Consider the following 114325-nt stretch of genomic DNA (forward strand, 5'->3'; position numbering starts at 1 on the left):
CGTCTTTGATGAAACTATTTTTGTTTCATCGATGACATTGTACCAGCAAGCAGTGTCTTCGTATATACAAAGACCATTTTGCGTTGCAAAATGCTTGTTGGGGACACCCAAACCCTTTCAGATCTGCATTGTACCGATGCAGGCTACGCGTTTTTGCAAAACGCTTTTTGGATGCGCCATAGGAGTGCGCAGCCATCACGGAAGCACGATGATTACAGGGTTTGAGGTTCTCCCAGCGCAAGTAGCCCTAGTCGCGGTATCGATATGTACCAAGCCAAAGCGGACCCAGTACCCACAACCAAGGCAATGAAAGCACTCTCGTCACTTTTAATACCGTAAGCACCAGCATTAAAGCAAACAAGAGGGTCATTGTAATTATTTCGGAACGGTCAGGTTTCTTCTCCATACGCAGATCACCTCGAAAATCCGGTCACATCTGAGAAATAGTATAAAAGTCAGTATGCTTCATCCGGTTCGGCAGGTGCTGCGGTAATATCGCGGTAGAAAGCGGCCCATGCAGCTTCCTCATAGGGGCGTACAAAAAAGAAGCCAATGCTCAATGGAATTGTCAGCAGAAGAACCATAGAAATCGCCATAGCTTCTGAACCGGAGAAATATCTGAGAATCAGAAAATACCCGATATACAGTGGCAGCGCACAGAGCAGTTCCCAGCCAATGAAGCTGAAATCCAGACAGAATAGACGCCATTTATTGCCGTCCATGATTCGTCGGGATTCTGTGATCGCTTCATTTGCGGTCAGCGAAGGATGCTCGGACATGATGTAAGGTGTCATCGCATAGCTATATGTTTTCACGATTCCCGGAATCACCAACAGCAGCGACCAGAGAGCGATGTACAGACCCTGCAGGAATTTCATACAGAAGCCATCCCACAGACGGTCTTTCTGAGAGAACAAGTCCGAGATGGCAGCATCATTTCCATCTACAAGGTTCAGATTAAAACGAGCATATCCCAGTCGAACTGCACCGCCCACGATCAGTTGGAGGATTGCCCACAGACCAATGCCGACAAGCAGAACAGCAAGCAGCCGACCGCCGTTTGGCTGGGCGAACAGTTCAAAATGAATGTCCTTTGCCTGATTGGAATTGGAAACGACACTGTTGGAACTGCTCACAATGGTAGCACCGAGCGCACTGGCGGCAATCCCTGTCAGAACAGCAGTTTTCCATTTTCCGCGCAGAGCATCGAGAGCGAGCATACGATAGTCGGCAGATACTTTCATAAAAGCAACCTCCTGTTTGAAAACGGCAAGGATGTGTGAAAAGGAATATGATATGCCACTTTAATTTAGATACGTTTGAAACGCTGAAAAAATTGCAACATGAATGAAAAAGAGGCTGTTGCGCCTGCCGCTTTTACGGCCTGCTCATTGACCTGATTGTAGTTCTTACGCAATCGCAAAGCAGTGCACCCAAGGCGACCAACTGCTTAAAACGGCAGTTTCCTGCGCACACGCTTCTCTGGAATTGCCCAGCACACAAATGTGCACCATGGCAGGCGTGGAAAAAAGATTCCCGCTTACACCTGTTAAGCAGTTCTGTACGTTTTAGTATGGGACAGATTTAATAACGCGGAAAATTGTCAAAGCCCACAGGCCGGAATTTCATCCACCCTGTGGGCTTTGTTGTACCCGTTAATTGATATAAGTTGATACCAATTAGTATCAGGTGTTTTTCTGAGTTTCGTCCATGATTTTTTTGGCTCGTCCGCGCGTGGTGTCCTCAAAGGTCTCATCTTCGCTGAATCGCAGCCAATAGGGGTCTTCCATCAGGCAGGCGTTGGTGCGCTTGACGATTTCCCAAGCGTTGTAGTCGGGCAGCCCCATCAATTTTAAAATCTCTTTGCAGTCCATCCGATTTTTCGGGAAGATACGCTTCTTTGCCCAAACCACAACATCGACCAATGGGACTTTGCGTTTGTCACCGATGAAAAGGTTCAGGGGCAGATTATACTGCGGCACATCCTCATTTGCGCAAAGAGACTGCCCATCTTCGCTTAGGTGGGCAATTTCTTTTTCATCCATCATCAATTTCAGATAGGTCATTTTATCACCCCATAGCGACTTTCAGGTAGTGCAGACGGTATTTCAGGTACTGACGGATCGCAGATGCTCTTTTTTCGCTCAACAATGCAAGAATCGGCGAGATGGCCTGAATGATTTCTGTATACAGCATATCCAGATCACGCACAGGCAGCACGGGCTCGTCGACCAGTTTGATCTGCTGGGCGTGATGGCTGCGGAATGGCTTCGATTTATCGAACTGATAACGGAGCTTCGTGTCAGTCAATTCTTCATCCATCGCCCATGCAAGCAGACTGCCGCCATTGTCGTAAATAGGCGGAGCATAATTTTTTCCATCCCGGACGATTACATCAAAATTGTTCTCGTGGCGGTCTTCGTTGCCAATAAAGGCGTCGAACGTCAGCATCTGATAGAGCCACTTCTTGCCATACAATTCTGCCGCATACTGAAACAGTGCCTCCGGTGAAGCGACCTGACCGCTGGCAAGAAAATGGGCGTCAGCCAAGTCTGCAAAATGGTACAGCTGTTCATCGTCCGTTGTGAACTTGGGGCAGACGCTGACCACATCGCAGGAATAGGTCTGAATATCAGGAAAGAGTTTGGCTGGCATCAGGGCGTATGCCACATGAGGCAGACCCAGTACCTGTGCAATCAGCGATGCCATCCCCTCAGAATACGGCTCATACCCAGCAGTTCCGGCCTCTGTGATGGAGTTGCCCTTGACCATGACAAGCTGGTCGTCTACCTGATACCAGCCCTTTGAGAGCATTCCGCGGCTCGTCCGTGTTTCGCGCTTTTCGACCAACTGGATTTTTGCAGGGACTTCGATTGGGCTCATGGTATCACGCTCCTTTGTTCCATTATACCATGTTTGGATGGATAGACAAGATGAAGCGTGGTTTCGTTCTGCATACATGATCTCCCTCACCACTACCTCCTCCGCCTGCGCTTTTAGCCCGTTCATGTGCGCCACCCAGAGAAGCTGTGCGCGCGCTTCGTCTGGCGCAGGGTACTTGTCAATCGCAAGGGAAGTTGGTTGCACATAGGTTGACACCATATTTGCGATATACAATTCGCAGTTGTTGCCAGCGAATCAAAATGCGATAGGCCGGGAGACCGGTGCCAGGGTTCGACTCCCTGATGCTCCGCCAAAAACGCCGCAGGACGATGCGTTCTGCGGCGTTTTTCATTGCATATTTTACTTTCCCGCCAGCAATACCGCCAGCACAGCCTTCTGGACATGCAGTCGATTTTCTGCCTCGGTGAATATCTCGTCGGCGTGGGCCTCGAAGACGGCAGTAGAGATCTCCTCGCCGCGGTGAGCGGGCAGGCAGTGGAGCACCATGCAGTCCGGCTTTGCGGCTTTCAGGAGGCCGCTGGTGAGCTGGAAGCCTGCAAAGTCCCGCAGGCGGCTCTCGCTCTCGGAGGTGCCGGGGGCAGCGGTATTCCAGACAGCCGTCACCACGACATCGGCGTCCTTGACGCCTTCGGCGGGGTCTTCCAGCAGGCGGAACGCACTGCCGTACTTATGGGCGAACATCAGCACATCTACCGCCGGGCGGTAACCGTGGGGGCAGACGCAGTCTACCTTCATGCCGGAGAGCAGGCCGCCCACGATGAGGCTGTTGGCCATATTGCTGCCGTCGCCGACGAAGCAGAGCTTCTGGCCCACCAGCGCACCCCGGCGCTCCCGGATGGTCATGAGGTCCGCCAGCACCTGACAGGGGTGAGCATAGTCCGTCAGGCCATTGATGACGGGGACGCCCGCAAACTCAGCGAACTCTTCCAAATCGCTTTGGCGGTAGGTGCGCCAGACAACGCAGTCATAATAGCGGCCCAGCACCCGGGCGGTGTCCTTGAGCGGCTCGCCGCGGCCGGACTGCAGCTCGGTGGCGGCATTCATGTAGTTGCCGAGGCCGCCCAGCTGGTAGACGCCCACCTCGAAGCTGGTGCGGGTACGGGTGGAGTTTTTCGAGAACATCAGCGCGACGCTCTTGCCCTTGAGCAGAGGTTCGGTGCCTCCGGCCTTCTGCTGAGCTTTCAGCTCATCGGCCACATCAAGGATGTGGGCCACCTCGTCAGGGGTGAGGTCGCTCATTTTCAGCAGATGCTTCATGCCTGCTCCTCCGTTTTGCTGGGGTCCATCTCCGCGAGGACGCTGCCCAGAATATCCAGCGCCATCTCCACATCGTGGGCGGTCAGAGTCAGCGGCGGCAGCAGGCGGAGGCGGGTCTTTGCGGTAAGCACCAGCAGGCCCTTTTCGCGGCAGGCGGCCAGCACGTCAGCGGCCTTGATGCCCTCGAGAAACTCGATGCCGACCATTAGGCCGATGCCCGAGAGGCTCCTGACGCGGGGCAGCTTTTCCAGACCGGTGCGCAGCTGGACGGCCCGCTCGTTGACGTTGGCGAGGAAGCTGGCGTCCATCCGGTCCACGACGACATTCGCACCGGCGCAGACCACCGGGTTTCCGCCGAACGTGGAGCCGTGGCTGCTGGGTCCCATACCGGCAGCGACTTTCTCATTCATCAGGACAGCGCCAATCGGCAGACCGCCGCCCAGACCCTTGGCCAGCGTGACGACGTCGGGCTGGAGGTTGTAGTGCTCGCAGCACAGGAAGGTGCCGGTGCGGCCCACGCCGGTCTGCACCTCGTCCACGATGAGGACGAGGTCTTTTTCGTCGCAGAGGGCGCGGACAGCCTGCACATACTCGGGTTCCAGCGCCACAACACCGCCCTCGCCCTGTACCAGTTCCAGCATGACAGCGCAGGTGTGGCGGTCCACCATCTCGGTCAGGGCGTCGATGTCGCCGGCCTTGACGTACTGGAAGCCCTCGTTGAAGGGGCCGAAGTAGTTGTGGAACACGCCCTGTCCGGTGGCGGTCAGGGTAGCAATGGTACGGCCATGGAAGCTGTTGACCAGCGTGATGACATTGTAGCGGTCAGCACCGTATTTGTCGAAGCTGTACTTGCGGGCGGCCTTGATGGCACCCTCATTGGCCTCTGCGCCCGAGTTGCCGAAGAACACCTTGCTCATACCGGTGCGCTTGCAGAGCTTTTTGGCCAGCTTGCCGCAGGGGGCGGTATAGTAGAGGTTAGAGGTGTGCTGCAGCTTGTGTGCCTGCTCGGAGACGGCCTCGGCCCAGGTCATATCGCAGTAGCCCAGGCTGTTGACGCCGATGCCGCTGGTGAAGTCGAGGTACTTCTGCCCCTCGGGGCCTTCGGCATAGAGGCCGTGGCCCTTCTCGATGGCGATGGGGTTGCGTGCGTAGGTATGCAGGACATACTCGTTGTCCCGCTTGATGACTTTTTCGGAATCCATAATATCTACCTCCTGACGGTGGAGCCACATACTTTTCCTCTTTGCCAAAGGCTCCCCTACAAGGGGAGCTGGCGCGAAGAGCCTGAGAGGTTGTACGAAGGAGAGCCTAGCCGTGAATCGCAGCGAGGCTAAACCTCTCCGTCACGGCTGGCGGCGGTCATCGCTGTTGCCTATCGAGGGGAGGCCTTGGCATATCGGAAAGTTTTCTTATCAACTATTATAGGGTACTCCGGCGCATCGCGCAACCCTTATTCGTGATGGCTGCGGCGATAGAAGCGGGTACCGGAGCCACGGTCGGAGAACAGCTCCAGCAGGATGGAGTGCGGCACGCGGCCATCAATGATGACAGCCTCGTGGACGCCCTGATAGATCGCGTCGGCCATGCCGCCGATCTTGGGGATCATGCCGCCCGCGATAATGCCGGCGGACTTATAGCCCTCGATCTCGGAGACCTCCACCTCGGGGATGAGGGTGGATTCATCTTCCTTATCCCGCAGCAGGCCCGCAATATCAGTCATGGAGACGAGTTTTTCGGCCTTGAGCGCGATAGCGATCTGTGCAGCGGCGGTGTCAGCGTTGACGTTATAAGCCTGGCCCAGGTCGTCCATGCCCACCGTTGCAATAACGGGGATATAGCCGCTATCCAGCAGGCTGGAGATCAGCGTCGGGTCAACGTGGACGATCTCTCCCACATGGCCCAGCTGAGGGTCAAGCTCGGTGCAGCGGAGCATCTGGCCGTCCATGCCGCAGAGGCCGACGCCGCGGCCCCGCAGCTTTGCCACGAGGTCTTTGTTCACCTTACCGGCCAGCACCTGCTGGACGATCTCCATGGTGGCGTCGTCGGTGACGCGCAGGCCGCCCGCAAAGTGGCTCTCGACGCCCACTTTTTTGAGCATCTCATTGATGGCAGGGCCGCCGCCGTGTACCAGAACTACCCGCACGCCCAGCAGGGTCAGGGTGACAAGGTCGTTCATGACCGCGTTTTTCAGCGTCTCGTTGATCATGGCGTTGCCGCCGTATTTGATGACCATGGTCTTGCCGTGGTACTTCTGGATATAAGGGGTCGCCTCCGAGAAAAGGAGGGCCATTTCTTCGTTTTTCATTGCTGTTCTCCTTCTCAGGTGCGGTAGTCGCCGTTGATTTTCACATAGTCATAGGTCAAATCGCAGCCCCATGCCTTGGCGCTGGCGTCACCGGTCCCCATATCCACCTTGACCAGAATATCGTGCTCGGCCAGGACCTTTGCCGCCTCGTCCTCGCTGTAGGGGTGGTAGGCGGCGTTCTCGCAGACGTAGACCTCACCGGCCTTGCTGGACAGCCAGACGCAGACCTTATCGATTGAGAAGTCACCGGGAGTGTAACCGATGGCGCAGAGGATGCGGCCCCAGTTGGCGTCGCGGCCAAAGACAGCGGCTTTGAAGAGGTTGGAGCAGACCACGCTGCGGCTGACGGCACGGGCCGTCTTGAGGTCGGGGGCGTGGGTAACTTCGCAGGTGATGAGGTGGGTCGCGCCCTCGCCGTCACCGGCGTGCTCAGCGCACATATGCTCGGCGATGGCGGTCAGTGCGGCCACAAAGGCGTCGTAGTCGGCGTTTTCCTCGGTGATCTCCGGGTTGCCCGCAAGGCCGGAGGCCATGATGATCAGGGTATCGTTGGTGGAAGTGTCCAAATCGACGCTCATCTGGTTGTAGGTCCCGGGGACGACGGTCTTGAGGGCCTTTTCCAGCAGGGCGGGGGAAACGGCGGCGTCGGTGGTGTAGAATGCCAGCATGGTGGCCATGTTGGGGGCGATCATGCCGCTGCCCTTGCCGATAGCGCCCACCGTGCAGGTCTTGCCGCCCAGCTCAAACTGGATGGCATATTCCTTCTTGTGGGTGTCGGTGGTCATGATGGCCGTCGCCGCATCGGTGCTGCCCTGTGCGTCAGCCGCCAGCTTGGCGGCGGCGGCAGGGATGCCACGGGCAAACGGGTCGATGACCATCGGCTGGCCGATAACGCCGGTAGAAGAGGGCAGGACATCCTTTGCGTCGATGTTCAGCGCCTTGCCCACCAGCTCACAGCATTCCTCCGCCAGTGCCACGCCGTTGGCGGCGCAGGTGTTGGCGTTGCCGCTGTTGACCACGATGGCCTGTGCATAGCCGTCCGTCAGGTGGGCACGGTCTACCTTGATGGGTGCGCCGCAGACCTTATTGGTGGTGTAGACGCCGGCGGCGGCGCAGCGGACGTCGGCCTTGATGAGCGCCAGATCGTACTTTTCACTGTGATTTGCCCGGATGCCGCAATGGACACCGGCTGCTGCAAAACCCTTGGGCGCGCAGATGCCGCCCGCAACTTCTTTATACTGCATCTGAAAATCCCCCTAATTTCAAACCTCTCAGTCTCGCTTCGCTCGATAGGGAAGGAGGCAGCGCGCCAGCGCTGACGGAGAGGTTACTCTAATCCTTCTGTCTCGTTCATTCCCAGCATCAGATTCATGCACTGGATGGCTGCACCGGAAGAGCCTTTGCCCAGATTGTCGAACAGGGACACCAGCATCATCTGGTCGCCCGCCGCGTTGACGGTCATGTACAGCTCCATCCTGTCGCTGCCGGACAGGGCGTTGGAGTACAGACCATTCTCGGGAAGCGGCTCGTTGAGGGCGTGGACGGAAACGGTCGCGCCCTCCTTGTAATAGTCCGCAATGCCTGCGGCCACCGCCTCGGCGCTGGTGCCAGCCAGCTTGAGGTCCAGCGGAACGAGGACCTGCATTCCGCTGTAATAATCGCACACCACCGGCACAAAGGCAGGGGTGTGGGCGAGGCCGCTGATCTTCTGCATCTCAGGCAGATGCTTATGAGCGAGGCCCAGACCGTAGCTCTTGGGCGCATCCAGCTTGCTGTGAGCCGGACGGTCGGCGCTCTCGTACTCGGCTATCATCTTCTTTCCGCCGCCGGAGTAGCCCGAAATGCCGGTGCAGCTGAACGGATAGTCTGCCGGAGCCAGCCCCAGCTCCACCAGAGGCCGCGCGATGCTGATAAAGCCGCTGGCATAGCAGCCGGGGACCGCCACACGATACGAATTTTTGATCTTCTCTTTCTGGCCCTTCAGCTCCGGGAAGCCGTAGTCCCAGGCCGCGTCGGTGCGGAAGGCCGTGGAGGTATCCAGCACCTTGACGTCCGGGCGGAGCAGAGGCATGACCTCTTTGGAGGCCGCATCGGGCAGGCAGAGGAAGGCAAGGTCGGCGGAATTGATGACCTTCGCCCGCTCGTTCACATCCTTGCGGCCCTCAGCCGAGATGCTCAACAGCTCGATGTCAGGCCGGGCAGCCAGACGGTCGGCAATGCGCAGACCGGTGGTGCCGGAAGAACCGTCGATAAAGACTTTTACGCTCATGCGTTTGCCGCCTCCCATGCGCCGAGCTGGGCGCTTGCCAGCTCGATCTGCTTTTTGACGCTGGCCTCGCTGGGACCGCCGTAGCTGGTGCGGCCCTCGCAGCACTTGATGAGGTCGATGGCGTCGTAGATGTCGTTTTCGAACAGAGCGCTGTAGCCCTTGAACTCATCGAGGGTCAGCTCTTCGAGGGTCTTATCCTTGCTGATGCAGTCGGAGACCATGCAGCCGGTGAGCTTGTAGGCGTCGCGGAAAGGCATCCCCTTTTTGGTCAGATAGTCGGCGCAGTCGGTGGCGTTGATGAAGCCCTTGGCAGCGGCCCGGCGCATATTGGCGGGCAGGGTCTTCATGGTGTCCAGCATGGGAGTGACCGTTTTCAGGCACAGCTCCAGCGTATCGACAGCGTCGAAGATGGCCTCTTTGTCCTCCTGCATATCCTTGTTGTAGGCGAGAGGGATGCCCTTCATCATGACCAGCAGGGTGTTCAGATCGCCGTAGACACGGCCCGTCTTGCCGCGGATGAGCTCGGTGACGTCGGGGTTCTTCTTCTGGGGCATGATGGACGAGCCGGTAGTGAAGGCGTCATCCAGCTCGATGAACTTGAACTCCCAGCTGCACCAGAGGATGATCTCTTCGGACAGGCGGGACAGGTGCATCATGCAGATGGAGATGGCGTTTGCCAGCTCGATGCAGAAGTCACGGTCAGACACGCCGTCAAGGCTGTTGGGACAGGGTGCCGCAAAGCCCAGCTTCTCGGCGGTGAACTGACGGTCCAGCGGGTAGGTTGTACCGGCCAGAGCGCCGGAGCCCAGCGGACACTGGGCGTCCATCCGGGCGGTGGCGTCCTCGAAGCGCTGCAGATCGCGCAGCAGCATCCATGCATAGGCCATCAGGGCGTGGCCGAAGGTGATGGGCTGGGCGCGCTGCAGGTGGGTGTAACCGGGCATGACGGCGGTGGTGTTCTCGGCGGCCTTCCTGCAGATGACCTTGACCAGCTCCACGATGTAAGCCTGCAGGGTGTGGCTGTAGTCCCGCAGAGTCAGGCGGATGTCCAGCGCCACCTGGTCGTTCCGGCTGCGGCCGGTGTGCAGGCGTTTGCCGGCGTCACCGATGCGGGCGGTGAGGGTCTGCTCCACGAAGGTATGGACGTCCTCGGCGTTGGGGTCGATGGTGAGGGCGCCGGAGGCCAGGTCATCCGCGATGGAGGCCAGACCGCTCAGAATATCTTCGCAGTCCTTCTCGGAGATGATGCCCTGCTTTGCCAGCATGGCGGCGTGGACGCCGCTGCCGCGCATATCCTGCGCGATCATCCGCTGGTCGAAACGGATGGAAGAGTTGAAGTCGTTGACGCGGGAATCGACCGCCTTGGAGAAACGGCCCTTCCAAAGTTGTTCTGCCATAAAAGAAACTCCTCTATAGAAACGGCAAAGCCGCCGCAGGGGAAAAAGCTCCCGCGGCGGTGCCGCCAGCAATGATGCCGGTAATTTGAGCCTTCAGCGTGAAAGTGTAAAAAACACGCCAAAGGGGATGGTAAGCAGGTTATTCCTTGACCTCGGGCCAGTTCTTGGACAGCTTTGCGCGCTCCTTGATGGACAGGCCGAACAGGTTGATGAAGCCGGTAGCATCGGACTGGTCATAGTCCTTATCCACGCCGAAGGAGGCAGTCTGCTCGTCGTACAGGGTGTACGGAGAGGTGACGCCGGCGTTGATCATGTTGCCCTTGTAGAGCTTCAGCTTGACATCGCCGGTGACGGTCTTCTCGAGGCTGTCAGCAAAGGCATCCAGAGCCTCACGCAGCGGGGTGAACCACTGGCCGTTGTAGACGATGTCGGCGTACTTCTGAGCCATCTGAGCCTTGAAGTGTGCGCTCTCCTTGTCCAGAGTGATGGTCTCCAGAACATTGATGGCCTTGTACAGGATAGCACCGCCGGGAGTCTCGTACACGCCGCGGCTCTTCATGCCCACCAGACGGTTCTCGACGATGTCCAGCAGGCCGATGCCGTTCTCGCCGCCGACCTTGTTCAGGTACTCGACCAGCTCGACAGCGCCCATCTCCTTGCCGTCAACGGCAGTGGGGATGCCCTTCTCGAAGTGGAGGGTGATGTAGGTCGGGGTGTCGGGTGCCTGCTCGGGGGAAACGCCCAGCTCGAGGAAGCCGGGCTTATTGTACTGCGGCTCGTTGGCGGGGTTCTCGAGGTCGAGACCCTCGTGGCTCAGGTGCCACAGGTTCTTATCCTTGGAGTAGTTGGTCTCACGGTTGATCTTCAGGGGGATGTTGTGTGCTTCGGCGTAGTCGATCTCCTCGTCACGGCTCTCGATGTCCCACTCACGCCAGGGAGCGATGATGGCCATATCGGGGCAGAGAGCTTTCAGCGTCAGCTCGAAACGCACCTGGTCGTTGCCCTTGCCGGTGCAGCCGTGGCAGATGGCGTCTGCGCCTTCCTTGATGGCGATGTCGGCCAGAGCCTTTGCGATGCAGGGACGTGCGAAGCTGGTGCCCAGCAGGTAGTCCTCATACTTTGCGCCGAACTTCAGGGTGGGGAAGATGTAGTTCTCGACGAAGTCCTTCTTCAGGTCGAGGACGTACAGCTTGGAAGCGCCGGTAGCCTTGGCCTTCTCTTCCAGACCGTCCAGCTCAGTACCCTGACCCACGTCGCCGGAGACAGCGATGACTTCGCAGTTGTTGTAGTTCTCTTTCAGCCAAGGAATGATGATGGAGGTATCCAGACCGCCAGAGTAAGCCAGAACAACTTTCTTAATATCTTCCTTTTTCATGATGATCGCTCCTTTGTTTATTACACTTTTTACACTTTCGTTTGCCGCCCGGGCATCCCTCCCGGGGCGCTCGACGTCTTGTCTTTCTGAGTACGCTTTTATTATACGCCAAGCGGTTTTTCCGTCAATGCAGAAAACCGCCAAACCTTGTGCAGATTTGGCGGTCCTTTTCTGTTATTTTGTATGTTTATGCATTATTTTCTAAATATATACAAATTTTATGCATCTTTAGTTTGTATATGCATGGCCGTATACAGTCCGGTTTATACATTCTGTCCGCCGTCGGCACGGGGTTGACGGCCCAGTTCCGGCACAGCGCGGCGTTCGTGTTTTTTTATTCATTCTTTTTCAGCCGTCCACCCGGCGCAGAGGGTCTCTTTCTGGGCCTTCGTCAGCTTTTTGAGGGCAATTTCCCGCCGGAGGGCGGCGGACTTGTCCGCACACGCTTCCAGGTAGGCAAAGCCCAGCGCGGTATGGGTGCGGGTATACTTTGCGCCTTTGCCGCTCTGGTGGGCCTTGAGGCGGGCTTCCGGGTCGTTCGTCCAGCCGGTATAGAGCTGGCCGCCCGCGCAGCGCACCATGTAGACGTAAGCTGTCTTTTCCGGCTTCTCAGATGCGGCCATTGTTCTTCAGCACCTGACGGCAGGCGGCGAGGGCCGTCTCCTTGTCCTTGGCCGTGATGAGGAAACGGCTGGCGTGGCAGAAGCTGATGCCCTCGATGCCGCTCTTCTGCTCGATGACCTCCTGCGGCTGGCCGGCCCAGCTCTGAGGGAAGGGGAGCTTGGGCTTTTTGGTCTTGTGGTCGGTGACGCACTGGGCGCTCCAGCCGCCCCGCTGGCTGGGGTAGATGACGAAAAGGGCGTCGGTCTTGTACAGGCCGTTCTTCCAGGGCAGATAGCAGGGCAGCACCACGATGCCGTCGCGGGAGTTTTTGTATGCCTGCTGGACCTTCTCGTCGGCGCGGTTGACGGCGTTGGCGCTCTCGATCTGGTTCTCCAGGATCTGCTTTGCCACAGCCACCGCCTTGAAGAAGCAGGCGTCCTGGTCCTCTTTCGAGTCCCACACGGGGTTGAAGAAGCCGATGGCGTCACAGAGGCTGTTCTGCTCGCCGGTATTGTCGTTCAGATCGAGGGGCTGGATGAAGTTCTCATCAATGAGCCGGGCCTGACGCTCGCCTACAAGGCCGGGGCCGAGTACCCGCCACAGCAGGCCGAAGGCCGCGTAAGGGATGCCGTTGGGGCGGGTCTCGCGGGGCTCCTGATGGTGGTCGAACATGCCAAAGCCAATGTCATACACGATGCCATCGAAGTCATCCGGCACCACGAAGCCGCGGGTTATTTTAATATCCGGGCGGAGGATCTGGAGCAGGGCAGTGGCGAACACGTCGTCAGCGTGGAACTTGCCTGCGTGGGTAAAGCCGTTTGCGGGTATTTTCATAGGAATTCTCCTCATTCTCTCATGCATTCTATTGCACACAGTATAGCACATTCCCGGGCGGCGGACAACAAAAAGGAGCCGCCGCATGACGCAGCAGCTCCCATATTCTACAGAAAATTTTCTCAGTGGTTGGCCTGTGCCGCTTCAAACTCTGCCTGCGTCAGGATCTGATAATCCGCAGGGATGTTGAAGAGATTCTGGTCCACAGTGGTGCTCGTGACGCGGTACTCCACGATGGTGCGGCCCTCGGCAGCATCGGTAACGACATACTTGAGGTCATCACCGACCAGGCAGTAGGAAACGGTGGCCGTCTGACCGTTGGCATCGGTGACAGTGTAGGACAGGGCCTCGCAGTCCTGACCGTTCACATTCACGGTGGTCACGGTGCAGGGGATCTCCTGTGCTTCGCCTTTGTCAGCGGAGACTTCCTCGCTTATGCTCACAGTGGGTACTTCGCCCTTGACGGCCATCTTGGATGCATCGTCCACCAGATAGCCCTGACCGTCTTTCAGGATATAGACCAGACTGCCGACGTCGCCCATATCCATCTTGATGTAAGCGTTGCCGTTGCTGCGGGCTGCGATCATGGTCTGGGTGGTGCCATCGGGGGCAGTGGTGACGATCTCCTGATACAGCTCTGCGCCGGTGCGCTGTGCGAGCGCGTTGTTGATGCGGGTCTCAACGGAGTCGCCGGGAGCAGCCATGCACACCGGCATCAGCACGGCAGCCATCACTGCAGCCACCAGCAGAGAAGTAAGTTTCTGATACAGCTTCATAGAAAATTCTCCTGTCTTTCAGCTCATTTTGCAAAGGCGTTTTCCTCTTTTGCATTTGCATTATCTTACAACTTTTTCCGGGGCACTGTCAATCATCACATTTGCCCTCATGTCAAAAAACAGCCGCAGAGGCGTTTATTTCTCTCTGCGGCTGCGGTTTGTAAAGTTTTTGTGGAAATCACTTCCGGCCCTTGCGGCCGGTCTTGGTGACGGCACGGGTGGGGGTCTTGGTCACAGCAGTGGTGGGCTTGACCGCCGGGCTGAGGTTGGGCTTCGGGGTCAGAGCCTTGGTGGGCTCGCCCAGAGCCAGCACCTGGGAAAGCGCGGCCTGTGCGGCGGCAGCATCGCCGTCGGTGACGGCCAGAACATCGGAGTAGAACTGCTCCATCTCCTCGCGGGTGGAGAAGGTGGCGACGTACATCTGGTTTCCCATCGCGCCGGAGAGGGCGTCGGGGATGCGGTCCACCATCTTGATGTTCTTCTGGTACTTCTGCATGATCTGCTCATGACTGTACACGAAGTTCTTACCGTCGCGGCGGCCGACGAAGGGGCAGTAGTAGTGCTCGCCCACGGGCATATCGGTGCCGCCGAAGGCGATCATGTCGGCCCATATCTTATAGACGTTGGTGGAGCGGGCGAAGTTTATCATATCGGGAGTGAAGCCGCCGCAGGGGCGCATATTGACTTCGAGGGCCACGATCCGGCCTTTTTCGCCCATGCTGGCCTGGTTCTCGGTCATCCGGAAGAACTCGAAGTGGACGAAGCGGCTCTTGACGCCGAAGCTCTTGACGGCGGCACGGCCTGCGGCGCGGGTGTCCTCGGGCAGGTCCTTGATGATGTAATAGATGGAGTTGTCGTTGTCGTTCACGATGTCCATGATGGACACGGGGCTGACATTGCCGGCCTCAAAGATGGGGTTGCCGGAGGCGTCGATGATGGCGTCGTAGCTGTTGACCTCGGCGTGGACGAACTCCTCCATGATGTAGGAGACGTCCGGGTGCTTCTCGGCCTTGTAGGCGAGGAAGGTCTTCAGCTCTTCGTCATTGGACAGCTTGTGGGTATCGGAAGCGCCCACGCCGTTGTCGGGCTTGACCACCACGGGATAGCCCACCTGCTTGATGAAAGCCTTGCAGCCGTTGAGATCGTCCACCATGTGGTAGCGGGCGGTGGCGATGCCGGCCTTCTGGTAGTACTCCTTCATCTTGCTCTTGTACTTGATGCGGGGCATATCCTCGGTCTGGAAGCCGGAGGTGATGTGGAAGTCGGTGCGCAGGGCAGCATCCCGCTCCAGCCAGTATTCGTTGTTGGACTCCAGCCAGTCGATGCGGCCATACTTGAAGATGAAGAAGGCCACAGCGCGGTAGACTTCGTCGTAATTCTCGAGGCTGCCGACCTTGTAGTACTCGTTCAGGCTGTCCTTCAGCTCCGGCTTCAGCTCATCGTAGGGCTGGTCGCCGATGCCCAGCACGTTCATGCCGTCGTTCTTCAGCTCCCGGCAGAACTGCCAGTAGTTCGTCGGGAAGTTCGGGGAGATAAAAATAAAATTCTGCATAATTTCGCGTCTTCTTTCCTTGAATATCCTCTATAACCCTCTCAGTCACCTTCGGTGACAGCTCCCCCAGAGGGGGAGCCACTGGCGAAGAGATGAAGCTTTCCGTTATGCCAAAGCCTCCCCTCGTTAGGAGCAACAACGACGACCGCCGCCAGCGGCGGAAACAGGGAGTCGCTGTTGGGGCCGCGGCCAGCAGGATGCGAGGCCCGCACCAAGGGCCGAAGCAGATGCTGGGAGCCGCAACCCGGGCAGTGGCACGCCGTAGGCGTGACGGAGAGGTTTTCTTTCACCCTAAAATATACGGCATGTAATAAACCGCCTGCTTATACCACCAATCCCAGTCGTGCTTGACGTCGTGACCCCACAGGTCCACCCAGACAGGGATGTTCTTTGCCTCAAAGATGCGCTTGAGCATCCAGGTGGTGTCGGGCTGCTCCCATGCGCCCTGACCGCAGCAGATGACAGCCTTCTGGTTCCGGTACAGCTCCATATAGGGGTGATCCTCCGGGAAGTTGTGCATATAGTCCACGGGAGAGTTCATATACACCAGCTCATCCATGTAGTCGCCGAAGCCGTAGTGGGCGGTGTAGATGCCGCTGAGGGCCAGACAGCCGCAGAAGATGTCGGGCCAGCGGAGGTAAAGGTTGACCGCATGGGTCGCGCCGAGGCTGCAGCCGAAGGCGATGACGCCGGGCAGGTCATCCCAGCCGTTGCGCTCCTTGGACAGATAGCGCAGCTTGGGGACAGCCTCATCCACGATATAATGCAGCCACTGCTCATACCGGCGGATGCGCCAGTAAGGGTCGCCATTGGTGTCCGACCAGGTCTCCTTGTCCAGCGTGTCGATGGACATGACCATGAGCTGGCCCGACTCGATCCAGGGTGCAAGGGTGTCAGCCATGTGGAAGTCCTCGAAGTCGAAGAAGCGGCCGTCCTGACAGGGGATGTACAGCATGGGCCGTCCCCCGTGTCCGTAGACTTTGCACTCCATCTCCCGGCCCAGCGCCGGGCTGTATTCCTTGAAATACTGCATCTCCATATGCTTTCCTCCTCAATTTGGTTCAATCAAGCTCGTACATCAGGGTGTGGAACACAAAGGGCAGCTGCTTTTCCCAGCTGGCTTCGCTGTGGTTGCCGCCCGGCACGACGCGGGCCGTCAGGTTGATGCCCCGGGCAAAGATCTTGCTGCACATCTCGCCGAAGCCCTTCCGCATCCCGTCGTGGTTGCCCATCTCTCTGGAGCCGTAATCCATGTAGAGCACGGTACCCGGGGCCAGCTTGCAGCGGCCCACCAGCGCCGTCAGCGCCTCCGGAGCCACCCACAGCGAGGGCGAGAGCGCCGCCGCACGGCCAAACACATCGCTGTACTGCAAAAGAGCGTACAGGCTCATGAGGCCGCCCATGGAGCTGCCGCCGATGAAGGTATGAGCCCGGTCGGGCTCTGTGCGGTAGTTGGCGTCGATGTAGGGCTTGAACTCGTGGACGAACCAGTTCAGAGTGTCCTTGCCTTTGCCGTCGAAGTGGCCGTACTGCTTATCGTCGAAGCGGTAGGGCGAATACTCCACCAGACGCTCATTATTAGCACCGGCGTTGCACTCCACCGCCGCCACGATGAGGGGCGTATCGGTGTAGTCCAGATAATCCGCCACGCCCCAGCTCTTGCCGTAGGTGGCGTCCTCGTTGAAAAACACGTTCTGCCCGTCGAACATATACAGCACCGGATACCGCCGGTCAGGGTCAGCCTCGTACATGGTGGGCAGATAGACATAGGCCCGACGCTCTTCTTCGCCGCCCACAGCGGGGTAGCGGATGCTCCACTTCTTTATCATCTTCTCATTCCCTCTCGTTTTTCAGGTGTACTTTAAGTGTATCACCCGCGGCAGAGAATTGCAATCCGCACCGGATACAGCAAACGCCGCCGGGCGTACAGCCGGGCGGCGTTTATAAGCCTTTCAGCTCTTAGTACTTTTTCTCCACAGGGACGATCCAGCCCTTGGTATCGGGGATCTTGCCCCACTGCATACCGGTCATGGTGTCATAGAGCTTCTGGGTGACAGGGCCGATGTTGCCGTCGCCGATGTAAGCGTGCTCGCCCTTCCAGACCAGCTCCTTGACGGGGGAGACGACAGCGGCGGTGCCGGTGCCGAAGACCTCTTCCAGCTTGCCGTCGCGGGCAGCCTGCATGATGTCGGCGATGGCCAGCTTGCCCTCGACGACCTCATAGCCCCAGTCCTTCAGCAGCTCGATGCAGCTGCGGCGGGTAACGCCGGGCAGGACGGTGCCGACGGTGGCGGCGGTGTAGACCTTGCCGTCGATCTTGAACATGATGTTCATGCTGCCGACTTCCTCGACGTACTTCTTCTCGACGCCGTCCAGCCACAGCACCTGAGCGTAGCCCTGCTCCTCAGCCAGCTCGCCGGCCTTGATGGAAGCAGCGTAGTTGCCGCCGCACTTGGTGAAGCCGGTCAGACCGGGAGCGGCACGGATGTACTCGTCTTCGACGTAGATGCGCACGGGGTTGATGCCCTCGGCGTAGTAAGCGCCCGACGGAGCGCAGATGATGCAGAAGATGTAGTGCTTGGAAGCGTGGACGCCCAGACCCACATCGTTTGCGAACACGAAGGGACGGATATACAGGGAAGCGCCGTCAGAGTGAGGCACCCAGTCACGTTCCACATCCACCAGAGCCTCGACGGCCTGGATGTAATCCTCAACAGGGATCTTGGGGATGCACAGACGGTCAGCAGAGTCCTGCATACGCTTTGCGTTACACTCGGGGCGGAACAGCTGGATGGTGTCATCCGCAGTGCGGTAAGCCTTCATGCCCTCGAAGATCTCCTGTGCATAGTGGAACACAACCGTAGCAGGGTCCAGCTGGAAGGGTGCGTAGGGGACGATGCGGGCGTCATGCCAGCCCTCGCCCTCGGTGTAGTCCATAACGAACATATGGTCGGTGAACTTCTTGCCAAAACCCAGCTTAGACTCGTCCTGCGGCTTTTCCTTCGGGCAGGTAGTACGAGTGATCTTGATGTCCAACATGATAAATTTCCCTCTTTTCTGATCTCACACAGCGCCGCGCGGGCTGCACGCCCTGCGCCAAATATGCCGAATGTTGTTTTCTATTATAATGCCGTGAAACGGATTTGCAAGCAACCGAAAAATGTTTCATCTTTGGGGCAGTCAAGTTGCCACAAATTATGACCTTATCGGTGTTCAAAAGCGGAAAAACATGGTACAATAAAGTATGTATGTAGATTTTTCGCCAAAAGGAGCTTGCGTTATGATACAGGGTGTTATTTTTGATATGGACGGGCTGATGTTCGACACCGAGCGCATCTGGAACATCTGCTGGGAGCCGGCACTGGCAAAATTCGGCCTGCCCTGCAAGGATGGCCTCTCGCAGGCTGCCCGCGGCACCACCAAGGCCGGCAGCTGCGATGTGCTGCGGCGCTTCTACGGCGAGGACTGCCCCGCCATGGGCATCGTGGAGGAGCTGTACCGGCTGGCCTATGAAGCCTTCAACAAGCCTGTCCCCAAAATGCCCGGCCTCGATGAGCTTCTGGCCTGGCTGGACGAACATCACATCCCCATGGCGGTGGCGTCTTCCAGCCCCATGACCGTCATCGAGGGACATCTGGAACACTGGGGCCTCGGCCATTACTTCAAGGCCGTCATCTCGGGCGAGCACCTGACCCGCTCCAAGCCCGCGCCGGACATCTTCCTGCTGGCGGCGCAGAAACTCGGCACCGAGCCTGCAAAGACGATGGTGCTCGAGGACAGCTACAACGGCGTCCGGGCCGGCGCGGCAGGGGGCTTTGTCACCGTGATGGTCCCCGACCTCTCGCCCGCCACCGACGAGATGCGCAGGATCTATACCTGCGAGTGTGCTTCGCTCCACGAGGTGCGCAGAAAGCTCGAATGCGGAGAACTATGAGCCGCAGCAGACCCGCACCACTTGTGAAATTTCAACATATCATCTGACAAATATCAATAAACCCCGTCATAACTCGGCTTGATCTCTCAGCCGTTTCCAAACTTGAAGCGCTCTCTGAAATACATTATAATAGTGGGGAAACGACTGATTTCCTGCGCTATGAATGGAGTTTGCATCATGAAGAATGATTCTTCCCGGTTCGGGCATATCATCCAGCTTTTCACCGTCCTTCTCACAGCCATCCTGATCAGCCTGTTTTTCGCTGCCCTCGTGCTGGTGGGCAAGATACAGGGTACGGCCCGCGTCGTCAACTACGCCGGCCTCGTGCGCGGCAAGACCCAGCGCATCGTCAAGCTCGAAATTTCCGGCACGCCGGAAGATGATCTCCTCGGCGATGTGGCCTCCTACATCGAAGGCCTCCGCTTCGGCAGCAGCGAGCTGGACCTGGTGCGGCTGGACAACGCGGATTTTCAGACCAAGATGACCGCTCTTTCCAGCGAATTCGACGACCTGAGAAACGAGCTCATCCTTGTCCGTCAGCGCGGCTACACCGAGACAGCCATCATCGCCAAGAGCGAGCATTTCTTCCAGACCTGCGACGAGGCCACCAACCTGGCCGAGGTCTACTCCCAGAAGCGGGCCACGGCCCTTGACTTTCTGGAAAAAGTCGTCCTCGCGGACATCGTGGGGCTGCTGCTTTTGTTCGGTTATCAGATCTTCAAGGCCCTGCGGTACGCGGCCATGAACCGCATTCTGCAGCGCAAAGTCTACCTCGATGAGGCCACCGGCCTGCCCAACAAGAACAAGTGCGAAGAGCTCCTGGACGCGCCCGACCCGCCGGACGGGAACACGGCGCTCTGCGTCTTTGACCTCAACAATCTGCGCACCGTCAACAATAACCTCGGCCACGACAAGGGCGACGAGTACATCCGCTCCTTTGCCGAACAGCTGCGTCTGGCCGTGCCATCCCAGCACTTCGTGGGCCGCGACGGCGGCGACGAGTTCATCGCTATCCTCTACGGCGTGGACTGGGACGGCGCACAAGATGTGCTGCGCAGCATCCGGGCACAGGCGGCAGAGTATTCCCGCCAGCACCCCGAGATGCCCCTAAGCTATGCGGCAGGCTGCGCCATCGCCAGCGACTTCGAGGGCAGCACCCTGCGGGAGCTGTTCCGCCACGCCGACAAGAATATGTATGTGGACAAAAACCGTGCAAATCGCGAGGAGGCCGAGGCCCGGAAACTGCAGAACCAGCAGCTTCTGCAGTGGGTCAACGCCCATGGGTATCAGTTCTCGAACTGCCTCTACTGCGACGCCCTGCTGGACCAGTACCGCGTCCTGCGCACCTCAGCGGGCTTTTTCCTTGCTGACAACGGCAGCTATTCGGGTGCAGTGGAGCAGATCGTGGACGAGTACGCCACCTCCGCCACCCGCAAGACGATGCGGGAAGCGTTGCAGCTGAGCACGCTGTCTGCCGCCCTCAGTGCTGAGCACCCCAAGCAGGAGCTTGCGCTGGATTTTGAGACCGACGGCGTGACCCAGCGCGGACGGCTGACCCTCCTGTTCTGCGACGCCGACCTCCATGGGCGGCTGCACCACTTCCTCGTGGGCTTCGAGTATTTCCGGGACAAGAGCACCGCCTTCGACGAACGCCAGCCCCTGACCCAGTATTACGAGCAGATGAAGCACTCCCTGCTGGAAAACGACAACTATGTGGATGCCCTCATCGACGCAAACGACGCCCTGTTCACTGTGGACCTGACCCACGGCCAGCTCGAGCAGATCTTCTACCGGACTACCGCGCTGCGGCAGTTCGATCTGCAGATGACGCTGCCCTGCTCCTACGACGACTACTGCGCCCAGCGCCGTCACTTCGTCACTCCTGAGACGCTGGAAAACTACCGCATCGTGGACACGGCGTCAAAACTGCTGGAGCGCTTCCACTCGGGCTTCAAGCACGTGACAGTGGAGTACCGGGAGCAGACCTCCTGCGGCGATCCGGTCTGGCTCCAGAAGACCGTCCTCATGGCGCAGGATACCGTCTTTGATGCGGCCTCCGGGCGGGAGATGCCGGTCATCCACGGTATCATCCTCTTCCGGGATACCTCCGTCTTCCATGCACAGGAGCAGGCCGAGAATCAGCGCCTGCAAGAAGCTTTTGAAGAAGCCGACTCGGCCAGCAAAGCCAAGACCGCCTTCATGAACCGGATGAGCCACGACATCCGCACCCCCATCAACGGCATTCTCGGTATGCTGGACATCCTCCGCTCCAACCGGGACGATGCCCGGAAGGTGGACAGCTGCCTTGATAAAATAGACCTCTCCGCTCACCATCTTCTGGCACTGGTCAACGACGTGCTGGACATGAGCAAACTGGAAGCCGGGCAGATGGTGATAGAACAGGAGCCCTTTGACATCGAGGTGCTGCTGCACGACGTCTCGTCGCTGGTGGAGGCACAGATAGAAAAGGACGGCCTGACCCACCGCCGCCACCGGGAGAACGTCCAGCACACCGCCCTCGTGGGCAGCTCCCTCAAGCTGCGGCAGATCATGGTGAACCTGTTCAGCAACGCCATCAAGTACAATAAGCCCGGCGGGTCCATCGACACCTACGCCAGGGAGCTCTCCTGCGACGGCACCACCGTGTGGTACGAGTTCCGCATCACGGACACCGGCATCGGCATGAGCCGGGATTTCGTGGAGAACCAGCTGTTCAAGCCCTTTACCCAGGAGTCCGCCGACGCCCGCACCCAGTACAGAGGTACCGGCCTCGGGATGTCCATCGTCAAGGAGCTGGTCAGCCAGATGGGCGGCAGCATCTCTGCCGAGAGCCAGCTGGGGGAGGGGACTGCCTTCACCTTCCAGCTGCCCTTCCTGCTGGACAAGAACGCCGCCGCAAAGCCCCAGCTCAAGCCCACCGACAACGGGCGGCTGGACGGGATGCACATCCTGCTGGTGGAGGACAACGACATCAACATGGAAGTGGCCGAGTTCCAGCTCACCAGTCAGGGCGCAGCGGTGGACAAGGCATGGAACGGCAGGGAAGCCGTGGAGCGCTTTGCCGCCAGTGCGCCGGGCGGGTATCAGGCCATCCTCATGGATGTGATGATGCCGGTGATGGACGGCTTCGAGGCGTCCCGGGCCATCCGCGCTCTCGACCGGCCCGACGCCGCCACCGTTCCCATCCTCGCCATGACGGCACAGGCCTCCGACGAGTGCGCCCAGTCCTGCCATCAGGTCGGTATGAATGGCCGTCTCGTCAAGCCTCTGGACGCCAAAAAGCTGGCAAAGAGCATCCGGGAGGCTGTACAAAACAAGCAGTAAAGGAGACATTCTCATGAAAATCGCAGTCCCGTTCGAAGACGGTCAGGTGTTCCAGCACTTTGGCCGCTCCGCACAGTTCAAGTTCTATGAGGCCGAAAACGGCCAGCTCCTGCGCACCGAGGTCATCCCGACGAATGGTCAGGGCCACGGCGCACTGGCGGGCTTTCTCGTACAGCATGGCGCAGATGTCGTGCTCTGCGGCGGCATCGGCACCGGTGCGCAGGTAGCACTGATGCAGGCAGGCATCCAGCTGTTCGGCGGCCTTTCCGGCGCCGCAGACGCCGCTGTGGCCGACTATCTGGCCGGAAAGCTGGTCTTCGACCCGGACATCCACTGCACCCACCACGACCACGACGAGGGCCGCAACTGCGGCTCCCACTGCGGGGGCGGGTGCCACTGATAGAATAAGCAAAGCCGCCCGTACACTTACTCCCAGACAAACCAAAAAACTTCTTCATCCGACAACGACTTGACGGCATTGGTTCGAGTGACCGCACGCCAAAAATCAAGTCTTGGAGGGATACTATTATGACAAAATTGCTTGCCTGCCGCTTCAACATGGATACTAACCGGGTGGAAGCCCGGTTCGCAGATGGCTCTGCTGTTGCCATAGACTGCATTGCCATTGAGGACGAGTACGGCAACGCCCCGGCACAGCGGGCGGAGCTGGACTGGCTGCTGTATAATAAGCCACTGGAGTATGCACAGATGGTGCTGAGAGGGGAGATAGAGCGTTATCTTTCTCTCGGCTGCGACCACGGCAGACTGGAGGATTGAGCCACAGAAAACGCGCGGCAAAAATGCTAATCGCGCGGCGCGCGTTTTTCAGCGTAAATTCAGCGCAAATCAAACTTTCAGCGTAAAAGTCAGCGTAAATTTTCACTTCACGCTTTTGTACTTCGTTCCTCGGCCTACGCCATCAGGCTGCAAGATGCCGTCCTTGCACATCTGGTGCAGGATATAATAGGTTTGATTCTTATTAAACCCACACAGCTCTTGTGCTTTCTGATTCGTAATCGACGGCTTATGCTTCAGATATTCAAGAATCCGATCCTTTGCCTGAATCTGGCTGACCGTCTTATCCTGCACATAGGCCACATCGGTTTTCACCGTTTCGTAGACCTTGAGGGACAGCATATAGGTCTTGCCGTTGAGTTCCAGAAGCCCCTCGTCCCGGCAACCACACACAGAAATATTACTCCTGATATGGTAAAGCCCACAGACCGGATTTTATATCCAGCTTGTGGGCTTTGCTTATTTTCAGCTACCAGTTGATGATCTCCGGCGGCGACATCAAGGCGGTGCAGGGGACCACGGGACACGCCAGTGCGGATATGCTGGTGAACACCTACGCCCATATCCAACAGTCCTCCCGTGTGGAGCTGGGCAAGAAGTTTGAAAGCGGCTTCTATGCCAAGCCTGACACCACCAGCCCGCAGGCTGTACCCGCCGCAGGCGAACCGACCATCTCCATGACGGCTCTTTTGGAATTGCTCAAGGATGCCGACCCGGAAATGAAGGCAAAGCTCCGCTTAGCCCTGCTCACCTGATGCAAAAAAGGGCACTGATTGCAATGCAATACAGCGCCCTACATCATCGGACATGGATAACACCGACCGTGCAAAAACCGTGCAGAAACCGTGCAGCCATGGCTTGCAAAACAAAAAAGCCATGAAATCTTTCGATTTCACGGCATTTTCTGGTGCGATGGAAGGGACTCGAACCCCCGGCCTACTGATTCGTAGGAACCGAATGGCACATTTTGTCCATTTCATCATTTGACGCTAGAGCGTCATTTTAATCGAATCACCGTTGTTTTGCCATTGTTATTCTATTGCATCCTTTGCATTGCTTGCACGTCTTTGCACCTGTTATCCATCCTTGCGATGTGCAAAAAATGTGCAAAAGTGTGCAGAGCCAAAATCAGCCCGGCAAAACAGACTGTTTCGCACAGCCCCAAAAGCTGGATTTCAACGGTATTGATTGTGCAAAATTTCCCAATTTTATCCAAACAACAATCTTACATGACACATCGGTTCTATGGCAGGGTTTAGGACATCCGAACAGGTACCGTTTGATATAGATTTGATATAGAAATGAGGTTCACCATGAACAAATTGCTTTCCTGCCACTACAACATGGACACCAACCGGGTGGAAGCCCGGTTCGAGGATGGCACCATCCTTGCCATCGACTGCATCGCCGTGGAGGACGAGTACGGCAACACCCCGGCACAGCGGGCAGAGCTGGACTGGCTGCTGTATAATAAGCCATTGGAGTATGCACAGATGGTGCTGAGAGGGGAGATAGAGCACTATCTTTCCCTCGGCTGCGACCACGGCAGGCTGGAAGATTGAGCCTTAGAAATCGCGCGGCAAAACTGCTAATCGCGCGGCGCGCGTTTTTATCGCTGACTTTTATTCAGGCAACATTGCACGCGTGCATTCCAGCGTGCGATTTCACTTTTCCGAAATTCAATCGTATTACAGTTTATTTTTGCAGTTTTTCGCTTTTGCATTGCATCTTTCTACGTATGAAGAATGCACGCCCGTGCGATTTTTGTTCGCGGTTTATTCGCGGTCAGCTGGATTTATTCGCGCTATGTTCGCACGATTGCGCGTTTTTCAGCGTAAATTCAGCGTAAATCCCGGAAAGTCAGCGTAAAATCAGCGCAAATAGCCATTTACCATGTAAATGATGCCCGCCCACCGTGGTTTTCCACAGGTGGGCGGGCATTCTGCGTTTTCAGACCGACTGGAATCCCTTGCCGATGATCTCGCTGGAGTTGACGATGGTCAGAAAAGCCTCTGGGTCCTCCCTGCGCAGGAAATCCCGCAGCAGCCCTGCCTGCCGCCGGGTCAGCGCCACCATGATCATGGTGCGGGGCTCGCCGGTGTACACGCCGGTGGCGTCCTGCTGGGTCGCTGTGCGCCCCAATGTTTCCGTAACGAAACGCCGGATGGACTCCGGCCTTGAGGTGATGACCGTACACACCTTGCGGAGGTTCAGGCTCTCGATGGCGGTATCCACGATGGTGCTGCGCCCGATGAGTCCCAGCCCGCAGTACATCCCGGTCTGCGGGCCGTAGAGGTAAGCCGCAAACAGTACAATGCCGATATCGCTGAGCAGCAGGGCACGGCCGATCTCCACCTTGATGTACTTGTGTAAGATCATCGCCACGATCTCGGTGCCGCCGGTGGATGCCCCGATGTTGAACACAATGCCGCTGGCGATGGCCGACAGCAGCACCGCAAAGCACAGTTCCAGCAGGGTATCATCCGTCAAAGGCTGGGTCATAGGAAACAGCTTTTCGCACACGCTGGAATAAAAGCTGAGCATGAAGGAGGAGTACAGCGTCCAGCCCATGGTCTTTATGCCCAGAAAAATGCAGCCCAGCACATCCAGCACCGCATTGGTGATCCACATAAAGGTGCTGACGCTCAGAGCCGGAAAGCAGGTGGCCAGAACAATGGAAAGGCCAGTGGTGCCGCCAAATACAAAGTGGTTGGGGGCCCAGTAAAAGTTCAGCGCTACTGCAAGGATGATAAGTCCCAGATTCAGCAGCAGAAAAAAGCGCGCGTCCTTCCACAGTTGGGCGGGGGCCATCCTTCTGCAAAGGTTCTCCTTAAGTGCTTCCATCTCAGTCCAGATGCTCCTTTACATCCATCAGCCGGGTGATGATGCAGTCTGCGGCGGACTGGTCCAGCGGCTCGCCGTGGCGGGGCTTCAGCGCCAGCACCTTCAGGCCTGCCGCCTTTGCGGAGGCTATGCCTGTGGGAGAATCCTCCACCGCAATGGCCTTATCTGCCGTCAATCCCAGTGCCGTCAGCGCCTTGAGATAGATGTCCGGCGCGGGCTTATGGGCGGCACAGTCCTCGCCGCTGAAGGCAAAATCCACCATCGCTTTCAGACCGCCCTCCGTGAGCATCTTCATGATATCCGGTGCTGCGCTGGAGGACGCCACCGCCACCTTCAGCCCACGGCCGCGCAGCGCATTCATCAGCGGCTCTGCCTGCGGGTCGGTAAGCTTGCCGTAGGGGGTGGGGCGAGCCTTGCGGTACTCCCGGTAAGCCATCAGCATCTCCTGACGGCGCACAGGGTCGTTGGGAACAAGGGCCTCCCAGATGGCTTTTTCGTTGGAGCCGATGAAGTTGCCCTCCGGGATGGGGATGCCGTTTTCCAGCAGAAAGTTTTTGCGGCGGTTCTCGTAGTAATATTCCGTATCCGCCAGCACCCCATCCATATCAAAAATCACTGCTTCAATCATTCTTCATTTCCCTCTTCATCAAAAAAGGGGGAGGGGCAAGCCCCTCCCCCCAAGCATGGGTCTATTGATCCCGGTTGAACGCTTAGTACTCCAGCTTCCACATATAGCGGCGCAGGGTCAGCGGATGCTGACGGACGTAGGACAGCTCCTCAGCATAGACGCGGAACACAGCGGTGTGCATCAGCGGGTTGAAGTAGGTGATGACGCTGCTGTCCACAGCATTGCCCAGACCGTAATCCTTTGCATCCACAACGGTGGTCAGAGCATCGAAGCGGTGCAGGAAGGTCAGTGCGCGGGCATCCACGGGACGGGTCTTGCCATCGTTCATCAGCAGGATGAAGGGCACGTCCTTATCCACGATCTCAAAGGGGCCGTGGAAGAACTCACCGCTGTGGAAGGAGCCGGAGTTGACCCACTGCATCTCCATCATCAGGCAGATGGAGGTGGAGTAAGCAACCTCCATGGAAGCACCGCTGGACATGACGTAGACGACGGGAGCGTCCTTGTACTTCTCAGCGAACTCCTTGGCAGACTTGCGGGCAGAGTTGGCAGCGTTCTCGGCAGCCTCGAACACGTTGGTCAGGCCCTCGATCATCTTGTCGTACTTGTCGAAGCCTTCCACCTGCTGCAGGATCTCCACAGCCAGTGCCAGAACGTAGCCCATCTTTTCCAGCTTGGCGGCGTAGTTTGCCTCAAAGCCGTGGACGATGGTGTAGTCAGCTTCCTTGGTCAGGGCAGAACCGGCAGCGTGGGTAACGCTGACAACGGTTGCACCGGCAGCCTTTGCCACGCTGTTGGCCTTGACGGTCTCAGGGGTGCTGCCGCCCAGAGAAGCGGTGATGACCACGGTGGTGTCGCCCAGCCAATCGGGGGTATCGTAGTTGAACTCATTGGCGGTGTAGTGTGCCACACGCAGCTTCTTGCTGCAGTTGGACAGGAAGTACTTTGCGGGGTACAGCTCTGCCTTGGAAGCGCCGCAGCCAACAAAGGCCACGTTCTCCACGTTGTGCTTTGCCACGATGTCTGCCACGATGGACTTGACGTTTGCCAGATCGATGTTATACATAATGCAATCCTCCAAATTTTTTTCTTTTGTACTGATGAATCACAAATTACAGGCGTACGGATATCTATGTAAGCCGGAGTCCCGGTTACACCAACAGACCAAGGGCGTTGATGGCAACACCGCCCACGATGCAGATGCCCAGCAGCCAGCCGGTCTTGACCTTTTTGCGGATCAGGGTGTACATCAGCATCACGATGCCAAGGTTCAGAAGGTTCGGCAGAATGCTGTTCAGCACATCCTGCAGCACCAGACCGGTGCTTGCGAAGGTGATGGGGGTGGTCAGACCCACCATGCTTGCCACCATGGCACCGATGACCATCAGGCCCACGATGCCGCAGACGTACATCAGCTTGTCCATCATGCCGCCGTTGAGCTTGGTCAGGTACTTGCTGCCCATGGTGTAGCCCAGCTTACCGGCAAACCATGTGACCAGCACAGAGGGGACGATGGAGATGATCATGGCCAGAATGGGGCCCAGAACGCTGCCCTGCTGTGCCAGAGAGATGCCCAGACCAAACGCGATCAGGCGGACAGTGCCCTGGAAGAAGGAGTCGCCCACACCGGACAGGGGGCCCATCAGCGAGGTCTTGACGGCATTGATGGTCTCCGGGTTGAAGTTCTCACGGTCGGCGGCGTACTGCTCCTCCATGGAGGCAGCCAGACCCAGCGTAAAGGCACTGGTCTGCGGGGTGCAGTTGTAGAACGCCATCTCGCGCTCGTAGGCTTCCTTTTTGTGCGCCAGCTGCTCGGGGTCGTTCTCGTTGGGATACAGCTCGTCCAGCGTGGGAGCGATGCCGTACAAAAAGCCCATGTTCATCTGACGTTCGTAGTTCCAGGAGGCCTGAATGTTCAGGGAGCGCCACATGAACTGGAAGTATTTCTTGAAGTCGCTGCGCTTTGCAGTCTTGGTTGCGTTGCTCATTTCAGCTTCCTCCTATCAAAGATCGTCGTCATCTTCCAGCGGGTCGTAGTCCGGATTGGCAGCGGCTGCACCGGCAGTGGCTGCGGCGGGTGCGCCCTTGCCATACTTCAGGCCGGTCAGGATCACAGCCAGAATTGCAGCGAAGATGGCCACAGCGGTGACATCCAGACCCAGATAGCCCACAAAGAAGAAGCCCAGCAGGAAGTAGACGGTCAGATCGCGGTTGAGCATGGTGGACAGCAGCAGGGCAATACCGTAAGCGGTAAGGAACTTACTGCCGAGGTTCAGACCATCGGTCAGCCATGCAGGGATGAAAGCCACGATCTTCTGCACCAGATCGGTGCCGAAGTAGACGGACAGGAAGATGGGGATGAAGTACATCAGGCTGTACAGCACGGTGCCCCAGACGATGTGCATGCTCCATGCCTTGCGGAACTTGCCTTCCTGAATGGCCTGATCGGCAACGTGGGTCAGGTTGGACAGGATGGTGCGCATCAGCACGCCCAGCATCTGGCCCAGAACAGCGATGGGAATGGCCAGTGCCAGTGCAGTCTCGGCAGACGCATCGGTCAGGATGGCAAAGGCTGCGCAGATGATGGCAGCCATGTTCATGTCCGGGGGTGCGGCTGCGCCGATGTTCACGATGCCAAGGCTCATCAGCTCGATGGATGCGCCAAGGGTCAGGCCGGTCTGCAGATCACCCAGCAGCGCACCGACGATGGTGCAGGTGATGAGCGGACGCTCGAAGTTCATGCGGCCCAGAATGCGCGAGTCCAGAATGCAGAACACGCCAACCAGACCCAGAAGCAGTGCGGTAACAAACATGGGTCAATTCCTCCTTCTTATCTCCTTACGATCAGGTGTGATCGATGGGTACTACCTTAAAGGTGGGGGTCTGCTGGCTGTAGATCTTAATGCCCATATCCAGCAGCTTCTGGGTGTCTGCCTGCTCCTCCGGGGTCAGGAACACCGACTGGTCAAAGGCCTTGGAGCCGGGCTTGTTAGCCACAGCGCCGTAGTTGATCTCTTTGATCTTGGGGTATGCCTGACAGAACTTGAGCAGGGCAGCAGTGTTGCCGAAGATCATCATGATCTTCTCGTCCAGCTGCTCCACCTTGGGCATCTTGGCGACGGCCTTGTCCACCGTGAAGATGTTCACCCGGACACCGGCAGGCTTGCTCAGCAGCAGGGCGGACTTTTTCATCTCGTCGTTGGCGGCGTCATCGTCCACCACGATGATGCGCTGTGCGCCCACATGGCCGGTCCACGAGAATACCACCTGACCGTGCAGCAGACGGTAGTCCAGACGTACTAATTTGATCATAGGTCATCCTCCTCATCTTGGGCTGCGTTTTTCAGCAGCAGGTTGCAATCAATAATCTGCGCCTTGGCATCTGCAATGCACTCGGCCAGTTCGTCCTGTGTCAGGGCTTCGTCGTTGGAAGCAAGGGTCAGCACCAGAGAAGCGTTCATGCCGCAGATCAGGTGCACAGCCGGATACTCCGGCAGCAGGGTCAGCATCTCGTTGTTCACGCTGCCGCCCATCACATCGGTCACGATGTACACAGCATCCTCTGCTGCAAAGCCATCCAGCAGCCGGCGTGCCGCCACCGTGATGGGCTCGGTCTCATCCCGCAGGGTGGCAATGGCATAAAGGTTCGGCAACTCGCCAAGGATCATCTGCACGGTGTCCTTCATTCCGGCAGACAGCCCTCCGTGCGAAGCAAGAATGATTCGGTTCATACGCATCCACGACCTTTCTTGTGTTTCCTTCATCTCTTCGGCGTCTGTATCGTCTTACTCGTCATAGACGTCATAATCGTCATGTACATAGTACCACATTTCACGCAGACGTCAAGAGGTTTTGTTAAAATAATCTCAGCTTTGGTGACGTGCACAAAGCATTTCCTCTATATTTTAGCAGTTTCACCAACAATTCTCCTTGGAACGACAAAAAGAGCGTCTCTTCCGCAGGGAAGAGACGCTCTTAGGGGACAGAATACTGTCCTTAAAATTCAAACATATACCGGTTTCCAATGTAATACTGCCGCCCGATGCACAGGGGGTGGTCATATTGGTCATGGAAGTAGACGTTCAGATACAGCAGCGGCTCTCCCAGCGAAAGGTTGAGCAGCTGTGCCTGTTCTGCTGTGGCTCGCACTGCCTCAATGCGCTGACGGGCAGTGGTTGCAGGGTGCAGCCCGGAGATGTTCTCAATGGCCTCAAACATGGAAACATCATTGAGGTTCTCGCTCATCAGGCTCTTGTATGGCTCGTAAGGCAGGAACAGATTCTCCAGAAATATCGGCTGACCATCGGCGGTGCGCAGACGCTGGATATAGATGAGCAGCGCATCCGAACCCACATGGAAGAAGGCTTCTTCATCCTTACGCACCGGCACGATCTGACGGTTCAACAGCCGTGCACCCGGCACCATGCCGTTTTCTTTGCAGGTCTCCGTAAAGCTGGCAATACCTCTGCCGCTGGTAAACTTACGATGGATGCGGGGCTTACTGACAAAGGTGCCCCGCCCCTGCATTTTGACCAGATACCCTTCGGCGCACAGCTCTTCCACGGCACGACGCACCGTGATGCGGCTGACCGAGTATTCTGCACTCAGTTCCGGCTCCGGAGGGATCTTCTCGTTGGTTTTGTACTTGCCGCTCTCGATCGCGGCACGAATATCATCCTTTACCTGCTGGTAAAGTGGGACGACAGCACTATCATTGATCGCCATGGAATACCTCACCCTCAAATTGAGTATATCGTTATAAACATTATATTCATCTCATGGTTATGATAGTGCATATTCCGCGAATTGTCAAGTAAAACCTGCAATCTCTTTTTTGTGCGAGGTGACGGATGTGCCCCGTGCTGCACAGGGCACCCCATTTTCCAGTGCCCTGCCGGGAAGAATCCAAAAGCAACACCGCGCAATGCCATAAAAGAAGTATTCAATCAGCTTCATAAGTCCTACTATCACTGCTTTACTGCAATAAAATTTGCAAAACCATCTTGACGCTCGCTGCAATCCATGATACCTTTTATCGCAAATCCCACCAATTTTGTAGAAAAGTACAGAACGGCGAGGATTTATTCCCCATGAAGATTTTTACCGCCCCGCAACACACCCGATCTATTTTGCCGCTTACTTCATCCGACAAAATCATCGCTGCGCTGCGTGGGCGGTATTTTTCTTTTTCACAAATAAAATCTTATGTAGTTGTTCAATCTTCCAAAATTTGTTTTCGGTTGTTGACTACACAACCGCAAAGTGTTATTCTTGTGCTTGAAAGAAGCAGGTTGTAGTGTCCGCACTGCGTCCGGCTTTCTTCATATTGTACCTTGAATCTTACATAAGCCGTCTGAACGAGATACTGTGCCATGACCTCACACTTTCTGTGAGCGAGCCGGACAACGCCGCTGCAAAACAGGGGCAGGAACTGCGTTCGGTGTGAACGGTGACCATGAGCAGGGGCTTTGCCCTTTTCACACGTTTTGCTCTGCAAAATTTTCAACGTGCATTGCGGTTCGACTTCTGAAATTTTCAGTGCTGCACGGAAAGGGCGAAAGCAAGTATCGACCTGTGGCCACAAATTTTCAATGCTTGAAAAATTGCTGTCCACTCAGTCATCCTTGTTGGGGAGTGCCTTCCCCAAACCCTGCTCTAGCTTCGCACCGTTGGTGCGAAAGCGGCGTGTCGCATTACATAGCCCTCTCCATCCCGGAGCGGGCATTTATCATTTTCACAGGAGGTCGAATATGGCTGAAATGAAAAGTCCGAACGTACACGCAAAGAAGAACCGCAATGACACGCCGCGAAAACGAAAGACACACATCATCAAGGTCAGAGTGACCGCAGAAGAAAAACTGCGGATCGCATACGCCTGCAAAGAACTCCACCTCACCCAGTCCGAACTCGTCCGCCGCGTCCTGTACGGCGTGAATGTCAAGCACACCGTTGTGGTGGCGCAGGGCGGCGAGGATGCACTGGCGGCGCTTGCCGCCTTGTCTGCCCAGTGCAGCAAGGTGGGAAGCAACCTCAACCAGCTTGCACGGCACTTCAACTCCGGCGGCAAAGACACCGAGCAGCTCCGGGCGCAAATTCTGGAGGAACTGTCCGCACTCACGAACTTTCGGCTGAAAGCCGAAGAAACGGTTGGTGAACTGTATGGCAACCATCAAGCATTTAAGCTCGAAGAACTCTAACTATGCCGCCGCCGAAAGCTATCTCACCTTTCAGCACAACGAATACACCGGTCTGCCCATTCTGGACGAGAAGGGCAGACCCAAGCTGCGGGATTCGTACCTGCTCGACACCCTTGAGTGCGGCGAATCCTCGTTTGCTATGGCCTGCCTGATTGCCAATCGCAAGTACGGCAAGAACGGCGGGCGGGAGGACGTGAAGACCCATCACTACATTGTGAGCTTCGACCCGAAGGACGCAGTAGAGAACGGCCTGACCATGGAATGGGCGCAAGCCCTTGGCTTGCAGTTCTGCAAGGACAACTTCCCCGGTCATCCCGCCATCGTCTGCACCCACCCGGACGGTCACAACAGTGCAGGGAACATCCACGTCCACATCGTCATCGGCAGCTTGCGTGTCCGCACCGTGGAACGGCAGCCCTTCATGGACAAGCCGTGCGACTGGGAAGCGGGCAAGAAGCACCGCTGCACCTCTGCCATGCTCCGGCACCTCCGTGTCGCTGTCATGGAGATGTGCGAGCAAGCCGATCTGAATCAGATCAATCTGCTGGAAGCCCAAGGCGACCATGTTTCGGAACGCGAGTATTGGGCGCAGCGGCGCGGACAACGCCGTCTCGACCATGCCAACGCCAAACTTGCCGCCGAAGGGCAGCAGCCCACCCAGACCGTCTATCAGACCGAACTGGACAAACTGCGAAAGCAGATCTACTCCGTGCTGAACAAGACCACCACCTTCGAGGAATTTTCTGCATTGCTCATACAGGAACACGGCATCGCCGTGAAGGAGAGCCGAGGCCGGTTGAGCTACTGCCCGCCCGGCCGGACAAAGTTCATCACCGCCAAGAAGCTGAGCAAGAAGCTGGAAAAGGAGCAGGTGCTGACCGCCCTCTCCCAGAACATCCAGCTTGCCGCCATCATCCAGCCCAGCAGCGAACAGAAGCCGGATAAGATCAGGAAACTGGTTGACATTCAGGCGAACGTTGCTGCGGGCAAGGGCATCGGCTATGAGCGTTGGGCGAAAAAGTTCAACCTCAAACGCTGGTCGCAGACCTTGTGTCTCTTGCAGGAGAAGAAGCTGCTCAGCGAAGATGCCCTGCACCAGCGCATTGCCGAACTGCAAACCCAGCACGACGATGCACTGGCGGTGGTCAAAGATCTGGATGCCCGCATGGTCTCCCTCAAGGAGCTGCGCGGGCATCTTGTGGTCTATCGGCAGTACAAACCTCTTGCACAGAAGCTCCAGACTGTGCGGAATCCCGCCAAGTTCAAGGAGCAGCACCGTGCAGAGTTTGCTGTGTACGAGGCCGCTTGCGCCTATTTCAAGGCCAACGGGCTCAGGACACTGCCGGACCTCAAAAAGCTGGATGCCGAATATCAGACCCTTTCCTCGGAGAAAAACGGTTTCTACACCCGCTACAAGAAAGCGCAGATCGAACTGCGTGAACTCCGCACCGCACAACAAAACGTGGAAGCCTTCTTCCGCAAGGAAGAGCGCAGCCACGCCGTACCGCAGCAGGAGGTCAAATGAACAACACTCTGACGGATCGATGTGTGAATAAACCCAACCTCACCCACGCCCCTCACCGGGCTTCGTCCTTTCGCCTGTACCCCAACCATTGGGACGGAGGGTAGCACCTCTGTCTTTTCGGACGTAAAGAACGCCATCTCGACCCGGCAGGCAGCGGAGCTATACGGCTTCGCCGTAAACCGGAACGGTATGATGTGCTGTCCCTTCCACGGGGATAAGCACCCCAGCATGAAGGTGGATAGCCGTTTCCACTGTTTCGCCTGTCAGGCGGATGGCGATGTGATCGATTTTGTCGGCAGATTTTTTCAACTTTCTCCCTATAAGGCTGTGGAAAAGTTGAAGAACGATTTCGGCATGGCACTTGCCGACGGCAAGGTGCGGCTTGCTCCCCGCAGACCGCCCACCGTCCGGCAGCAGCTGCTGGACTATTACCGCTGTCTGCAGCGTTGGCGGGTCCGATACGCACCGCAGTCACCCACAGAAGAACTTCACCCCTGCTTCCTTGAAGCGATAAAGAACCTTGACATCGTTGAATATTATCTGGACTGTTCGGTGCTCCCGGACCCGCAGACCGAAAACGAGCTACGGAAGTATTGGGAGGGATTGCATGAGCGACTGGAAAAAGAGGAACGAAGATTGGCGTGATGAGGACGAACTGGAAGAAGAGGAAGAATGCGAATGCCCTTGGGTAGACAGCAAGGGCAAAGTGCGTGAAACCGCTTACTGCCAGTACCTTTTAGAGAAACACCCCATGATGTGCCTGAAACAGAAGCTGTTCGACCAGAACGGCGAGGTAGACGAGGACGCACTGCTCTACGAAGTCCACAGCGACCTCCGTGACTTTGTGCTCGACAACCTTGCCAAGAAGGAAAAGCAGGTTCTGGACGCACTCCGTATCGAAACCTATACCCCTGAATGGAAACCCCAGCTTGACCGCATCCATCTCCAGAACGGAACCTACTTTCTGGACGAGCAGGGATTTGTGCCGGAAAAGGAACTCTGCCTGAACCGGCTCCCCGTGGAATACCAGCCCGATGCCCCCGCACCGACCAAGTGGCTGGAATTTCTGGACGGTCTGCTGATCCCGGAGGACATTCTGACCTTGCAGGAATACCTTGGCTATCTTCTGATCCCGTCTACCAAGGCGCAGAAGATGCTGGTCATGACCGGCAAGGGCGGCGAGGGGAAGTCCCGCATCGGCTTGCTGCTGAAGAAGCTGTTCGGGGAAGCCTCTCACTCCGAATCCATCCTCCGCATCGAAACGAACCGCTTTGCCAGTGCAAATCTGGAGTACAAGCTGGTCATGGTCGATGACGACCTGAACATGGTGGCTTTGCCCGAAACACGGAACATCAAGTCCATCGTCACCGCCGAGGACCGTTTGTGCATCGAGCGAAAGAACAAGCAGGCTGTCCAAGGTCTGCTGTACGTTCGTTTCATCTGCTTCGGCAATGGCAACCTTGTGGCCGCTCACGATGACAGCGACGGCTTCTGGCGCAGACAGATCCTCATCACGGTGAAAGACCGTGACCCTGCCCGGGTGGATAACCCCTTCCTCATCGAAGAGTTGTCCGAGGAGCGTCCCGGCATCCTGCTGTGGATGCTGGAGGGGCTGCACCGTCTGCTGGCGAACCGCTATCAGTTTACCATCAGCGAGCGCTCCATCCAGAACCTTGAAGCAGCCATGGCGGACAGCGACAACCTGACCCAGTTCATGCAGGCCAGTGCGTATGTCCGCTTCAAGCCCGACACCGAGGAACGCTCCACCTATCTCTACCGCGCCTACACCAAGTGGTGCGAGGATAATCTGGAATCGCCTGTTCCGCAAAAGAAGTTCAGCCAGTTCCTGCTGAAAAATGCGGGGAAGTATGGCCTGACCTTTTCCAAGCACATCGAGGGAAAGTATCGCGGCTTCCGGGGCGTATGCGTCCACCCCGCCTTTGCTGCGGCATAAAACACACGAAAAGTGAAATTCTCGCGCCCTACGCGCCCCAAAGCATTTGTTTTTACCTGTTATCGTTGTTTTCTCCGGGCGCGTATCTGCCCTTTCCGGGCGGATGCAGGGCGGGAGAGAAGGCAAGATGCGCCCCAAGAGGGCGCATACAATTCAGCCATGCGCCCTGTAAAATCAGCACAGGAAGGTACTTTTGTGTGGTTTGGGGCGCGTGGGGCGCGTAAATTCAAGTTCTCGCACTTTTTGGGGCTGCTGCTTCGGGTCAGGAGCGGCAGGCCCTTACATATTTACCGACCCACAAGGGTGCAGCTCAACCGGAGCTGCACCGGGTCTGGAGAAGTGCAAAGGAGACATGCCTATGACGAATGTCCGCAAAAATTCCGCCAAACTGACCCGTGAGGACTTGAAAATCGCGCCCGAATCCCCTACAATGAAATTGTCCGAAACCCCTGCCGTAGAACCTTCTGACCAGACCAGCAAAACCGTCCGACACGCCCCGCTCGTTTACCGGGTGGAGGAGATCGCCCAACTGTTGGCGATCTCCAACCGTGCTGCGTACAATCTGTGCAACACCACGAAAGACTTCAAGGTGATCCGCCTCGGTACCAGCATCCGGGTAAGCAAGCAGAGCTTCGATGATTGGTTTGCAGCGGTCTGAGGGAGGGAACATCTATGGCATCTATTATGAAACGTGGCAACACGTATTCCGTCCGATACAACTACAAAGATCATGCTGGCAAGCCCTGCAAGGGCTGGGAAACCTTCAAGACCAAGGCCGAAGCGCAGGAGCGCAAGATCACGGTGGAGAAGGAACTGCTGGATGGCACCTTCCTCGTGCCCGACACCATGACGGTCGAGGAGATGCTGTACAAGTGGATCCCCATTCAGTCCAGCAAACACAAGTGGTCTCCCAAGACCTACACCCAATCTGTGGCGATGGTGCAGAACCTCATCGTGCCGTATATCGGAAAGCGGAAGGTGCAAGACCTCCGCACCTACGACATTGAGCAGTTCTACGCCACCCTGAGCCAGACCCCCTGCGGCCAGTACGTTCACGGCGAGAAGCAGGAGCTGACGGAAAATCAGAAGAAACGGCTGTTATCCAGCACGTCCATTCACGAAGTCCACACGCTCCTGAAGACCGCCTTTTCGTACGCCGTTGACTGGGATCTGATCCACAAATCGCCTACTCCCCGTGAAGCCCCCAAGATCAACACCGAAGAACGCACCATCTGGGATGAGCGCACCATGTTGGCGGCGCTGCAGACCATCGAGAACCCCGCTCTGCATCTGGCGGTGCACATGAGCATGATTCTCTCGCTCCGTGAGGGCGAGATCCTCGGCTTGCAGCCGGGAGACCTCGACTTTGATGCAGCAGACGGACGGGGAACCATCTCGGTGAACAAAGCCCTGCAGCGTGCCGACAAGGTCGCCTTGTCCAAGATCGACCCCACCCAGATCTACCACACCTTCCCGGACAGACGGGAGGGGAGCAAGTCCTCGCTGATCCTCAAGCGGACTAAGACCAAAAAGTCCAACCGCATCCTGTACATGACCAAGCCCTTGAAAGAGGAGCTTCTGGCATGGCTGGAAAAGATGAAGCAGGACGAGCAGAGCGCCCCGGAAAAGTACAGCAACTGCGGTCAGCTGTTCCGCTTACCAGACGGCTTACCCATTGCCCCGGACGTTCTGACAAAGTGGTATCGTATGTGGCGGGCAGAGCACCCGGAGTTTGAGAAGATCGTGTTCCACGGTCTGCGCCACTCCAGTGCCACCTACCAGCTGTTGCAGTCTGGCGGTGACTTCAAGTCGGTGCAGGGCAACACAGGTCATGCAACGGCATCTGTCCTGATGGACACCTACGCTCACACGCAGGACAAGCCCCGGTTGGAGTTGACCGAGAAGATCGAAGCCGACTTCTACTCGCAGGACGTAGCAGGTGCAAAGCCGCAGGAACCCCCGGAAAACAAAACGCCGGTGGCAACAAAAATCACGGGTAAAATGATCCTTGAAGCCATCCGGCAGATGGACGCAGAGGAGCGCCGCGAGCTGACACGGGTGCTCTTCGCGTAAAAGATTCTTTTTTGTGCAGCGAAATACACGCTGTGCAAGCGATGCAAAGATAACATGGCTTTTTTGTAAAGTGTGCAGGAGATGTGCAAAAGTGTGCAGACTCTGCCAGAAAAACAAAAAAGCCATGAAATCTTTCGATTTCACGGCATTTTCTGGTGCGATGGAAGGGACTCGAACCCCCGGCCTACTGATTCGTAGTCAGTCACTCTATCCAGCTGAGCTACCAACGCATACGTTCCGTTCGGAACATGATGTATTTTATCACCGAACCGGGGTTTTGTCAACACTTTTTCGGAAATATTTTTGAGATCCCTGAAAAAGAACGTCTTTTCATCCACTTTTCTTTTATTTTCTATGCATCAGCCCTGCTCTGCGAGGGTCTGGGCGATGCGGACGCCGGTGGGCGTGGCGGCAAGACCGCCCTGACCGGTCTCGCGGAGGTCGGGGGAGAGTAGGCTGCCCACGCGGCCCATGGCGTCGATGACCTCATCACAGGGGATGGCGTAATCCACCCCGGCAAGGGCCATATTCGCACAGGAGACGGCGTTCACCGCGCCAACGACATTCCGCTTGACGCAGGGAACTTCCACGAGGCCGGCCACGGGGTCGCAGACGAGGCCCAGCAGGTTGCCCAGAGCCATTGCGGCGGCAGCGGCGCACTGCTCAGGCGCGCCGCCCTTGAGGTGGCAGAGAGCGGCGGCGGCCATCGCGCTGGCAGCGCCCACCTCGGCCTGACAGCCGCCCTCCGCGCCCGCGAGAGTGGCGCGGGCCGCGATGACCTGACCGAACCCGGCGGCGACATAGAGGGCGTCGCAAATGGACTCTTCGTCGGCCTCGCCGCTGCGGGCCAGCGGCAGCAGAACAGCAGGCAGGACGCCGCAGCTGCCCGCCGTGGGGGCAGCGACGATGCGCTTCATGCAGGCGTTGCACTCGGCAGTCTTGAGAGCTTCGGCAGTCACTGCGGCGAGGTAATCGCCGCCAAGGCTCTTTCCTTCTTGATGGGCCTGCTCCACCTTGGCCGCATCGCCGCCTGAAAGGCCGCTTCGGCTGCGCTGGGCCGGGTCATAGTCCCGGCTGGTGGCCTGCATTACCTGCCAGAGGTGGTGCATCATCTCCCGGCTGTGGGCCTCGGTGAGGCGGCTCTCGGCTAAATCGCTGCGGAGGATTGCCTCCGAAAGGGAAATATTCTGGCTGCGGGCAGCGGCCAGCATCTCTTCACAGGATAAAAACGACACTTCTCAGCCCTCCTCGCATTCTTCCGGCTCGTCGATGTTCAGGCAGGTAACTTTGCGGATGCCCGGCATCACGGCCATCTGCTGTTCCAGCACGTGGGGGATGTGGGAGTCGCATTCCAGCACCATAACGGCGTAGCCGCCCGTCGCGGCGCGGAACACCTGCATGGACGCGATATTGATGCGGCGCTGGGCCAGCGACATAGTGACCTCGGCGATGCAGCCGGGGGTGTCCTCATTATGGATGATAAGGGTGTTGCTGTCCCCGCCAAAGTCGGCAGGCACACCGTCGATTTCAGTCACGCGGATGCGTCCGCCGCCCACAGAGGCCGCCTTCAGGACGAGGATCCGGCCCGCCTTACTCTTTAAGGTAAGCACCGCCGTATTCGGGTGGGCGGCACGGAGCTCCACCGGATGGATGGTGAACTTCATGCCGGCCTCCTCGGCCAGCGCGAAGCTGTCGGGCAGGCGGGGGTCGTCCGGGCGGAGGCCCAGCAGGCCCGCCACCAGCGCACGGTCGGTGCCGTGGCCCCGGCCTGTGGTGGCAAAGCTGCCGTAGAGCCCAATGTCCGCCTCGGCGGGGACATCACCCAGCAGCTTCTGAGCCGTATATCCAATGCGGGCTGCACCCGCCGTATGGCTGGAGGAGGGGCCGATCATCACCGGCCCGAGAACGTCGAACAGACGCATGAGGTATACACTTCCTTCCGTTTTGCAGCGCCCGGGACTCCATTCGCTGACAAAAGAACAGATTTTCTTTCTTTTTATTATACCGCTTTTGAGCTTATTGTGCTATAATAACTTCATAATGTTTTGAATCTTGCCCTTTCAGGGGGCAGCACGGAGGGTAGAACCTATGAAACTGGTAAGCGTGGAAACTCCCGAAAAGAGTGTCTGCAAAATGACTTTCAGCGCTTCGGCTGAGGAGCTGGAAGCTGCGTCCAACGCCGTGTACGAGCGCACCCGCGCAACGTACACCATCAAGGGCTTTGCCAAGGGCGAGGCTGACCGCTCCCAGATCGAGGCCGACCGCGGCGAGCACACCTTCTGGTACGACGCCATCAACGATTTGATGGACAAGGATGTCCCGGCCCTGTACGACGCAGCGATGGCAGAACATGGCTTCCACGCTGTGGACGAGCCGGTCTACGACCTGGTCAGCGTGAAGAAGGACGAGGGCTTTGTGGCCACTGCCACCACCGCCCTGCAGCCCGAGCTGAACCTGACCCAGACCACCGGCTTCAAGACCGAGTGCGTCACCCCGGAAGTCACCGACAAGGAGATCGACGCTGTGCTGGAGCGCCGCCGCGCCATGGCCGCTGAGCTGGTGCCTCACAAGGGTCCGGCCGTCAAGGGCAACATCGTCCACATCGACTACGAGGGCCTGCTGGAAGGCAAGCCCTTCAACGGCGGCGCCGCCCAGAACCAGACCCTGCAGCTGGGCAGCGGCCGGATGATCCCCGGCTTCGAGGAAGGCATCCTCGGCCACAAGGGCGGCGAGGAGTTCGACATCTTCGTCACCTTCCCGGCACGCTACCACGTCAAGGACTTGGCCGGCAAGCCCGTGGTCTTCAAAATCAAGCTGCACGACGTCTGCGTCCGCCAGCTGCCCGCACTGAACAGCGATTTTGCCAAGAAGGCTGCCAATGTGGACACCATGGACGAGTTCCGCGCCCAGATCCGTCAGCAGCTCCACGACAACAAACACGCCGCTGCGCTCAACCGCGCCAAGGACGCCATCCTCACCCAGCTGGCCGCAGCCGCTGAGGGCGAGCTGCCCAGCGTTCTCGTCGAGAGTGCCTATCAGCAGGAGATGGAGCAGATCCAGCAGCAGCTGCAGATGCAGCGCCTGAGCCTTGACCGCTACCTGAGCCAGATCCATCAGACCCGCGAGAGCTTCACTGCCGCTGTCCGCACCGCTGCGGAGAAGAACACCCGCGCCCGGATGGCCCTGCTGCAGATCGCTCAGAACGAGAACCTCGTCCCCACTGAGGAGGACATCGACAAGACCCTGTCCGAGCGCGCTGAGCGCACCAAGAAGACCCTCGAGGAAGTCAAGGCTGCGTCCAACGTGGAGGCCATCCGCCGCAACGAGGGCATCCGCCGCGCTGCCGACTATGTCATCGAGCACTCCACCATCGAAGAAAAATAATTTATCCTGCTTTTGCGCCTGCACCACTGTGCAGGCGTTTTTTATTGTTCATTTTTTCTCTCTTGACTTTTTTTCTCTGCTGCGGTATTTTTAGGGTGAGAAATTCTATCCGGGCCGCAGCTGCGGCCCGGACGGATATAGTAAAATCTTCTGCGGGACATTCCGCTCATCTATTTTATTGCGACAGGAGGTTTTCCTTATGAAAAAGTTTCTTCTCGCTCTTCTGACAGCTGTCACGGCGGCTGCATTCTTCTGCGGCGCGGCGGCATCTGTGGCCACTTACAGCGCCAGCTATGACGCACCGGCCGGCATCAACGCCATCGTGGTGCAGGACAACAGCGCTGCGGTCATTCTGCAGGCCGCCGACATCGACCACATCCGCGCCGATTACACCTACACCTCGAGCTACGCCTTTGAAAGCTCCAAGCTCTACGACTTCACGGTGGCGGGCAGCACCCTCACCGTGACCAAGACCCGGGAGCCCAACGCTTCCCTCATCATCCAGAGTGAGGACACCCGCAGCTGCACCCTGACGCTGCAGGTACCCCGCCAGACGCTGGCAAACATCACCGTCAGCACCACCAACGACAGCATCACGCTAGACGGCGTTTCGGCACAGACCGCCAGCCTTACCACCGACAATGGCCGCATCGAGGTATCGAACTTCAACGGTTCCACCCTGAGCGGCACCACCCGCAACGGCAAGATCACCATGAGCGGCGTCACCTCCCAGAATGTGGCTGCCACCATCCAGAACAGCGGCACCCTCAAGCTGGAAAACATCTCTGCTAACGTCTGCAACGCCAAGGTGCAGAACGGCAGCATCACCGGCTCTGTGATCGGCAGCGGCAGCTCTTACGGCTTTGAGCTGGCCGCAGGCGGCGGCAAGATTCGCGTCTCCGACGCCAGCGACAAGAACTTCCTCTTCTTCGGCAAGGACACTCTGCAGCAGAATGCAGATGCCCCCAACAAGCTGAGCCTCGCCACCAAAAACGGCGACGTTGAGGTCGAGTTCGTCCGTTAAAAGAACATTAAAAATGCCTGTGCAGCATCTGCCGCACAGGCATTTCTTTTTGTCCGGATACGGTCAGCTGAGCCAGTTGAAGCCCATGACCACCACGCCGAGGATGACGAGGATGATGCCGGTGGCGCGGTTGAGGGTCTTGGCGTCGGCCTTATTGGCAAAGACCGCCGCGATGCGCGCCCACAGCAGGGTGAAGACGACGCAGAGCGCCCAGACGTGCCAGACCGGCGCACCGCCGATGGCGAAATGGCTGACGGCTCCGGTCAGGGCCGTGAAGGTCATGATGAACACGCTGGTACCCACAGCTGTTTTCAGCTCGTAGCCGAGGACGCTGGTGAGGATGAGGAGCATCATCATGCCGCCGCCTGCGCCGATAAAGCCGCAGATGAAGCCGATGAGGACGCCGCAGACGATGGACTGGATGGCCCGCTTCTTTGCGCTGACGCCCTGCATGGCCTCTTTGGTGGTCATGACGGGCCGGACGATGAACTTGATGCCCAGCAGGAAGGTCATGAACACCGAGAAACTGCCCATCGTGGCCGAGGGGAGCAGGCTGGCCACCCAGCTGCCCACCACCGTGAACACCAGCACGCTCACCATCATGATGAGGCCGTTTTTGATGTCGAGGTTCTTGTTTTTATGGTAGGTGTAGGCCGAGACGGCGCTGGCCAGCACATCCGACGAGAGGGCGATGCCCACGGCCATATAGGGGTCCATGTGCAGGAAAGTGATGAGCATGGGGCTGATGACAGCCGCCGCGCTCAGGCCTGCAAAGCCGGTGCCGAGGCCCGCGCCCATACCGGCGAAAAAGGTGACTAAGATCGTAAATAAAATGTTCATGCTTCTCCTTCCAGAATGGCGTCCAGATTCTTATTCATGATGTCCATCGTCTCGAAGAACGCCTTTCGCTGTGCTTCATTGGTGTGCTCCAGCAGACGTGCGCCAAATTCCTCCTGCAAGGCCCGGCCCTGCTCGATGATAGGGCAGGCTTTTTCGGTGCAGCGCAGCAGGGTGCGGCGGCGGTCGCCGGGGTCAGCCTCGCGGACGAGGTAGCCCTCCTGCACCAGACGGTCTACGTTCACCGAGACAAGGTTTGCTTTCAGTTTGCGCACCTCTACCACGTCGCTGGCGGTCTGGTAGCCGGGGTTGTTGGCGAGGAACATCAGGATGTCAAAAGCCGTCTGGGGCAGATGGAGCTTCTGGCACAGGGGCTTGCAGAGGGCGGCGTAAGCCGCCGAGGTCTTCCGCCCGAATTCGATGCCCGGGGTATTCATGGGACGCCTCCTTGTGATTCAAAATTGTATCATTCAAATTTGAAGTAATAATAGCACAAAAACGCAGCGCTTGTCAAGAGAAAAGGAGCGGCCCGCATCTTGCAGGCCGCTCCCTGTTTCCGTTTTCTTTACAGCATCATGATGAGCCGCGTGCCGAAGGCCGCCAGCCATGCTACGATGCACTGATTTGCCACCATGATAAACGCCCACTTGCCGCCCAGCTCCCGCTTGACCGAGGCCACCGCCGCGATGCAGGGCGTATAGAGCAGGCAGAACACCAGCAGGGGTGCAGCCGCCGCCGGGGACAGCGCGGCGGCAAAGGCCGCAGAGGAGCCATAGAGGATGGTGAGGGTCGAAACGACGCTCTCCTTGGCCATAAAGCCGGTGATCAGGGCCGTAGACACCCGCCAGTCGGCAAAGCCCAGTGGCGCAAACAGCGGCGCAATACCGCTGGCCAGCCATGCAAGGATGCTCTGCTGCGGGTCAGCGGTGAGGCTGAGCCGCAGGTCGAAGCTCTGCAGGAACCAGATGATGATGGTCGCCACAAAGATGACCGTAAAGGCGCGCTGGAGGAAATCGCGGGCCTTTTCCCAGAGCAGCTGGACCACATTCTTGAGGCCGGGCAGGCGGTAGTTGGGCAGCTCCATCACAAAGGGGACGGCCTCGCCCTTAAAGACACTGCTCTTCAGCAGGATGGCCATCAGAATGCCCACCGCAATGCCGAGGAAATAGAGGCTGACCATCACCAGAGCCGCGTGCTCCGGGAAGAAGGCCGCCGCAAACAGGCTGTAGATGGGCAGCTTGGCCGAGCAGCTCATAAAGGGGGTGAGCAGGATGGTCATTTTGCGGTCGCGCTCCGAGGGCAGGGTGCGGCTGGCCATGACGCCGGGGACGGTGCAGCCGAAGCCGATGAGCATTGGCACGATGCTGCGCCCCGAGAGGCCGATGCGGCGGAGAAGCTTATCCATCACGAATGCCACGCGGGCCATGTATCCGGTATCCTCCAGCAGAGAGAGGAAGAAGAACAGGGTCACGATGATGGGCAGGAAGCTCAACACACTGCCCACACCGGTGAAGATGCCGTCGATGACCAGCGAGTGGACGGCTGCGTTGACGTTCCACGCCGTGAGGGTGGAGTCCACCGCGGCGGTCAGGGCATCAATGCCCACTTCCAGCAGGTTCTGGAGCGCCAGACCGATGACGCCGAAGGTGAGGTAGAACACCAGCGCCATGATGCCCACAAAGGCCGGGATGGCGGTATAGCGGCCCGTGAGGAACCGGTCGATCCGGGCCGAGCGGAGCTGCTCCTTGCTCTGGCGGGGCTTCACGACGGTCTGCTCCACCAGCTGGTGGATGAAGTGGAACCGCATATCCGCGATGGCGGCGGCGCGGTCCAGACCCCGCTCCTGCTCCATCTGGACGATGATGTGCTCGATCATCTCTTTTTCGTTCTGGTCGAGCTTCAGGGCCGCCTCGATGCGCTGGTCGCCCTCCACGAGCTTTGTGGCCGCAAAGCGCACCGGGATGCCTGCGGCCTCGGCATGATCCTCGATCAGGTGGATGATGCCGTGGATGCAGCGGTGGACTGCGCCGCCGTGATCCTCCTCGCTGCAGAAATCCATCCGGCCCGGCCGCTCCTGATACTTTGCGACATGGAGCGCATGATCCACCAGCTCGTCCACGCCCTCGTTCTTTGCCGCAGAGATCGGCACGACCGGGATGCCCAGCATGGCCTCCATCTTATTGATGCGGACAGTGCCGCCGTTGCCGCGCATCTCGTCCATCATGTTCAGCGCCAGCACCATCGGCGTATCCAGCTCCATGAGCTGCATGGTGAGGTACAGATTCCTCTCGATGTTGGTGGCGTCCACGATATTGATGATGCCCGTGGGCTTCTCGCCGATGATGAACTGCCGGGTCACGATCTCCTCGCTGGTATAGGGCGACATGGAGTAGATGCCGGGCAGGTCTGTGACCTCCGTATTCGGGTTATTCCGGATCGCACCGCTCTTGCGGTCCACCGTCACACCTGGGAAATTGCCGACGTGCTGGTTGGAGCCGGTGAGCTGGTTGAAGAGGGTCGTCTTGCCGCAGTTCTGGTTGCCCGCCAGCGCAAAGGTAAGGGTCGTGTCGTCAGGCAGAGGGTTCTCGCCCTTTTTGGTGTGGTAGCGTCCGCCTTCGCCGAGGCCCGGGTGCTCCACCGGCTTTTCACTTTCTGCCGCCGCCTTTTTCGCCGCCGGGGCTTTGGCCAGAGTGACCCCGATGCGGGCGGCATCGTCCAGCCGGAGGGTCAGCTCGTAGCCGTGGATGCTCAGCTCCATCGGGTCGCCCATCGGGGCAAATTTGACCAGCGTGACCTCCTCACCGGGGATCAGCCCCATATCCAGAAAATGCTGCCGCAGAGCGCCTTCGCCGCCCACGGTCCCGACCACGGCAGTCTCGCCGATGTTTAAATCTTTCAACGTCATATGGAATGTTCCTCTCGAGCGCGTTTGTTAGTTTGCATTAACAACAGTAATATAGGCTAACTTTCCGGCGTTGTCAAGAGAAACGGGGCTGTTCTGAACTGTTCTCTGAAAAAAATCATGCCGCCATCCTCGAATATCCGAAAAAGTGCAAAAAATAAGAGCCTGTACCCGGGAAGTACCCGCCGTACAGGCTCTTATCGTTTTTTTATTCAGTTCGCGGTGTGGTAGCCGTCAGGGTTCTTCTTCTGCCAGTTCCAGCTGTCGGCGCACATCTCCTCGATGCCGTACTCAGCCACCCAGCCAAGCTCATTCCTGGCCTTGGTGGGGTCAGCATAGCACTCGGCGATGTCGCCGGGGCGGCGGGCATCGATGACGTAGGGGATGGGCTTGCCGCAGGCCTTCTCGAAGGCGTGGATGACATCCAGCACGCTGTAGCCCTTGCCGGTGCCGAGGTTGCAGATGAAGAGGCCGCAGTTCGTTTCCAGCTTCTTGATGGCGCAGACATGGCCGCGGGCCAGGTCCACGACATGGATGTAGTCGCGGACGCCGGTGCCGTCGGGAGTGGGGTAGTCATTGCCAAAGACGTGGACCTTTTCCAGCTTGCCCACAGCCACCTTGGCGATGTAGGGCATGAGGTTGTTGGGGATGCCGTTGGGGTCCTCGCCGATGAGGCCGGACTTGTGGGCGCCGATGGGGTTGAAGTAGCGCAGCAGAGCCACGTTCAGGGTGGGGTCAGCCTTGCAGACATCGGTGAGGATGCGCTCGGTCATGGCCTTGGTGGTGCCGTAGGGGTTGGTGGTTGCACCCACGGGGAAGTCCTCGGTGATCGGCACACTGGCGGGGTCGCCGTAGACGGTGGCGGAAGAGCTGAACACGAAGTTGTGGCAGTTGTGCTTGCGCATCACATCCAGGATGACCAGCGTGCAGTTGAGGTTATTGTAGTAGTATTCGATGGGCTTGGACACGCTCTCGCCAACGGCCTTATAGGCTGCGAACTGGATGACCGCCGTGATGTCGGGACACTCGGCGAAGATCTTCTCCACATCCTCGTGTTTGGTCATATCGGCCTGATAGAAGCGGAAGTCCTTGCCGGTGATCTGCTTGACGCGGTCGAGGACCACAGGGGATGCATTATAGTAATTGTCCGCCACGACGACGTCGTAGCCGGCATTCAGGAGCTCGATGCAGGTGTGGCTGCCGATGTAGCCTGCGCCGCCGGAAACCAAAATAGCCATGTCCAGTACCTCTCTTGTTCCAAATGTTGCTTCGCACAGAGCCCTTGTGCTCTGCCTGCCTAAAGGATACCGCTTTTTGCACAGAGAATCAAGTACCGGCTTTTTTATTAAAATGTATTTTTGTTGCATATTTTCAGCCAGTCTGATGAACTGCAAAGATTTTTAGTCCGCAAGGCATGGAGAGGACACGCAAAAAACAGCAAAGGACAGCTCCCGCAAGAGAGCTGCCCTTTGCTGCGGCTGATATTTGCTTAGAAAACGGATTCTCTTTTATAATCGGCCGCACTGACGGCCGGTGAAGAAGCGGAGCGTAGTGTTGGCTCGGAAGACTTTGCCTGCCCGCAGCACCGTCGTCGGGAACTCCGGGTGAGAGGGGCTGCAGGGGAAGTGCTGGGTCTCAAGGGCAAAGCCGCCGTACTTTTCCAGCGGGACGCCGCCCTTGCCGGGGGAGGGGCAGTTCTGCAGGAAGTTGCCGGTGTAGAGCTGGATGCCCGGCTGGGTGGTGTACATCTTCATGCTGATGCCGGTCTTGTCGCTGGACGCCCAGGCGCAGAGGCTCTGGCTGGCACCCCGGGGCCGGTCGAGGACGTAGCAGTGGTCGAAGCCGCCGCCCGCCATGGTGGTCTGGTAGAAGCCGGTGTCGAGGTCGCGTCCCAGAGGCTTTCCGGTGCGGAAGTCCATCGGCGTACCGTCCACAGGCAGGATCTTACCCGTGGGGCAGGTCTCGTTGTTGCCCTCGAGGTAGTTGGAAGCGTAAATACGGAGCTTCTGGCCCAGCACATTGCCGCCGCCGTCGAGGTTGAAGTAGGTGTGGTTGGTCAGGTTGATGATGGTGTCCTCGTCGGTGGACACACGGTAGTCCATCCGCAGGGTGTTGTCCGGCGTGAGGATATACCGCACACTGACCTTCAGATTTCCGGGGAAACCGTCTTCGCCCGCCGGGCTTTCGGTCTCCATCAAAAGGGTGTCGCCGAACATCTTCACATCGTAAATTTTGCGGGGGAAGGTGCCGTGCAGGTGATTTTTGCCATTGTTGGCTTCCAGCTTGTAGGTCTTGCCGCTGAGAGAAAATTCCGCATTTTCAATGCGGTTGGCGTACCGGCCCACGAACGCACCGCAGCAGGTGCTGCCGGATGAGTTGAAATCCGCCTCATAGTCGGCGAGGGTGTCGTGTCCGACGACCACATCCACCGGACCCGTTTTTGTAGGGACGAAGAGATTTTTGATTACACAGCCATAGTTCAGCACGCTGATCTCAAGTCCACCGGGATTGGAGATGATGTATTCATCCACCTTATCGCCGTTTTTGGTCACACCAAAGGGCTTGGAGCGGAACTGTGCCATAAGGCTCGCCTCCTTCTTCATTATTTTCGGTCAGGGCAGCGCAGCCCCGACCTCGTCCATAATTATGATTATAGCACAGTTTTCCAGACTTGTGTGAGAATGCTTTTAGATTTATCTTCCAAAATTTCGAGAGATTTTTTGGACATATTGCGAAACAGAAAAGGGAGCTGCTGCAAAATGCAACAGCTCCCTTTTGAATCTGTATAAAATTATGCTTCCGGCTGAGCCTCGGCGGCGTTCGACTGCGCGATATACTCGGCGGCATCATCGGGGATGTCGTCCATTCCGTCGTCACCCACATCGACCACCAGCGGCGGCTTCTTGAAGAGGATGTCGTAGAGGATGGGGACGATGTACAGGGTCATCAGGGTGGCATAGCTCAGGCCGCAGATGATGACGATGGCCATGCCGCTCATGAGCTGGCTCGCCATATCGTTGCTGAACACCATCTGCAGCATGGCCAGAACGGTGGTCAGGGTGGTCATGAGGATAGGACGCATACGGGTCTTGCCGGTGGCGACAAGGGCCGCACGGCGCTCCAGACCGCCCAGACGCAGCTGGTTGGCGTAGTCCACAAAGACGATGCCGTTGTTGACGACGGTACCCATCAGGACGATGAAGCCCATCAGGGAGATCATGGTCAGCTGCTGGCCGGTGACCAGCATACCCAGCAGGCCGCCAGTGAAGGCCAGCGGCACCGTGAACAAGACGATGAAGGGGGACAGCAGGCTCTGGAACTGAGCCACCATGACCAGATAGACGAAGGGCAGGGCCAGAGCCATCCACTGCACCATCTCGTCGACCATCAGATTGACGGTGGAGGACTCGCCGCCCAGCGAGAAGGAGCAGCCCTCGGGCATCTCATCGGTGAGGGCGAAGGCGTCCAGCGTCTTCTGCAGCACGCGGGACTGGACCGTGGTGTTGTAGCCGTCCAGCGTGTCTGCCGTCACCGTGATATAGCGGGTCTGGTTCTCGCTGGTGATGGAGTCGGGGGCAGTACCCGTCGTCCAGGAAGCAATATCGCCCAGCGTGCAGGTGCCGGTGGTGGTGGTGCCGGTGGCGTCCATGACACTGGTGGTGAAGGTCATGTCCATCATGTTTTCCTTGGTCATAGGATCAAGATTATCGCTGATCTGGACTTTCATGGTGGAGCCGTCTACCGTGACGGGCGTCTCCGCCGTCGTGGTGGTGGTGAGCTTGGCGGCGATCTGCTGGTAGACCTGTGCAACCGTCAGGCCATAGGCGCGGACCTTGTCGCGGTCGATGTCCAGATTGATGGTCGCATCGCCCTGACCGAGGCCGGTGGCGGCATTGGCGAAACCCTCGGTGTCGTTGACCATCTGGACGACCTTATCGCCCAGTGCGGTAATGGTATCGGCGTCAGGGCCGTAGATCTTGACAGAGAGGCCGCTGCTCAGCTGGCTGGTCAGGTCCTGCATACCGCTGATCTCGACGGTGCCGGTGCAGTTCCCGACGCCGGAAACGGCATCATTCAGGGCCTGCTCCACGGCGGCGATCCGGGTAGAGGACAGTGACTCGTCCAGCATGACGTTGAACTGGTAGCTGCCGTAGCTGTTGGCGGCGCTCAGCAGGTCGGTGATAGCGCTGGGCAGGCCCAGCTGGCCGATGTCGATGCCGGCCACAGTGGTATCGGTGGTGACGCCCACCTCTTCCACGCCGTCCACGGCCATGACGGCCTCGACGACCTGTCCGGCCACACCGTAGGATTCCTCTTTGGTCAGGCCGTCGTCGGTGGAGAGGGCGATGGTGGCCTCATTGCTGGAAATTTCGGGCAGAAGGACGACGCCCATGGAGAAGACCTTCCAGCCGCAGAAGGCCAGCAGCACGACAGCGGCCAGCAGCGGCAGAGCGCGGTGCTGCAGGCACCACTCGAGGCTGTGGGCATACTTATCCTGAATCTTTTCGAACCAGACCAGCCGCTTCGGCTCAGCCTTTTTCAGGACAGTGGAAGCAGCGGCAGGCACAACGGTGATGGCTACGATGAGAGAAGCCATCAGGCAGTAGCCGATGCACATGGACATGGGCTGCAGCAGGCTGCGCACCGTGCCGGAGGCGAACACCACCGGCAGGAAGACGCAGACCGAAGTAAGGGTGGAGGCCACGACCGACATGCCCACCTGACGAGCGCCCTGCACGGCGGCGCGGGCCGCCGGTACGCCCCGGCCCCGCAGACGGTAGATGTTCTCGATGACGACGACCGAGTTATCCACCAGCATACCGACGCCCAGCGACAGGCCTGCCAGCGTCATGATGTTCATGTCGAGGCCGGTGAAGTACATTAGAACGACGGCGAACAGGACGGACAGCGGGATGCTGACGCCGACCACGAGGGTGGGCTTGATGTCCTTCAGGAAGATGGCCAGCACGATGATGGCCAGCGCAGCGCCCACCAGCATACTGCTGATGATGCTGTTGACGATGATGGTGATGTAGTTGCCCTGATTGGACAGGACGACGACGTGAAGGTCAGAATACTGAGCCTGCAGCTCCTTGAAGGCATTCAGGCAGCCGTCCGAGACGCTGCTGGCGCTGGAATTGGCGTTGCGGAAAATTTTCAGCACCACGGCCCGCTCCCCGTTCAGGCGGGTGTAGCTGGCCTCGGCGTTGTCGATGACGGCCACGTCGGCCACATCGGAGAGGCGGACATCGCCGAAGCCATCGACGTGGAGCAGAAGTGCGCCCTCGATGTCCGAAACGCTGTCGTACTCTTCGCCGACCTTCAGCAGCCAGGACTCGCCGCTCTTATCGGCGACGTAGCCGGCAGGCATCGAGAAGTTCTGAGCGTAGATGAGCTGGGCGAGGGTCTTGATGTCCAGCTGCTTGGCCACATCGGCGCTGGCAAGGGCCTTTTCCTTGCTCTCCTCGTAGAGCTGCTTGGCGTCTTCCAGCTGGTTCTCATAGTCCTTGAGCATCTCGCGGGCCTCGGTAAAACGCATATAGGCGCTGAGCTGCTGGCTGGAATAGCTGCCCAGAGCGACGGAGAACTGGTTCATCAGGCCGGGGACATTGTCCATGGCTTTGATGACCTCGTCCAGAGTCTTATAAATGGTGCTCAGGCTGTTGGAGACTTCCAACTCGTCGGCAAGGTCGGAGACGGTGCCGTCGCTGGTACCCAGACGGCCCTGCAGCTCCTGCAGAGCGGCGGTGAGCTTATCGGTGATGTCGCGCAACTCGCCGACGATCTCGATGAGGGAGTCGATGTCCCGCATACCGGTCTGGTTGAACTGGTCCACGACACGCTGCAGGCCGTCGCGGACGTCGATGAGGGCCTGCCGGATCTCCGGTTCATTGACCACGCCGATGAGCTGGTTGACGCTGTTCAGCAAAGCCTGCGCCTGGTCGCGCACGACGGTGACGGCGTCGGCCACCTCCGTACCCATCTCTGCCATGACCGTATCGGAGACGGTGTTACCGAAGTTTTTCAGCTGTTTTTCGTACTCGGCGCGGCCCTCGGCGATTTGCGCCTCCGCGGCGTCGAGCTGGGCGCGGGCGTCGGCCAGCTGGGTGTCGATGAGTTCCAGCAGGCGGGCGTTCACTTCGTCTATCTTATCCTGATTCAGCTGCACCTGCACCATCTTTTCGATGAGGCCGTTGGCCGACACACTGGAAACGCCGCTGGTGCGGCCCACATAAGGCACGAGGGTGTTATCCACGAAATCCGACAGATCGTAGACATCGCTGCCCTCCCGGCTGACAGCCACCGTCATAAAGGCATTCATGTTCAGGCTGTACTCGATGATGGAGGGGGTCAGACAGGTGCTGGGCAGACTGGACGCGGTCTGGTCCACCTTATTGGAGGTCTTGACCATCGCGCTGTTCATGTCGGTGCCTTCGGCGAATTTCATGAGCAGAAGGCTGTAGTTTTCTGCCGAGGTCGCCGTGATGCTCTCGACGCCGGACACTGTACCCAGCGCGTTCTCCATCACATCGGAGACTTCTGACTCCACACGCTCCGGGCTGGCACCGGGGTAGACGGTGACCACCATGAGGTATGGCGTGCTGATGTCGGGCAGAAGGTTCGTCTGCAGGTTCGTGATGGACACGAAGCCCAGCAGCAGGACCATGATGACCGCAACAAGGATGGTGAACGGCTTTTTGACACTGAATTTTTCCATGATTTCCTATCCATTTCTTTTTTATGCCGCCGCGCGGCAAAAGGTACGCCGCAACCACGGCAGCACCCTCTGAACGCTTCTTATCGTTCCTATTATACACGAGGGAATCCCCCTTGCAATAGTCCTGAAGTCAATCTTTAACAAAACTTTCCTTAAATCACCTTAGTTTAGGAAGTCAATGGGGAATATCCCGGCTACTTTCTTGCCATATTTCGTGGAAATACGGGCCGGATTATGCTATACTAGAATGCAGAATGGAATTATATCGCAATTTCAGGCACAGCGCCTATCCAGACTGCATAAGGCCCATTTTCCGGGCTTATATACGTTCGATACGACCCCAAAGAGGAATGCTATGAAGAAAGTTATATCCGTCCGTTTCAAGGACAACGGCAAGACCTATTATTTTGACCCCGCAGACACCCCCATCAAGACCGGCGACTATGTTATCGTCGAGACGGCCCGGGGCGTGGAGTGCGGCGAAGTGGTGCAGGGCGTGAAGGAGATCGCCGACTCCGCTGTCCCCAAGGCCCTCAAGCCCATCACCCGGATGGCCGACAGCGTGGATGTGCGCCGGATGCGCCAGAACCGTGAGGACGAAAAGCGCGCCTACCACACCTGCCAGGAGTGCATCGCCCGCCACGGGCTGGAAATGAAGCTGGTAGAGGCCGAATACACCCTCGACCGCTCCAAGATCATGTTCTATTTCACCGCCGATGGCCGTGTGGACTTCCGTGAGCTGGTCAAGGACCTGGCCGGCATCTTCCACACCCGCATCGAGCTGCGCCAGATCGGTGTGCGCGACGAGAGCAAAATGATAGGCGGTCTGGGCATCTGCGGCCAGCCCTTCTGCTGCAGCCGCTTCCTGAAAGACTTTCAGCCCGTCTCCATCAAGATGGCAAAAGAGCAGGGTCTTTCCCTCAACCCGACCAAGATCAGTGGTGCCTGCGGCCGCCTGATGTGCTGCCTGGCCTACGAGGAGAGCGCCTACGAGTACCTGAACAGCATCATGCCCATGGTGGGCAGCACCGTCCGCACGCCGGACGGCCTCGGCACTGTGCTCGAGGTCAACCCCATCTCCGGCTATCTGCGGGTGCGCTGCGGCACCGAGGCCTTCGCGCCCCGGTACTATAAGGTGAGCGTCTGCGAGTATATCTCCGGCGGCAAGCGCGCACCCCGCCGCCCCGACCCGGACGACGATTATTCCGGCGTGCGCGACCCCGCCCCGGTGGTGGCTTCGGCCAACGCCGACGGCACCTCGTCCTGCCCCGGCTGCGGCAGAAAAGATAAAAAATAAGGGGCCGGAAATGGCGGGGTCTCTGAACGGTTAGTCTGTTAAAACTAACTTTGCTTCGTGATTTTCGCCAAAAAACCTCTTCAAATTTCTCCAAAAGTTAGCCTGTGCTTTTGTGCAACCCACCAAAAAACGAAAAATTGCCTTTGGGCGGGTACGGTTAGTCTTGCCTTTTTGAAACGGCTTTGTTAAAATGCAGTCAAGGATACGATTTCCGAGGGGTCTGCCAGAGCCGTGCAGGGGCAGATTTCTTCATAAATACTGAGCACGGGGAGATAAAGGAGAGTTCTATTATGGCACACAAGGTTTCTGACGCATGTGTTGGCTGCGGCGCTTGCGAGGGCGCTTGCCCCGTTGGTGCAGTCGCTGTTGAGAATGGCGTTGCAGTCGTGAACGCAGACGCCTGCATCGATTGCGGCGCTTGCGAGGGCGCTTGCCCCACCGGTGCTATCACCGCTGAATAATTTTTAGCAGATAGCGCGCGAATAACGCATCAAAAGCAGCAGACCTGCCAGGCGGGTCTGCTGCTTTTCTTTCCTGTATAATTTTTTCATCTTTCGGGACACAATATTTTGTCGGAGGATTTCGGCTGGGCGTATGGAACATTCTACCGAGATTTTGTATAATAAAACAGAAGTATACTGCTCCGCCGTCCACCGGTTCGGCTCGGACGCACTTTTGCTGGCCCGCTTCTGCGAGCCGCGGCGCAGCCAGAAGGCGGCAGACCTGTGCTCCGGCTGCGGCATCGTGAGCCTTGAGTGGCACGACCGGGGCCATCGCGGCCCCTGCGCCGCCGTGGAATTGCAGCCCGAGGCCAGTGCGCTCTTACAGGAGGCTGTGACTGCGCAGGGCATCGGGCATATCACGCCTTATCTCACCGACCTGCGCACCTTCCGGGAAGGGGAGGGCCAGTTCGATGTCTGCGCCTGCAACCCGCCCTATTTTACCGCCGGGCCGCAGAGCACCGACGCGGGCCGTGCCACGGCCCGCCACGAGACGGACTGCACCCTCGAGGATGTCTGCGCCTGTGGTTTCCGCCTGCTGAAGGACGGCGGAAAACTTTCCCTCTGCCATCGGCCCGAGCGTCTGGCCGAGGTGCTGGCTGTGCTGCGGGCGCACCGCCTCGAGCCGAAGCGTCTGGCCTTTGTGAAGAATAAGCCTGACGCCGCGCCGTGGCTTTTCCTTGTGGAAGCCCAGAAAAACCGCCGCACCGGCCTGCGCATCGAACCGGATGTGCTCATTACCGCCGGGGCAGCGATGTACGGAGAAGTAAAATAACAACATCAGGGAGGTCAATCATGGCCGGTATTCTTTATATCGTGGCAACCCCCATCGGCAATCTGGACGACATGCCGCCCCGCGTGGCCGCCACCTTCGGTGCGGCGGACTTCGTGGCCGCCGAGGACACCCGCGTGACCATGCGGCTGCTGAACTATCTGGGCCTGAAAAAGCCGATGGTCAGCTACTACGAGCACGCATTGCAGAAGGGCGAGGGCATCCTGCGCCGGATTGAGGCGGGCGAGAACTGCGCCCTCTGCTCGGACGCCGGAATGCCCTGCGTCTCTGACCCGGGCGAGGTCATCGTGCGGGACGCGCTGGCCCGGGGCATCAAAGTCGTGCCTGTCCCGGCGGCGTCCGCCTGCGTGACGGCGCTGGCCGTCTCGGGCCAGGACACCTCCCGCTGGGTGTTCGAGGGCTTCCTGCCCGTGAACCGGAAGCAGAAAAAAGAGCGTCTTGCTGAGCTTCTGGGTGAAAAGCGGACCGTCATCTTCTACGAAGCACCCCACAAGCTGCGCACGACGCTGGACGACCTCGTGAACGCCTTCGGCCCGGAGCGGAGCATCACCCTCTGCCGTGAGCTGACCAAGCTCCACGAAGAGATTTGGAAGACCACCCTCGGGGAGGCACAGGCCCACTACGCCGCCAACGAGCCGAGAGGCGAGTATGTTCTGGTCATGGCCGGTGCGCCGGCTTCCACAGAGCCGGAAGCAGAAATGACCCTCGAGCAGGCCGCACAGCGCGCCCTCGAGCTGACCGGACAGGGCTTCGGCCCCACTGCCGCCGCCAAGGCCGCAGCCCAGGGGACGCCCTACTCCAAGAGCGAAGTATATAAGGCACTGCTGACCATCCAGCAGCGCGACCCGGAATAAAATTTGAGGAGGATCCTTTTCCCGTGACGAAACTTCTGATTTTGAGCGACAGCCACAACAGCCGTCTGGCCATCGAAAACATTCTGGCCGCCGAGGCGGACAGCATCGACGCGCTCATCTTTCTGGGCGACGGCCTGCGCGACCTCGAGCAGGTGCTCACCTTTTACCCCTCTCTGCGGGCCTATGCTGTAGCCGGAAACTGCGATTTCGGTGCGCTGGAGCCGCTGGACGGGCTTGCCGCCTTTGACGGGGTGGTCGTCTTCTACACCCACGGCCATATGTACGGGGTGAAATACGACCTCGACACGCTGGCTGACGCAGCCGCAGCCCGGGGCGCGAACGTCGCCCTCTTCGGTCACACCCACATCCCGGTGGCAGAAGAGCGGGGCGGGGTGTTCCTGTTCAACCCCGGCTCCTGCGGCCGGTGCTACACCGGCCCCAACACCTACGGCATCCTGACCCTTGCCGACGGCAAGGTGGTCAGCCACGAGCACAAAGAGGTACCCAAAGCATGAGCATCAACGAGGTGCGCTGGCTGTCCGAGTGCGGCAGCACCAACGCTTACGCAAAAGAGCATTTTGAAGAGTTCGGCCCGGTGGGCGCGGTATACACCACCAATCAGACCGCAGGCCGGGGCCGTCTTGGCCGCAGCTGGGTGAACGCCGAGGGCCGCGCCCTCTATTATACGGCGGTCATCCGGGAGCCGCTGGCCCAGCCTGCCACCCTGCCGCTGCTGGCAAGCCTTGCCGTCCGCGATCAGCTGGCCCAGCGCTACGGCGTGGACTGCCAGATAAAATGGCCCAATGACCTGCTACTGAACGGCAAGAAGATCGTGGGCATCCTCTGCGAGAGCGTCAGCTACGGCTACCAGATGCAGGGCCGGGGCATCGTCTGCGGCATCGGCATCAATCTGGCACAGCCCCAGAGCTATTTCGACGCCGCAAACCTGCCCAACGGCACCTCCCTCGAATTGCAGGGCGCGAAAGTGGACCTTGCCGCCGACCCCCAGTGGCTGGCCGAGGCGCTGACGGACTTCGGCTTTGACCGTCCGCTCTACACCTTCGCGCGGGAGGGCTTCGCTCCCTTCCGGGACGAGTACAAGGCGGTCTGCGTCAACCTGGGCCGCCACGTCACCTTCGATTTGCCGGGCGGCGGTACAGGCAGCGGCACAGCCATCGACGTGGACGCCGACGGCCAGCTCATCGTCCGCACCGACAGCGGCGAGGAGAAGGTCTTCACCGGCGAAGTCTCCGTCCACGGCATCTACGGGGCCGTATAAATTTTCCAGCATTCCAGCGCCTCTGCAGGCCGTCCGGCCCCGGGGGCGCTTTTCTTTCCTCCCTGCAAAGTTTGTGGAAAACTCGGGTTTTCCCACGGTTTTCCACACATGGTTTTTGCCGGGCAGCGTTTGTGGAAAACTCCTGCGCCAAAAATTCCAGAGGGGAGAGGCGCTTTTGCCCCAAGCGCGAAACGCCGCAGAAAATAAATTTTTGACCTCGACTTTCTTTTCAAAAAAAGGCTCTTCGACCCCTTTTCTCTCCAGATTTTCCCTCTTTTCCCGTTTTGGAATACATCGTGTATAACCCAAAACTCAATTTTCTGTGGAAAACTCGGTGGAAAAAGTGGAAAACACTGTGGGAAACCCCACTTCTTTTTCACAAAATCGGTGGAAAACCCAGTGGAAAAAGTTAAAAAATCATTCCAGATGGGATACTCTTCCGATACCCGCCCCAAAATGAAGCCCCGCACTTCCCACGGATTTTCTTGAATGGGCCGGGCAAACATGATACAATGAAAGACAGAAAATGGCCCCGGACATGGGCCGCAAAAATTTCTTTTCACGGAGGCGTCTGCCTATGAACTGGATCTCCCGCCTTGAGCGGAAATACGGCCGCTTTTGCATCCCCAACCTCATCTCTATCATCGTAGGTGGACAGATTTTAGTCTACGCCATCGAACTGTTCGTCAACCAATTCATCTCAGTCTATCTCGGCCTGAGCCGGAGCCTGCTGCTGATGGGGCAGGTGTGGCGGCTCATCACCTTCGTCTTTATCCCGTTTTCGGGGGGCGGGCCGCTGAGCGTCATCCTCGGCATCTACTTCACATGGTTCATCGGCACGGCGCTGGAAAAGGAATGGGGCGATTTCCGCTTCAACCTCTACTTCCTGCTGGGGATGATCGGCACCTCGCTGGGCTGTCTCGTCACCGGCATCCCAGCCGACACCTACTGCCTGTCGCTGTCGCTGCTGCTGGCTTTCGCCATGCTCTACCCCGAGGTGCAGGTGCTGCTGTTCTTCGTCATCCCGGTAAGGGTGAAGTATTTCGGTCTCTTCGCCGCTGCCATGTGGCTGTTCAGCTTCCTGACTGCCGGGTGGCTGTATAAGGTGAGCTATCTGCTGAGTATGCTGGGATTTGCGCTCTTCTTCGGGCCGCAGGCACTGCGCAGCGTCCGGGCGTGGATACGTCGGGAGCAGTGGAAGCGGAAGAACCGGAGGTGAGCCGCACATGATGATAGACCGCCTTGCGGGCAATGCGGCCCTGAAAGACAGCGTCCGCCTGATGCTGGGCAGCAGCCGCCTGACCCACAGCGTGTTATTGGTGGGCGAGACGGGCCTGGGCGCGGGCTACGCGGCCCGGTGCGTGGCGGCAGACTATCTTTACCCGGCAGGCGGCGCACCTGCTGAGGCCCTTCTGCGGGGCGAATGCTGCCGTGCCGTGGGCAAAGCCGGTGACCGCGACAGCGGCCGCATCGAGACCGGCGTGGTACGTGAGGCCATCTCCGTCACCGGCATGGGCTCGGGCGGGCGGTATCTCGTCAGTCAGGTCAAGGCCATGCGCACCGAAATTTTCAATACCAGCCTCTCCGCCGAGGGCCGCGCCGTCCTGCTCTACCATGTGGAGCGGATGAACGAGGAATCCGCCAACGCCCTGCTGAAGGTGATGGAGGAGCCGCCGGAGGGCGTACTCTTCCTGCTGACGGCAGATTCGCTGGCCGGTGTGCTGCCCACTATCCGCAGCCGCTGCATCAGCTTTGCCGTGGCCCCGGTCAGCCCCGAGGAATGCGCCCAGTGGTGCATCGGGCAGGGCGTGGACAAAAAGCAGGCCCGGCTCTACAGTGAGCTGTTCGACGGCCACATCGGCACAGTGCTTGCCGCCGCCCGGGACGACGCCCGCCGGGAACAGGTGGAAAAGGCCCTGACTCTGGCCAAGGCCGCGGCGGCTCACGACAGCTATGCCGCCGCCGTCCTGCTGGCCGGGTACGAGAAGGACAAGGCCGCAGCAGCGGCCCTGCTGGGCGATTTCCGGGCCGTGGCCGCCGCCGGACTCCGGGGATGTGCCAGCACCCCTCTGACGGGTGACGCTGCCCGCCGCGCCCTCTCGCTGGCCGATGCGGCCATTCAGCGGCTCGCCGCGCAGGTGAACCCCAAAATCACGCTTTCCGTTCTTGCAGCGAAGCTTGGATAAAGCAAAAGCTCCCCTTCCGGGGAGCTTTTACTATTGCTATTTGATTCTATTATCTTCTGCGGGACCGACTCCGCCGCCGCAGGTTCAACGAACCGCCGCCGGCCACCATCGTCAGGAAGCCCAGCACGATGAGGATGCCGATGAGCGCGGCCATGAGAAGAAGGGTCGTTTTGGTGTCGGTGCGAAAGTCCGACACATATTCTTTGTGGGTCACAAGGTCCACCGTTCCCATCTCGTAGCCGTCGAGGTAGACGGTGGCCGTACCAAGCACAGCACCCTCCTTGACGGTGGCCGAAGTGCTCTCCGGCACCGAGAACTCGAAGGTCACTTCATCGTCGGCGTGGCCGTAACCGCTGAGGCCGCTGGCGGCGTAGAGCTCCACGGCTTTCTCCGTGCGGCACTTGGTCAGCGGGATAGTGGTGAGCACCGTCTCCGTGTCCACGAGCTGACGGTCAGAAAAGCTCGAGAAGGCCCAATCCAAAATCTCCGCACACTCGCGGTAGATGTTGTTCATATCACTGCCCAGCACCACGAGGCCGTAGGTGTGGCCGTCCTGCTGGGCAAAGGTGACGAAGCACCGGCCTGCGAGGGTAGTAAAGCCGGTCTTCATGCCCCGGACATAGTCGCGATGATAGGCATACTCCGGGTCCAGCATGAGGTTGGTGGACTTGATGCTCCGCTCGTTCTGGTGCAGGTTCGTGGCGGGCAACGTATAGGTGAGGGTGTTCGCGGCCTGCATATAGGTCTCGTTGGCGTAGCAGGCAGCGGCAATTTTTGCAAGGTCCTCTGCCGTGGAGACGTTGCCGTAGTCGTACAGGCCGTGGACGCAGGAGAAGGTGGTATCCGTGCAGCCCAGCTCCTTGGCGCGGGCGTTCATCTGGGCCACGAAGGCCGTCAGGTCGCCGCCCGAGACGTCGCTGGCGATGACGCTGGCCGCGTCGTTGGCACTGGCCACCAGCAGACCGTAGAGCAGGTCGATGCGGCGCACCGTCTCGCCGATGCGGAGGTTCATGGTGGAGCCGTTGGCGTTCTGGATGTCCTTGAACTCCTGGGTCAGGCTGGTGGGGATGGTGATCTCAGCGTTCATGTCCTTGCCGCTCTCGAGGAAGAGCAGAGCCGTCATCATCTTGGTGAGGCTGGCGATGTAGCGCTGCTGGTCAGAGTTCTGCCTGAGGATGGGCTTGCCGGTATCCAGATTGAAGAGATAGACCGACTCGGTGTCGCTGGCCGTCTGGATGGGCATCTGATAAGCGGCAAACCCGGGCAGGGCGGCGCAGACCATCAGCACCAGCGTGAGCAGCAGCGCCGTGCTCCGGCGCAGGAAGGTGGGTCGATTCATAGGCTTGTCCTCCTTAACATTCAAACATCAGCCAAACACTTTGTGCCAGAATGCACTCAGCCCGTGCTTCTCGGGTTCAACCTCAGGCTCTGCCGGGGCGGGGTGCAGTTCGGGGCTGGTAAAGGCCCAGTCGAACAGCTCTGCCGCCTCCCGGAAGATATTCTGGGAGTTCGAGCCCAGAATGACCAGCCCATAAGTATGGCCGTCCTGCTGGGCAAAGGTAACGAAGCACCGCCCGGCCTGAGTGGTGAAGCCGGTCTTCATGCCGTGGGCATAGCTGCGGTAATAGCCGCTGCCGGGCTGCAAAAGCTTATTGGTGGTCGTGACCGTCCGGGCCGGATGCACATTGGTGGCGGGCAGTTTATAGGACACCGTGTCCGCTATCTGGCTGTAGGTCGGGTTCGCATAGCAGGCCAGCGCAATCTTCACCATATCGCGGGCCGTGGAGTAGTTGCCGCCGTCGTAGAGGCCGTGGGGGCAGGTGAAATGGGTGGCCGTACAGCCCAGCTGACTGGCCCGGACGTTCATCTGGGCCGCGAAGGCGGCCAGACTGCCGGAGGTATCGACGGCCAGCACGCTGGCTGCGTCGTTGGCACTGGGCAGGAGCATGGCGTACATCATATCGATGCGGCGCACCATCTCGCCGGCCTGCAGGCCGATGGTGTGACCCCGGTTGGCCCGGATGGACTGAAGTTCCGGCGTGAGGCTGGCCGGGATGGTGATACTGGCATTGAGGTCGGTGCCGCTTTCCAGCACGAGAAGGGCCGTCATCATCTTGGTCAGGCTGGCGACGCAGCGGGGAAGGTCGGGGTTCTGCTCCACGAGAGCTTCGCCGGTGTCGGCGTCGAAGAGGTAGATGGATTCCTGCGGGTAGGCGGCCTGAATGGGCATCGCGTAGACGGCGAAACCGGACAGTGCCGCTGTAGTCATGAATGCAGCGGTCAGGGCCAGAGCCAGAAGCCGCCGCGCAAAGGGATGAAACTGCATAAATTGATACTCCTTCGGAAGCCTGGGGGCTTCCTTGCTCCGACAATAAGAGCTATAATAAAGAATACCATAAATGAAGCAAAAGAGAAAGGTGGTTTTTCAACAATGATGCTCTCCTTTGGTGGAAAAATGCCCCAGGATGAGGGCGCTGTCTTCGTGGCGGCGAATGCGACGGTGCTGGGCGACGTGACACTGGGCAGGGGCGTGAATATCTGGTACGGGGCTGTACTGCGGGCCGACGAGGGCGCACTGATACTGGGCGAGAACAGCAATGTGCAGGACAACGCCGTGCTCCACTGCGACCCCGGCGGGCAGGTCGTTCTGGGCAAAAACGTCACCGTAGGCCACAGCGCCATCGTCCACGGCTGCACGGTGGGGGACAACAGCCTCATCGGGATGCATGCCACCATCCTCAACCACGCCGTCGTGGGCAGAAACTGCATCATCGGGGCCGGGGCGCTGGTGCCTGAAGGAATGGTCATCCCCGACAACTCGGTGGCGGTAGGCGTGCCTGCCCGGGTCATCAAGACTATCCGGGACGACCAGCTGGCCCACAACATCGAGAACGCAAAAGCTTATGTGGAGATGGGTCGTCAGCACGCGGCGCTGGGCTCTCATGCTGAAAAATAAGCATCTCTCTCCCAAAAATTTCACAGGCCGATTAACAAATCTTTCACAGGAAAGACATGATTTTGGCCGGTAATTCGGGTATACTATAGCTCACAAGGGTGCGGGGCCGCAACCGCCCCTTGCACATGATTCCTCCTCACACCAAAGCAATACCCCAAACAGCAAGGCCCCCTCTGGCGTCGCCGCAAGCGCCAGACGGGGGCCTTGTTGTATCTGGGAAACAGAACGCCCCCGCTCAGCACTTACTGAGCAGGGGCGTTTTTGTGTATTTACATCATGCCGCGGAAGACAGCCTGTGCGATTTGGAAATACAAGATCAAGCTGCAGGCGTCCACGATGGTGGTGATGAAGGGGGTCGCCATGATGGCCGGGTCGGCGCCCAGCTTCTTGGCGGCCAGCGGCAGCATACCGCCCACCAGCTTTGCGAGGATGACGCTGAAGAACAGCGACACGCTGACGACCACTGCGTAGCCGATGACATTGTCATACTGGCCGGCGTAGAGGTAGGTGTACATCAGGTAGATGCGCAGACCGTTGACGAGGCCCAGCACCGCGCCGACGATGGCGGAGACCCTCAGTTCCTTGCCCAGAACTTTGAGGAAGTCGCTGGGCTCCACCTCACCCAGAGCGAGGCCGCGGACCATCAGGGTGCTGATCTGGTTGCCGCAGTTGCCGGCGGTATCCATCAGCATGGGCATGAAGGAGACCAGCAGGGGCAGGCTGACGAAAGCCTCTTCGTAGTGGGTCGTGACCATACCGGTGAAGGTAGCAGAGAGCATCAGGATGAGCAGCCAGGGGATACGCTGCTTGGCGTGGGTCCAGACGCTGGTGCCGAAGTAGGTGGTGGCATCGTCGTCGGGCAGAATAGCTGCCATCTTCTGCATATCCTCGGTGCTCTCATCGGTCAGGACGTCGATAGCGTCGTCGATGGTGATGATACCGACGAACATACCCTCGTTGTCCAGAACAGGCATCGCGGTGAAGTCGTAGCGCTGCATCTCGCGGGCCACATACTCCTGGTCATCCGTGACCTTCACGGTGACGACATTGTCGTCCATGATGTCCACGATGGGGGTAGAGGGGTCAGACAGCAGCAGGCTGCGGGCCGACACGACGCCCAGCAGGCGGTTGCGCTCCACCACATAGCAGGTGTAGACCGTCTCGGCGTTCTCACCCTGCTTGCGGATAGCGGCGAAGGCGTCACTGACGGTCATCTCCTGCCGCAGACGGACGTATTCGGGGGTCATCAGGCTGCCGGCAGAGCTTTCGGGGTAGTTCAGCAGCTTGTTCAGGCTCTCACGGGTCTGGCGGGACGACTTTTCCAGCACCCGCTTGACCACGCCTGCGGGCATATCTTCCAGCAGGTCGGCGGCGTCGTCAAGGCTCATATCTTCGATGGCGCTCACCAGCTCGACGTCGGAGAAAGCATTCACGAGGTCGTCGCGGGCCTCATCGGACATATAGGCGAATGCTTCCGTTGCAACGTCCTTTTTCAGCAGACGGAACACCACGAGGCGGTTGTTCTCGTCCAGCTCTTCCAGCAGCTCGGCCAGGTCGGCGGGCTGCTCTTCCTCGGTCACTTCGCGCAGCTTGACGTACTGCTTTTTGACGAGCAGCTTGAGCAGACGGCTCTTGGTCAGCATCTCGGGGTTGGCCTTGACTTCTTCGTCGTTGGCCTCCTCTTTTTCGGCCTCGCGGACGTCCTGCTTGAGGTCTTCGGTGGCCTGCTCGTTCAGGTCTTCGGCCAGCTTCTGGCGCACCTCAGCGGGAATATCCGTGGGCAGTTCCTGCACCGGAAGAGCCTGTTCCTCTTCGCGCTCCGGGGTCTTCTTTTCTTCTTCCATTTGTGTTCCTCCTCTTTTCTGTCTCAGGAGGACACAGCCGCATCAACGCAAAAAGCGCCGCTCCTGCGCCGCAGACCCCGGGCCGCACTGCCCATCTGCACGCGCAAAGCTGCGCCTCTTTTGTACGGCAGCCGGACAGCGGATACTCCGCTGTTCAGCGTACAAAAAAGGCGAACGCAGCACCTTTCGCGGTCGTTCCGGCCGCATCATTCCATCGTCTTCGACTATGATCCGGGTCCATTGTCCTGCGTTCACCTCCACAAATTCGTTTTACTAAGTTTCTTAGCCTACAGGTTTATTATATCTCCACTCAAATGCCCGGTCAACCCTGTAAGGCGTCCATTTCCGGAATATTGACGCAGAAAAAACGCACAGCGCCCTCCCCGGTGCTTGCGGCTTCACCGGAAAGGGCGCTGTGTCTGGATATTGCTTTGGTGTGAGGAGGAATCATGTACAAGGAATCGGTTGCGGCCCCGAATCCTCATGGCTGTAGTATAGCAGATTCCGCACCGGATTTCATGAAAAACCTATGAAGAAAGTGTAAAAGACACAAAAATACGCCCCGGACACTATTTCCAGTGAGCGGGGCGCTAAAAACGGGATCCGTTTTTGACTGCGGCAAGATACCTGCAAGCAGGTCTTATGCAGCAGGCGGGGCAAGGTATCTGCGAACAGACCTTATGCTCCTGACACACGCGAAGTATGCTTTCAAGGACCCTCGCGGGCGCTTTGGTATTTCATGCTCTGCCCGCCCCGACGCGTTCGGACGCGGGCAGAGAGTTGAAATCAGTTTGGAGTACAAAGCTCCAGTCTCTGCGTAGAAATAAGCCTGTTATTTCTTCTCTGGCCGGGGCCACAGTTTCGTACTGCTGCGTTGCGCAGTAATCGCCAGCACGGAGCAGCCGCCCTTTCGGGACTAAGGTGCCGCTGCGGCAAAATTCCAGCCAGAGTCAAAAGAACTTTGGTTTACTTGTACAGCTCGACCAGGCGGGTCAGATGCTCGTAACGGTCGTTTGCGACCTGCTCGTTGCGAGCAAACAGCTGCTTTGCACGCTCCGGGAATGCACGAGTCAGGCGGCTGTAACGAGTCTCGTTTGCCAGCAGGGCCTGATACTTCTCGGCATCCACAGCCTTGGAGGTCAGGGTGAAGGGGTTCTTGCCCTGAGCCTTGTTGGCCGGATTGAAGGTGAACAGGTTCCAGTAACCAGCCTCAACTGCCTTCTTCATCTCGTTCTGGCAGTTGGTCATGCCGCCCTTAACACCGTGCAGCTCGCAGGGAGCGTAGCCGATGATGAGGGAGGGGCCGGGATATGCCTCAGCCTCTGCGATAGCCTTGACAGCCTGGTTCATGTTAGCGCCCAGAGCGATCTGAGCAACATAGATGTAACCGTAGGTCATAGCGATCTCAGACAGGCTCTTCTTGCTGATCTCCTTACCAGCAGCAGCGAACTGGCAGACCTCGCCGATGTTGGAGGCCTTGGATGCCTGTCCGCCGGTGTTGGAGTACATCTCAGTATCGAAGACCATGACGTTGACATCCTCGCCGGAAGCCAGGACGTGGTCCAGACCGCCGAAGCCGATGTCGTATGCCCAGCCGTCACCACCGAAGATCCAGACGGACTTCTTGGCGATGAACTCCTTGCTCTTCAGGATCTCAGCGGACTCGGTGCAGCCAGCGGCAGCAGCCTTCTCCAGCTCAGCGATCAGAGCCTTAGCGGGGGCATCGTTAGCCTTGGTGTTGTTCTTGGTTGCCATGAACTCGTCAAAGGCAGCCTTCAGCTCAGCAGAAGCCTTGTCAGAACCAGCGACCTCAGCGATGCGCTTGATCAGGTTCTCACGGACGGTCTTCTGGCCCAGATACAGGCCCAGGCCGTGCTCTGCGTTATCCTCGAACAGGGAGTTGCACCATGCAGGACCGTGGCCGCTGTCCTTGTTGACAGTGTACGGAGAGATGGAAGCAGTACCGCCCCAGATAGAGGAGCAGCCGGTGGCGTTGGAGATGTACATCTTCTCGCCGAACAGCTGGGTGATCAGACGTGCGTAAGAGGTCTCAGCACAGCCTGCGCAGGAGCCAGAGAACTCCAGCAGCGGCTGGTTGAACTGAGAGCCGATGACGGTGTCGTCTGCGAACTTAGAGGGCTTCTTGGAGATGTTGGCGACGCAGTAGTCGAAGACTGCCTGCTGATCGGCCTGAGACTCCTGAGGAACCATCTGGATAGCCTTGGTGGGGCAGACGGTGACACACTCGCCGCAGCCCATGCAGTCCAGAGGAGACACAGCCATAACGAACTTGTACTCGTTAGCGGGCTTGTTGTCGCGGCTCTTGGTCTGTGCGGGAGCTGCTGCCAGCTCGTCAGCGGTCAGCTGGAAGGGACGGATGGTTGCGTGAGAGCACACGAATGCGCACTGGTTGCAGCCAACACACTTGGAAGCATCCCACTCGGGGACGTTCACAGCGGTGCCGCGCTTCTCGTAAGCGGAAGCACCCTGCTCCCACTCGCCGTTTGCGTTAGCAACGAAAGCAGAGACAGGCAGGCTGTCGCCGTCCATACGAGCGATGGGCTCCATGACGTCGCGGATCTGCTTGACCAGCTCGGGACGGCCAGCCAGCTCCTTCGGAGCGGGATCGGCCTCGGGGTTGGACCAGGAAGCGGGGACGTCCACCTTGTGGATGGCGTCAACACCGGCATCGATGGCCTTCCAGTTCATCTCAACGACGTCCTGGCCCTTCTTGCCGTAGCTCTTCTGAGCTGCCTGCTTCATGAAGTTGACGGCGTCCTCGATGGGCATAACGTCAGCCAGCTTGAAGAAAGCGGACTGCAGGATGGTATTGGTGCGCTTGCCCATACCGATCTCGATAGCCTTATCGATAGCGTTGATGGTGTACAGCTGGATGTTGTTGTCAGCGATGTACTTCTTGGCCTCAGCGTTCAGGTGATGGCCCAGCTCCTCATCGTTCCACTGGCAGTTGATCATGAACACGCCGCCGGGCTTGACATCCTGGACCATCTTCATGCCCATGTGGATGTAAGCGGGGTTGTGGCAGGCCACGAAGTCAGCCTGGTTGATGTAGTAGGGGCTGCGGATGGGCTTGTCGCCGAAACGCAGGTGGCTGATGGTCACGCCGCCGGTCTTCTTGGAGTCATACTGGAAGTATGCCTGAACATACTTATCAGTGTGGTCGCCGATGATCTTGACGGAGTTCTTGTTAGCACCGACGGTACCGTCGCCGCCCAGACCCCAGAACTTGCACTCCTTGGTGCCAGCTGCTGCGGTGATGGGAGCGGGCTTGACCTCAGGCAGAGACAGGCCGGTGACATCATCGGTGATGCCGAGGGTGAAGCGCTCCTTCGGCTGATCCTTCTCCAGCTCCTTGAACAGAGCGAAGATGGAGGACGGGGGAGTGTCCTTGCTGCCCAGACCGTAACGGCCGCCGGTCAGGATGACATCATTCTTGCCAGCCTCACGCAGGGTAGCTGCGACATCCAGGTACAGGGGCTCGCCCAGAGAGCCGGGCTCCTTGGTGCGGTCCAGAACTGCGACCTTCTTAGCGGTAGCAGGCAGGACCTTCAGCAGAGCGGAGGACACCCAGGGACGGTACAGGCGGACCTTGATGATACCGACCTTCTCGCCCTTAGCGTTCAGGTAATCGATGACCTCGTCAGCAACGTCGCAGACAGAGCCCATAGCGATCATGACGCGATCGGCATCGGGTGCGCCGTAGTAGTTGAACAGGTCGTAGTTGGTGCCCAGCTTCTCGTTGATCTTGGCCATGTACTTCTCGACGACTGCGGGCAGTGCGTCGTAGACAGAGTTGCAGGCCTCACGATGCTGGAAGAACACGTCGCCGTTCTCGTGGGAACCGCGCATCTTGGGGTGCTCGGGGTTCAGAGCCTTTGCACGGAACTCCTCGACAGCCTTCATGTTGCACATTTCCTTCAGGTCGGCGTAGTCCCACTTCTCGATCTTCTGGTACTCGTGAGAAGTACGGAAGCCGTCGAAGAAGTTCAGGAAAGGAACCTTGCCCTCGATAGCTGCCAGATGGGCAACAGGGGACAGGTCCATGACTTCCTGCACGCTGCTCTCGACCAGCATTGCGAAGCCGGTCTGGCGGCATGCCATAACGTCGCTGTGATCACCGAAGATGTTCAGGGACTGGGTAGCAACGGTACGTGCAGAAACATCGAACACGCAGGGCAGCTGCTCAGCAGCGATCTTGTACATGTTGGGGATCATCAGCAGCAGGCCCTGAGAAGCGGTGAAGGTGGTGGTAACAGCACCTGCACCCAGAGAGCCGTGCACAGCGCCTGCAGCGCCTGCCTCAGACTCCATCTCGACGACCTTGACCTGGTTGCCGAAGATGTTCTTCTGGCCCTGAGCGGACCACTGGTCCACAGAGTCAGCCATCGGAGAAGAGGGGGTAATGGGGTAGATGGCAGCCACGTCCGTGTAGGCATATGCTACATGAGCGGCAGCGGTATTGCCATCCATGGTTTGCTTTGCTCTAGGCATTTTTCTTCCTCCATTCAGAATTTGGTACCTTCTGCGCGGGGCAAACGTCTTTTTACCGGAGCCGGAGAACTCCTTTGAAAAACGTATTGCTCAACTGATAAGCGCCGCACTTCGCCGGAGCCGGAGAACTCCACAAAAGCACACGCTCGTCAAGGGCAATAGCCCTGCCCGGGGCCGGAGAACCCCATGAAGGCACTATTGCTCATCTAATATAATAGCAAATTCCGCCGGTAAAGGCAACGCAAACCGACTGTAAAAACACAACAAAAATTCAAGAAATTTTTTAGCGCTTTTTAACAGATGTGTTCTTTGCTGCATCCATGACGGTGTTATGCTCCAAAATCCAGTATCCATGAGGCTTTTTCTTACAAAATTCTAAATTTATAATTGACATTTGTACAGATTCTGCCGTAAACTTTATCTATAGCATCATGCGCTGCACAGCGCAGGGAAGGACAGGCACAAAACGATGGATGCTGCACATTTTGAAAAGACGCTCTCGAGCGAAGTGCTCTTTGAAGGCCGGGTGGTCACGCTGACCAAAGACGTGGCTCTGCTGGAAAACGGTGAGACTTCTATCCGGGAGGTGGTCCACCACCACGGCGGGGCCTGCATCGTACCGTATTTTGAGGACGGCACCCTCTGCATGGTGCGCCAGTTCCGCTACTCCATGCAGCAGGAGCTGTGGGAGCTGCCCGCCGGCAAGCTGGAAAAGGGCGAAGACCCCTTCAAAGCCGCCAAGCGGGAGCTGGGCGAAGAGTGCGGCCTGACCGCCGACCACTACACCCCGCTGGGCGAGTTCTACCCCACGGTGGGCTATGACACCGAGATCATCTATATGTGGGTGGCCACCGGCCTGCACACCACCCAGATGCATCTGGACGACGACGAGTTCCTGACGCCCGACCGCATCCCGCTGGCAAAAGCCTACGAGATGGTCATGAGCGGCGAGATCAAGGACGGCAAGACCATCGCGGGCGTGCTCAAGCTCAAGGCGCTGGTGGACGAGGGCAGGCTGTGATACTCTACGAAGATACAGCCCTCGTGGTTCTGGACAAGCCCGCCGGACTTTCCAGCGAGGACGGCGTACCCGCCGCCCTGCGGAAACTCTGGGGCAGGCCCGACGCCTATGTGGGCGTCATCCACCGGCTGGACACCGGCGTGTCAGGTCTGATGGTCTACGCGAAGACCCCGCAGGCAGCCGCCGCCCTCAGCCGTCAGGTGACGCAGAGCCAGCAGGTTTATGCCGAACAGGATGGCCGGGCCGAGCCTGACGCCGGCACACCGGAGGCGCCGCCTTTCGTGAAACAATACCGCGCCCTCATCGCAGGCGGGCCGGACGAAAAGCTGCCCGCCGAAGGCGTCCTGCGGGACTACTTATTCAAGGACAGTCGGAAAGGCCGTGTTTTTCCGGTGAGCCGTCCGCGCAAGGGCGTGAAGGAGGCTGTGCTGGAATATCGCATTTCTGCCTCCGCCCCGGACGGCAGCACCAGCCTTGCGGACATCACCCTCCACACCGGGCGCACCCACCAGATACGGGTGCAGTTCGCGTCCCGCCGCCACCCGCTCTGGGGCGACGGCAAATACGGCAGCCGCATCAAGGGAGACATTGCGCTTCAGAGCGCACGGCTCCGCTTCATCCATCCCGACACCGGAAAGGTAATGGACTTCCGCCTCCCGGTGCCCGGGACATGGCCCGCTTGGGGCATCAGACAGGAAAACGACAATGGAACAACAGTATAAAACAGATTCTGAAATATACGCCGTCCTCGAGCGGGAGATCATCGATTTGACCCTCCGGCCCGGCTGTTCGCTGAGCGAAAACCCGCTCTGCACCCGCTTCGGCGCGCCCCGCTCTCTCATCCGGGTGGTCCTGCAGCGGTTACAGGAGAACGGGCTGGTGAAGATCGTGCCTTACAAAGGCACTACTGTCACCCGGCTGAACCGGGACATCGTGGACGAGCTGATTTATGAGCGCATCGCAGTAGAGGCCCGGGTCCTGCGGGACTTTGCGCCCCACTGCACACCGGAGCACCGCGCCCTCATCCGCCAGCGTGCCGCCGCCTACGACGAGCTGGCCAAGGCCGAAACGCTGGACTTCAACCGTCTCTACGAGGCTGACACCCGGCTCCACGAGACGTGGTTCTCTGCCATGGGCAAGATGTATCTCTGGCGGACGCTGCAGAACGCCCACGCCGACTACAGCCGGTTCCGGATGCTGGACACTCTGACCACCGGCGGGCTCGCCGAGGTGGTGGCCGACCATCACAACCTCATCGACGCCATCGAGCGGTGTGACCTCGCGGCCTTTGAGCCGCTGGTGGAACGCCACCTTTACGGCGGCATCCGCCGTCTGGGCTCCAAGCTCACCGAGGAGTACGCCGATTATTTTGAATGATGTTCCATGGGGAACAAAAAAGCGCCTCTGCACGATGTGCAGAGGCGCTTTCTCATATCAGTTTATTGGAGATTTCATCCGACTGTTAGTCGTCATCTTCCACCAGTTCGTACTGGCTCAGGATCTTCTCGAAGTTCATGTAGTTTGCGTCTGCGTAAGTGTCGTATCTGGTGATCTGGCCTTCCATGACAGTCTGGACAGCAGTCTCACCCTGCACTTCGGAAACGCCCTTCACGATCATATACTTCGGCTTGCTGCCGTTGAAGCAATAAATCATTGCGACCGTCACAGGCACACCATTCTCAGTTTCCGTAAAAGCAATGCAGTCTGCCGGATACTCGGTAGAGCCGATCTTGTAGTAGCCCTGCATGATCTTGTACTTAGTGAAGTCTTCGATGACCGTGTTGTCGTCGTCATCATCAGGATTCGTCGGATACTTGCTCCAGTCAGTGACAGTATAAGTACCCTTAATGCCATCGATATCCCAGCTCTTTTTCTGAGCCTCATCGCGCAGGTTAATCTCATCCTCATATCCCGGAACAAGCGTTCTATTGTAACTCTTGTTTCCGTCAGTAGACTGGACAGTCTTCATGCTGACCGTCACGCTGCCCGCCAGCATCTTCACGTTCATCTCAAGAGTATACTTCTCAGAGTTCATGTTCTTCAGATAGCTGCTCGTGAAAGGAACGACCTTGACATTAGTCATGCCAAGCTGCTCTGCAATGTTTTTATCAGTCGTCGTGCCGGAAGAGCTGGAGCTGCTGCTCGAAGAGCTGGAAGAAGAGCTCGAAGAGCTGCTGGAGCTAGAGCTGGAGCTGCTGGAAGAGCTGCTGCTCGAGCTGGAAGAATCGCTGCTGGAGCCGCCGTTTCCGCCGCCGCCACCACCGCCGCAGGCGGTGAGCATCGAAACCGTCATAGCCGCAGCCAGTGCGACTGCCATTACCTTTTTTGCTAATCTCATGGTAAATTTCCTCCCACATTTTCAAAATCGACAGCGGAAATCCTCGTTCGGCCCCTCTGTTTCTCTAAATTTACCCCCCCCCCGTACATATTTGTCAAGTAGTTTTGATAAATTTGTGGTATTTAATAAAATCGTCCCTGAAATTGCATCAATTTGACAACAAACATCGTTTCAGTTTATCCCGGCATACAAGAGCCCTGTTCAACAAAGAAGCGGCACATCCACCGCAAAGGAGAATGTGCCGCTTTTCTATATTTTTTCTCAGCCCATCATGCCGGAGATGAAGATTTCCAGACCGATGCCGATGAGGATGACGCCGCCGAGGACGGAGGCTTTGCCGGAGAGCTTGGTGCCGAACTTTTTGCCGATGGCAAGGCCGGCTTCACAGATAAAGAAGGTGACGATCGCCACGATGAGGGAGCAGACCAGTGCCATGAACCAGCCGTACTCCGAGATGGTGAAGCCCACCGACAGCGCGTCAATGCTGGTGGCGACGCCCTGCATGAAGAGTGCGCCCGCGCTCAGCTCAGCGGCTTCCTCGGCCTCTTCGCCCTTGATGCCCTCGATGAGCATTTTACCGCCGATGTAGCCCAGCAGGATGAGGGCGATCCACGGGATGAACTTTTCAAACGAAGAGAACAGCTCCACGATGGTGTGGACGCAGACCCAGCCCGTCATGGGCATGACAGCCTGAAAGATGGCGAAGGTGCCTGCGATTTGGACGGCCCTGCGGCGGGACATCTGCGGGTCATGCAGGCCGTTTGCCATCGAGACGGAAAACGCATCCATGGCAAGGCCCACGCCCAGCAGGGCGCTGTTGAAGAAAAACAAAAAACTCCATTCCATAACGATGCCTCCTGATTTGACCGGAATTGGTGGGCAGATAAAAGACCCGGGATCGGCGCGCATTTCGCCAATTCCGGGTCGGATTTTTACAAACTGACTCCATGTGGAATGGGCGTGGTACTCGCACCAAAGCACATGAGTCTCGCAAATGAAAGCAAGCCAGACAGCCGCCCGGGCCGTCATTGTGTTGACTTGCTGCGCTGCCTGCAAAACAGCGCCTGCTACTCCCCCATGAGGATCTTTCTTGTTGTCTGGCCATAGTACCACACAAACAGCGGATTTGTCCAGTATAACCGTGATTTTTTGCAAAAACCTGCGGGAGAGCACCGCAGAAAGCGTGTACTCCCCCGCAGGGTCAGTTTATGTGTGGAAATAAGGTTTATTCCTCGTCGCCGGTGTCAGCCTCGGGAGCTTCGGCGGCCGATGCCTCATCGGCTGCTTCCATCTCCGCCAGCTGCTCGGCAGTGGGCTCGTCCTCGGTATCGGCCTCGATGCTCTCGGTCTGTGCCTCGTCGTCGTGGTCGGTGCGGGCCAGCACCATCACCTTATCGTTCTCGCCCAGACGCATGACCCGGACACCGGAGCCGTAGCGGCTCTGGACGGGGATCTCGTTGGCGTGCAGGCGGATGATGATGCCCTCCTGACTGCTCAGCAGCACATCGTCGATGTCGTCCACGATCTTGACGGCTGCCACCTTGTCCTTGGAGGCATCGTAGTTGCGGATGCCCTTGCCGCCGCGGGCGGTGATGCGGTAGGTGTCGATGTCAGAGCGCCGGCCCTTGCCGTTTTCGGTGACGGTGAGCACCGTGCCGCCCTCGCGGCAGATGCAGACGCCGACGACCTCGTCGCCCTCGGCCAGCTTGATGGCGCGGACGCCGTGGCCGCTGCGGCCCATCGGGCGGGCATCGGCCTCGTTGAAGCGGATGGCCTGACCGTTGCGGGTAGCCACGATGAGCATATCATTGCCGGTGGTCAGGCGGGTCCATGCCAGCGCGTCGCCCTCGTTGAGCGCAATGCCAATGAGGCCCGTCTTGCGGATGTTGGCGTACTGCTCCAGCGGGGTGCGCTTGATGAGGCCCTGCTTGGTGACCATGGTGACGAAACCGCCCTTGTTGTCCTCGTCCTTGGGGTAGCAGAGCATGTTGGTGACCTTTTCGCCCTCGGCCAGCTGCAGCAGGTTGACGATGTTGCTGCCCTTGCTGGTGCGGCTGCCCTCGGCGATGGTGTAGCCCTTGATACGGAAGAGACGGCCCTTGTCGGTAACGAACAGGACATAATCATGGGTAGAGCCCACGAACATCTCCTGCACGATGTCCTCTTCCTTCCGGGTCATGCCAGAAATGCCGCGGCCGCCGCGCTTCTGGGCCTGATAGGTGGCCTTGAGCTGGCGCTTGATATAGCCGGCCTCGGTGAGGGTGTAGACGCACTGCTCCTCGGCGATGAGGTCTTCGATGTCCACTTCGCCGGTGACGGACTGGATCTCGGTGCGGCGCTCGTCGCCGAAGCGCTTCTTCATGTCCAGCAGCTCGTTCTTGACGATTTCCAGAACACGGGCGTCGTTGGCGAGGATGTCCTCCCAATCCTTGATTTTTGCCTGTAAGCCGGACAGCTCTTCCTCGATCTTGAGGATCTCGAGACCAGCCAGACGGCCCAGCTGCAATTTCACGATAGCATCGGCCTGCGGGTCGTCGAAGCCGAACTGCTCCATGATAGCGGCCTTTGCCTCGGCCATGCCGCCCTTGCAGGCGCGGATGGTAGCGATGAGCTCATCCACGATGTCGGTGGCCTTTTTCAGACCCTCGAGGATGTGGGCGCGCTCCTTGGCCTTCTTCAAATCATACTGCGTGCGGCGGCGGACGACTTCATCCTGGAACTCGACGTACTTCTGTATCATCTGTTTCAGGGTCATGACCTTCGGCACCTTGTGGTCGATGGCCAGCATGATGACGCCCACGGTATCCTGCAGCTGGGTGTACTGGTACAGCTGGTTCAGGATGACCTGTGCGTTGGCGTCCTTGCGGATGTCCACCACGATGCGCATACCCTTGCGGTTGGTCTCATCGTTCAGGCCGGTGATGCCCTCGATGCGCTTTTCCTTCACGAGGTCGGCCATGTTCTCGATAAGACGGGCCTTGTTGACCATATACGGAATTTCCGTAATGATGATCTGGGTACGGCCATTCTTGGTCTCTTCGATGGTAGCACGGCCCCGCAGAGTAATTTTGCCGCGGCCGGTGGCGTAGGCGGCGCGGATGCCGCTTCGGCCCATGATGATGCCGGCAGTGGGGAAGTCCGGTCCCTTGATGTGCTCCATCAGGCCGGGCAGGTCGATGTCGGGGTTCTCGATATAGGCCACGCAGCCGTCGATGACCTCACTGAGGTTGTGGGGCGGGATGTTGGTGGCCATACCGACGGCGATGCCCTGACTGCCGTTGACCAGCAGGTTGGGGAAGCGGCAGGGCAGGACGCTGGGCTCTTTCTTCGTCTCGTCGAAGTTGGGGTCCCAGTTGATGGTGTCTTTGTCGATGTCGGTCAGCATCTCGACCGCCATGCGGCTCATGCGGGCCTCGGTGTAACGGTAAGCAGCCGGAGGGTCGCCATCGACCGAGCCGAAGTTACCCTGACCATCCACCAGCGGGTAGCGCAGGGAGAAATCCTGTGCCAGACGAACCATGGCGTCGTAAACGGAGGCGTCGCCGTGGGGGTGGTAAGAGCCCAGCACCGCACCGACGGTATCCGCCGACTTGCGGTAGGGATGGCTGGGGTCGTTGCCGCGTTCGTGCATGGTGTAGAGGATGCGGCGGTGGACGGGCTTCAGGCCGTCACGCACATCCGGCAGGGCGCGGGCCACGATGACCGACATGGAGTAATCCAGAAACGCCGTCTCGATCTCCTTCTTGACGTCCCGGATGATCATCTTGGTACCGCTGCCCGGTATCATCACATAATCTTCTTCCATTGTTTCCTCCAATTACACGTCGAGCTTTGCGTACTGGGCGTTGGTCTCGATAAAGCGGCGGCGGGGCTCCACCTGATCGCCCATCAGGATGGTGAACGCCTCATCGGCCTTCTCGGCATCCTCGATGGTGATGCGGACGATGACGCGGTTCTCGGGGTTCATGGTGGTCTCCCAGAGCTGCTCCGGGTTCATCTCGCCAAGGCCCTTATAGCGGTTTATCTTCGCGCCGGGCATCTCCTGCGAGAGCAGGGCCATTTCGGCGTCGTTGTAAGCGTATTTGATGGTGCTGCCCTTCTGCACCTTGAACAGCGGGGGCTGTGCCACATAGACATGGCCCTGCTCGATGAGGGGGCGCATATAGCGGAAGAAGAAGGTGAGCATCAGGGTGCAGATGTGAGAACCATCGACATCGGCATCGGCCATGATGAACACTTTGTCATACCGCAGCTTGGAAATATCGAACTCGTCGCCGATGCCGCAGCCCAGTGCCAGCACGACAGGCATCAGCTTGTCGTTGCCGTAGATACGGTCGGCGCGGGCCTTTTCGACGTTGAGCATCTTGCCCCACAGGGGGAGGATGGCCTGAATGGCCGAGTCACGGCCCATCTTGGCCGAGCCGCCTGCAGAATCACCCTCGACGATGAAGATCTCTGTGCGGGTGGGGTCTTTTTCGCGGCAGTCTGCCAGCTTGCCGGGCATCCGGCTGGTCTCGAGGGCGCTCTTGCGGCGCACCAGCTCACGGGCCTTCTTGGCGGCAGCGCGGGCGCGGGCGGCCTGGGTGGCCTTTTCGAAGATAGCCTTGGCCACGCCGGGGTTCTCCTCGAAGAACTCCATCAGCTTGGAGTAGACCATGTTGGAGACGAGGGTCCGAATTTCCGTATTTCCCAGCTTTGCCTTGGTCTGGCCCTCGAACTCGGCCTCCTGCAGCTTGACGGAGATAACGCAGATGAGGCCCTCACGGACGTCAGCGCCGGAAAGGTTCTCATCCTTGTCCTTCAGCAGGCCGTGGCTGCGGCCATAGTCATTGAAGACGCGGGTGAGGCTGCTGCGGAAGCCCTCTTCGTGGGTGCCGCCGTCGGGGGTGTTGACGTTGTTGGCGAAGCTCAGCAGCAGCTCATTGTAGCTGGAATTATACTGCAAGGCGATTTCTGCCATGCCCCGGTCGGTCTGACCCTTGAGATAGATGACGTTGGGGTGGAGCACCTCGAGGTCGCGCTTCTCGCCCAGATAGGTGACGAAGCTCTTGATGCCGCCCTCGTAGCACATGACCTCGGTGCGGTAGGTGGGCTCGCCCTCCTTGCCGTCCTCGAGGACGGGGGTGTAGAGCTCGCGCTCGTCGGTCAAGGTGATCTTGACACCGGCGTTCAGGAAGCTCTCTTCCCGCAGGCGCTTTTCCAGCGTTTCGAAGTTGTAGACGGTGGTGTCCTTGAACATCTCCGGGTCGGGCTTGAAGGTGACTCGGGTGCCGGTGACACTGGGGTCCACGGTGCCGATGCACTTCAGCGGGCCGTCCGGGTCGCCGCGGCGGAAGGTCTGCTCGTACTCGCGGCCGTCGCGGCGGACGTTGACGGTCAGCCACTCCGAGCAGGCGTTGACGACGGACGCGCCGACGCCGTGCAGGCCGCCGGCCACCTTATAGCCGGAGTTCTCGCCGCCGAACTTGCCGCCGGCGTGGAGGATGGTATAGACGACGGTGACAGCAGGCAGACCGGTATCAGCCTGGATGTCCACGGGGATGCCGCGGCCATTGTCCGTGACCTGAATGATGTCGCCCTTCAGGATCTTGACCTCGATGTGGTCGCAGTAACCGGCCAGAGCCTCGTCGATGGCGTTGTCCACGATCTCGTACACCAGATGGTGCAGGCCGCGCTCGCCGGTGGAGCCGATATACATACCGGGGCGCTTGCGCACTGCCTCCAGACCTTTCAGGACCTGGATCTCGCTGGCGTTGTATTCATGGTCCGTCGCAGTTTCTGCGTTGGTACTGGTAATGATTTCCTCTGCCATTTCCTTTCTCCCTTTTGTTTTGTTTCGTTTTTTCGTTACTATTTGTAAAAGCGATCAATCGCTGGTTGGCTTATTCCAGTTTCATCTCCGTGCGCCGTTTGAGCGCAGCCGACGACAGCTCCGAGAGATAGATCGTATCCACCGGGGAATCTGCCAGCACATAGCTCTGGGGCAGCTCATCGGACAGGCTCACCACCGCCCCGTTTTTCTGGGCGTAGTTCAGAAACTCCCGCCCCCGGGGTGAGATGGTCGTCGTTTCCAGATTGAAGATGCCGATGATGTCCCGGTCGTTCAGGACATAATCGCGGCCAAGGTGTACATACATTGCATCACACTTTCGTCAGCACGCCGCCGTTCATCCGGTAGACCTCGCCGTCCGTTTTGAGGAAAGCGGTGTCGTCGCAGCTGGTCACGAAGGTCTGCTTTTCCCGCATCCGGGTGAGCAGATACTGCTTGCGGCCATCATCCAGCTCGCTGAGCACGTCGTCCAGCAGCATCACCGGGTGTTCGCCCGTGATGGAGGCAGCTGCGGCGGCTTCGGCCATTTTAAGGCTGAGCACGACGCTCCGCTGCTGTCCCTGACTCGCATACACTTTTGCAGGCTGACCATCCAGAAGAAGGTCTAAATCTTCCCGGTGAGGGCCGCAGAGGCTCTGCCCGGCCCGCAGCTCTTCGGGCATTTTCTGCCGCAGAAGCTGGGCCAGACCGCCCGGCTCGAACTGAGCCGCATACCGCAGACTCAGTGTTTCCGCCCCGCGGGAAAGCTCCTCATAGTTGGCACAGGCCAGCGGGGAGAGAGCGGCGAGATAGGCTCTGCGCCGCTGCTGGATGGCCTCGCCCTGCTGGGCAAGCTCCACATTCAGCACTTCTAATAAGGCCCGCTTTTCGGCATAAGGCCGCTCAATGCCATTGGAAGAGCGCCGAAGCAGCGCGTTTTTCTGCTGCAAAGCCCGGACATAGCGGCGGTAGAGGGTCAGGTAGCCGGGGTAGAGCTGGCAGAGGGCAGCGTCCAGAAATTTCCGCCGCCCTTCCGGCGCGCCCTTCACGAGACTCAGATGTCCGGGGTCGAAAACCACCGCCGGAAAGCTGCCCGCAAGGCTGGCCGCCCGCTTGACTGCGCCCCCGTTCACCGAGACTGTCCGGCCCGGGCGGGGAGAGTCCGGCGCACCCACCGTCAGGCGGACGCGGTTCGGCTCTTCCTTTTCCTGCTCTTCCTGCTGTGCGCGGAGAGTGGACGCTTTGAGTACGGCGAAGGGTTCGCCCCGGCGCACCAGCTCTGCGTCCTTGCCGCCCCGGAAGCTCTTGCCGCCGGTAAGCAGCCAGATGGCTTCCAGGAGGTTCGTCTTGCCCTGGCCATTGTTGCCGCAGATGACAGTCAGCTCCCGGCCCGGCGTCAGGCTGGCCGAGGCGATGTTCCGGTAATTTTCGACTTCGAGAGAGAGCAGCCGCATCAGCCGCCCATCCCGATCTCGATGGTCTGTCCGTCCAGCTCCACGGTATCGCCCGGGCGGCACTTCTTGCCGCGCATGGTGCAGACTTCGCCGTTGACCTTCACGGCCCTGCCCTGAACGAGTTCCTTGGCTTCGCCGCCGGTCTCGCACAGGCCCGCATATTTCAGCAGGGCGTCCAGCTTGATAAATTCGGTATGGATGAGGATCTTTTGCATTTTATTACGCCTCTCAGTCGTTTTTGAAGCGGACGGGCAGGACCAGATACAGGAAGTCATTGCCCTCCACCGGCAGCACTTTCACCGGGCTCAGCGGGCCGCTGATCTCCATCCGCACTTTCTCGGTGCGGGCATTGCGCAGCGCGTCCAACAGGTAGCGGTTGTTGAAGCCGATCTCCACCTCGTCGCCCTCGCACTCGGCGTTGAACTCATCGACGACGCGGCCCAGATTGGTCTGGCAGCGGACGACGACTTTACCCTCTGTAAAAGTGATGCGGAGGGGATTTTTTAAACGCTCTGTAATAATCAGAGAAGCACGCTCGATGGTCTCGATGAACTCCTTGGTGTCGATGGTCACCCGGGTGCGGCTGCCTGCCGGAATGACATTGTGATAGTTGAGGAACTCGCCCTCAATGAGGCGGCTCATGATGGTGTAGCCAGCGGTCATGAACACGACGTAGCGGCGGTTGGCACAGATGTGGACCGGCTCTTCGTCGTCGTTGGGCAGCAGATGAGACACTTCGGTCATGGTCTTGCTGGGGACGATGATGCGGATGTCCTTGACGGCAGTGACGGGCCGCTCCACGATGGCCAGACGGTAGCCGTCCAGGGCAACGATGGTCATTTTATCCGGCTCTATCTCAAAAAGTTCACCGGTATGCGCAGGTTTTTTTTCATCCTGGCTGACAGCGTAGAGGGTGCGGTCGATCATATCGCGGAGCACGCCGGTCTTGATGGTCAGGGTCTCCTCGGCGCCGGTGTTGGGCAGCTCGGGGAAATCGGTGGCCGACATGGACTGGATCTCGAACTGCGCCACGCCGCTCTGGATGGTGGTTTTGCCATTATCGGCAGACTGGATCGTGATCTGGCCTGCCGGCATTCGGCTGATCATGCTGCTGAGCAGCTTGGCATTCAGTACGATCTCACCGGGTTCTTTGACATTGGCTTCGATGGTAGTCACGATGCCCATTTCGAGGTCGTAGCCGGTAAGGGTCAGCTGGAAGCCTTCTGCCTTCAGTAAAATGCCCTCCAGTACCGGGATGGTAGAGCGCAGAGTGACTGCTTTGGATACGCCGTCAATGGCTGCACTCAGAAGAGTTTTGTCGCAGATGATGTTCAAATCTTCTTCTCTCCTTTTTTGCGTCTGTTTTGCTGTCGTTCCTCATGAGATCCGATGCAAAAACCTGTTTTCTTTATTGAACTTGTTGTAGTAATCGTAGTAGGGGGTGGGGAAGATGTGGAAAACTCTGCAAACCCTTGCCGGGATGCGGGGATTTGGTTTTCCACGAAGATGTTGAGGAACTGTGAATGGAATGTTGAATCGGGGAGAGCGGTGGTTCTTTCCACATCCGCTGTGAAAAACGGAAGTTGAATGTTGAAAACCATGTGGAAAGAGTGGAAAGTTTCGGCCTTTCACCACAATATCTAGGTCTATTTTCCCCTTTTTGTTCCTCTTTCTCCCCATATTTTGGGGTTTGACCCCTGAATGAGTATGACTTTTACACGGTTCTGGTGCGTTAAGCCTTCACATTCTTGATGATGTCGCTCACCGTCTCCCGCAGGTGCTGGTCATTCTTCATGTCCCGCTCCATGGTCTTGAGGGAGTAGACGATGGTGGAATGGTCACGGCCCGAGAACTCCCGGCCGATCTCCTCCATGCTCATGCCGGTGACCTCGCGCAGGATGTAGATGGCCACACGGCGGGCGGAGGCCACATTGGCGTTCCGCTTGGTGCCGCGGATGTCGGCAGGGGAGACGTTGAAGGTGCGGGATACCTCGCCCACGATCTTCTCGATGGTGACAGGCACGGGCTGGGTCTCGTTGAGGATGTCCTTGATGGCATTCTGTGCCACGCTGATGACCGGCTGGATGCCCTCGAGCATATAGTAGGCGTTGAGCTTTTTGACCGCGCCTTCCAGCTGGCGGATGTTATTTTTCAGATGGTTGGCGATGAACTCGGCCACATCCTCGGGCAGATCGAGGTGGAGAAGCTCCGCCTTGCGCTTGACGATGGCCACGCGGGTCTCGAAATCCGGCGGCTGGACGTCGGCGGTCAGGCCCCACTCGAAGCGGGTGCGCAGACGCTCTTCCAGGCTCTTGATCTCCTTGGCCGGGCGGTCGGATGCGATGACGATCTGCTTGTGGGCATCGTGGAGGGAGTTGAAGGTATGGAAGAATTCTTCCTGGGTGGACTCCTTGCCCGCGATGAACTGGATGTCGTCCACCAGCAGCAGGTCGGCCACGCGGTACTTCATCCGGAAGTCCTCAGTGCTGCCGGCGCGGATGGCCGCGATCAGCTCGTTGGTGAACTGCTCACAGGTGACATACATGATGACGAAGTCGGGGTGGGTGCGCTTGATCTCGGTCTGGATGGCCGTCAGCAGATGGGTCTTGCCGAGGCCCGAGCCGCCGTAGATGAACAACGGGTTGTAAGCACCGGAGGGGTTGGCCGCAACAGCCTGCGCCGCAGCAAACGCAAACTGGTTGGAGGGGCCTTTGATGAAGTTCTCGAAGGTGAATTCATAGTTGCCCTGCGGGGAGGCGGGGTTCGCCTCGTACTGCTGGGCCAGCACCACTTCGTGGGGCGGTGTGCTGGGGACGACGAGGGTGATGTCCACGTCAAAGCCCAGCACTGTTTTGAAGGCCTCTTTGAGCAGGCCGAGATAACGGTCCGTCACGATCTTGCAGATGAAGTCGTTGCGCACCGAGAGGGTGATATGGCTGGAGTCCTCAAAGCTGATAGGCTCCAACCCGTCGATATAGAGATTATACGTCGGCTCCGCCATCTGCGCCTTGCAGTAGCTCTGGGCAGCCTCTAAAACGTCCTTGAAAGAATCCATAGTACATCCACTCCATTGAAGTTTTCAACAATGCTGCTGATACCAGGTTAGTATACCACAAAAATCCCCCTGCGTCTATATTATATAAGGTAATTTATAATACATAAAAAAGACATACCTGCGTCTGGGAAACGGCCTTGTGTCCAAGGCGGAGAAAAGCCACAAGATATTGTGGATAAAAAGTTTTCCACGGGAAATGGGTGAAAAAGTTGAAAGTTTCTCCACAGAGGTTTTTCAAAAAAGTTTGAAGGAAAGCGAAAAAAATGCTTGACAGAAGGCCATAGTGTGCGATATACTGTTGAATTGCAAGCCTGTCCCCATTTTGGGACCAGAATAGACCCCATACCGGGGACGAGTTTTTACGGAGGAAATACACCATGAAGAGAACTTTTCAGCCCAAGAAGCGTCAGCGCAAGGAAGTTCATGGCTTCCTGACCCGCATGAGCACCAAGAACGGCCGCAAGGTCATCAACGCACGCCGTGCTAAGGGCCGCAAGAGCCTGACCGTCTGATCCTGAGCAGTATGCATCAGGTCCGGCGCAGAATGGAATATGCGCAAAAAGGCCGCTGATATTGGATTGGCGGTCTTATTTTTTTACCCGGCATTCGGGAAAAAAGGCCGGAAAGCTGCGGTGAATAGTCGCATTGCCTAAAAAAACTGTCAAAGATTTGGCAGAGAAAACGCCTGGATGAGCTTTTCATGTCGGCGTTTTTTTGCTATACTGAACACTGAGCATTGCTTTTTTCCGGGCGGTGCTCCCACATCACCTGAAGGGAGGCGCACAGGATGCGCTATCGTCCCATCCGCCGCAACGGCGAGTTTGGCCGCGTGTATGCCCGCGGCAAGTCCTATGTCAACCAGGCGCTGGTGCTCTACGTGCTCAAAACGCGGAGCAAGCGCACCCGGGTGGGCCTGACGGCCACCAAAAAGATCGGCCACGCCGTGCAGCGCAACCGCGCCCGCCGCGTTATGAAGGCCGCCATCGACGAACACCTCGACTACAACATCGGCGGCTACGACCTCGTTTTCGTGGCCCGGGGCATGACCCCCCGGCTCAAGAGCTGGCAGCTCAGCGCCATCGTGGCAAAGCTCTTCGCCCAGGCCGGCCTGCCGGATAAGGCAAAACAGCCGGGCGCAAAGCCCCCAGCCACCCTGCCGCCGGTCCGGAAGCCCGAGGCGTGAGCATCTTTCAGAAAGCCCTCTGCGGGCTCATCCGGCTCTACCAGAAGTTCATCAGCCCGGGGCTGGGGCGAAACTGCCGCTTTTCGCCCTCCTGCAGCCAGTACGGCATCGAGGCCATCCGCACCCACGGCTGCGTCAAAGGGCTGCTGCTGACGGCGTGGCGCATCGCCCGGTGCAATCCGCTGGGCCGCTGGGGCTACGACCCCGTACCGGAAAAGGGCCGCTGGAAAAATCCGGCCCGGCATCTCTCGGCCTCGGCTCTGTTTTCCACCAGACACGAAAAATAAGTGGAAAACCTCTTCGTCGATGCTCTTTGGAAGAGCGCTGAAGCGGGGAAAACCTCTCCGTCACGCCTGCGGCGTGACACCTCTCCTGATAGGAGAGGCTGAGAGGAAATGCTATTATAATGCTTCTTGTGACGTGCTGAACTGTGGGCGGCGTGTCCTACGATAAAAATAACCGTCCCGCACCACAGGCGGGGCAGAATGGACAGAGACATGAATATTTTGTACATCCTCGGTGTACCTCTCGGCTATGTGATGGAGTGGATCTACAACCTCATCCCGAACTACGGCTGGGACATCATCATCTTCACCATCGTCATCCGCCTGATCAGCATCCCTCTGCAGCTCAATCAGCAGAAGAGCATGGCCAAGATGTCCGCTTTCCAGCCGATGATCGCCGACATCCAGAAAAAGTACAAGGACAAGCCCGAAAAGCAGCAGGAAGAGCTGCTCAAGCTCCAGCAGGAGTACGGCTATAAGCCCACCGCCGGTTGTATGCCCATGCTGGTCAACTTCCTCGTCATGTTCGGCGTCATCGAGGTCGTGTACCGCCCGCTGCAGCGCATCTTCCACATCGGCGCCGACGCCATCACCGCCGCAGGCGATGCCATGACCGCTCTGGGCATCAGCTTCACTCAGGTGACCCGCGACACCAATATCATCGCACAGGTGCTGGCCGGTGAGTCCACCGTCACCTCTGTGTTCACCGCAGACCAGCTGAACACCATCACTGAGTTCGGCCAGCACATGGACTTCTTCGGCATCGACCTGACCCGTGTGCCGCAGTACAGCCTGGCAGCAGACAACCTGCCCCTGCTGATCTTCCCCATCCTGGCTGTCGTCACCATGTTTATCTCCACCCACATCAGCATGAAGGCATCCGGCCAGGAGATGCAGGGCAGCATGAAGCTGACCATGTATATGATGCCTCTGATGTACGTCTTCTTCTGCTTTACCGTTCCCTGCGCATTCTCTCTGTACTACGTCATTTCCAACATCGTGATGACCGTCCAGACCCAGATCATGCGCAAGATCTATGATCCCGAGAAGATGAAGGAGCAGGTCAAGGCCGAGATCGCTTCCCGCAAGAAGGAAGAGAAGCGCGGCGTGAAGAGCACCACCATCAAGGTCCAGGACGAGAAGACCGGTGAGGTCGTGGAAAAGAACATCTCCGCCAGCGAGATGAACAAGCGCCGCCTCGAGTATGCCCGCCAGCAGGATGCTGAGCGCTACAAGGACGAGCGCACTGTCCCGCTGAGCGAGCTGCAGAACAAAAAGGAGGATTGACGGTTATGATCCGTACGCAGGAAGCGACCGGCAAGACGGTCGATGAAGCACGCACCAACGCCTGCGCTCTGCTGGGCGTGGAAAAGGACGACATCAACGTCAGCTACGAAGTGCTGGAAATGCCCCAGAAGACCGGTTTTCTGGGCCTGAAGCTCACTCCCGCCAAGGTCCGCGTCAGCGTCGAGCTGCCGGACGAGCCTGCGGCAGCTCCTGCTGCCCCCGTTGAGGAGCCCGCTCCCGTTGTGGAGGAGAAGGCTGCTCCTGTGGCGGCTGAGCCTGTCGTCGAAGAGACTGCCCCTGAGGCTCCCGCTGCTGTGGAAGAGCCTGCTGCTCCCGCTGAGGAAGCTGCCCCTGCCGAAGAGCAGGCTGCTCCCGCCGCAGAGGGCGAAGAGGTGGAAGTCCCCATCAACATCGAGGAGAACGCCAAGGTCAAGGCCGCTGTGGACTACCTGAAGGATGTCATCGAGAAGATGGGCGTACAGGACGTCAAGTTCAGCGCTGTGCAGAAGGGTGAGGCTACCATCATCCATCTGGACGGCGAGAAGATGGGCGCCCTCATCGGCCGCCGCGGCGAGACGATGGAGAGCCTGTCCTATCTGGCAAGCCTCGTGGCAAACCGCCTCGAGGGCGACTACATCAAGCTGGGCCTCGACGTGGCCGGCTACCGCGACAAGCGCGAGAGCGACCTGACCGCACTGGCACAGCGCATCGGTGCCAAGGTGCGCCGCACTGGCCGCAGCTTTGCCATGGAGCCCATGAACCCCTACGAGCGCCGCATCATCCACTCTGCCATCAGCAAGATGGAGGGCGTCCGCAGCGAGAGCAAGGGCGAGGGCCGTGACCGCCGTGTGGTCATCTACTCCACCGACCCCAACGCTGTGGCTGAGAGCGCAAATGCACGTCCCCGCGGACCCCGCGGCGGTCATGACCGCAACGGCAATGGCCGCAGCGGCGGCTATCATCGCGGCGGCGAGCGCCGTGGTGACCGGAATGGCCGTGGCCCGCGCAATGGCGGCGGCCGTGGCGGCTACCGCTCCAATGTGCCTGAGCGCACCTACACCCCGCGCGATGCCGAGAATGCTGCCCCTGTGGCACCCAAGCGCACTGAGCGTGTGGATGACTTCGCTGATCTGAGCTTCGGCAAGATCGAGCTGTAAAAGCTGAATGATAAGGCCCTCTCCCGCATGGCGGAAGCCGTGCAGGGGAGGGTCTTTTTTTGTACGAGGAACACTATAAATTTACACATCTTTTGCATGAAGATGGTTTACGATGAAAAGCAAATCTGAAAAAATAATTTAGGAAGAAAAGTCGTTCTTATCGGAAAATTGGAGAATATGTCCAATTCCGGAAGAAATTTTTCTCCTACTTGCACATTGTAAAACAATGTCGGCAAGCCTTATACTAGAGCTACAAATGCTTCGGAGTGTATACCAAGCAAAAAAGAGAGGAATTATTATGGAACAGAATAAGATTTCCCGCCGTAATTTCCTGCGCGTGGCCGGTGCATCGGCTACCGCCGCCGCAATGGGTGGTCTGGTCCCGGCTGCTTCCGCTGCCGGCATCAAAGACCTGTGGAGCATGGACCTGCAGATCCTTGCCACCAGCGATACCCACGGTAAGTTTGACCCTTGGGATTACGCCGCCAACAAGGCCGACGCCTCCGGCAGCGTGGCCCAGCAGGCAACTGCCATCAAGGAGAACCGCACCAAGACCACGCTGGTCGTGGATGCAGGCGACACCATTCAGGCAAACTCCGCTGAGCTGTTCCTGAACGACGATGTCCACCCCATGATCGCTGCTCAGAACGCCATCGGCTACGATGTCTACGTCACCGGCAACCATGAGTACAACTATGGCATGGCCACGCTGGAAAAGGTGCTCTCCCAGCAGAAGGCCAAGGTGCTGACCGGCAACGTCTACAGCCCCGAAGGCAAGCCTCTGGCTGACGGCTACACCATCATCAACAAGGGCAGCGTCAAGATCGGCGTCATCGGTATGGTCACTCCCAACATCACCCGCTGGGACGCCAAGAACCTCGAGGGCTGGACTGTCACCAACCCGGTGGACGAGAGCCGCAAGATCATTGATAAGATCAAGAACAATGTGGATGTCATCATCGGCGTTATGCATATGGATGTTGACAATGAGTATGGCGTCTATGGCTCCGGCGTCACCGACCTGGCAAATGCCTGCCCCGAGTTCGACGTCATCGTCGCTGCTCACGGCCACAAGAGCATCCCCAACAAGATGATCAACGGCGTGCTGGTGGTCGAGAACAAGAATGCCGGTGCCACTGTCTCCGACATCCACGTCTATCTGGAGCGCGGCCTGAACGGCAAGTGGAAGGTGAAGGACCGCACCTCTGAGAACCTGACCATCAAGGACTACGCTCCCGACCCCGAGCTGACTGCTCTGCTGGCAGAGTACGACCAGCGCGCTAAGGACGACGCCGTGACCCCCATCGGCCAGCTGGTCGGCGGTGATCTGGCCCCCGAAAACGAGATCGACTGCCTGCCGCAGGCCATGGTGCAGGATACTGCTCTGCTGGACTTCATCAACGAGGTACAGATGTACTACACCGACGCTCAGGTGGCCGCAACGGCTCTGACCTCCATGACTTCCCAGATGCGCGAGGGTACCATCCGCAAGTGCGACATGGCAAGCATCTACACCTACCAGAACACCCTGTACAAGCTGCAGATGAACGGCTGGCAGCTGCGTCAGTTCATGGAGTGGTCTGCTGCCTTCTTCAAGACCTGGGAGCCGGGCGATGTGACCATCGCATTCGACTCTTCCGTCCGCTATTACCTGTACGATGCCTTTGCAGGCGTCAAGTATGACCTCGACATCTCCAAGCAGCCCGGCAACCGCATCCAGAACCTGACCTGGATGGATGGCCGTCCGGTGGAGGACGATGACAGCTTCGTGGTGGCCGTCAACAACTACCGTGCCACCACCCAGCTGCTGGCTTATGCCGACATCTTCAAGGAGGGCGACGAGCTGCCCAAGCTGCTGGAGATCGACGTGCGCGGCGATGTGGGCGGCGTCCGCGAACTGCTGGGCGAGTACATCCGCACCGTCAAGGGCGGCACCATCGAGCCGCACGTGGACAACAACTGGAAGCTCGTGGGCAACAACTGGAACGCTGCTGACCACGAGAAGGCCGTCAAGCTGCTGCGCGAGGGCAAGCTGGCCCTGTCGGAGAACGCCGACAGCCGCACCCTGCCCGGCAAGGCCATCACCACGGCCGATATTGCCGCATTCTGATTTTTCTTTCATACGCAACGGGGTGTGCAGTCTTTCAGGGGCTGCACACCCTTTTTTGCACAATAAAGTAAAATATCAATGGGTAATATAGCTAAATTTAATTATCGCTTTTTAGCATATCATAGAAAATAAACGCTGGGATGCGCTGGATATTTTCTTTTTGGGAGCTTCATGATAAAATAGGAAAAACCCGCAGAACAAAAGGGGAAAGTGCGCCCTCGTGCAGTGCGGGGACGAATGCGGTTTGAAAAGAGGATGGCTATGGAAGCATTGCGAAGGCTGCTGTATGCGGAGATGTCACGGGAGGAGTACAAAGCCTGTCTGCCGGATATACAGCGCTCCAACCGCCAACGTGTGACGGCCTACCTGGGGATAGCCTGTGCGTTTCTTACAGTTTTATGGATACTGTCTGGGGCTCTGGAATTTTTGCGGCCCAATATGCCGGCCTATATGATAGCGCTGGCCGTGTGCATGGGCCTGCAGGCGGTCAACCGGGCATTCCCGGGAAAAAACGGCCTGCTGCTGACCTGGCTGATGTACGCCTTTGAGGCTTTGCTCTATGTGCTGGGCATCTATCTGGGCATCCATCCTTCTCCCGATACTCCTACGGTGAGCTTTATTGCGTTCTTGCTGGCAGTGCCGCTGCTCTTTGTCATGCGGCCCATCCAGCATATCTTGAATGTCGTCTTTTTCGATGGTATTTTCATCCTGACCTGCTTTTTGTTCAAGAGTAAAGAGACGCTCCCAGTTGATATTCTGGACGGCGTGGTGTTTGGTGCGGTGTCCTGCATCATATCCACCTTCATCATGCTTTCGATGCACGAAAATTTTTCCATCCGGCACAAGCTGCTGGGCATCGCGGAGACGGACTTGAACGTCGGCCTGAAAAACCGCAACGCCTACGAGAGCCAGATGCACGACTACCCGATGCACTGCAGCAGCACGCTGAGCTGTGTTTATCTGGACGTGAACGGCCTGCATGAGCTGAACAACACCCGGGGCCACGCGGCAGGCGACGAGATGCTCAAGACCGTGGCAGCCAAGGTGCGGGACATCTTCGGCGAAAAGTACAGCTACCGTGTGGGCGGCGATGAGTTCGTGGCCTTTGCGATGGACAAGAGCGCCGAAGAGATGCGCGCGCTTATCCACAAGCTGGTGCAGGAGGTGGACGAGGCCGGTTACTCGGTGGCCGTGGGTACAGCGACTCACAGCGCGGGCGGCATCGACATGGAAGTCCTCGTCAAATCGGCCGAAACACGGATGTATCTGGCAAAGGAAGAGCACTATCGCCTTGCCGGGAAGACCCGAGGATAAAATGCAAAAGCGGTACGCTGCCGGACTCTCCGGCGGTGTGCCGCTTTTTTGCGCAGCATATTTCTTTTTTTGGCGGTTCGTGGTAGAATATACTGTATTCATCTGCGCATAAGGAGGGGAGAAGATGCAGCATTCGACCATTGCGGCCATTGCTACCGCTCCGGGTGCGGGCGGCATCGCCATCGTGCGGCTGTCCGGCCCGGAAAGCTATGAAGTGGCGGCGAAGGTGTTCCGTCCGGCTAACCCAACCAAAAAGGTCGCGGACGCCAAAGGCTATACCGCCATGTTCGGTGCGTTCGTGGAGGGGGAAGAGGCTTTCGACGAGGGCGTGGCGCTGTTTTTCCGCGCGCCCCACAGCTACACCGGCGAGGATGTGGTGGAGCTTTCCTGCCACGGCGGCAGTGCTGTCGCCCGGCGGCTGGTGGAAGCCTGCATTGCGGCGGGGGCATCGCCTGCCGCTCCCGGCGAGTACACCCGCCGTGCTTTCCTGAACGGCAAGCTCAGTCTGACCCAGGCCGAAGCCGTCATGGACATCATCTCCGCCGATGGCCGACAGGGGGCCGCGCTGGCAAATGCCTCCCTGAACGGTGCGCTGGCCCGGAAGATAGCGGCCCAGAAAGATGCTCTGACGGCCTTGCAGGCCCATCTGGCCGCCTGGGTGGATTTCCCTGAGGAAGATGTCCCGGAACTGAGCCAGAGCCATCTCTGCGACGTTTTAGGCGGGGTAGAGCAGGAGCTGGACGCCCTCATCCAGAGCTACGATGCAGGCGCTGTCCTCCGCGAGGGCGTGGACTGCGCCATCGTGGGCAAGCCCAATGCGGGCAAATCCACCCTGCTCAATCTGCTGGCCGGGTTCGACCGGGCCATCGTCACGCCGGTGGCCGGAACCACTCGCGACGTGGTGGAGCAGGCTGTTCAGCTGGGCGACGTCCGGCTGAATCTCTTCGACACTGCCGGTCTGCGTCAGACGGAAGACGAGATAGAAGCCGAAGGTATCCGCCGCAGCTGGAAGAAGCTGGACGAGGCGGGGCTTATCCTCGCCGTCTTCGATGGCTCGGAGCGCCCGACCCGGGAGGACCTGGAGCTGGCTCAGCGCTGCGCGGGTCGTCCGGCCATCGCGCTGGTCAATAAAGAGGACAAGCCCACCCGGTTTGACGCAGAGCTCATCGCACCCTATTTTGCGATGGTGCTGCCGGTCTGCTGTCAGGAAGAGGGGGCGCGGAAGGTCATCGCGGCGGCGGTAGCCCGCCTGCTGGGGACCAACCAAATCGACCCCCACGCCGCCAGCCTCTCGGGACAGCGGCAGCTTTCCGCTGCCACCCGCGCTCGGGATGCCGTAGCCGGAGCACTGGACGCCGCGCAGGGGCTCGGGCTGGACGCTGTGTCAGTCTGCGTGGACGACGCGCTGGATGCACTTTGTGCGCTGACAGGGGAGAACGCCTCGGAGGCGGTCATCAATGAGGTGTTTGAGAGATTCTGCGTGGGGAAGTAAGGACAGTATCGTTGCGCGCCTGTGCGCGGGGCAGAGCGCTTTTACGTTAAGTGGAATTGTTCTCTTTTGATGTCAAAAGAGAACCAGAAAACCACCAGCGATTTCGACGCGCTGAATCCACGAGAAAGGGGCTGCTCGCCCCTTTCAGACCCCAAAGGAGAAGTCGAAACGGAAAAAAGCTAGCCGCTTCGCTAAACGCTTTTTTCTCGTTTCTCCGATTTATGGCTTCGCCGAAGATTTTATGTTGCAAATAGAGGAAAGTATGAACCATTTAGGAGACTACGACGTTATCGTCATCGGTGCCGGCCATGCGGGCATTGAGGCGGCCCATACTGCCGCGATGCTGGGCGCAAAGACGGCGGTGTTCACGATGAGCTTGGACGCCATCGGCAATATGCCCTGCAATCCCAGTATCGGCGGCACGGCAAAAGGTACGTTGGTACGCGAATTGGATGCTCTTGGCGGCGTGATGGGCCTTGCGGCAGATGCCACCTATTTACAGAGCCGGATGCTCAACAAGGGCAAAGGCCCCGCTGTCCACGCTCTGCGCGTCCAGACCGACCGCAAGCGCTATCATGAATATATGAAGCACGCCCTTGAGCTGACGCCGGGGCTGGCTATCCATCAGGCGGAAATCATTTCCATCGAGGTGGAGGACGGCCATGTGAAGGGCGTCGTTACCCAGCTGAACGGGGAGTATGGCGCAAAGTGCGTGGTCATCGCCACCGGCACCAACCTCGGCGGAAAAATTTTTGTGGGCGATGCATGGTACGCCTCCGGCCCCGACGGGATGCACGCGGCCAACGCCCTCACCGAGAGCCTGAAAGCCGCCGGTCTGCCGCTGCGCCGCTTCAAGACCGGTACGCCTGCCCGCGTGCATCGGCGGAGCATCGACTTCTCTAAGCTGGAATGCCAGCCCGGCGACCCGGACAATGAACTTCAGCCTTTCAGCTTCATGACCGATGCCCCTATGCACAACAAGGTGGAGTGCTGGATCGCCTACACCAACCCTGAGACGCACAGAATCATTCTGGACAATATCCAGCGCAGCCCGCTCTACGGCGGCATGATCGAGGGCGTCGGCCCGCGCTACTGCCCGTCGATTGAGGACAAGGTAGTGCGGTTTGCAGGGAAGGACCGGCATCCCATCTTCGTGGAGCCTTGCGGCGAGAACACTGAGGAAATGTATCTGCAGGGTGCGTCCAGCAGTCTGCCGGAAGATGTGCAGAATGCATTCTACCGGAGCATCAAGGGCTTCGAGAATATTGAGATCATGCGCCCGGCCTACGCCATCGAGTACGACTGCGTAGACCCCACCAGCCTCGAAGCCACGCTGGAAAGCAAGGTGGTGCGGGGCCTCTACGGTGCGGGACAGTTCAACGGCACCTCGGGTTACGAGGAAGCCGCCGCGCAGGGCCTTCTGGCCGGTCTGAACGCTGCCCGGAACGCATTGGGCGAAAGCCAGCTCATCCTGCCCAGGCAGTCGAGCTATCTCGGCACACTGGTCGATGACCTTGTGACCAAGGGCGTCATGGACCCCTACCGGATGATGACCAGCCGCAGCGAGTACCGCCTGACCCTCCGTCAGGACAACGCCGACACCCGGTTGACGCCCATCGGCAGGGAATACGGCCTCGTGCAGGATGACCGCTGGACAAAGTACCAGCAGACGCAGGCTGTGCTGGACGCAGAGCGCCACCGTCTGCATGACGCCCATCTGCGCACGGCGGACTTGCGCGCCGCGATGGAAGCAGCGGGCCTTGCTCCGGCCGCAGAGGGCGGCATTGCCGAAGAGCTGCTGCGCCGGCCGGAAATTGACTATCCGCTCATCGCGGGCATGATCGGCTGGGGTGAGGGCATCACGCCCATGCTGGCTGAGCGTCTGGAAACTGAAATCAAGTACGCGGGTTACATTGCCCGGCAGGACCGGATGATACACGAGGTGGCCCGCCACGAGAAGACCCTCATCCCGGAGGATTTCTCTTACACAGAGCTCACCGGCCTAACATTGGAAGCCCGCGAGAAGCTGGCCCGCATCCGCCCGAAAAACTTGGGGCAGGCTGGACGCATTCCCGGCGTGTCGCCGTCGGATGTGGCACAGCTGAGTATTGCTTTAGTTGCGCAAGATAAGACGTAACACCATCGGCAAAGCCGTAAATCGGAGAAACGAGAAAAATGCGTTTAGCAAAGCGGCTAGCATTTTTCCGTTTCGACTTCTTCTTTGGGGTCTGAAAGGGGCGAGCAGCCCCTTTCCCGTGCCCGCGCCTCGGAAAAGCGGTGCTTTTCTGGTTCTCTTTTGGCACGCAAAAGAGAACATAGCACTTAATGAAAAAGCGACCTGACCCGCGCACAGGCGCGAGCACGATTGATAGATGAGGAAAACCAATGGAAAAATTAGAGTTATATGAGGGCCGTCCTGCGGACTGCACCGGGCGGATTGAAAAAGAAGTCCGCACTTACGACTTGCTGGACCGCCTCGGCATCCAGTTCTGGCGCACCGACCATGCATGGATGCACGCCGACACCATGGAAGCCTGCAAGGACATCGACGCTGTTTTGGGCGCGATGGTCTGTAAAAACCTGTTCCTCTGCAACCGGCAGAAGACGAACTTCTACCTGCTGATGATGCCGGGCGACAAGCCTTTCAAGACCAAAGAGCTTTCCGGTCAGCTGGGCATTGCCCGTCTGAGCTTTGCGTCGCCGGAAGACATGGAAAAGTACCTCGACTGTACACCTGGTTCTTCGTCCATCATGGGCCTGGCCAACGACACGGAAAACCACGTTCAGCTGCTGATGGACGAAGACCTGAAGGCGGGGGAGTACCTGGGGTGCCATCCCTGCATCAACACCTCATCGCTCAAGCTGCGGACGGCAGATGTATTTGAAAAATTCCTGCCGGCGGTGCATCATGAGCCGATTTTTGTGCATCTGACGGGCGAGTAAAGAAAGGAATTTGCTATGATAGATAAGAACCGGCTGGAACAGAAATGTTCCACATGGAACATCGCGCTCACCGGAACCCAGCTCGACCAGTTGGACGCCTTTGCGGAGATTCTGGTGGAGTACAACCAGAAGGTCAATCTGACTGCCATCACTGACCCGGAGGGCATCGAGGACAAGCACTTCCTCGACAGCCTGCTCTTTGCCTCTCAGCCTGAGGTGGCAGGGAAGATGGTGGATGTCGGTGCAGGCGCGGGCTTCCCGGGCATCGTGACGAAGATTTTCAAGCCCGAGTTGGAGCTGACCCTGATGGAACCCACCGGCAAGCGGGTGGAGTTTCTGAAATACGCCTGCGGCCAGCTGGGCCTTACCGGTGTGGAGTTCGCCAAGGAGCGCGCCGAGGAAGCTGCTCGCAAGGCGTGGCGTGAACAGTTCGATTTGGCTTCGGCCCGCGCGGTGGCGGCTCTGCCCATGCTGGCAGAATACTGCCTGCCGCTGGTGAAGGTGGGTGGAAACTTCCTTGCCATGAAGGGCGCTTCCGGCGAAGAAGAGCTGGCCGCAGCCCGGGGCGCCATCAAGAAGCTGGGCGGCGAGTACAAAGAGACCCGCACCCTCCATCTTCCGGGCGGCGATACCCGCACCCTCATCCTCTGCAAAAAGATTTCGCAAACTCCGACTGCCTACCCCAGAAACGGCGGAAAAATTGCGAAAAGTCCGCTGAAATAACGGAGCATCGAATAGAAAATGCAAGACCCTGCCGAACGAATCTTCTGGCAGGGTCTTTTATTTTCTGGTAAACTGGGGATGTAAGCAGCTGACTTTTCCACGTTTTCCTGGGAAAAAGTTGAAAACTATGACGATTCCAGACGAAAAGGGGCGGTATCATGTTTGAGAGAAAGAAATCTGCCGGAAAAATCTACGCTCTCCCGATTGAGAGCATCCAGCCGTCGCCATTTCAGGCGCGGACGAATTTCAACGAGCAGGAGCTTGCGGGGCTTGCGGCTAGCATCCGGGAGAACGGCTTACTGCAGCCGATAGCCGTGCGCAAAAAAGAAGACGGCTATGAGCTGGTGGCGGGGGAGCGGCGCCTCCGCGCCTGCAAGATGGCAAAGATGCAGACCATCCCGGCCATCCTTTGCGACTATGCCGACGACAAGACGGCGGCGATGGGGCTTCTGGAAAATCTTCAGCGGGAGAATCTGAACCCCTTCGAGCAGGCGCAGGGCCTGCGGGATGTGATGGTCTTGTGGGACTGTACGCAGGCGGAGGCAGCCAAGCGGCTTGGCATGGCTCAGCCGACACTGGCCAACAAGCTGCGATTATTGCAGCTCACCCAGGACCAGCGGCAGTTCGTGCTGGACAACGGCCTGACGGAACGCCACGCCCGGGCAGTGCTGCGTCTGCCGGAGAACCGCCGCAGTGAAGCGCTCATCACCATCGCCAAGCGGAAGATGAACGCCCGGGCTACAGACTTGTACATCGAGCAGCTGCTGAACGCAGCTGCCCCGGGACGTCACCGCATCTCAATGGTGAAGGACGTCCGCATTTTTGTGAATACCATCGACCACGCCATCCGCCTGATGACGGACAACGGTGTACCGGCAACGGCGCACCGGGAAGAGCGGGATGGGTACATTGAGTATACCGTGCGCATCCCGACGGCAGCGGCGCAGAGGTGAGGGGAGAGGGCCAGTGTTCCATGTGGAACATTGGCTCTCTTTCTTTCTGGTAAGGTGGGTGGGATTGCGCGCCGATGGCGTGGATTAAATCGTTCTTGCATTGGGGCAAAGTTCTCTTTTGCGCACCAAAAGAGAACCAGAAAAGTGCCCGCTACTTTCGAGGCGCGGGATCCGACGGGTTGCGGTACCCAGCGTCCACTTCGTGCTTTGGGCGGCACTCGTGTCCTGCTGACCGCGGCCCCAACAGCTCCTCCCTGTTTCCGCCGCAGGCGGCGGTCGTCGCCGTTGCAAGAAAGGGGCTGCTCGCCCCTTTCAGACCCCGAAGGGGAAGTCGAAACGGAAAAAAGCTAGCCGCTTCGCTAAACGCTTTTTTCTCGTTTCTCCGATTTACGGCTTCGCCGAAGATTTTATGTTTACGCAAGGCGAAAACTGAATTTGAATGCGAAAAAGAGCTGTGTGGCCATCAAAAGAACGTAAAATTATAAAGAACCAGTTCAAAAAGCCGCGCTGATGTGCTATACTAAGCTGTATAAGGGACCTGCTGAGGGGAAAACGGCGGGCTTCGTCCTCGAAATGTTCCATGTGGAACAAATCTTTTTCCCGGAAGGAAGCAAGTAGCGTGGCAAAAATCGTTGCTGTTGCAAACCAGAAGGGCGGTGTGGGCAAGACCACCACAGCCGTCAACCTCTCGTCCTGCGTGGCGGCGCTGGGCAAAAAAGTGCTCATCGTAGACCTCGACCCACAGGGCAACACCACCACCGGTTATGGTATTTCCAAGCGGAGTGTAGATATTGGTACATATGAAATTCTCATCGGCGAGGCCGACGCGCGGCAGGCTGTCCGCAAGACGGAGTTTCGCACCGACGTCATCGGCTCCAACACCCGCCTCGCGGGTGCCAGCCTTGAGATGATCGACCTGCCGGGCCGCGAGAGCCGCCTGCGCAAGGCGCTGGCCCCCATCCAGAAAGATTACGACTTTATCTTCATCGATTGCCCGCCCAGCCTTGACCTGCTGACGCTGAACGGCCTGTGCGCCTGCGACAGCATCCTCATCCCGGTGCAGTGCGAGTATTATGCGCTGGAAGGTCTGTCGGAGCTTATCAGCACTCTTAAGACCGTCCGCAAAAAGTACAACCCCTATCTGGACATCGAAGGCGTGGTGTTCACCATGTTCTCTGTCCGCTATAACCTGACACTGCAGGTGGTGGAGCAGGTCAAGAAATACTTTGGAAACAAGGTGTATCAGACCACCATCCCGCGCAGCATCCGCATCTCGGAAGCTCCCAGCTATGGCCAGCCCATCAACTTCTATGAGCCGAAGGGCAAGGGCAGCGAGGCGTATATGGACCTTGCCATCGAGTTCGTGAAGAGCAACCGCCCCGCCGAAGCTGCACCCAAGCGCCGCCGCGGAAAAGCTGCAGCGGAACCGGTCGAGACGATGGGGCTGGCCGATGTGAAGATGGACGGCTGAGGGAGAGAGGAGACCAATGGCAAAAGGAAGAGGAGGACTGGGCCGGGGGCTGGAAAGTCTGTTTGAGGACGCCGCCCCCAGCTTTGAGTCAGATACCAGAATCGAGACGCTGCCCCTGCGGGAGATTGAGCCAGACCCCGGCCAGCCCCGCAAGACCTTCGACGACGAGACGCTGGCAGAGCTTTCGGCTAGCATCGCCGAGCACGGTTTATTGCAGCCCATTGCGGTGCGCCCGAAGCCGTCCGGCGGCTACCTCATCGTGGCAGGCGAGCGCCGCTGGCGGGCCAGCCGGATGGCGGGCCTCACCGAGGTGCCGGTCATCGTCAAGGACGTGACCGATGAGCAGGCCATGGAGCTTGCGCTGGTGGAGAACCTGCAGCGCGAAGACCTTGACCCCGTGGAAGAGGCGGCCGGCATCCGTGAGCTGATGACCCGCTGCGATTTGACCCAGGAGCAGGCCGCCCGCAAGCTGGGCAAGAGCCGGAGCGCACTGGCCAACAGCCTGCGGCTGCTGAGCCTGCCGGAAACAGTGCTGGAACTGCTGAAAAGCGGCTTCATTACGATCGGACACGCAAAGGTCGTTTTGGGCCTGCCTACGCCGGAGCTGCAGGAGGAAGCGGCTCAGATGATAGCGGACAACCAGCTGAACGTCCGTCAGGCCGAAGCTTTGTGCAAAAAGCTGGCAAAGCCCGCAAAAGAGCCTGTGGCCGCGCCGCTGCCGAGCGCGTTGCCAGTGGAGGTGGAAGAAAGCCTCAAGCAGGCGCTGGGCAGCGAAGTCCGCGTGGCCTACCACGACGGCAAAGGCAAGCTGACCGTCCATTTCTATTCGGACGATCAGCTGAAAGCCTTTGCAAATCTGCTGGGGCAGTACAGCGCGGAGTAACCTCTCAGTCTCGCTATCGCTCGACAGCTCTCCTAATAGGAGAGCCTAAGCAGAAAAGTTATTAGAAATGCGTACCAAGGCGGGGAACACCGCCTTTGAACGGCACAGCGGGGAACGCCCCCTGTGCAAGCAATAGAGTATAAGGAGAGTTATCATGCTTGACATCAAATTTGTCCGCGACAACCCGGATGCGGTCAAGGAAAACATCAAGAAGAAGTTTCAGGATGCAAAGCTCCCTCTCGTTGACGAAGTCATCGAGAAGGACGCCAAGTACCGCGAGTGCCTGAAGGAAGTCGAGTCCCTGAAGGCTGCCCGCAACAAGCTGAGCAAGGCCAACGGCCCTCTGTTCGGCCAGCTGAAGAAGTGCGACGACGAGGCCAAGAAGGCCGAGCTGCAGGCTCAGATCGACGCCAACAACGCCGCTGTCAAGGCTGACGCCGACAAGATGGCAGAGCTGGAAGACGAGGAGGCAAAGCTGGCTGAACGCATTCAGGAGATCATGTACACCATCCCCCAGATGATCGACCCCAGCGTACCCATCGGCCCGGACGACACCTACAACGTCGAGGCTCAGCGCTTCGGTGAGCCGGTCGTGCCTGATTTCCCCATCCCGTACCACACCGAGATCATGGAGAGCTTCGACGGCATTGATATGGACGCCGCAGGCCGCGTGGCCGGCAATGGCTTCTACTACCTGCTGGGCAACATCGCCCGCCTGCACGAGGCTGTTCTGGCCTATGCCCGCGACTTCATGATCGACAAGGGGTTCACCTATGTCATCCCTCCCTTCATGATGCACGGCAACGTGGTGCAGGGCGTCATGTCCTTCCCTGAGATGGACGCCATGATGTACAAGATCGAGGGTGAGGACCTCTACCTCATCGGCACCAGTGAGCACACCATGATCGGCCGCTTCATCGACCAGACTCTGGATGAGGCTACTCTGCCCCTGACCCTGACTTCCTACAGCCCCTGCTTCCGCAAGGAGAAGGGCGCTCACGGCATCGAGGAGCGCGGCATCTACCGCATCCACCAGTTCGAGAAGCAGGAGATGATCGTCGTCTGCCGTCCCGAGGAGAGCGCTGACTGGTACGAGAAGCTCTGGAAGAACTCCGTCGAGCTGTTCCGCAGCATGGAGATCCCTGTCCGTCAGCTGAACTGCTGCTCCGGTGACCTGGCTGACCTGAAGGTCAAGAGCTGCGACATCGAGGCATGGAGCCCCCGCCAGCAGAAATACTTCGAAGTCTGCTCCTGCTCCAACCTGGGCGATGCACAGGCCCGCCGCCTGCACATCCGCGTCAAGGGCAAGGATGGCAAGACCTATCTGGCCCACACTCTGAACAACACCTGCGTGGCTCCTCCGCGTATGCTCATCGCATTCCTCGAGAACCATCTGCAGGCCGACGGCAGCGTTACCATCCCCAAGGTCCTGCAGCCCTACATGGGCGGCCTCGAGGTCATGGTGCCTGTCCACAAGAAGTAAGCCTGCTTTCCACCATTCTCCAATAAAATGTTGAAAGTCCCCGCCATTCATACAGGATGGCGGGGACTTTTTGCGTACAGACGTATAAAATCAGAAAGAATGAAAAAATTGAAGATTTTTTTGAAAAAGTTGTTGACAAAACGGGGGTTGTTGGATATAATAATAAAGCACTGTTCAAGTGCAACAAATAAATATGGCGGTATAGCTCAGTTGGCTAGAGCATTCGGTTCATACCCGAAGTGTCACCGGTTCAAATCCAGTTACCGCTACCACATTACAGAGTTTCGCTAAGATAAGGGGGACGGTCGTCCGCAATAGTGGATGATGAAAGTCGGAGGTTTTAGCGAAGCTCTGTATTTCTAAGGCCCGTTGGTCAAGCGGTTAAGACACGGCCCTTTCACGGCTGTAACATGGGTTCGATTCCCGTACGGGTCATAAAAAAGCTCCTCAATCTTAGGATTGAGGAGCTTTTTTAGTGTTAGGGTCCCAATCTTCAGGAATGTCTACCGTGGTTGCTGATGTTCAGGTTTGCATTTTATTTGACCCGAACGGGAATCAGAGCAAAAATCACCCCCGCCTGCACCATCCGGCAGGCGGGGGTTCGTTATGCAAGGAAGCAGATGATGTCGTTTTACGGTCTCTGGCCCATGCCGCCTTCCAGCGTCAAGGTCTCGCCGGACATATACTTGAAATCCGGCATGGCCAGCTGGACGCAGACACGGCCAATCTCCGTCTCAGCGTTGCCGTAGTGGCCCATGGGAGGCATCTTGACGTTGGCCTTGAAAGCGTCAGGGTAGGCGTCCCTGAACTGCTCGAGCTTGGCCGTCCATGCCAGCGGGCAGACCACGTTGACGTTGATGCCGTCCTTGCCCCACTCGGTGGCGGCGACGCGGGACATACCGCGGATGCCCTCCTTGGCGGCAGCATAGGCCGACTGGCCGAAGTTGCCGAAGAGGCCAGCGCCGGAAGCGAAGTTGATGACGCTGCCGTGAGACTCAGCCAGATAGGGGTAGCAGGCTTTCATGTAGTAGAAAGCGGCGTAGAGGCCGGAGTAGATGGCCAAATCGAACTGCTCGGTGGTGTGCTCGGTCAGCGGCACGCCGGAGGCCGAAGCCTGTGCATTGTTGATGAGCACCTGAATGCCGCCGAAGGTATCGACAGCCTGCTTGACCACATTTGCCACAGTGGCCTCGTTGTTGCCGCCCGCGCAGACATCGGCCTGCACGGTCAGCACCTTGATGCCGTAGAGGCTTTCCAGCTCCTGCTTGGCTGCTTCCAGCTTCTTGACATTGCGGCCTGTGATGACGAGGTTCGCGCCCTCCTTGGCGTATGCGGTGGCGATGCCGTAGCCGATGGAGCCGCAGCTCCCATCCTTCAGGACAGCGCGCCCTGCGCCGGTAATGATGGCGGTTTTACCAGTTAAAAAGCCCATAAGTTGTAACCTCCTGTTTCGATGTCCCTCGGTGTTCTGCCGGGGGTTGTTCTATAGCTCGAGTATATCAGAAAATCGGAAAATTGTAAAATAGCGCTTTTGAATCGTTTTTTCTTTGCTTGAGGAATGGCGCAGACGCTCACTCGCGGTATTTTTTCATCATTTCCTTTTGCAAAAAAATACGGCCCTGCCAGGATGCATTTCAGCGTCCCGGCAGGGCCGTGCTTTTGTTTTTCAGTGCTGGTGGAGATACGTCAGAATATCTTCCGGCTTTGCGGCCAGAGCATCGGCACCGGCGGTGGTCAGCTCTGCTTCGCCCCGGAAGCCCCAGAGAACGCCCAGAGCGGGCAGACCGGCATTGTGTCCCGTAAGGATGTCTACGTCGCTGTCGCCCACGAAAAGGGTGCTCTGCGGGTCTGCGCCGAGGTCAGCCATCAGAGAGTAGACGCCAGCCGGGTCGGGTTTGGTGGGAACACCGGGACGGCTGCCCCGCACCAGCGAAAAGCTGTCCGGGCCGAAGTAGTGCTCGATGATCTTTCCACAAAAAGAGTCCGCTTTGTTGGAAAAAACGGCGGTCTGGACGCCCTCGGCCTTCAGCGCGGCCAGCAGTTCCAGGATGCCGGGATAGGGGGCCGTTTTGTCTTCCTTGTGGGCGTCATACCGGGCCGAGAACTCGGCCAGCGTGGCGGCAAGCTGTTCGGGCGTCCGGGCGTTCTCCGGGGAAAAGCGCTCCACCAGCTTCGGGATGCCGTTGCCCACGAAGTGCTTGTAGGTCTCTACTGGAAAGGTCGGCCAGCCGTGCTGGAAGCAGACCCAGTTGGCCGCGTCGGCCAGGTCGTCGATGGTGTTCAGTAAGGTGCCGTCCAAATCGAAGAGAATGGTTTTTATCATGAGAATCAGACTTCCTTTTGTTTTATGTTTCCTGCTCCAAAGCGTTGAGACAGGGCGCAGCGTCCCGCACGGGGATGCTGCGCACCTTGAGCCGCACCTGCCCGGGCAGAGCCAGCGTCAGCGTCATGCGCTGATAACGTGCCGCCCAGGGCGATTGGAAGGTGCGCAGGCAGACATCCGGGTGGAACACACAGATGCAGTGGAGATAAACACCCTTCTGCCGCCGCAGGGTGAACCGGCCCTCCCGGAGCCAGATGCCCTCTTTCAGCCAGCCCATCAGCCCGCCCGCCAGAAAGACGGCAAATACCGCTGTCGGGATGAGCAATGTCCCCGTGAGGGCAGGCAGAACGCTGCGGGAAACCAGCACCAGCAGCAGGCACAGCCCGAACGGGATGCCGGCAGGCGCAAAGAAAACGGCGCTGCGGTGGGTGAGGTCGTGCCGGGTGTCGGGCGGCATCCGGAACTCGGGCAGCAGCTCCCGGAACAGCTCTTCCTGCCCGGAGCGGTAGACGAAAAGCGGCAGTTCCGGGCGGCAGCTGCCTGCCACCACGAATACCGGCCAGCGCTTCATGAGCCGGGCGATGGGGGAGACGCGGACGTCCGCGTAGCTTATCTCACTGCTCCGCACCCGAAACTCGAACCGGGACAGCCAGCCGCCCCGGCTGCCCAGCTGGTCGGCAGTGTGCCAGACCGTATAATGGACGGTCTGGACAAAACTGCGGGCCAGACTGATGCCGAAGAGCGACCCGGTCAGCACCAGCATCCACGCCGCACCGGCGGGCAGCCAGTGGGCCGCGAACCGGACGAGGACGTTCAGCCGGGAGAGGGCTACTGCCTCGGCGGTGAGGGGAAATGGTCGGCTCTGCCGGATGGCCAAATAGGTCAGCGCCAGCGTGGACAGACCGTTGGCACCCAAAACCACCAGCGCGGCCCGCTCGCCCCCGGCAGGGCGGTGGCAGACCGGGTCCCGGACAGGCATCAGGCGGTCAGCAAGCTCCTGCGCGTCTTCTTTGTGCAAATAAAGGGTGACGGCTCGCTTGGCAGGCTGGCCCACCGGGTAGAGCACTACCCGGCTGGCCCCGAGCAGCCGAAAGAAAAGCGGCCGCTCAATGGTCAGTGCGGCCAGAGCTTCGCCCCGGATGATGCGCTCCCGCTTGGAGATGAACGCCCACCGCAGCCGGAGCACACCGGCCTCATCCAGCGCCCAGCTGCTGGCTTCCAGCAGGATGGAGCTGGCCCCGCAGAGGAAGAGCAGAAGCGCGGCGTCCTGCCGCAGAGCTGTGAGCAGAGCGTTCAGGCTGAACTCCAGCAGGGCATTCGCCAGCGGCAGCAGGCAGACGACGACCGCCTTGCGCAGGAAGCGGAGGGCGGCGAGGGGGTGGTAATGCCGTTGTCGGGTCATGGTGCATCCTCCGCCAGAATGTGGGCCAGAAGCCCGGCCTGCTGGGCCGGGATGGCGGGCAGAAAGAGCTTCGCACCTGGGGCCGCCACGATGAGCAGCGAGACGCCGCCCAGCCGCAGCAGGGGTGTCCGGAGCAGCCGGACGCTGGTAACAGCCCGGCGGGGAAGCACCTGACGCACTGGCAGCGCAACGCCGGAGTAGACCGTCACGGTCCGTTCCCCCAGCACAGCAGCGAAGCTGCAGGCCCGAGCCCAGAGGCAGTAGACCAGAAAGCCCCAGAGCAGGCAGAAACCCGCCCCAGCGACAATGCTCTGCCAGAACACGAAGGGCGCAGCGAACAGCCCCGGCACCGCCGCCCAGACGCAGAGGACGGCCCGGCCAGTAGGCGGGATGATGACGGCGGTGCGCCGCAGCTCCTGCTCCGTCACTTATCGCTGAGGCCCCAGGCCTCGGTCAGCTCGTGCAGGCTGTCGTCACGGGTCAGGCAGAGGATGTGGTCCCAGGGCAGCAGGATCGTGCTGCCGTGGGGGATGATGAACTCGGTGTCGCGGGTGATGCTGATCAGGATGGTGTCGCCCGGGATGGGGATGTCCATGATGGCCTTGCCCGCGTAGAGGAAATTCTCGGGCAGCAAAATTTCATTCAGGCTGGCCGTGCCGCCGCCCAGAGAGAGGAGCTGGCGGATGGTATCCGTCTCGATCTCCCGCTCGAGAATGTGGCTCAGGTTGTCGGTGCCGCAGACCACGGTGTCCACGCCGAGAGTGTGGAGCAGTTCGCGGTTCTTGGGGTTGGAGGCCCGGGCCACGGTGCGGTCTACGCCGAACTCCCGCTTGGCGATCTGACAGGCCACAAGGTTGTCTTCGTCAGAGCCGGTCACAGCCACAAAGGCGTCGCAGCTGGCGACGTCGGCGGTGCGCAGAGTGTCCACGCTGATGGAGTCGCCGCAGATGACCGGGATGTCCAGCATATCGGCCAGCATCCGGCACTGGCTCTCCACTGGCTCGATGATGACGATTTCGTGGCGGTTGGCCAGCAGGCTCTGGGCCAGATACCGGCCCACACGCCCGCCGCCGGCAATACAAACTTTCATAATGCTACCTCATTATACAAATGGTATCGGTTATTTGGCGAGAGAACGGAACACGGCCTGCTCGGTGAGGACGGTGGGGCAGATGGTGTCCAGTTCGTAAGCCTTGTGGTAGAGTACCTGCAGGTGGGGGTCGGAGACGCGGCAGATGACCTTTTCGCGCTGAAAGAGGCTCTTGGCGATCTGCGCGGCCATCAGGTTGAGGGAGTCGTCCTCGCTGACAGCGGCCACGGCGTCGCAGTTCTCGATGCCTCCCTGACGCAGTACATCGGGGTCGGTGGGGTCGCCCACAAGGGCGTTGCCGCTGAAGGTGTAGTCGTCGAAGGCGTCCAGACGCTTGAGCTGTTCGGAGTCCTTTTCGATGATGGAGATGTCGTGGCCGATGCGCTCCAGGTCCCGCACCAGCGATGCGCCCACCTGGTCGCAGCCGATTACAAGAATGTTCATGAAATTACCTCGCTAAAAAATAAAAGATAAAACATATAAGTTGGCTTTCGCGCCTGTGCGCTGGGCAAAACGCTTTTACATTAAGGCTGATGTTCTCTTTTGATGTCAAAAGAGAACCAGAAAACCACCAGCGATTTCGACGCGCTGGATCCACGAGAAAGGGGCTGCTCGCCCCTTTCAGACCCCAAAGGGGAAGTCAAAACGGAAAAAAGCTAGCCGCTTCGCTAAACGCTTTTTTCTCGTTTCTCCGATTTACGGCTTCGCCGAGGGTGTTAGGCTTTCGCTGGACGTAGTGTCCTACAATAAATCTACATCCCAGTATAGCATATTTTCCCCCGCAGATAAATAGAAAAGCTGTAGGGGACTCCAGAGATAAAATTTTTGAATTCCTGGTGCGCAAAGAGTCGGAATATGGTATACTGAAACAGTATGACGATAAGAATCACAAAAGCCCGTGCGCCCGGCGTACGGCAGGAGGAGTGCTTATATGTTTCTTGAGATCATCAAAGCGATCTTGATGGGCATCGTGGAGGGCATCACCGAGTGGCTGCCCATCTCGTCCACAGGCCATATGATCTTGCTGGAACAGGTGGTAAAGTTCAACGCCAGCGAAGAGTTCATGTCCATGTTCCGCGTGGTCATCCAGCTGGGTGCCATCCTTGCGGTGGTGGTGCTGTTCTGGGGCAAGCTGTGGCCCTTCGGCCTGCGGCATGGCCGCGTCATCTCCAAGCCCAGCGTCTGGCAGCTCTGGTTCAAGGTGGTCGCTGCCACCCTGCCGGTGCTGGTCATCAGCCCGTTGGACGACTGGATGGAGGCTCACTTCTACAACTACATCACCGTGGCCGCAATGCTCATCCTCTACGGTGTGCTGTTCCTCGTGGTGGAGAGCCGCCGCACTGCGCCCCACGTCACCCATCTGGAACAGATCACTTACCGTGACGCCCTCATCATCGGCGTCTGGCAGATGCTGGCCATCATCCCCGGCACCTCCCGTTCCGGCGCGACCATCGTGGGCGGCCTGCTGCTGGGCCTCTCCCGTGCCTGCGTGGCGGAGTTCACCTTCTACCTCGCCATCCCGGTCATGGCGGGTGCATCCCTGCTCAAGGTGCTCAAATTCGCCGTCTCCGGTGTCGCCATCACCGGCACCGAGGTGGCTGTGCTGGCGGTGGGCTGCGTGGTGGCCTTCGTGGTCAGCCTGGCGGCTATCCGCTTCCTGATGGATTACGTCAAGCGCCACAACTTCACCTTCTTCGGCATCTACCGTATCGCCCTCGGCCTTGTGGTGCTGGCCGTGGCAGTGGTGTCCGCAATGGTGTAAAATCGAACTCAGGTCTTTTAAGCCTCTTGCTTCGGCGAGGGGCTTTTCTTGCGCCTGCCCCTGCGTCGTGCTATAATGCTTTCAGAGAGTATGAGCGCGGCAGATACGCGCCGCAAAGTCGAAAACGTCAAAGAAAACAGGAGGAAAAGCCGATGGAAGCATCGACCGTCTACTATACCGATTTCCGCTGTCCCGTGGGTACCAGCCTCACCGATAAGCTGCGCCGCCTGTGCATCGCGGCAGGCATCAAGAACATCGACATGGAGGGCAAGTTCGTCGCCATCAAGATGCATTTCGGCGAGCTGGGCAACCTGGCCTATCTGCGCCCCAACTACGCCAAGGTCGTGGCCGACCTGTGCAAGGAGCAGGGCGGTATGCCCTTCCTGACCGACTGTAACACCCTGTACCCTGGCAGCCGCAAGAACGCCCTCGAGCATCTGACCTGCGCCCAGCTGAACGGCTTCTGGCCCATGACCACCGGCTGTCAGGTCATCATCGCCGACGGCCTGCGCGGCACCGATGAGGTGGAGGTGCCTGTGCCGAACGGCGAATACTGCAAGACCGCTAAAATCGGCCGCGCCATCATGGACGCCGACATCTTCATCAGCCTGAGCCACTTCAAGGGCCACGAGTCCACCGGCTTCGGCGGTGCCATCAAGAACATCGGCATGGGCTGCGGCTCCCGCGCCGGCAAGATGGAGCAGCACGCCTCCGGCCACCCGGCGGTGCAGGAAGACCTCTGCCGCGGCTGCCACCGCTGCGCCAAGGAGTGCGGCTCCGACGCCATCAGCTACAACGAGAAGAACAAGGCCGTCATCGACCAGGACAAGTGCAAGGGCTGCGGCCGCTGCATCGGTGCCTGCAACTTCGACGCCATCTATGCCCTGTGCGACAGCGCCAACGAGATGCTGGACCGCAAGATGGCCGAGTATGCCGCCGCCGTCTGCCATGACCGCCCTACCTTCCACATCAGCCTTGTGCAGGACATCAGCCCCAACTGCGACTGCCACGGCGAGAACGACGCGCCCATCCTGCCGGACATCGGCATGTTCGCCTCCTTTGACCCGGTGGCCCTCGACCAGGCTTGTGCTGACGCCTGCCTGAACGCCGCTCCGCTGCCCAACAGCCAGCTGGGCCAGAACCTCGCCACCCCGGGCTGGAACTGCCACCACGACAACTTCAAGGACTCTAACCCCAACATCGAGTGGAAAGCGACTCTCGAGCAGGCCGAGAAGGTCGGCATGGGTACCCGCGCCTACACCCTCAAGAAAGTCTGATCCCGATAAAACAAAGGCCGGACGACTCCCGCACCAAAGCGGAAAGGCGTCCGGCCTTTTCTCTGTGATTTAATACTCGCCCTTTGCCTCTGGCACGAGGGGGTCAACGACATCCTCAAGGGCGTTCCAGTTCTTCTCAGAGAAGGTCAACTTCCTGGCGTCGAGGCCCACGTCCTCCAGACGGCCTGCCATGGCGTCCTTGTCTTCCAGCAGGGCAGCGGCATCGTCCTTTATCATAGGCCATGCCTCGGCAAAGCCCTCCTGCTCCGAGTCGGAGAGGTTGTCGTACCACTGGGTGTAGGCGTCCTCAATGGCCGTTTCCGTGCGGGCAGAGAGGTTTGCCTCGTCGGCCCAGACCAGCAGGGTGGCTGCGGCCTGCACGCTCTTGAGGGAGCAGCCGGACACACCGGGACCCCAGCCGAGGCTGGGCTCAAAGGCGGCTGCAGTACCGTCTACGCTGAACAGTGAGTTCTCGTCGAAATCTTTATTGAACAGCCCGGAGGTGTCGGCCTGCGCGGTGCTGCTGGGGGCGCTCTCGCTGCTGACGCTGGACGGCTCAGAAGCCGAAGAGCTTGCGTGGGAGGCGTCGCCGTTTGTATTGGAGCAGCCTGCCAGCAGGCCGCACAGCAGAGCAGCACTCACAAGGAGCGAAAGGATGTGCTTTTGAGTCATAGGGGATGTCCTCCTTCTATCTGCGCCCGGCCCGCAGGCCGGGGAAAATATCTCTCTGAGACTAGTATACTGTTCTGCCGCGCGGTTGTCAATCGGCCTTGCCACGAACAAATTTTAAGGGGCCGCGCAGTGGGGCCGGATTGACCTTTCCGGCGCAGCGGGCTATAATAAAGGGTACAGGAATCGTTAAAATACCAAGGAGAAAATAACCATGAAGAATGCAGCTTTTTCGATAGAGGAGCTTTTCCGTTTTCTGGACGCCGGCGTCAGTGCTTTCCACTCCACGGCTGCTGCGGCCGCCATTCTGGAAGCCGAGGGCTATGTGAACTGCCCCGAGAGTGCCGCGTGGGAGCTGGCCCCCGGCGGCAAGTATTACACCACCCGCAACGGCTCTGCCGTGCTGGCATGGCGTATGCCCAAGGGTGAGCTGACCGGCTGGCACGCAGCCGCCAGCCACAGCGACTCGCCCACCTGGCGTATCAAGCAGTTCGACACGGAGGACAAGGTCTTCGCCAAGGCCGAGGTCGAGGGCTACGGCGGCATGATCATGCCCTCCTGGCTCGACCGCCCGCTGACCGTGGCAGGCCGTCTGCTGGTGCGCACCGAGAGCGGCATCGAGAGTCGTCTGGTCTGCCCCGACCGTGCGCTGGCCTGCATCCCCAACCTCTGCATCCACTTTAGCCGCGACCTGAACAACGGCATGAAGTATAACCCGCAGGTCGATCTGCAGCCCATCTTCGGCGGCAAGGGCGGAAACCTGAAAGAGGTCCTGGCCGCTGAGGCCGGCGTGAAGGCCGAGGACATCCTCGACGCTGACCTTGTCCTCGCTACCCGTGAGAAGGCTGTCCGCATGGGCCTGAACGGCGAGTATTTCATGTCCGGCCGCATCGACGACCTCGAGTGCGCCTACACCACTCTGTGGGGCTTCCTGCAGGGCCGCGGCGAAGAGGAAGGCCGCGGAGACATCTGGGTCATGTTCGACAACGAAGAGGTCGGCTCTTCCAGCCGTCAGGGCGCGCAGGGTACCCTCATGGCCGACGTGCTGACCCGCATCGAGGAGAGCATGGGCGTCAGCAGGGAGCAGAGCATCCGCGCCCGCACCAACTCACTGGTGCTGAGCGCCGACAACGGCCACGCCACCCATCCCAACCACCCCGAAAAGAGCGACCCCGCCAACCCCGTCGTGATGGGCGGCGGCGTCCTGCTGAAGTATAATGCCCGCCAGACCTACACCACCAGCGGATTCACCGGTGCAGCCTTCACCGCCATCTGCAAGAAGGCCGGTGTGCCGGTGCAGGTGTTCGCAAACCGCGCCGATGTGCCGGGCGGCTCCACGCTGGGCAATCTGCTGGGCCATCAGATCCTGATGCCCATGGTGGACATCGGTCTGGGCCAGCTGGCCATGCACTCCGCCATGGAGACGGCAAGCTGCGCCGACGCCGAGTACATGGCAAAGGCCGTGGCAGAGTATTACAACACCCCCATCTTCCAGCCGAAGGACGGGGAGTGGAAGCTGGGCCTGTGAGCGCTGTCGTCGGGCGGTTCGCCCCCAGCCCCAGCGGGCGGCTCCATCTGGGCAACCTCGCGTGCAGCCTCCTTGCATGGCTGAGCGCCAGGAGCCGAGGCGGGCGAATCGTTCTCCGCATCGAGGACCTGGACGCGGAGCGCTGCCCCCGCAAATACGCCGACCAGCTGGAAGAAGACCTTGGGTGGCTGGGCCTTTTCTGGGATGAGGGCGGCAGCAAGGGCGGCCCCCATGAGCCATATTACCAGAGCGAGTGCAGCGGCATCTACACCGAGAGCTACAAAAAGCTGGAAGCCATGGGGCTTGTCTATCCCTGCTTCTGCTCCCGCAGCCAGCTCCATGCCGCCAGTGCGCCCCATACCTCGGATGGCAATGTCATCTATCCAGGTACCTGCCGGGGGCTGACAGCCGAAGAAATCGCCGAAAAGCGGAAGAAGAAAGCCCCGGCCTACCGCCTCATGGTGCCGGACGAGAACATCACCTTCACCGACGGCTGTATGGGCGAACATACAGAAAACCTTCTGCGCGACTGCGGTGACTTTTACCTCCGCCGCGCCGACGGCGTATTTGCGTATCAGCTGGCCGTCGTGGTGGACGACGCCCGGATGGGCGTCACCGAAGTCGTGCGCGGGGCCGACCTGCTTTCCTCTACGGCGCGGCAGCTCTATCTGTACCGGCTTCTGGGTCTGCCTGCACCGAAGTTCGCCCACTGCCCTCTGCTGCTGGCGTCGGATGGGCGGCGGCTCTCCAAGCGGGACGGCGACCAGAGCCTTGAGAACCTTCGCGCCCGCTATACGGCCGAGGACATTGTGGGCCGTCTGGCCTATGCCTACGGCTTGCAGGAAGAGCCTGCACCTCGGACGCCGGAAAGCCTCATCAAAGACTTTTCGTGGGATAAGGTGCCGAAGAAGGATATTTGTCTGCCGGAAGGACTGTTTTAGCGTAGCGTAACACCCTCGGCGAAGCCGTAAATGGGAGAAACGAGAACAAAAAGACCTTCAAGTTTTCATGAAGAGAACTTGAAGGTCTTTTCTGCTTTCAGAAAGGGGTACGTTATCAGAGCCGCTGCGGAATGCGGCGCATCTCTCCCGAGCGCTCGAGGCTGCTGGCGGCAGCATCCAGCGCAAAGGCCAGTGCTGCGCCCAGCACCACGTCGATGCAGCTGTGCTGCTTGAGCAGCATGGTGGACAGGATGATGGCCATGCCCAGAACATTCGCGGCAGGCCGCATCCAGCGGCGGCCCGGCTCGTCGAAGCAGCGGCTCCGGCGGTAGCCTATCATCAACGTCACCGTGTTGAGGACGTGGATGGACGGGCAGACATTCTTGGAGCTGTCAACGGCATAGAGCATCCGCACCAGACGGGCGAAGATGTCGCTGCCATACACCCGGTAGGGCCGCAGAGCAAGCCCTGTGGGCAGAAGGACATAACAGCTCAGCGCGATGGTCATACCGGCGAAGAGGCACAGGCAGACCCGCCAGAAGTCGCTGCGCTCGCCGTGCCGCAGCAGATAGAACAGGGTAAAGGGTATCCACGCGAACCATGCAAAATAGGGGACGATGGCGTACTTGCAGAAAGGGATGACATCATCCAGCTGGCAGTGTACCCAGATGGCAGGGACGGTGATATTCACCTCGAGCCAGTGGAACACGGTCAGATAAAATACAGTGTAAAGAGCCATGAAAGAGACGGGATGGCGTGCGATCCAGCTGCGCATCAGTAACACTTCCTTTTAGGGGCGGTATTCCATTTCACCCCGGCTTCATAGCATTATACGCCCCAATCATGAACAAAACAAGACAAAAATTTGACAATCTTACTAAAACACCCTGCGAAAAACTGTGCAGATAGTCGAGCTGTTTTTAAACAAAAACAAGCCGCTGCCAACTGGCAGCGGCTTGTTGCTTGAAGTTCAAGCAATGCCGTCCGGAATGGGTACACTCAGACGGCGGCGAAACTCAGGTGAGTATGCCGGGCTGTTATGCAGCCTTCTTCTGGGTATTCTTCTTGGTCGCGTGCAGGAAGATGGCCAGCATTGCGATGGCGAAGATGACGCCGAAGGGATATGCAACAGCGGTGTTGTAGATGGTAGCGCCCTCAGCGGTCTTGCTGTTGAGGAGGCCGCCCAGGCACTCAGGAGCCAGAACGAAGTAAGTAGAAGAAACTGCGCTCATGAAGGTAGCAGGCACAGCGGTGATCCAGTAGTTCTTCTTCTCCTGGAAGAGGTACATGGAAGCAGCCCACAGGACGATCATAGCCAGAGTCTGGTTGGTCCAGCTGAAGTAGCGCCAGATAACGGTGTAGTTGATGAAGCCCAGTGCATTGCCGATGCCCAGGAAAGCGCCGACGCCCAGAACGGGGATGCAGAGCTTCAGGCGGTTTGCGTAGCTGTCCTGATCGATCTTGAACCAGTCGGCCAGGGTCAGACGAGCGGAACGGAATGCGGTATCGCCAGAGGTGATGGGGCAGACGACAACGCCGATCATAGCCAGTGCGATACCCACACCGCCCATGGTCTTGGAGCAGACGTCGTAGATAGCAGCGGACTGGCCCTCAGCCAGAGCAGCTGCCAGACCGGTGTTCAGACCGCCGGTGATCTCGTACAGGGAGCAGCCAGCTGCGGCCCAGATCAGGGCGATGATGCCCTCGCAGACCATTGCGCCGTAGAAGACGAAGTGGCCCTGCTTCTCACTCTTCATGCAGCGAGCCATCAGAGGCGACTGAGTGGAGTGGAAACCGGAGATAGCGCCGCAGGCAACGGTGATGAACATGAAGCTCCAGATCGGAGTTCCGGAGGGATGCATGCTGCCGAAGTGCTCCCAGATCTCGGGGATGGTGTAGGCGGGGTTGGTGAAGATGCCAAAGATAACGCCGACGGCCATGATGATCAGGCAGATGCCGAAGATGGGGTAGATCTTACCGATGACGGCGTCGATGGAGATGAAGGTCGCAATGAAGTAGTAGACCAGGATGATGACCAGCCAGAACAGGGTAGTGGTCAGAACACCGGACATACCGCTGTTCTTGCACAGGGTGACGATCAGGCCGGCAGGGCCGACTGCGAACACGGTACCGACCATGATCAGCAGCACGACGGAGAACACACGCATGACGTTCTGCATCACAGGGCCGAGGTACTTACCGGTGATCTCTGCGATAGAGCCGCCGTCATTACGCTCGCTCATCATGCCGGAGAAGTAGTCATGCACACCACCGGCAAAGATGGTACCGAAGGTGATCCACAGGAACACCACAGGACCCCACAGAGCACCCTGCAGTGCGCCGAAGATGGGGCCGAGGCCCGCGATGTTCAGCAGCTGGACCAGAAACAGCTTCCACTGAGGCATCACGACGTAGTCAACACCGTCGTTGATGCGGACAGCAGGAGTTTCACGGTCATCGGGTCCGAACGTGTTGTCAACGATCTTGCCGTAGACGAAGTAACCGCCGATCAGGATCGCTAAACAGAGTAAGAAACTAATCATACCAGAAACCTCCTTTTTGATTTCTACAGCCGACCCCATTCTGCCGACTGCCAAAATCATCCTTGGCCTTATGTTAACACATTCTTCATAAAATGAATAATATACTTCTGGTATGGGTCATATATCAAAAAATATATAGTCTGGCGCCCTGTTTGTGGGATGTCTGGCCATATTTTAACGAAGGCACGATTGAATTTC

106 protein-coding genes and 3 tRNA genes are annotated in these 114325 nt (G+C 58.7%); 49 read left to right on the plus strand and 60 right to left on the minus strand.

What is annotated here, in order from left to right; translation table 11 throughout:
- Window positions 1–455 precede the first annotated feature (455 nt).
- From J3349_RS08330 to J3349_RS08410, 17 genes are all read right to left on the minus strand, one after another.
- Entirely contained in the window at window positions 456–1244 is a 789-nt protein-coding gene (locus J3349_RS08330) for a DUF975 family protein (RefSeq protein WP_207677088.1), read from the minus strand.
- A 441-nt stretch (window positions 1245–1685) separates the two neighbouring features.
- Entirely contained in the window at window positions 1686–2066 is a 381-nt protein-coding gene (locus J3349_RS08335) for a hypothetical protein (RefSeq protein ID WP_207677089.1), read from the minus strand.
- A 4-nt stretch (window positions 2067–2070) separates the two neighbouring features.
- Window positions 2071–2883: a hypothetical protein gene (locus J3349_RS08340; RefSeq protein WP_207677090.1), complete on the minus strand. Its 813-nt coding sequence runs from the start codon at window positions 2881–2883 to the stop codon at window positions 2071–2073.
- Window positions 2884–3243: 360 nt separating this feature from the next.
- Window positions 3244–4161: an ornithine carbamoyltransferase gene (gene argF / locus J3349_RS08345; protein WP_207677091.1), complete on the minus strand. Its 918-nt coding sequence runs from the start codon at window positions 4159–4161 to the stop codon at window positions 3244–3246.
- Window positions 4158–5363 carry an acetylornithine/succinylornithine family transaminase gene (locus tag J3349_RS08350; RefSeq protein WP_158395687.1) on the minus strand — a complete coding sequence of 402 codons (1206 nt, stop codon included), beginning with the start codon at window positions 5361–5363 and terminating at the stop codon, window positions 4158–4160. Before J3349_RS08350 ends, argF begins: the two co-directional genes overlap by 4 nt.
- Window positions 5364–5611: 248 nt before the next feature.
- Window positions 5612–6466 (minus strand): acetylglutamate kinase, encoded by an 855-nt coding sequence (gene argB, locus J3349_RS08355; protein ID WP_158395685.1) that lies wholly within the window; start codon window positions 6464–6466, stop codon window positions 5612–5614.
- A gap of 14 nt (window positions 6467–6480) precedes the next feature.
- A complete protein-coding gene (argJ, locus tag J3349_RS08360) occupies window positions 6481–7710 on the minus strand; it encodes a bifunctional glutamate N-acetyltransferase/amino-acid acetyltransferase ArgJ (RefSeq protein ID WP_207677092.1) in 1230 nt (409 codons plus the stop codon).
- Window positions 7711–7793: 83 nt separating this feature from the next.
- Window positions 7794–8735 carry an N-acetyl-gamma-glutamyl-phosphate reductase gene (gene argC / locus J3349_RS08365; protein ID WP_207677093.1) on the minus strand — a complete coding sequence of 314 codons (942 nt, stop codon included), beginning with the start codon at window positions 8733–8735 and terminating at the stop codon, window positions 7794–7796.
- Window positions 8732–10132, minus strand: a complete 1401-nt coding sequence (argH, locus tag J3349_RS08370; RefSeq protein ID WP_158401133.1) for an argininosuccinate lyase — start codon at window positions 10130–10132, stop codon at window positions 8732–8734. Before argH ends, argC begins: the two co-directional genes overlap by 4 nt.
- A 139-nt stretch (window positions 10133–10271) precedes the next feature.
- Window positions 10272–11507, minus strand: a complete 1236-nt coding sequence (locus tag J3349_RS08375; protein WP_158401132.1) for an argininosuccinate synthase — start codon at window positions 11505–11507, stop codon at window positions 10272–10274.
- A gap of 338 nt (window positions 11508–11845) precedes the next feature.
- Window positions 11846–12130, minus strand: coding sequence for a GIY-YIG nuclease family protein (locus J3349_RS08380; RefSeq protein ID WP_158395676.1), 285 nt, complete (start codon window positions 12128–12130; stop codon window positions 11846–11848).
- A complete protein-coding gene (locus tag J3349_RS08385) occupies window positions 12117–12944 on the minus strand; it encodes an MYG1 family protein (protein ID WP_015565706.1) in 828 nt (275 codons plus the stop codon). The genes J3349_RS08380 and J3349_RS08385 overlap by 14 nt, the downstream gene beginning before the upstream one ends.
- A gap of 122 nt (window positions 12945–13066) precedes the next feature.
- Window positions 13067–13720 (minus strand): hypothetical protein, encoded by a 654-nt coding sequence (locus J3349_RS08390; protein WP_207677094.1) that lies wholly within the window; start codon window positions 13718–13720, stop codon window positions 13067–13069.
- A 178-nt stretch (window positions 13721–13898) separates the two neighbouring features.
- Complete coding sequence (locus J3349_RS08395) at window positions 13899–15272, minus strand: ATP-grasp domain-containing protein (protein ID WP_207677095.1); 1374 nt, start codon at window positions 15270–15272, stop codon at window positions 13899–13901.
- A 286-nt stretch (window positions 15273–15558) separates the two neighbouring features.
- A complete protein-coding gene (locus J3349_RS08400) occupies window positions 15559–16311 on the minus strand; it encodes an alpha/beta hydrolase-fold protein (protein ID WP_207677096.1) in 753 nt (250 codons plus the stop codon).
- A 22-nt stretch (window positions 16312–16333) separates the two neighbouring features.
- The gene (locus J3349_RS08405; RefSeq protein ID WP_207677097.1) at window positions 16334–17101 is read right to left on the minus strand and encodes an alpha/beta hydrolase-fold protein; all 768 of its coding nucleotides are present in this window, start codon (window positions 17099–17101) and stop codon (window positions 16334–16336) included.
- A gap of 130 nt (window positions 17102–17231) precedes the next feature.
- On the minus strand, window positions 17232–18311 hold the full coding sequence (locus tag J3349_RS08410) for a branched-chain amino acid aminotransferase (protein WP_158395663.1): 1080 nt from the start codon (window positions 18309–18311) through the stop codon (window positions 17232–17234).
- A 241-nt stretch (window positions 18312–18552) separates the two neighbouring features.
- Between J3349_RS08410 and J3349_RS08415 the strand changes: the two genes are divergently transcribed.
- The 4 genes from J3349_RS08415 (at window position 18553) to J3349_RS08430 (ending at window position 23307) form a co-directional block, all read left to right on the plus strand.
- A complete protein-coding gene (locus J3349_RS08415) occupies window positions 18553–19206 on the plus strand; it encodes an HAD family phosphatase (RefSeq protein WP_158395661.1) in 654 nt (217 codons plus the stop codon).
- Window positions 19207–19383: 177 nt separating this feature from the next.
- Entirely contained in the window at window positions 19384–22530 is a 3147-nt protein-coding gene (locus J3349_RS08420; protein ID WP_207677098.1) for an ATP-binding protein, read from the plus strand.
- Window positions 22531–22543: 13 nt separating this feature from the next.
- Window positions 22544–22930, plus strand: coding sequence for a NifB/NifX family molybdenum-iron cluster-binding protein (locus J3349_RS08425; protein WP_207677099.1), 387 nt, complete (start codon window positions 22544–22546; stop codon window positions 22928–22930).
- A 128-nt stretch (window positions 22931–23058) separates the two neighbouring features.
- Window positions 23059–23307, plus strand: coding sequence for a DUF6061 family protein (locus tag J3349_RS08430; protein WP_207677100.1), 249 nt, complete (start codon window positions 23059–23061; stop codon window positions 23305–23307).
- A gap of 102 nt (window positions 23308–23409) precedes the next feature.
- Here the strand turns inward: J3349_RS08430 and J3349_RS08435 are convergent, their stop codons facing one another.
- Complete coding sequence (locus tag J3349_RS08435) at window positions 23410–23718, minus strand: hypothetical protein (RefSeq protein WP_120120734.1); 309 nt, start codon at window positions 23716–23718, stop codon at window positions 23410–23412.
- Between the two features lie 62 nt (window positions 23719–23780).
- On the opposite strand from J3349_RS08435, the gene J3349_RS08440 reads away from it, so the two are divergent.
- From J3349_RS08440 to J3349_RS08450, 3 genes are all read left to right on the plus strand, one after another.
- Complete coding sequence (locus tag J3349_RS08440; protein WP_242699585.1) at window positions 23781–24080, plus strand: hypothetical protein; 300 nt, start codon at window positions 23781–23783, stop codon at window positions 24078–24080.
- 52 nt (window positions 24081–24132) lie between these two features.
- On the plus strand, window positions 24133–24312 hold the full coding sequence (locus J3349_RS08445; RefSeq protein WP_207677101.1) for a hypothetical protein: 180 nt from the start codon (window positions 24133–24135) through the stop codon (window positions 24310–24312).
- Window positions 24313–24638: 326 nt separating this feature from the next.
- The gene (locus tag J3349_RS08450) at window positions 24639–24887 is read left to right on the plus strand and encodes a DUF6061 family protein (protein WP_207677102.1); all 249 of its coding nucleotides are present in this window, start codon (window positions 24639–24641) and stop codon (window positions 24885–24887) included.
- Window positions 24888–25275: 388 nt separating this feature from the next.
- Here J3349_RS08450 and J3349_RS08455 read toward each other — a convergent pair whose 3' ends face one another.
- The 10 genes from J3349_RS08455 to J3349_RS08500 all read right to left on the minus strand — a co-directional run bounded on the left by J3349_RS08455 (window position 25276) and on the right by J3349_RS08500 (window position 32411).
- Window positions 25276–26169, minus strand: coding sequence for a YitT family protein (locus J3349_RS08455; RefSeq protein ID WP_207677103.1), 894 nt, complete (start codon window positions 26167–26169; stop codon window positions 25276–25278).
- Window position 26170: 1 nt separating this feature from the next.
- The gene (locus J3349_RS08460) at window positions 26171–26797 is read right to left on the minus strand and encodes an HAD family phosphatase (protein WP_207677104.1); all 627 of its coding nucleotides are present in this window, start codon (window positions 26795–26797) and stop codon (window positions 26171–26173) included.
- 82 nt (window positions 26798–26879) lie between these two features.
- Entirely contained in the window at window positions 26880–27863 is a 984-nt protein-coding gene (locus J3349_RS08465) for an SIS domain-containing protein (protein ID WP_097773855.1), read from the minus strand.
- 85 nt (window positions 27864–27948) lie between these two features.
- Complete coding sequence (locus J3349_RS08470) at window positions 27949–28785, minus strand: PTS system mannose/fructose/sorbose family transporter subunit IID (RefSeq protein ID WP_055186627.1); 837 nt, start codon at window positions 28783–28785, stop codon at window positions 27949–27951.
- A 15-nt stretch (window positions 28786–28800) separates the two neighbouring features.
- Window positions 28801–29610, minus strand: coding sequence for a PTS sugar transporter subunit IIC (locus tag J3349_RS08475; protein ID WP_207677105.1), 810 nt, complete (start codon window positions 29608–29610; stop codon window positions 28801–28803).
- A gap of 31 nt (window positions 29611–29641) precedes the next feature.
- Window positions 29642–30109 carry a PTS sugar transporter subunit IIB gene (locus J3349_RS08480; protein WP_207677106.1) on the minus strand — a complete coding sequence of 156 codons (468 nt, stop codon included), beginning with the start codon at window positions 30107–30109 and terminating at the stop codon, window positions 29642–29644.
- Complete coding sequence (locus J3349_RS08485; protein ID WP_207677107.1) at window positions 30106–30528, minus strand: PTS fructose transporter subunit IIA; 423 nt, start codon at window positions 30526–30528, stop codon at window positions 30106–30108. The genes J3349_RS08480 and J3349_RS08485 overlap by 4 nt, the downstream gene beginning before the upstream one ends.
- 265 nt (window positions 30529–30793) lie before the next feature.
- Window positions 30794–31522: a GntR family transcriptional regulator gene (locus J3349_RS08490; protein WP_207677108.1), complete on the minus strand. Its 729-nt coding sequence runs from the start codon at window positions 31520–31522 to the stop codon at window positions 30794–30796.
- A gap of 84 nt (window positions 31523–31606) precedes the next feature.
- Window positions 31607–31753, minus strand: coding sequence for a hypothetical protein (locus J3349_RS08495; protein ID WP_207677109.1), 147 nt, complete (start codon window positions 31751–31753; stop codon window positions 31607–31609).
- 259 nt (window positions 31754–32012) lie between these two features.
- Complete coding sequence (locus tag J3349_RS08500) at window positions 32013–32411, minus strand: hypothetical protein (RefSeq protein ID WP_207677110.1); 399 nt, start codon at window positions 32409–32411, stop codon at window positions 32013–32015.
- Window positions 32412–32547: 136 nt separating this feature from the next.
- On the opposite strand from J3349_RS08500, the gene mobC reads away from it, so the two are divergent.
- The 6 genes from mobC (at window position 32548) to J3349_RS08530 (ending at window position 38546) form a co-directional block, all read left to right on the plus strand.
- Window positions 32548–32994 (plus strand): plasmid mobilization relaxosome protein MobC, encoded by a 447-nt coding sequence (mobC, locus tag J3349_RS08505; RefSeq protein ID WP_117528361.1) that lies wholly within the window; start codon window positions 32548–32550, stop codon window positions 32992–32994.
- Window positions 32957–34519 carry a relaxase/mobilization nuclease domain-containing protein gene (locus tag J3349_RS08510; protein ID WP_207677111.1) on the plus strand — a complete coding sequence of 521 codons (1563 nt, stop codon included), beginning with the start codon at window positions 32957–32959 and terminating at the stop codon, window positions 34517–34519. Before mobC ends, J3349_RS08510 begins: the two co-directional genes overlap by 38 nt.
- A gap of 189 nt (window positions 34520–34708) precedes the next feature.
- The gene (locus J3349_RS08515; protein WP_207677112.1) at window positions 34709–35164 is read left to right on the plus strand and encodes a CHC2 zinc finger domain-containing protein; all 456 of its coding nucleotides are present in this window, start codon (window positions 34709–34711) and stop codon (window positions 35162–35164) included.
- Entirely contained in the window at window positions 35127–36473 is a 1347-nt protein-coding gene (locus J3349_RS08520) for a phage/plasmid primase, P4 family (RefSeq protein ID WP_207677113.1), read from the plus strand. Before J3349_RS08515 ends, J3349_RS08520 begins: the two co-directional genes overlap by 38 nt.
- Before the next feature lie 352 nt (window positions 36474–36825).
- Window positions 36826–37131 carry a helix-turn-helix domain-containing protein gene (locus J3349_RS08525; protein WP_006735272.1) on the plus strand — a complete coding sequence of 102 codons (306 nt, stop codon included), beginning with the start codon at window positions 36826–36828 and terminating at the stop codon, window positions 37129–37131.
- Between the two features lie 14 nt (window positions 37132–37145).
- A complete protein-coding gene (locus tag J3349_RS08530) occupies window positions 37146–38546 on the plus strand; it encodes a site-specific integrase (RefSeq protein WP_207677114.1) in 1401 nt (466 codons plus the stop codon).
- Between the two features lie 153 nt (window positions 38547–38699).
- Here the strand turns inward: J3349_RS08530 and J3349_RS08535 are convergent.
- The 3 genes from J3349_RS08535 to sdaAB form a co-directional block, all read right to left on the minus strand.
- Window positions 38700–38776, minus strand: a tRNA-Arg gene (locus tag J3349_RS08535).
- A 129-nt stretch (window positions 38777–38905) separates the two neighbouring features.
- Window positions 38906–39781, minus strand: a complete 876-nt coding sequence (sdaAA, locus tag J3349_RS08540) for an L-serine ammonia-lyase, iron-sulfur-dependent, subunit alpha (RefSeq protein ID WP_174235880.1) — start codon at window positions 39779–39781, stop codon at window positions 38906–38908.
- 3 nt (window positions 39782–39784) lie between these two features.
- Entirely contained in the window at window positions 39785–40468 is a 684-nt protein-coding gene (gene sdaAB / locus J3349_RS08545) for an L-serine ammonia-lyase, iron-sulfur-dependent subunit beta (protein ID WP_158403194.1), read from the minus strand.
- Between the two features lie 166 nt (window positions 40469–40634).
- Here sdaAB and tig point away from each other — a divergent pair, with 166 nt between their 5' ends.
- Together tig and J3349_RS08555 are read left to right on the plus strand one after the other, a co-directional pair.
- Window positions 40635–41930 carry a trigger factor gene (tig, locus tag J3349_RS08550; protein ID WP_207677115.1) on the plus strand — a complete coding sequence of 432 codons (1296 nt, stop codon included), beginning with the start codon at window positions 40635–40637 and terminating at the stop codon, window positions 41928–41930.
- A gap of 199 nt (window positions 41931–42129) precedes the next feature.
- The gene (locus J3349_RS08555; protein ID WP_207677116.1) at window positions 42130–42954 is read left to right on the plus strand and encodes a DUF4097 family beta strand repeat-containing protein; all 825 of its coding nucleotides are present in this window, start codon (window positions 42130–42132) and stop codon (window positions 42952–42954) included.
- Between the two features lie 63 nt (window positions 42955–43017).
- On the opposite strand, the gene J3349_RS08560 is transcribed toward J3349_RS08555, so the two are convergent.
- From J3349_RS08560 to J3349_RS08585, 6 genes are all read right to left on the minus strand, one after another.
- The gene (locus J3349_RS08560; RefSeq protein WP_207677117.1) at window positions 43018–43794 is read right to left on the minus strand and encodes a sulfite exporter TauE/SafE family protein; all 777 of its coding nucleotides are present in this window, start codon (window positions 43792–43794) and stop codon (window positions 43018–43020) included.
- Window positions 43791–44228 carry a MarR family winged helix-turn-helix transcriptional regulator gene (locus J3349_RS08565; RefSeq protein ID WP_207677118.1) on the minus strand — a complete coding sequence of 146 codons (438 nt, stop codon included), beginning with the start codon at window positions 44226–44228 and terminating at the stop codon, window positions 43791–43793. Before J3349_RS08565 ends, J3349_RS08560 begins: the two co-directional genes overlap by 4 nt.
- 128 nt (window positions 44229–44356) lie before the next feature.
- Window positions 44357–46696 carry a ferrous iron transport protein B gene (gene feoB, locus J3349_RS08570; protein WP_207677119.1) on the minus strand — a complete coding sequence of 780 codons (2340 nt, stop codon included), beginning with the start codon at window positions 46694–46696 and terminating at the stop codon, window positions 44357–44359.
- Window positions 46697–46905: 209 nt separating this feature from the next.
- Window positions 46906–47931 carry a UDP-glucose 4-epimerase GalE gene (gene galE / locus J3349_RS08575; RefSeq protein ID WP_207677120.1) on the minus strand — a complete coding sequence of 342 codons (1026 nt, stop codon included), beginning with the start codon at window positions 47929–47931 and terminating at the stop codon, window positions 46906–46908.
- Window positions 47932–48201: 270 nt separating this feature from the next.
- The gene (locus tag J3349_RS08580) at window positions 48202–49275 is read right to left on the minus strand and encodes an aldose epimerase family protein (RefSeq protein ID WP_149794761.1); all 1074 of its coding nucleotides are present in this window, start codon (window positions 49273–49275) and stop codon (window positions 48202–48204) included.
- Between the two features lie 209 nt (window positions 49276–49484).
- Entirely contained in the window at window positions 49485–53411 is a 3927-nt protein-coding gene (locus J3349_RS08585; RefSeq protein WP_207677121.1) for an efflux RND transporter permease subunit, read from the minus strand.
- Window positions 53412–53766: 355 nt separating this feature from the next.
- Here J3349_RS08585 and J3349_RS08590 point away from each other — a divergent pair, with 355 nt between their 5' ends.
- The 6 genes from J3349_RS08590 (at window position 53767) to J3349_RS08615 (ending at window position 58134) form a co-directional block, all read left to right on the plus strand.
- Entirely contained in the window at window positions 53767–54708 is a 942-nt protein-coding gene (locus J3349_RS08590) for a stage 0 sporulation family protein (RefSeq protein WP_149794758.1), read from the plus strand.
- Between the two features lie 290 nt (window positions 54709–54998).
- On the plus strand, window positions 54999–55169 hold the full coding sequence (locus J3349_RS08595; protein ID WP_158389067.1) for a 4Fe-4S binding protein: 171 nt from the start codon (window positions 54999–55001) through the stop codon (window positions 55167–55169).
- Between the two features lie 133 nt (window positions 55170–55302).
- Entirely contained in the window at window positions 55303–55983 is a 681-nt protein-coding gene (locus J3349_RS08600) for a methyltransferase (RefSeq protein WP_207677122.1), read from the plus strand.
- A 20-nt stretch (window positions 55984–56003) separates the two neighbouring features.
- Window positions 56004–56855: a 16S rRNA (cytidine(1402)-2'-O)-methyltransferase gene (gene rsmI / locus J3349_RS08605; protein ID WP_149794756.1), complete on the plus strand. Its 852-nt coding sequence runs from the start codon at window positions 56004–56006 to the stop codon at window positions 56853–56855.
- A 23-nt stretch (window positions 56856–56878) separates the two neighbouring features.
- Window positions 56879–57370 (plus strand): YfcE family phosphodiesterase, encoded by a 492-nt coding sequence (locus tag J3349_RS08610; RefSeq protein WP_207677123.1) that lies wholly within the window; start codon window positions 56879–56881, stop codon window positions 57368–57370.
- Window positions 57367–58134 (plus strand): biotin--[acetyl-CoA-carboxylase] ligase, encoded by a 768-nt coding sequence (locus J3349_RS08615; RefSeq protein WP_207677124.1) that lies wholly within the window; start codon window positions 57367–57369, stop codon window positions 58132–58134. The genes J3349_RS08610 and J3349_RS08615 overlap by 4 nt, the downstream gene beginning before the upstream one ends.
- Here J3349_RS08615 and J3349_RS08620 read toward each other — a convergent pair.
- Complete coding sequence (locus J3349_RS08620) at window positions 58119–58697, minus strand: hypothetical protein (protein WP_207677125.1); 579 nt, start codon at window positions 58695–58697, stop codon at window positions 58119–58121. The genes J3349_RS08615 and J3349_RS08620 overlap by 16 nt on opposite strands.
- A gap of 14 nt (window positions 58698–58711) precedes the next feature.
- Here J3349_RS08620 and J3349_RS08625 point away from each other — a divergent pair, with 14 nt between their 5' ends.
- Together J3349_RS08625 and J3349_RS08630 are read left to right on the plus strand one after the other, a co-directional pair.
- Entirely contained in the window at window positions 58712–59353 is a 642-nt protein-coding gene (locus J3349_RS08625) for a rhomboid family intramembrane serine protease (protein ID WP_207677126.1), read from the plus strand.
- A gap of 7 nt (window positions 59354–59360) precedes the next feature.
- Window positions 59361–60320: a hypothetical protein gene (locus tag J3349_RS08630; RefSeq protein ID WP_207677127.1), complete on the plus strand. Its 960-nt coding sequence runs from the start codon at window positions 59361–59363 to the stop codon at window positions 60318–60320.
- A 49-nt stretch (window positions 60321–60369) separates the two neighbouring features.
- Here J3349_RS08630 and J3349_RS08635 read toward each other — a convergent pair whose 3' ends face one another.
- Window positions 60370–61659, minus strand: coding sequence for a D-alanyl-D-alanine carboxypeptidase family protein (locus tag J3349_RS08635; protein ID WP_207677128.1), 1290 nt, complete (start codon window positions 61657–61659; stop codon window positions 60370–60372).
- A 27-nt stretch (window positions 61660–61686) separates the two neighbouring features.
- A complete protein-coding gene (locus J3349_RS08640) occupies window positions 61687–62646 on the minus strand; it encodes a D-alanyl-D-alanine carboxypeptidase (protein ID WP_207677129.1) in 960 nt (319 codons plus the stop codon).
- A gap of 129 nt (window positions 62647–62775) precedes the next feature.
- Here J3349_RS08640 and J3349_RS08645 point away from each other — a divergent pair, with 129 nt between their 5' ends.
- A complete protein-coding gene (locus J3349_RS08645) occupies window positions 62776–63276 on the plus strand; it encodes a gamma carbonic anhydrase family protein (RefSeq protein ID WP_347564992.1) in 501 nt (166 codons plus the stop codon).
- A 269-nt stretch (window positions 63277–63545) separates the two neighbouring features.
- Here J3349_RS08645 and mgtE read toward each other — a convergent pair whose 3' ends face one another.
- Window positions 63546–65120, minus strand: a complete 1575-nt coding sequence (gene mgtE, locus J3349_RS08650; protein WP_207677131.1) for a magnesium transporter — start codon at window positions 65118–65120, stop codon at window positions 63546–63548.
- 966 nt (window positions 65121–66086) lie between these two features.
- Entirely contained in the window at window positions 66087–69632 is a 3546-nt protein-coding gene (gene nifJ, locus J3349_RS08655; RefSeq protein ID WP_207677132.1) for a pyruvate:ferredoxin (flavodoxin) oxidoreductase, read from the minus strand.
- Between the two features lie 469 nt (window positions 69633–70101).
- Here nifJ and J3349_RS08660 point away from each other — a divergent pair, with 469 nt between their 5' ends.
- From J3349_RS08660 to J3349_RS08670, 3 genes are read left to right on the plus strand one after another with little or no spacing between them, the layout of a single operon-like run.
- Entirely contained in the window at window positions 70102–70653 is a 552-nt protein-coding gene (locus J3349_RS08660) for an NUDIX hydrolase (protein WP_207677133.1), read from the plus strand.
- Window positions 70650–71375, plus strand: a complete 726-nt coding sequence (locus J3349_RS08665; protein ID WP_207677134.1) for an RluA family pseudouridine synthase — start codon at window positions 70650–70652, stop codon at window positions 71373–71375. Before J3349_RS08660 ends, J3349_RS08665 begins: the two co-directional genes overlap by 4 nt.
- Window positions 71359–72030, plus strand: a complete 672-nt coding sequence (locus tag J3349_RS08670) for a GntR family transcriptional regulator (protein WP_149794743.1) — start codon at window positions 71359–71361, stop codon at window positions 72028–72030. Before J3349_RS08665 ends, J3349_RS08670 begins: the two co-directional genes overlap by 17 nt.
- 85 nt (window positions 72031–72115) lie before the next feature.
- Here J3349_RS08670 and J3349_RS08675 read toward each other — a convergent pair whose 3' ends face one another.
- Window positions 72116–72736, minus strand: coding sequence for a hypothetical protein (locus J3349_RS08675; RefSeq protein WP_207677135.1), 621 nt, complete (start codon window positions 72734–72736; stop codon window positions 72116–72118).
- A 16-nt stretch (window positions 72737–72752) separates the two neighbouring features.
- Here J3349_RS08675 and J3349_RS08680 point away from each other — a divergent pair, with 16 nt between their 5' ends.
- Window positions 72753–73148, plus strand: a complete 396-nt coding sequence (locus J3349_RS08680; RefSeq protein ID WP_207677136.1) for a hypothetical protein — start codon at window positions 72753–72755, stop codon at window positions 73146–73148.
- Between the two features lie 104 nt (window positions 73149–73252).
- Here the strand turns inward: J3349_RS08680 and J3349_RS08685 are convergent, their stop codons facing one another.
- From J3349_RS08685 to dnaA, 8 genes are all read right to left on the minus strand, one after another.
- Window positions 73253–73837, minus strand: coding sequence for a manganese efflux pump (locus tag J3349_RS08685; RefSeq protein WP_207677137.1), 585 nt, complete (start codon window positions 73835–73837; stop codon window positions 73253–73255).
- 379 nt (window positions 73838–74216) lie between these two features.
- Complete coding sequence (gene gyrA / locus J3349_RS08690; RefSeq protein ID WP_207677138.1) at window positions 74217–76796, minus strand: DNA gyrase subunit A; 2580 nt, start codon at window positions 76794–76796, stop codon at window positions 74217–74219.
- A gap of 12 nt (window positions 76797–76808) precedes the next feature.
- Window positions 76809–78803, minus strand: coding sequence for a DNA topoisomerase (ATP-hydrolyzing) subunit B (gene gyrB / locus J3349_RS08695; protein WP_158395559.1), 1995 nt, complete (start codon window positions 78801–78803; stop codon window positions 76809–76811).
- A 70-nt stretch (window positions 78804–78873) separates the two neighbouring features.
- Window positions 78874–79128, minus strand: a complete 255-nt coding sequence (locus J3349_RS08700) for a DUF370 domain-containing protein (RefSeq protein ID WP_207677139.1) — start codon at window positions 79126–79128, stop codon at window positions 78874–78876.
- Between the two features lie 4 nt (window positions 79129–79132).
- On the minus strand, window positions 79133–80254 hold the full coding sequence (locus J3349_RS08705; protein ID WP_149794737.1) for a DNA replication/repair protein RecF: 1122 nt from the start codon (window positions 80252–80254) through the stop codon (window positions 79133–79135).
- Window positions 80254–80469 (minus strand): RNA-binding S4 domain-containing protein, encoded by a 216-nt coding sequence (locus J3349_RS08710; protein WP_207677140.1) that lies wholly within the window; start codon window positions 80467–80469, stop codon window positions 80254–80256. Before J3349_RS08710 ends, J3349_RS08705 begins: the two co-directional genes overlap by 1 nt.
- A 13-nt stretch (window positions 80470–80482) precedes the next feature.
- Window positions 80483–81589: a DNA polymerase III subunit beta gene (gene dnaN, locus J3349_RS08715; protein ID WP_149794736.1), complete on the minus strand. Its 1107-nt coding sequence runs from the start codon at window positions 81587–81589 to the stop codon at window positions 80483–80485.
- Between the two features lie 397 nt (window positions 81590–81986).
- Window positions 81987–83309, minus strand: a complete 1323-nt coding sequence (gene dnaA, locus J3349_RS08720) for a chromosomal replication initiator protein DnaA (RefSeq protein WP_015565051.1) — start codon at window positions 83307–83309, stop codon at window positions 81987–81989.
- A 377-nt stretch (window positions 83310–83686) separates the two neighbouring features.
- Between dnaA and rpmH the strand changes: the two genes are divergently transcribed.
- The 17 genes from rpmH (at window position 83687) to J3349_RS08805 (ending at window position 101027) form a co-directional block, all read left to right on the plus strand.
- On the plus strand, window positions 83687–83821 hold the full coding sequence (gene rpmH, locus J3349_RS08725) for a 50S ribosomal protein L34 (protein ID WP_005924258.1): 135 nt from the start codon (window positions 83687–83689) through the stop codon (window positions 83819–83821).
- Between the two features lie 275 nt (window positions 83822–84096).
- The gene (gene rnpA, locus J3349_RS08730) at window positions 84097–84492 is read left to right on the plus strand and encodes a ribonuclease P protein component (RefSeq protein WP_015565052.1); all 396 of its coding nucleotides are present in this window, start codon (window positions 84097–84099) and stop codon (window positions 84490–84492) included.
- Between the two features lie 2 nt (window positions 84493–84494).
- Window positions 84495–84779 (plus strand): membrane protein insertion efficiency factor YidD, encoded by a 285-nt coding sequence (yidD, locus tag J3349_RS08735; protein ID WP_149794770.1) that lies wholly within the window; start codon window positions 84495–84497, stop codon window positions 84777–84779.
- Window positions 84780–84989: 210 nt separating this feature from the next.
- On the plus strand, window positions 84990–86063 hold the full coding sequence (locus J3349_RS08740; RefSeq protein WP_242699586.1) for a YidC/Oxa1 family membrane protein insertase: 1074 nt from the start codon (window positions 84990–84992) through the stop codon (window positions 86061–86063).
- 5 nt (window positions 86064–86068) lie between these two features.
- Window positions 86069–87220 carry an RNA-binding cell elongation regulator Jag/EloR gene (jag, locus tag J3349_RS08745; RefSeq protein ID WP_207677142.1) on the plus strand — a complete coding sequence of 384 codons (1152 nt, stop codon included), beginning with the start codon at window positions 86069–86071 and terminating at the stop codon, window positions 87218–87220.
- A 298-nt stretch (window positions 87221–87518) separates the two neighbouring features.
- The gene (locus tag J3349_RS08750) at window positions 87519–89330 is read left to right on the plus strand and encodes a 5'-nucleotidase C-terminal domain-containing protein (RefSeq protein WP_207677143.1); all 1812 of its coding nucleotides are present in this window, start codon (window positions 87519–87521) and stop codon (window positions 89328–89330) included.
- A gap of 450 nt (window positions 89331–89780) precedes the next feature.
- Entirely contained in the window at window positions 89781–90644 is an 864-nt protein-coding gene (locus J3349_RS08755; protein WP_207677144.1) for a GGDEF domain-containing protein, read from the plus strand.
- A gap of 124 nt (window positions 90645–90768) precedes the next feature.
- On the plus strand, window positions 90769–92136 hold the full coding sequence (mnmE, locus tag J3349_RS08760) for a tRNA uridine-5-carboxymethylaminomethyl(34) synthesis GTPase MnmE (RefSeq protein WP_207677145.1): 1368 nt from the start codon (window positions 90769–90771) through the stop codon (window positions 92134–92136).
- Between the two features lie 262 nt (window positions 92137–92398).
- Window positions 92399–94273, plus strand: a complete 1875-nt coding sequence (mnmG, locus tag J3349_RS08765) for a tRNA uridine-5-carboxymethylaminomethyl(34) synthesis enzyme MnmG (RefSeq protein ID WP_207677146.1) — start codon at window positions 92399–92401, stop codon at window positions 94271–94273.
- 248 nt (window positions 94274–94521) lie between these two features.
- Window positions 94522–95079, plus strand: a complete 558-nt coding sequence (locus tag J3349_RS08770) for a prolyl-tRNA synthetase associated domain-containing protein (RefSeq protein ID WP_207677147.1) — start codon at window positions 94522–94524, stop codon at window positions 95077–95079.
- A 15-nt stretch (window positions 95080–95094) separates the two neighbouring features.
- Window positions 95095–95802, plus strand: a complete 708-nt coding sequence (rsmG, locus tag J3349_RS08775; RefSeq protein ID WP_149794730.1) for a 16S rRNA (guanine(527)-N(7))-methyltransferase RsmG — start codon at window positions 95095–95097, stop codon at window positions 95800–95802.
- Between the two features lie 158 nt (window positions 95803–95960).
- Window positions 95961–96755: a ParB/RepB/Spo0J family partition protein gene (locus J3349_RS08780; RefSeq protein WP_149794729.1), complete on the plus strand. Its 795-nt coding sequence runs from the start codon at window positions 95961–95963 to the stop codon at window positions 96753–96755.
- Window positions 96756–97374: 619 nt separating this feature from the next.
- Complete coding sequence (locus tag J3349_RS08785) at window positions 97375–98226, plus strand: ParA family protein (protein ID WP_223386565.1); 852 nt, start codon at window positions 97375–97377, stop codon at window positions 98224–98226.
- A 16-nt stretch (window positions 98227–98242) separates the two neighbouring features.
- Complete coding sequence (locus J3349_RS08790) at window positions 98243–99109, plus strand: ParB/RepB/Spo0J family partition protein (protein ID WP_207677148.1); 867 nt, start codon at window positions 98243–98245, stop codon at window positions 99107–99109.
- Window positions 99110–99263: 154 nt separating this feature from the next.
- Window positions 99264–100592 (plus strand): serine--tRNA ligase, encoded by a 1329-nt coding sequence (gene serS / locus J3349_RS08795; protein WP_207677149.1) that lies wholly within the window; start codon window positions 99264–99266, stop codon window positions 100590–100592.
- A 195-nt stretch (window positions 100593–100787) separates the two neighbouring features.
- Window positions 100788–100864: transfer RNA gene (locus tag J3349_RS08800), tRNA-Met, on the plus strand.
- Window positions 100865–100955: 91 nt separating this feature from the next.
- Window positions 100956–101027, plus strand: a tRNA-Glu gene (locus tag J3349_RS08805).
- A gap of 196 nt (window positions 101028–101223) precedes the next feature.
- Here J3349_RS08805 and J3349_RS08810 read toward each other — a convergent pair.
- The 6 genes from J3349_RS08810 to J3349_RS08835 form a co-directional block, all read right to left on the minus strand.
- Entirely contained in the window at window positions 101224–102024 is an 801-nt protein-coding gene (locus J3349_RS08810; RefSeq protein ID WP_158395540.1) for an SDR family oxidoreductase, read from the minus strand.
- 234 nt (window positions 102025–102258) lie between these two features.
- Window positions 102259–102915: an HAD family hydrolase gene (locus tag J3349_RS08815; RefSeq protein WP_207677150.1), complete on the minus strand. Its 657-nt coding sequence runs from the start codon at window positions 102913–102915 to the stop codon at window positions 102259–102261.
- 22 nt (window positions 102916–102937) lie between these two features.
- Complete coding sequence (locus tag J3349_RS08820; protein ID WP_207677151.1) at window positions 102938–104317, minus strand: PH domain-containing protein; 1380 nt, start codon at window positions 104315–104317, stop codon at window positions 102938–102940.
- The gene (locus J3349_RS08825; RefSeq protein WP_207677152.1) at window positions 104314–104745 is read right to left on the minus strand and encodes a PH domain-containing protein; all 432 of its coding nucleotides are present in this window, start codon (window positions 104743–104745) and stop codon (window positions 104314–104316) included. Before J3349_RS08825 ends, J3349_RS08820 begins: the two co-directional genes overlap by 4 nt.
- On the minus strand, window positions 104742–105407 hold the full coding sequence (locus J3349_RS08830) for a TrkA family potassium uptake protein (RefSeq protein WP_207677153.1): 666 nt from the start codon (window positions 105405–105407) through the stop codon (window positions 104742–104744). The genes J3349_RS08825 and J3349_RS08830 overlap by 4 nt, the downstream gene beginning before the upstream one ends.
- Window positions 105408–105437: 30 nt before the next feature.
- The gene (locus tag J3349_RS08835; protein WP_015565069.1) at window positions 105438–105851 is read right to left on the minus strand and encodes a TrkA family potassium uptake protein; all 414 of its coding nucleotides are present in this window, start codon (window positions 105849–105851) and stop codon (window positions 105438–105440) included.
- 487 nt (window positions 105852–106338) lie between these two features.
- Between J3349_RS08835 and J3349_RS08840 the strand changes: the two genes are divergently transcribed.
- Entirely contained in the window at window positions 106339–107169 is an 831-nt protein-coding gene (locus tag J3349_RS08840) for an undecaprenyl-diphosphate phosphatase (protein WP_158395531.1), read from the plus strand.
- A 152-nt stretch (window positions 107170–107321) separates the two neighbouring features.
- Window positions 107322–108446, plus strand: a complete 1125-nt coding sequence (locus J3349_RS08845; protein ID WP_207677154.1) for a DUF362 domain-containing protein — start codon at window positions 107322–107324, stop codon at window positions 108444–108446.
- A gap of 69 nt (window positions 108447–108515) precedes the next feature.
- On the opposite strand, the gene J3349_RS08850 is transcribed toward J3349_RS08845, so the two are convergent.
- Window positions 108516–109118, minus strand: a complete 603-nt coding sequence (locus tag J3349_RS08850) for a hypothetical protein (RefSeq protein WP_207677155.1) — start codon at window positions 109116–109118, stop codon at window positions 108516–108518.
- A gap of 211 nt (window positions 109119–109329) precedes the next feature.
- On the opposite strand from J3349_RS08850, the gene J3349_RS08855 reads away from it, so the two are divergent.
- Together J3349_RS08855 and gluQRS are read left to right on the plus strand one after the other, a co-directional pair.
- A complete protein-coding gene (locus J3349_RS08855) occupies window positions 109330–110643 on the plus strand; it encodes a M18 family aminopeptidase (RefSeq protein WP_207677156.1) in 1314 nt (437 codons plus the stop codon).
- The gene (gene gluQRS, locus J3349_RS08860) at window positions 110640–111584 is read left to right on the plus strand and encodes a tRNA glutamyl-Q(34) synthetase GluQRS (protein WP_207677157.1); all 945 of its coding nucleotides are present in this window, start codon (window positions 110640–110642) and stop codon (window positions 111582–111584) included. The genes J3349_RS08855 and gluQRS overlap by 4 nt, the downstream gene beginning before the upstream one ends.
- A 115-nt stretch (window positions 111585–111699) precedes the next feature.
- On the opposite strand, the gene J3349_RS08865 is transcribed toward gluQRS, so the two are convergent.
- On the minus strand, window positions 111700–112323 hold the full coding sequence (locus J3349_RS08865) for a phosphatase PAP2 family protein (protein WP_242699588.1): 624 nt from the start codon (window positions 112321–112323) through the stop codon (window positions 111700–111702).
- 298 nt (window positions 112324–112621) lie between these two features.
- Window positions 112622–114127, minus strand: a complete 1506-nt coding sequence (locus J3349_RS08870; RefSeq protein ID WP_207677159.1) for a carbon starvation protein A — start codon at window positions 114125–114127, stop codon at window positions 112622–112624.
- Window positions 114128–114325: the final 198 nt, after the last annotated feature.

This window comes from Faecalibacterium sp. Marseille-P9590 (assembly GCF_017377665.1).
Classification (GTDB): domain Bacteria; phylum Bacillota; class Clostridia; order Oscillospirales; family Ruminococcaceae; genus Faecalibacterium.

What these genes read in the sequence shown, in the direction of transcription:
- J3349_RS08520 (WP_207677113.1), top strand. Translation starts at nt 35,127, where the DNA reads ATGAGCGACTGGAAAAAGAGGAACGAAGATTGGCGTGATGAGGACGAA.
- J3349_RS08845 (WP_207677154.1), top strand. Translation starts at nt 107,322, where the DNA reads ATGGAAGCATCGACCGTCTACTATACCGATTTCCGCTGTCCCGTGGGT.
- J3349_RS08595 (WP_158389067.1), top strand. Translation starts at nt 54,999, where the DNA reads ATGGCACACAAGGTTTCTGACGCATGTGTTGGCTGCGGCGCTTGCGAG.
- J3349_RS08600 (WP_207677122.1), top strand. Translation starts at nt 55,303, where the DNA reads ATGGAACATTCTACCGAGATTTTGTATAATAAAACAGAAGTATACTGC.
- J3349_RS08450 (WP_207677102.1), top strand. Translation starts at nt 24,639, where the DNA reads ATGAACAAATTGCTTTCCTGCCACTACAACATGGACACCAACCGGGTG.
- rsmI (WP_149794756.1), top strand. Translation starts at nt 56,004, where the DNA reads ATGGCCGGTATTCTTTATATCGTGGCAACCCCCATCGGCAATCTGGAC.
- J3349_RS08755 (WP_207677144.1), top strand. Translation starts at nt 89,781, where the DNA reads ATGATAGCGCTGGCCGTGTGCATGGGCCTGCAGGCGGTCAACCGGGCA.
- J3349_RS08510 (WP_207677111.1), top strand. Translation starts at nt 32,957, where the DNA reads ATGGCAACCATCAAGCATTTAAGCTCGAAGAACTCTAACTATGCCGCC.
- J3349_RS08330 (WP_207677088.1), bottom strand. Translation starts at nt 1,244, where the DNA reads ATGAAAGTATCTGCCGACTATCGTATGCTCGCTCTCGATGCTCTGCGC.
- J3349_RS08710 (WP_207677140.1), bottom strand. Translation starts at nt 80,469, where the DNA reads ATGCAAAAGATCCTCATCCATACCGAATTTATCAAGCTGGACGCCCTG.
- J3349_RS08835 (WP_015565069.1), bottom strand. Translation starts at nt 105,851, where the DNA reads ATGAACATTCTTGTAATCGGCTGCGACCAGGTGGGCGCATCGCTGGTG.
- J3349_RS08555 (WP_207677116.1), top strand. Translation starts at nt 42,130, where the DNA reads ATGAAAAAGTTTCTTCTCGCTCTTCTGACAGCTGTCACGGCGGCTGCA.
- rnpA (WP_015565052.1), top strand. Translation starts at nt 84,097, where the DNA reads ATGCGCTATCGTCCCATCCGCCGCAACGGCGAGTTTGGCCGCGTGTAT.
- J3349_RS08590 (WP_149794758.1), top strand. Translation starts at nt 53,767, where the DNA reads ATGAAGAAAGTTATATCCGTCCGTTTCAAGGACAACGGCAAGACCTAT.
- J3349_RS08840 (WP_158395531.1), top strand. Translation starts at nt 106,339, where the DNA reads ATGTTTCTTGAGATCATCAAAGCGATCTTGATGGGCATCGTGGAGGGC.
- J3349_RS08830 (WP_207677153.1), bottom strand. Translation starts at nt 105,407, where the DNA reads ATGAAAGTTTGTATTGCCGGCGGCGGGCGTGTGGGCCGGTATCTGGCC.
- sdaAB (WP_158403194.1), bottom strand. Translation starts at nt 40,468, where the DNA reads ATGCGTCTGTTCGACGTTCTCGGGCCGGTGATGATCGGCCCCTCCTCC.
- J3349_RS08340 (WP_207677090.1), bottom strand. Translation starts at nt 2,883, where the DNA reads ATGAGCCCAATCGAAGTCCCTGCAAAAATCCAGTTGGTCGAAAAGCGC.
- J3349_RS08475 (WP_207677105.1), bottom strand. Translation starts at nt 29,610, where the DNA reads ATGTTTGTTACCGCACTGCTTCTGGGTCTGGTTGGCGTGTTCTGCATT.
- J3349_RS08400 (WP_207677096.1), bottom strand. Translation starts at nt 16,311, where the DNA reads ATGGAGATGCAGTATTTCAAGGAATACAGCCCGGCGCTGGGCCGGGAG.
- J3349_RS08380 (WP_158395676.1), bottom strand. Translation starts at nt 12,130, where the DNA reads ATGGCCGCATCTGAGAAGCCGGAAAAGACAGCTTACGTCTACATGGTG.
- feoB (WP_207677119.1), bottom strand. Translation starts at nt 46,696, where the DNA reads ATGACGTTGAAAGATTTAAACATCGGCGAGACTGCCGTGGTCGGGACC.
- mnmE (WP_207677145.1), top strand. Translation starts at nt 90,769, where the DNA reads ATGCAGCATTCGACCATTGCGGCCATTGCTACCGCTCCGGGTGCGGGC.
- rpmH (WP_005924258.1), top strand. Translation starts at nt 83,687, where the DNA reads ATGAAGAGAACTTTTCAGCCCAAGAAGCGTCAGCGCAAGGAAGTTCAT.
- J3349_RS08405 (WP_207677097.1), bottom strand. Translation starts at nt 17,101, where the DNA reads ATGATAAAGAAGTGGAGCATCCGCTACCCCGCTGTGGGCGGCGAAGAA.
- J3349_RS08455 (WP_207677103.1), bottom strand. Translation starts at nt 26,169, where the DNA reads ATGGAAGCACTTAAGGAGAACCTTTGCAGAAGGATGGCCCCCGCCCAA.
- J3349_RS08350 (WP_158395687.1), bottom strand. Translation starts at nt 5,363, where the DNA reads ATGGATTCCGAAAAAGTCATCAAGCGGGACAACGAGTATGTCCTGCAT.
- J3349_RS08460 (WP_207677104.1), bottom strand. Translation starts at nt 26,797, where the DNA reads ATGATTGAAGCAGTGATTTTTGATATGGATGGGGTGCTGGCGGATACG.
- J3349_RS08560 (WP_207677117.1), bottom strand. Translation starts at nt 43,794, where the DNA reads ATGAACATTTTATTTACGATCTTAGTCACCTTTTTCGCCGGTATGGGC.
- J3349_RS08425 (WP_207677099.1), top strand. Translation starts at nt 22,544, where the DNA reads ATGAAAATCGCAGTCCCGTTCGAAGACGGTCAGGTGTTCCAGCACTTT.
- J3349_RS08855 (WP_207677156.1), top strand. Translation starts at nt 109,330, where the DNA reads ATGAAGAATGCAGCTTTTTCGATAGAGGAGCTTTTCCGTTTTCTGGAC.
- tig (WP_207677115.1), top strand. Translation starts at nt 40,635, where the DNA reads ATGAAACTGGTAAGCGTGGAAACTCCCGAAAAGAGTGTCTGCAAAATG.
- J3349_RS08470 (WP_055186627.1), bottom strand. Translation starts at nt 28,785, where the DNA reads ATGAGCAACGCAACCAAGACTGCAAAGCGCAGCGACTTCAAGAAATAC.
- mobC (WP_117528361.1), top strand. Translation starts at nt 32,548, where the DNA reads ATGGCTGAAATGAAAAGTCCGAACGTACACGCAAAGAAGAACCGCAAT.
- J3349_RS08485 (WP_207677107.1), bottom strand. Translation starts at nt 30,528, where the DNA reads ATGAACCGAATCATTCTTGCTTCGCACGGAGGGCTGTCTGCCGGAATG.
- J3349_RS08420 (WP_207677098.1), top strand. Translation starts at nt 19,384, where the DNA reads ATGAAGAATGATTCTTCCCGGTTCGGGCATATCATCCAGCTTTTCACC.
- mgtE (WP_207677131.1), bottom strand. Translation starts at nt 65,120, where the DNA reads ATGGAAGAAGAAAAGAAGACCCCGGAGCGCGAAGAGGAACAGGCTCTT.
- J3349_RS08480 (WP_207677106.1), bottom strand. Translation starts at nt 30,109, where the DNA reads ATGATCAAATTAGTACGTCTGGACTACCGTCTGCTGCACGGTCAGGTG.
- argJ (WP_207677092.1), bottom strand. Translation starts at nt 7,710, where the DNA reads ATGCAGTATAAAGAAGTTGCGGGCGGCATCTGCGCGCCCAAGGGTTTT.
- J3349_RS08660 (WP_207677133.1), top strand. Translation starts at nt 70,102, where the DNA reads ATGGATGCTGCACATTTTGAAAAGACGCTCTCGAGCGAAGTGCTCTTT.
- J3349_RS08870 (WP_207677159.1), bottom strand. Translation starts at nt 114,127, where the DNA reads ATGATTAGTTTCTTACTCTGTTTAGCGATCCTGATCGGCGGTTACTTC.
- J3349_RS08810 (WP_158395540.1), bottom strand. Translation starts at nt 102,024, where the DNA reads ATGGGCTTTTTAACTGGTAAAACCGCCATCATTACCGGCGCAGGGCGC.
- J3349_RS08430 (WP_207677100.1), top strand. Translation starts at nt 23,059, where the DNA reads ATGACAAAATTGCTTGCCTGCCGCTTCAACATGGATACTAACCGGGTG.
- argB (WP_158395685.1), bottom strand. Translation starts at nt 6,466, where the DNA reads ATGAAAAACGAAGAAATGGCCCTCCTTTTCTCGGAGGCGACCCCTTAT.
- J3349_RS08565 (WP_207677118.1), bottom strand. Translation starts at nt 44,228, where the DNA reads ATGAATACCCCGGGCATCGAATTCGGGCGGAAGACCTCGGCGGCTTAC.
- mnmG (WP_207677146.1), top strand. Translation starts at nt 92,399, where the DNA reads ATGAACCATTTAGGAGACTACGACGTTATCGTCATCGGTGCCGGCCAT.
- J3349_RS08865 (WP_242699588.1), bottom strand. Translation starts at nt 112,323, where the DNA reads ATGGCTCTTTACACTGTATTTTATCTGACCGTGTTCCACTGGCTCGAG.
- J3349_RS08525 (WP_006735272.1), top strand. Translation starts at nt 36,826, where the DNA reads ATGCCTATGACGAATGTCCGCAAAAATTCCGCCAAACTGACCCGTGAG.
- serS (WP_207677149.1), top strand. Translation starts at nt 99,264, where the DNA reads ATGCTTGACATCAAATTTGTCCGCGACAACCCGGATGCGGTCAAGGAA.
- J3349_RS08770 (WP_207677147.1), top strand. Translation starts at nt 94,522, where the DNA reads ATGGAAAAATTAGAGTTATATGAGGGCCGTCCTGCGGACTGCACCGGG.
- rsmG (WP_149794730.1), top strand. Translation starts at nt 95,095, where the DNA reads ATGATAGATAAGAACCGGCTGGAACAGAAATGTTCCACATGGAACATC.
- J3349_RS08515 (WP_207677112.1), top strand. Translation starts at nt 34,709, where the DNA reads ATGATGTGCTGTCCCTTCCACGGGGATAAGCACCCCAGCATGAAGGTG.
- J3349_RS08670 (WP_149794743.1), top strand. Translation starts at nt 71,359, where the DNA reads ATGGAACAACAGTATAAAACAGATTCTGAAATATACGCCGTCCTCGAG.
- J3349_RS08395 (WP_207677095.1), bottom strand. Translation starts at nt 15,272, where the DNA reads ATGCAGAATTTTATTTTTATCTCCCCGAACTTCCCGACGAACTACTGG.
- J3349_RS08750 (WP_207677143.1), top strand. Translation starts at nt 87,519, where the DNA reads ATGGAACAGAATAAGATTTCCCGCCGTAATTTCCTGCGCGTGGCCGGT.
- J3349_RS08625 (WP_207677126.1), top strand. Translation starts at nt 58,712, where the DNA reads ATGAACTGGATCTCCCGCCTTGAGCGGAAATACGGCCGCTTTTGCATC.
- J3349_RS08385 (WP_015565706.1), bottom strand. Translation starts at nt 12,944, where the DNA reads ATGAAAATACCCGCAAACGGCTTTACCCACGCAGGCAAGTTCCACGCT.
- J3349_RS08415 (WP_158395661.1), top strand. Translation starts at nt 18,553, where the DNA reads ATGATACAGGGTGTTATTTTTGATATGGACGGGCTGATGTTCGACACC.
- nifJ (WP_207677132.1), bottom strand. Translation starts at nt 69,632, where the DNA reads ATGCCTAGAGCAAAGCAAACCATGGATGGCAATACCGCTGCCGCTCAT.
- J3349_RS08335 (WP_207677089.1), bottom strand. Translation starts at nt 2,066, where the DNA reads ATGACCTATCTGAAATTGATGATGGATGAAAAAGAAATTGCCCACCTA.
- J3349_RS08585 (WP_207677121.1), bottom strand. Translation starts at nt 53,411, where the DNA reads ATGGAAAAATTCAGTGTCAAAAAGCCGTTCACCATCCTTGTTGCGGTC.
- J3349_RS08410 (WP_158395663.1), bottom strand. Translation starts at nt 18,311, where the DNA reads ATGTTGGACATCAAGATCACTCGTACTACCTGCCCGAAGGAAAAGCCG.
- argC (WP_207677093.1), bottom strand. Translation starts at nt 8,735, where the DNA reads ATGAGCGTAAAAGTCTTTATCGACGGTTCTTCCGGCACCACCGGTCTG.
- J3349_RS08630 (WP_207677127.1), top strand. Translation starts at nt 59,361, where the DNA reads ATGATGATAGACCGCCTTGCGGGCAATGCGGCCCTGAAAGACAGCGTC.
- J3349_RS08445 (WP_207677101.1), top strand. Translation starts at nt 24,133, where the DNA reads ATGGATAACACCGACCGTGCAAAAACCGTGCAGAAACCGTGCAGCCAT.
- galE (WP_207677120.1), bottom strand. Translation starts at nt 47,931, where the DNA reads ATGGCTATTTTGGTTTCCGGCGGCGCAGGCTACATCGGCAGCCACACC.
- J3349_RS08820 (WP_207677151.1), bottom strand. Translation starts at nt 104,317, where the DNA reads ATGACCCGACAACGGCATTACCACCCCCTCGCCGCCCTCCGCTTCCTG.
- dnaA (WP_015565051.1), bottom strand. Translation starts at nt 83,309, where the DNA reads ATGGATTCTTTCAAGGACGTTTTAGAGGCTGCCCAGAGCTACTGCAAG.
- jag (WP_207677142.1), top strand. Translation starts at nt 86,069, where the DNA reads ATGATCCGTACGCAGGAAGCGACCGGCAAGACGGTCGATGAAGCACGC.
- gyrA (WP_207677138.1), bottom strand. Translation starts at nt 76,796, where the DNA reads ATGGAAGAAGATTATGTGATGATACCGGGCAGCGGTACCAAGATGATC.
- argH (WP_158401133.1), bottom strand. Translation starts at nt 10,132, where the DNA reads ATGGCAGAACAACTTTGGAAGGGCCGTTTCTCCAAGGCGGTCGATTCC.
- argF (WP_207677091.1), bottom strand. Translation starts at nt 4,161, where the DNA reads ATGAAGCATCTGCTGAAAATGAGCGACCTCACCCCTGACGAGGTGGCC.
- J3349_RS08375 (WP_158401132.1), bottom strand. Translation starts at nt 11,507, where the DNA reads ATGAAAAAGGAAGATATTAAGAAAGTTGTTCTGGCTTACTCTGGCGGT.
- J3349_RS08780 (WP_149794729.1), top strand. Translation starts at nt 95,961, where the DNA reads ATGTTTGAGAGAAAGAAATCTGCCGGAAAAATCTACGCTCTCCCGATT.
- J3349_RS08740 (WP_242699586.1), top strand. Translation starts at nt 84,990, where the DNA reads ATGAATATTTTGTACATCCTCGGTGTACCTCTCGGCTATGTGATGGAG.
- J3349_RS08790 (WP_207677148.1), top strand. Translation starts at nt 98,243, where the DNA reads ATGGCAAAAGGAAGAGGAGGACTGGGCCGGGGGCTGGAAAGTCTGTTT.
- J3349_RS08705 (WP_149794737.1), bottom strand. Translation starts at nt 80,254, where the DNA reads ATGCGGCTGCTCTCTCTCGAAGTCGAAAATTACCGGAACATCGCCTCG.
- J3349_RS08640 (WP_207677129.1), bottom strand. Translation starts at nt 62,646, where the DNA reads ATGCAGTTTCATCCCTTTGCGCGGCGGCTTCTGGCTCTGGCCCTGACC.
- J3349_RS08635 (WP_207677128.1), bottom strand. Translation starts at nt 61,659, where the DNA reads ATGAATCGACCCACCTTCCTGCGCCGGAGCACGGCGCTGCTGCTCACG.
- J3349_RS08465 (WP_097773855.1), bottom strand. Translation starts at nt 27,863, where the DNA reads ATGTATAACATCGATCTGGCAAACGTCAAGTCCATCGTGGCAGACATC.
- J3349_RS08680 (WP_207677136.1), top strand. Translation starts at nt 72,753, where the DNA reads ATGTTTTTATCAGTCGTCGTGCCGGAAGAGCTGGAGCTGCTGCTCGAA.
- gyrB (WP_158395559.1), bottom strand. Translation starts at nt 78,803, where the DNA reads ATGGCAGAGGAAATCATTACCAGTACCAACGCAGAAACTGCGACGGAC.
- J3349_RS08390 (WP_207677094.1), bottom strand. Translation starts at nt 13,720, where the DNA reads ATGAAGCTGTATCAGAAACTTACTTCTCTGCTGGTGGCTGCAGTGATG.
- J3349_RS08490 (WP_207677108.1), bottom strand. Translation starts at nt 31,522, where the DNA reads ATGGCGATCAATGATAGTGCTGTCGTCCCACTTTACCAGCAGGTAAAG.
- J3349_RS08530 (WP_207677114.1), top strand. Translation starts at nt 37,146, where the DNA reads ATGGCATCTATTATGAAACGTGGCAACACGTATTCCGTCCGATACAAC.
- J3349_RS08685 (WP_207677137.1), bottom strand. Translation starts at nt 73,837, where the DNA reads ATGGAATGGAGTTTTTTGTTTTTCTTCAACAGCGCCCTGCTGGGCGTG.
- J3349_RS08645 (WP_347564992.1), top strand. Translation starts at nt 62,776, where the DNA reads ATGCCCCAGGATGAGGGCGCTGTCTTCGTGGCGGCGAATGCGACGGTG.
- J3349_RS08815 (WP_207677150.1), bottom strand. Translation starts at nt 102,915, where the DNA reads ATGATAAAAACCATTCTCTTCGATTTGGACGGCACCTTACTGAACACC.
- J3349_RS08675 (WP_207677135.1), bottom strand. Translation starts at nt 72,736, where the DNA reads ATGACTAATGTCAAGGTCGTTCCTTTCACGAGCAGCTATCTGAAGAAC.
- J3349_RS08615 (WP_207677124.1), top strand. Translation starts at nt 57,367, where the DNA reads ATGAGCATCAACGAGGTGCGCTGGCTGTCCGAGTGCGGCAGCACCAAC.
- J3349_RS08580 (WP_149794761.1), bottom strand. Translation starts at nt 49,275, where the DNA reads ATGGCACAGTTCCGCTCCAAGCCCTTTGGTGTGACCAAAAACGGCGAT.
- J3349_RS08850 (WP_207677155.1), bottom strand. Translation starts at nt 109,118, where the DNA reads ATGACTCAAAAGCACATCCTTTCGCTCCTTGTGAGTGCTGCTCTGCTG.
- J3349_RS08495 (WP_207677109.1), bottom strand. Translation starts at nt 31,753, where the DNA reads ATGAAGCTGATTGAATACTTCTTTTATGGCATTGCGCGGTGTTGCTTT.
- J3349_RS08700 (WP_207677139.1), bottom strand. Translation starts at nt 79,128, where the DNA reads ATGTATGTACACCTTGGCCGCGATTATGTCCTGAACGACCGGGACATC.